The 81,718-nt window shown below is 72.3% G+C and carries 74 protein-coding genes (1 of these 74 running past the window's edge); 40 read left to right on the forward strand and 34 right to left on the reverse strand.

The window, feature by feature from the left end:
- Positions 1-3,370, forward strand: the 3' portion of a protein-coding gene (locus tag ABD330_RS12355) for a LamG domain-containing protein (protein WP_344464006.1). 1,154 nt of this gene lie to the left of the window's left edge; the window shows 3,370 of its 4,524 coding nt (coding positions 1,155-4,524); its start codon lies beyond the left edge, outside the window; the stop codon is at positions 3,368-3,370.
- On the forward strand, positions 3,360-3,692 hold the full coding sequence (locus ABD330_RS12360; protein ID WP_344464008.1) for a hypothetical protein: 333 nt from the start codon (positions 3,360-3,362) through the stop codon (positions 3,690-3,692). The genes ABD330_RS12355 and ABD330_RS12360 overlap by 11 nt, the downstream gene beginning before the upstream one ends.
- 104 nt (positions 3,693-3,796) lie before the next feature.
- Here the strand turns inward: ABD330_RS12360 and ABD330_RS12365 are convergent, their stop codons facing one another.
- The 3 genes from ABD330_RS12365 to ABD330_RS12375 form a co-directional block, all read right to left on the reverse strand.
- Positions 3,797-3,955, reverse strand: coding sequence for a hypothetical protein (locus ABD330_RS12365; RefSeq protein ID WP_344464010.1), 159 nt, complete (start codon positions 3,953-3,955; stop codon positions 3,797-3,799).
- Positions 3,956-4,061: 106 nt separating this feature from the next.
- Positions 4,062-4,709 (reverse strand): MBL fold metallo-hydrolase, encoded by a 648-nt coding sequence (locus ABD330_RS12370; RefSeq protein ID WP_344464012.1) that lies wholly within the window; start codon positions 4,707-4,709, stop codon positions 4,062-4,064.
- 54 nt (positions 4,710-4,763) lie between these two features.
- Positions 4,764-5,528: a maleylpyruvate isomerase family mycothiol-dependent enzyme gene (locus ABD330_RS12375; RefSeq protein ID WP_344464014.1), complete on the reverse strand. Its 765-nt coding sequence runs from the start codon at positions 5,526-5,528 to the stop codon at positions 4,764-4,766.
- A 316-nt stretch (positions 5,529-5,844) separates the two neighbouring features.
- On the opposite strand from ABD330_RS12375, the gene uvrA reads away from it, so the two are divergent.
- Together uvrA and ABD330_RS12385 are read left to right on the forward strand one after the other, a co-directional pair.
- Entirely contained in the window at positions 5,845-8,775 is a 2,931-nt protein-coding gene (uvrA, locus tag ABD330_RS12380) for an excinuclease ABC subunit UvrA (protein ID WP_344464015.1), read from the forward strand.
- A 161-nt stretch (positions 8,776-8,936) separates the two neighbouring features.
- Entirely contained in the window at positions 8,937-9,380 is a 444-nt protein-coding gene (locus ABD330_RS12385; RefSeq protein WP_344464017.1) for a Rieske (2Fe-2S) protein, read from the forward strand.
- Positions 9,381-9,476: 96 nt separating this feature from the next.
- Here ABD330_RS12385 and ABD330_RS12390 read toward each other — a convergent pair whose 3' ends face one another.
- Positions 9,477-9,980, reverse strand: a complete 504-nt coding sequence (locus ABD330_RS12390) for an RICIN domain-containing protein (RefSeq protein WP_344464019.1) — start codon at positions 9,978-9,980, stop codon at positions 9,477-9,479.
- Between the two features lie 228 nt (positions 9,981-10,208).
- On the opposite strand from ABD330_RS12390, the gene uvrC reads away from it, so the two are divergent.
- The 9 genes from uvrC (at position 10,209) to ABD330_RS12435 (ending at position 19,787) form a co-directional block, all read left to right on the forward strand.
- A complete protein-coding gene (gene uvrC, locus ABD330_RS12395) occupies positions 10,209-12,287 on the forward strand; it encodes an excinuclease ABC subunit UvrC (RefSeq protein ID WP_344464021.1) in 2,079 nt (692 codons plus the stop codon).
- 124 nt (positions 12,288-12,411) lie between these two features.
- The gene (rapZ, locus tag ABD330_RS12400) at positions 12,412-13,317 is read left to right on the forward strand and encodes an RNase adapter RapZ (RefSeq protein ID WP_425555516.1); all 906 of its coding nucleotides are present in this window, start codon (positions 12,412-12,414) and stop codon (positions 13,315-13,317) included.
- Positions 13,318-13,444: 127 nt separating this feature from the next.
- On the forward strand, positions 13,445-14,530 hold the full coding sequence (locus ABD330_RS12405; RefSeq protein WP_425555517.1) for a gluconeogenesis factor YvcK family protein: 1,086 nt from the start codon (positions 13,445-13,447) through the stop codon (positions 14,528-14,530).
- Positions 14,521-15,501 carry a DNA-binding protein WhiA gene (whiA, locus tag ABD330_RS12410; RefSeq protein ID WP_280719707.1) on the forward strand — a complete coding sequence of 327 codons (981 nt, stop codon included), beginning with the start codon at positions 14,521-14,523 and terminating at the stop codon, positions 15,499-15,501. Before ABD330_RS12405 ends, whiA begins: the two co-directional genes overlap by 10 nt.
- 222 nt (positions 15,502-15,723) lie before the next feature.
- The gene (gene gap, locus ABD330_RS12415) at positions 15,724-16,728 is read left to right on the forward strand and encodes a type I glyceraldehyde-3-phosphate dehydrogenase (RefSeq protein WP_344464029.1); all 1,005 of its coding nucleotides are present in this window, start codon (positions 15,724-15,726) and stop codon (positions 16,726-16,728) included.
- A 147-nt stretch (positions 16,729-16,875) separates the two neighbouring features.
- Positions 16,876-18,081, forward strand: coding sequence for a phosphoglycerate kinase (locus ABD330_RS12420; RefSeq protein ID WP_344464031.1), 1,206 nt, complete (start codon positions 16,876-16,878; stop codon positions 18,079-18,081).
- A gap of 2 nt (positions 18,082-18,083) precedes the next feature.
- Positions 18,084-18,869: a triose-phosphate isomerase gene (gene tpiA, locus ABD330_RS12425; RefSeq protein ID WP_344464033.1), complete on the forward strand. Its 786-nt coding sequence runs from the start codon at positions 18,084-18,086 to the stop codon at positions 18,867-18,869.
- A gap of 90 nt (positions 18,870-18,959) precedes the next feature.
- Positions 18,960-19,196, forward strand: coding sequence for a preprotein translocase subunit SecG (gene secG / locus ABD330_RS12430; protein ID WP_344464159.1), 237 nt, complete (start codon positions 18,960-18,962; stop codon positions 19,194-19,196).
- A 255-nt stretch (positions 19,197-19,451) separates the two neighbouring features.
- The gene (locus ABD330_RS12435) at positions 19,452-19,787 is read left to right on the forward strand and encodes an RNA polymerase-binding protein RbpA (RefSeq protein ID WP_344464035.1); all 336 of its coding nucleotides are present in this window, start codon (positions 19,452-19,454) and stop codon (positions 19,785-19,787) included.
- A gap of 23 nt (positions 19,788-19,810) precedes the next feature.
- Here the strand turns inward: ABD330_RS12435 and ABD330_RS12440 are convergent, their stop codons facing one another.
- From ABD330_RS12440 to tkt, 6 genes are all read right to left on the reverse strand, one after another.
- A complete protein-coding gene (locus ABD330_RS12440; protein WP_344464037.1) occupies positions 19,811-21,802 on the reverse strand; it encodes an NB-ARC domain-containing protein in 1,992 nt (663 codons plus the stop codon).
- Positions 21,803-21,864: 62 nt separating this feature from the next.
- On the reverse strand, positions 21,865-22,653 hold the full coding sequence (gene pgl / locus ABD330_RS12445; protein ID WP_344464039.1) for a 6-phosphogluconolactonase: 789 nt from the start codon (positions 22,651-22,653) through the stop codon (positions 21,865-21,867).
- On the reverse strand, positions 22,650-23,834 hold the full coding sequence (opcA, locus tag ABD330_RS12450) for a glucose-6-phosphate dehydrogenase assembly protein OpcA (protein WP_344464041.1): 1,185 nt from the start codon (positions 23,832-23,834) through the stop codon (positions 22,650-22,652). The genes pgl and opcA overlap by 4 nt, the downstream gene beginning before the upstream one ends.
- Positions 23,831-25,396, reverse strand: coding sequence for a glucose-6-phosphate dehydrogenase (gene zwf, locus ABD330_RS12455; RefSeq protein WP_344464043.1), 1,566 nt, complete (start codon positions 25,394-25,396; stop codon positions 23,831-23,833). Before zwf ends, opcA begins: the two co-directional genes overlap by 4 nt.
- A gap of 43 nt (positions 25,397-25,439) precedes the next feature.
- Positions 25,440-26,558, reverse strand: a complete 1,119-nt coding sequence (gene tal / locus ABD330_RS12460; protein ID WP_344464045.1) for a transaldolase — start codon at positions 26,556-26,558, stop codon at positions 25,440-25,442.
- A 100-nt stretch (positions 26,559-26,658) separates the two neighbouring features.
- Positions 26,659-28,758, reverse strand: a complete 2,100-nt coding sequence (gene tkt / locus ABD330_RS12465; protein ID WP_344464047.1) for a transketolase — start codon at positions 28,756-28,758, stop codon at positions 26,659-26,661.
- Positions 28,759-29,200: 442 nt separating this feature from the next.
- Here tkt and ABD330_RS12470 point away from each other — a divergent pair, with 442 nt between their 5' ends.
- On the forward strand, positions 29,201-30,142 hold the full coding sequence (locus ABD330_RS12470) for a heme o synthase (protein ID WP_344464049.1): 942 nt from the start codon (positions 29,201-29,203) through the stop codon (positions 30,140-30,142).
- Positions 30,143-30,200: 58 nt separating this feature from the next.
- On the opposite strand, the gene ABD330_RS12475 is transcribed toward ABD330_RS12470, so the two are convergent.
- Positions 30,201-30,842, reverse strand: a complete 642-nt coding sequence (locus ABD330_RS12475) for a DUF2461 domain-containing protein (protein ID WP_344464051.1) — start codon at positions 30,840-30,842, stop codon at positions 30,201-30,203.
- A 227-nt stretch (positions 30,843-31,069) separates the two neighbouring features.
- Here ABD330_RS12475 and ABD330_RS12480 point away from each other — a divergent pair, with 227 nt between their 5' ends.
- Positions 31,070-31,399 (forward strand): hypothetical protein, encoded by a 330-nt coding sequence (locus ABD330_RS12480; RefSeq protein ID WP_344464053.1) that lies wholly within the window; start codon positions 31,070-31,072, stop codon positions 31,397-31,399.
- 63 nt (positions 31,400-31,462) lie between these two features.
- Here ABD330_RS12480 and ABD330_RS12485 read toward each other — a convergent pair whose 3' ends face one another.
- Entirely contained in the window at positions 31,463-32,428 is a 966-nt protein-coding gene (locus ABD330_RS12485) for a COX15/CtaA family protein (protein WP_344464055.1), read from the reverse strand.
- 379 nt (positions 32,429-32,807) lie between these two features.
- Here ABD330_RS12485 and ABD330_RS12490 point away from each other — a divergent pair, with 379 nt between their 5' ends.
- Positions 32,808-33,380, forward strand: coding sequence for an LAETG motif-containing sortase-dependent surface protein (locus ABD330_RS12490; protein ID WP_344464057.1), 573 nt, complete (start codon positions 32,808-32,810; stop codon positions 33,378-33,380).
- Between the two features lie 125 nt (positions 33,381-33,505).
- Here ABD330_RS12490 and ABD330_RS12495 read toward each other — a convergent pair whose 3' ends face one another.
- Positions 33,506-34,273, reverse strand: coding sequence for an ABC transporter permease (locus tag ABD330_RS12495; protein WP_344464059.1), 768 nt, complete (start codon positions 34,271-34,273; stop codon positions 33,506-33,508).
- Complete coding sequence (locus tag ABD330_RS12500; RefSeq protein WP_344464061.1) at positions 34,270-35,196, reverse strand: ABC transporter ATP-binding protein; 927 nt, start codon at positions 35,194-35,196, stop codon at positions 34,270-34,272. The genes ABD330_RS12495 and ABD330_RS12500 overlap by 4 nt, the downstream gene beginning before the upstream one ends.
- 290 nt (positions 35,197-35,486) lie before the next feature.
- Between ABD330_RS12500 and ABD330_RS12505 the strand changes: the two genes are divergently transcribed.
- From ABD330_RS12505 to ABD330_RS12540, 8 genes are read left to right on the forward strand one after another with little or no spacing between them, the layout of a single operon-like run.
- Positions 35,487-36,350 (forward strand): helix-turn-helix transcriptional regulator, encoded by an 864-nt coding sequence (locus ABD330_RS12505; protein ID WP_344464161.1) that lies wholly within the window; start codon positions 35,487-35,489, stop codon positions 36,348-36,350.
- Positions 36,347-37,762: a Fe-S cluster assembly protein SufB gene (gene sufB / locus ABD330_RS12510; RefSeq protein WP_344464063.1), complete on the forward strand. Its 1,416-nt coding sequence runs from the start codon at positions 36,347-36,349 to the stop codon at positions 37,760-37,762. Before ABD330_RS12505 ends, sufB begins: the two co-directional genes overlap by 4 nt.
- A 55-nt stretch (positions 37,763-37,817) precedes the next feature.
- Positions 37,818-39,053: a Fe-S cluster assembly protein SufD gene (sufD, locus tag ABD330_RS12515; RefSeq protein ID WP_344464065.1), complete on the forward strand. Its 1,236-nt coding sequence runs from the start codon at positions 37,818-37,820 to the stop codon at positions 39,051-39,053.
- A complete protein-coding gene (locus ABD330_RS12520; RefSeq protein ID WP_344464067.1) occupies positions 39,050-39,367 on the forward strand; it encodes a bifunctional 3-phenylpropionate/cinnamic acid dioxygenase ferredoxin subunit in 318 nt (105 codons plus the stop codon). Before sufD ends, ABD330_RS12520 begins: the two co-directional genes overlap by 4 nt.
- Before the next feature lie 2 nt (positions 39,368-39,369).
- On the forward strand, positions 39,370-40,134 hold the full coding sequence (gene sufC, locus ABD330_RS12525) for a Fe-S cluster assembly ATPase SufC (protein ID WP_344464069.1): 765 nt from the start codon (positions 39,370-39,372) through the stop codon (positions 40,132-40,134).
- Positions 40,135-40,163: 29 nt separating this feature from the next.
- Positions 40,164-41,417 (forward strand): cysteine desulfurase, encoded by a 1,254-nt coding sequence (locus ABD330_RS12530; RefSeq protein ID WP_344464163.1) that lies wholly within the window; start codon positions 40,164-40,166, stop codon positions 41,415-41,417.
- A 14-nt stretch (positions 41,418-41,431) separates the two neighbouring features.
- Positions 41,432-41,884, forward strand: a complete 453-nt coding sequence (gene sufU / locus ABD330_RS12535; RefSeq protein ID WP_344464071.1) for a Fe-S cluster assembly sulfur transfer protein SufU — start codon at positions 41,432-41,434, stop codon at positions 41,882-41,884.
- A 22-nt stretch (positions 41,885-41,906) separates the two neighbouring features.
- Positions 41,907-42,305 carry a metal-sulfur cluster assembly factor gene (locus ABD330_RS12540; protein WP_344464073.1) on the forward strand — a complete coding sequence of 133 codons (399 nt, stop codon included), beginning with the start codon at positions 41,907-41,909 and terminating at the stop codon, positions 42,303-42,305.
- A gap of 207 nt (positions 42,306-42,512) precedes the next feature.
- Here ABD330_RS12540 and ABD330_RS12545 read toward each other — a convergent pair whose 3' ends face one another.
- Positions 42,513-43,835: an MFS transporter gene (locus ABD330_RS12545; RefSeq protein ID WP_344464075.1), complete on the reverse strand. Its 1,323-nt coding sequence runs from the start codon at positions 43,833-43,835 to the stop codon at positions 42,513-42,515.
- Positions 43,836-44,088: 253 nt separating this feature from the next.
- Here ABD330_RS12545 and ABD330_RS12550 point away from each other — a divergent pair, with 253 nt between their 5' ends.
- Positions 44,089-45,777: a hypothetical protein gene (locus ABD330_RS12550; RefSeq protein ID WP_344464077.1), complete on the forward strand. Its 1,689-nt coding sequence runs from the start codon at positions 44,089-44,091 to the stop codon at positions 45,775-45,777.
- A 29-nt stretch (positions 45,778-45,806) separates the two neighbouring features.
- Here the strand turns inward: ABD330_RS12550 and ABD330_RS12555 are convergent, their stop codons facing one another.
- The gene (locus ABD330_RS12555; protein WP_344464079.1) at positions 45,807-46,250 is read right to left on the reverse strand and encodes a VOC family protein; all 444 of its coding nucleotides are present in this window, start codon (positions 46,248-46,250) and stop codon (positions 45,807-45,809) included.
- Positions 46,251-46,452: 202 nt separating this feature from the next.
- Between ABD330_RS12555 and ABD330_RS12560 the strand changes: the two genes are divergently transcribed.
- Positions 46,453-47,691, forward strand: a complete 1,239-nt coding sequence (locus ABD330_RS12560) for a hypothetical protein (RefSeq protein WP_344464081.1) — start codon at positions 46,453-46,455, stop codon at positions 47,689-47,691.
- A gap of 152 nt (positions 47,692-47,843) precedes the next feature.
- Here ABD330_RS12560 and ABD330_RS12565 read toward each other — a convergent pair whose 3' ends face one another.
- Positions 47,844-49,466, reverse strand: a complete 1,623-nt coding sequence (locus tag ABD330_RS12565; RefSeq protein ID WP_344464083.1) for a PucR family transcriptional regulator — start codon at positions 49,464-49,466, stop codon at positions 47,844-47,846.
- Positions 49,467-49,631: 165 nt separating this feature from the next.
- On the opposite strand from ABD330_RS12565, the gene pruA reads away from it, so the two are divergent.
- Both pruA and ABD330_RS12575 read left to right on the forward strand, forming a co-directional pair.
- Positions 49,632-51,260, forward strand: a complete 1,629-nt coding sequence (gene pruA, locus ABD330_RS12570) for an L-glutamate gamma-semialdehyde dehydrogenase (RefSeq protein WP_344464085.1) — start codon at positions 49,632-49,634, stop codon at positions 51,258-51,260.
- A gap of 92 nt (positions 51,261-51,352) precedes the next feature.
- On the forward strand, positions 51,353-52,282 hold the full coding sequence (locus tag ABD330_RS12575; RefSeq protein ID WP_344464087.1) for a proline dehydrogenase family protein: 930 nt from the start codon (positions 51,353-51,355) through the stop codon (positions 52,280-52,282).
- Positions 52,283-52,424: 142 nt separating this feature from the next.
- On the opposite strand, the gene ABD330_RS12580 is transcribed toward ABD330_RS12575, so the two are convergent.
- Positions 52,425-53,594, reverse strand: a complete 1,170-nt coding sequence (locus ABD330_RS12580) for a TerD family protein (RefSeq protein WP_344464165.1) — start codon at positions 53,592-53,594, stop codon at positions 52,425-52,427.
- Positions 53,595-53,752: 158 nt separating this feature from the next.
- Here ABD330_RS12580 and pepN point away from each other — a divergent pair, with 158 nt between their 5' ends.
- Complete coding sequence (gene pepN / locus ABD330_RS12585; protein WP_344464089.1) at positions 53,753-56,290, forward strand: aminopeptidase N; 2,538 nt, start codon at positions 53,753-53,755, stop codon at positions 56,288-56,290.
- Between the two features lie 4 nt (positions 56,291-56,294).
- Here pepN and ABD330_RS12590 read toward each other — a convergent pair whose 3' ends face one another.
- Positions 56,295-57,308 (reverse strand): hypothetical protein, encoded by a 1,014-nt coding sequence (locus ABD330_RS12590; RefSeq protein ID WP_344464091.1) that lies wholly within the window; start codon positions 57,306-57,308, stop codon positions 56,295-56,297.
- Between the two features lie 392 nt (positions 57,309-57,700).
- On the opposite strand from ABD330_RS12590, the gene ABD330_RS12595 reads away from it, so the two are divergent.
- A complete protein-coding gene (locus ABD330_RS12595; RefSeq protein WP_344464093.1) occupies positions 57,701-58,198 on the forward strand; it encodes an SsgA family sporulation/cell division regulator in 498 nt (165 codons plus the stop codon).
- On the opposite strand, the gene ABD330_RS12600 is transcribed toward ABD330_RS12595, so the two are convergent.
- The 4 genes from ABD330_RS12600 to ABD330_RS12615 form a co-directional block, all read right to left on the reverse strand.
- On the reverse strand, positions 58,120-59,637 hold the full coding sequence (locus ABD330_RS12600; protein ID WP_344464095.1) for a helix-turn-helix domain-containing protein: 1,518 nt from the start codon (positions 59,635-59,637) through the stop codon (positions 58,120-58,122). The two genes, ABD330_RS12595 and ABD330_RS12600, sit on opposite strands and share 79 nt — an antisense overlap.
- Positions 59,638-59,789: 152 nt before the next feature.
- Entirely contained in the window at positions 59,790-60,764 is a 975-nt protein-coding gene (locus tag ABD330_RS12605; RefSeq protein WP_344464097.1) for a carbohydrate kinase family protein, read from the reverse strand.
- 193 nt (positions 60,765-60,957) lie between these two features.
- Positions 60,958-61,899 (reverse strand): M56 family metallopeptidase, encoded by a 942-nt coding sequence (locus ABD330_RS12610; RefSeq protein ID WP_344464099.1) that lies wholly within the window; start codon positions 61,897-61,899, stop codon positions 60,958-60,960.
- Entirely contained in the window at positions 61,896-62,267 is a 372-nt protein-coding gene (locus ABD330_RS12615) for a BlaI/MecI/CopY family transcriptional regulator (RefSeq protein WP_344464101.1), read from the reverse strand. The genes ABD330_RS12610 and ABD330_RS12615 overlap by 4 nt, the downstream gene beginning before the upstream one ends.
- A 112-nt stretch (positions 62,268-62,379) precedes the next feature.
- Between ABD330_RS12615 and ABD330_RS12620 the strand changes: the two genes are divergently transcribed.
- From ABD330_RS12620 to ABD330_RS12640, 5 genes are all read left to right on the forward strand, one after another.
- Entirely contained in the window at positions 62,380-63,030 is a 651-nt protein-coding gene (locus tag ABD330_RS12620) for a DedA family protein (protein ID WP_344464103.1), read from the forward strand.
- A complete protein-coding gene (locus ABD330_RS12625; protein ID WP_344464105.1) occupies positions 63,027-63,671 on the forward strand; it encodes a phosphatase PAP2 family protein in 645 nt (214 codons plus the stop codon). Before ABD330_RS12620 ends, ABD330_RS12625 begins: the two co-directional genes overlap by 4 nt.
- Positions 63,672-63,792: 121 nt before the next feature.
- Entirely contained in the window at positions 63,793-64,305 is a 513-nt protein-coding gene (locus ABD330_RS12630) for a pyridoxamine 5'-phosphate oxidase family protein (protein ID WP_344464107.1), read from the forward strand.
- 117 nt (positions 64,306-64,422) lie between these two features.
- Positions 64,423-65,544: a TIGR03364 family FAD-dependent oxidoreductase gene (locus tag ABD330_RS12635; protein ID WP_344464109.1), complete on the forward strand. Its 1,122-nt coding sequence runs from the start codon at positions 64,423-64,425 to the stop codon at positions 65,542-65,544.
- Positions 65,545-65,555: 11 nt separating this feature from the next.
- Complete coding sequence (locus ABD330_RS12640; RefSeq protein ID WP_344464111.1) at positions 65,556-66,233, forward strand: phosphonatase-like hydrolase; 678 nt, start codon at positions 65,556-65,558, stop codon at positions 66,231-66,233.
- Between the two features lie 438 nt (positions 66,234-66,671).
- On the opposite strand, the gene ABD330_RS12645 is transcribed toward ABD330_RS12640, so the two are convergent.
- From ABD330_RS12645 to ABD330_RS12655, 3 genes are all read right to left on the reverse strand, one after another.
- Complete coding sequence (locus ABD330_RS12645; RefSeq protein ID WP_344464113.1) at positions 66,672-67,220, reverse strand: glycine-rich domain-containing protein; 549 nt, start codon at positions 67,218-67,220, stop codon at positions 66,672-66,674.
- 169 nt (positions 67,221-67,389) lie between these two features.
- Entirely contained in the window at positions 67,390-67,656 is a 267-nt protein-coding gene (locus tag ABD330_RS12650) for a DUF7848 domain-containing protein (RefSeq protein ID WP_344464115.1), read from the reverse strand.
- A gap of 140 nt (positions 67,657-67,796) precedes the next feature.
- Positions 67,797-67,955: a hypothetical protein gene (locus ABD330_RS12655; protein WP_344464117.1), complete on the reverse strand. Its 159-nt coding sequence runs from the start codon at positions 67,953-67,955 to the stop codon at positions 67,797-67,799.
- 164 nt (positions 67,956-68,119) lie between these two features.
- On the opposite strand from ABD330_RS12655, the gene ABD330_RS12660 reads away from it, so the two are divergent.
- On the forward strand, positions 68,120-68,875 hold the full coding sequence (locus tag ABD330_RS12660; protein ID WP_344464119.1) for a helix-turn-helix domain-containing protein: 756 nt from the start codon (positions 68,120-68,122) through the stop codon (positions 68,873-68,875).
- Positions 68,876-69,294: 419 nt separating this feature from the next.
- Here the strand turns inward: ABD330_RS12660 and ABD330_RS12665 are convergent, their stop codons facing one another.
- From ABD330_RS12665 to ABD330_RS12690, 6 genes are read right to left on the reverse strand one after another with little or no spacing between them, the layout of a single operon-like run.
- Positions 69,295-69,615, reverse strand: coding sequence for a DMT family transporter (locus ABD330_RS12665; protein WP_344464121.1), 321 nt, complete (start codon positions 69,613-69,615; stop codon positions 69,295-69,297).
- Positions 69,615-70,283: an HAD family hydrolase gene (locus ABD330_RS12670; protein WP_344464123.1), complete on the reverse strand. Its 669-nt coding sequence runs from the start codon at positions 70,281-70,283 to the stop codon at positions 69,615-69,617. The genes ABD330_RS12665 and ABD330_RS12670 overlap by 1 nt, the downstream gene beginning before the upstream one ends.
- A gap of 22 nt (positions 70,284-70,305) precedes the next feature.
- Entirely contained in the window at positions 70,306-71,391 is a 1,086-nt protein-coding gene (locus tag ABD330_RS12675) for an ABC transporter ATP-binding protein (RefSeq protein ID WP_344464125.1), read from the reverse strand.
- 36 nt (positions 71,392-71,427) lie between these two features.
- Entirely contained in the window at positions 71,428-72,255 is an 828-nt protein-coding gene (locus tag ABD330_RS12680; protein ID WP_344464127.1) for an ABC transporter permease, read from the reverse strand.
- Entirely contained in the window at positions 72,243-73,226 is a 984-nt protein-coding gene (locus ABD330_RS12685) for an ABC transporter permease (protein WP_344464129.1), read from the reverse strand. The genes ABD330_RS12680 and ABD330_RS12685 overlap by 13 nt, the downstream gene beginning before the upstream one ends.
- 8 nt (positions 73,227-73,234) lie before the next feature.
- Positions 73,235-74,401, reverse strand: a complete 1,167-nt coding sequence (locus tag ABD330_RS12690) for an ABC transporter substrate-binding protein (protein WP_344464131.1) — start codon at positions 74,399-74,401, stop codon at positions 73,235-73,237.
- Positions 74,402-74,734: 333 nt separating this feature from the next.
- Between ABD330_RS12690 and ABD330_RS12695 the strand changes: the two genes are divergently transcribed.
- Complete coding sequence (locus ABD330_RS12695) at positions 74,735-75,502, forward strand: GntR family transcriptional regulator (RefSeq protein WP_344464167.1); 768 nt, start codon at positions 74,735-74,737, stop codon at positions 75,500-75,502.
- A gap of 198 nt (positions 75,503-75,700) precedes the next feature.
- Here ABD330_RS12695 and tmpA read toward each other — a convergent pair whose 3' ends face one another.
- Positions 75,701-77,275 (reverse strand): 2-trimethylaminoethylphosphonate dioxygenase, encoded by a 1,575-nt coding sequence (tmpA, locus tag ABD330_RS12700; RefSeq protein ID WP_344464133.1) that lies wholly within the window; start codon positions 77,273-77,275, stop codon positions 75,701-75,703.
- A 333-nt stretch (positions 77,276-77,608) separates the two neighbouring features.
- Here tmpA and ABD330_RS12705 point away from each other — a divergent pair, with 333 nt between their 5' ends.
- The gene (locus ABD330_RS12705) at positions 77,609-78,496 is read left to right on the forward strand and encodes a DMT family transporter (protein WP_344464135.1); all 888 of its coding nucleotides are present in this window, start codon (positions 77,609-77,611) and stop codon (positions 78,494-78,496) included.
- Between the two features lie 31 nt (positions 78,497-78,527).
- On the opposite strand, the gene ABD330_RS12710 is transcribed toward ABD330_RS12705, so the two are convergent.
- Positions 78,528-79,607 carry a pyridoxal-phosphate-dependent aminotransferase family protein gene (locus ABD330_RS12710; RefSeq protein WP_344464137.1) on the reverse strand — a complete coding sequence of 360 codons (1,080 nt, stop codon included), beginning with the start codon at positions 79,605-79,607 and terminating at the stop codon, positions 78,528-78,530.
- An 84-nt stretch (positions 79,608-79,691) separates the two neighbouring features.
- On the opposite strand from ABD330_RS12710, the gene ABD330_RS12715 reads away from it, so the two are divergent.
- Both ABD330_RS12715 and ABD330_RS12720 read left to right on the forward strand, forming a co-directional pair.
- The gene (locus ABD330_RS12715) at positions 79,692-80,783 is read left to right on the forward strand and encodes an amidohydrolase family protein (RefSeq protein ID WP_344464139.1); all 1,092 of its coding nucleotides are present in this window, start codon (positions 79,692-79,694) and stop codon (positions 80,781-80,783) included.
- A 24-nt stretch (positions 80,784-80,807) separates the two neighbouring features.
- Positions 80,808-81,485 carry a uracil-DNA glycosylase gene (locus ABD330_RS12720; RefSeq protein WP_344464141.1) on the forward strand — a complete coding sequence of 226 codons (678 nt, stop codon included), beginning with the start codon at positions 80,808-80,810 and terminating at the stop codon, positions 81,483-81,485.
- Positions 81,486-81,718: the final 233 nt, after the last annotated feature.

The raw sequence follows: 81,718 nt of genomic DNA on the forward strand, positions 1-81,718 counted from the left end.
GGGATCCGCAACCCTCCAGAGCGCGCCCGACCTCGCGGGCCCGGTGCAGAAGTTCCTGCTGGAGGACGTCAAGCCGGACTGGAACGGCCCGTCGGTGCCGAAGCCGGGCAAGGCCGCACTCGACACGGCCAAGGCGCTCTTCGACAAGCTCGCCGACAACCCGTACCACATGTTGGGGGTCGGCAACGGGAAGGTCTGGACCCGCGACGCCCTGGACTCGCTCTCCTCCTACCAGATCGCCCGGTTCATCAAGTTCGGCGGATTCCCGACCACCGCTCCGGCCAAGGACTCGGTCGAGTTCCGCACCGAGGTCGAGGACCTCAAGGTGCAGTGGGCCGCCTGCGACGGCAGCAACCCGCCGGACCCGAACGGCGTGTTCGGTGACGTGACGGCCACCGCTGACACCGAGTGGCAGGCGGAGCTGGCGGCCCAGGCCAAGCAGCGCGCGGACATTGCCGCTGCGGACATCCAGGCGTACCAGGATGTCCGTACCGCCTCGAACGCGATGATCGATGCCCAGGGCCAGGCATACGTCATCAGCCAGCTGCTGGCCTTCCAGAAATACTGGGCCGGCCAGCCGAAGAGCGGCATGTTCTACCCGAAGCCGGAGAAGTTCACCCAGGCCACCGCCGCGATGGCGACCGCCAAGAAGGCGATCACCGGTCAGCTGGCGGTCGCCCAGAAGGCCGCGGCCTCGGCCAAGGCGCAGGCGGACAAGGCGACCGCCGCCGAGGCGGACGCGGGCAAGATCGCGCTCGCCAACGGCACGCCGTACGGCCGTGGGCTGGCCTACGCACTGCAGTCGGCGCAGGTCACCAAGGCTTCGGCTGCCGCCGCGCAGTCCGCCGCCAAGGCGATCGAGACCACGCAGAACACCGCCTCGGCGACCCAGGCCGACTCCAAGGCCCTGTACGCCCTCGGCGACGCCCAGACCCACGCCGCCCAGGCCGAGTTCCAGCGCGCGGCCGCGCAGGAGGCGGCCGACCAGGCGCACAACGCCGCCGTCGCAGCCGCCAACCAGGCGGACCAGGCCAAGCAGGCCGCCGCCCGCGCCAAGGCCGACCGCGAGCAGGCCCAGCAGGCCGAGGCCACCGCCAAGGCGGCTGCGGCCGATGCCCACCAGCAGCGGCAGATCGCCGACCAGGAGCAGGCCAACGCCGCTGCGGCGCGGGCGAAGGCGGACGCCGAGCGGGCCAAGGCCGCCGACGCGGAGGCGCAGGCCAAGCAGCAGCAGGCGGCGGCCGACGCCGCGTTGGGCGCGGCCCAGACAGCCGGCGCCACTGCGACGGCGAAGGAGGCCGCAGCCGAGGAGGCGGAGAGCAACGCCGCCATCGCGCGCGATGCGGCCGTCACGGCGGAGCAGAACCGGGATGCCGCGACCTCACGGCAGAAGGCGCTGGAGGCCGCTGCGGCAGCGGCCCAGGGCACCGCCGACGCGCAGGAGACCCGCCAGGCGGCGAACGACGCGAAAACGGCCGCCGACCAGGCCGGTACCGCCGCTGCGGGTGCCCGGAGCTCGGCCGACCAGGCGGGTCAGGACGCAATAGCCGCGCGTTCCGCCGCCACCGAGGCCGCAGGCGCAGCCGCCCGGGCGCAAGCCGCTGCCGACAAGGCCGGCTCCGACGCGGCCACCACCAGCGCAGCTGCGGCGACCGCTCACTCAGCCGCTGCCGATGCCATCGCTGCATCCGGCCAGGCAGCCCAGAACGCTGCGAACGCCAACCAGCAGGCGCACGTCGCGGCCGCCGCGACCGTGAAGGCGCGTCAGGCCGCCCAGGCCACCCGCATCGCGGCGGACAGCACCACCGCCGACAGTGCCCGGGCCGCCGGCCAGGCGTACGCGTCCGCGCTGTTCGCCTCCGCCGCCCGCGATGCGGCGGGCGCAGCGATCGCTGCGGGCAACACCGCGATCGCGCTCGGCACGCCGTTCCGGCAGACCGACAGCGCGGCGGGTCTCGCGGTGCTGATCGGCCAGGCCGGCAAGTCGCTGGCCCAGCAGCAGGCGGACGCCGCCAAGGCCCGCTCGGACGAGGCGGCCAAGGCCGCCAAGGACGCCGCCGCGCTCGCCGCGAAGGCGAACGCGGACGCCAAGGCCGCCGCCCAGTTCGCGGCCCAGGCGGCGGCGGACACCGTCAACGCCTTCACCTCCGTCCAGCAGGCCCGGGACTACGCCGCCCAGGCCGCCACCGAGGCCGCCGGCGCCAAGACGGCCGAGGCCGACACCGCCGAGTACGACCGTCAGGCCAACCTCGACGCCCTGGCCGCCACCGGTTCCTCAGCCCAGGCCCAGACCGACGCCACCGCCGCCAACTCGGCAGCCACTGCCGCCGAACAGAACGCGGCCGCCGCCCGCCAGGCGGCCACCGCCGCCGAGAACGCCGCGGGCACCGCCCGTGGCATCGCCACCCAGTCCGACCTGGACGCCACCGCCGCCGAGAAGGCCGCCGCCAACGCGCAGACCAGCGCCCAGCAGGCCAACCAGGCGGCGACCGACGCGGAGGCACAGGAGCGCGCCGACCTCGAAGCGGCCATGGAGGCCCAGCGGACTGCCCAGGCCGCCGACCCGGCCACCAGCGCCGGAACCGATCTCTCCGGCGATGACGAGAAGCTCCTGCTGGCCCAGTGCGGCCAGTCCTGCGTGGACGACTTCCGCAACGCTCGGGCCACCGCCGGGCAGGACATCCTCGACTGGGTGAAGCAGAACGGCGGGCAGATCCTGCTCGACGTACTCGGCGTCACGGATGCCAAGAAGTGCTTCACCTCGGGTGACGTCGAGAGCTGCCTGTGGACAGCGCTCAACGTCGCCAGCCTGGTCGCCGTGGTCGGCAAGGCTCCCGCCGTCAGCAAGGCCGTCATCCGGATCAGCGAGGGCATCGGCAAGTTCTTCGAGGAGGCCGAGGCCGCCAAGCGCACGCTCGACCGGCTGCGCAAGCTCGTCGAGGAGGCCAAGGAAGGCAAGACCGCAGTGTCTTGCCTGGTCAGCGCCGCAGGTCTGGCCGTCCCTGCTGCTCAGCTCACTGTCCGTCATGCTGCGGCTGCACACGTGGCTCCCCGGGCCGGCAAGCCGCTGTGCATGACGTCGGTGATCGGTGAGGACTCCCTCCTGAAGAAGGCGGCGGAGGAAGCCGGCAACAACCAGCAGGCCCAGCGTGACATCGACAACATGTTCGCCCAGCTGATGGAGGGCAACATGAACCCGGGCATGGAGAACAAGGCGCTCAAGGGCACCGACATCTCCTACGCGCGGGCGAGGAACGGCGGCCGGCTCTTCTTCCGCAACGTCAACGGTACGATCCAGATCGTCGGCAAGGCCGACAAGGGGAACGAACCGAAGGTCATAGCTAGGTTGCTGAAGCTCTATGGAAAGTAGTCCTTTCAAGATCATCAAGACGCCGCGCTTCCGCGTCCAGTTCATCCTGGGGGCCGACGACGATCCACTCACCGTGGAGAACATCGATGCGGTGGTGACCGCCCCGGACAAGACCCGGTGGAGCGTCACTTTCCTGACGCTGGGCGAGATCTCCCGGATCATGGACCGCTGGGTCGGCACGGGGGAGGCTCTCGGGGGTCACTTCTTCCAGTGCCCGGACCTCGTGATCGTGCGCGAGGGCGGCCTGGACGCCATGGTGAAGGCCCTTGAGGGCATCTTCGACGAAGGCGGCCCCGAAGGGGTACTCCCCAGGCTCAACTGATCGCCCGGCAGCAGGCCACCACCTGCTGCCGGGGACGGGCACCCGAAAAACACCGGAGGGCCTGGGCAGGCACAGCAGTGCCTGCCCAGGCCCTCTTGCGGTCCTCAGCTCGCCGCGAAGGCGGACCGTACCGCCTCCAGGGCGTCCTCCGGCGTCGGGGCGATCTCGTCGTGGCCGGTGTAGCCGTCGTCCTCGCCGGGGTCGACCGTCCAGCCGTAGCCGCTGACGGGGAGGAGCCGCCGCCGAAGGCATAGCCGCGCCACGGCGTGGTCGGCGCCTCCACGGTGCCGACCACGATGCGGTGACGCCTGTCAGGTGCGGTTCTTCGGCGGCCAGGTGACCTCATGCGCAGGCGGCCCAGCTGGATGGTCACCAGCCCCGAGCCCACCACTCCGGGAGGTGCGGACGCTCCGCCCCGAGAGTGCTGTCGTTCCCGTGGCCCGGGTAGATCCAGGTCTCGTCCGGCAGGGTGAAGACCTTGGCTTCCAGCCCGTCCATCAGAGACTTGAAGTCGTCCGGTTGTGTTGTCCTTCCGGGACCGCCCGGGAAGAGGCAGTCGCCGGTGAAGAGGTGCGGGTGGCCCTGCGGGTCGTCGTAGGTCAGCACGATCGCGCCGGGGGTGTGGCCCACCAGGTGGCGGACCGTCAGCTCGACGTGGCCGACCCGGAGGGTGTCGCCGTCGTCCAGCGGGAGGCCGGTCGGGACGTCGATGCCCTCGGCGTCGATCCGGCCGGCCGCCGTCCGGGCGCCGGTGGCGGCCACCACCTCCGCCAGCGCACCCCAGTGGTCGTGGTGCCGGTGCGTGGTGACCACCGTGGCCAGCCGGTCGCCGACGGTCTCCAGCAGGACGGGGGCGTCGGCGGCCGCGTCGATCAGCAGCTGCTCGTCGGTGGCGCGGCAGCGCAGCAGGTAGGCGTTGTTGTCGTACGGGCCCAGCGCGACCTTGGTGATGATCAGGTGGGCGAGCTCGCGTACGTCCGGCGGACCGCCGACCTTGACCGCTCCGTGGTACGTCATCGGGCCGTTGCTCCTCGGTAGTCGTGAACATCCGTCAGGTGCATCATCGCGTGCTCAGCCCATCGCGGGAAGCTTCGGCAGGGCGGACCGGACGTCCGTCAGCTGCTCACCGCCCCGGTGGACCCGGAGCCCGTCGCCTTCGGAGCGCCCGGAGAGCCAGGCGGTCAGCGCCCGGACCGGGCCCTCGACCGTCAGCTCGGGCTCCGCGTCCGCCGGCCCGAGCGGGAGCCGGGGGCCGAGGTCGGTGGTGACCAGCAGGGTCGGCGGCAGGCCGTCGAGGGCCCTGAAGTGCTCGGCGAGGCGGAGGAACTCGGCGGCGGCGAAGTCGTGCGGCCAGTCGGCCGGGGTGTAGCCGAGGGCGAGGTCGACGTGGTGGTACTCGACCTCCATCACCCGCTTCCACGGGATCTCGTGGGCGGGGAAGAGATAGCCGGTGCGGTGCCGGACCTGGGCGCTCCAGGCCCGGTCCGGCAGCTTGGCGGCGGCTTCGGCGAGGCGGGCGGCGCTGGCCCGGAGGTCCTCGAACTGTTCGCCGATCGGGCGGTCGGCGCCGTCCTCGATGTCCTGGTCGCGGGCCTCCAGGCTGCGGTACTGCGGGATCTCCCGGCCGGTCCGGGCGCCGTCCAGCAGGTTGACCAGCGAGTCGGCGTTCCGGGCGAGGTGGGTCAGCACGTGGCCGCGGCTCCAGCCGGGCAGTGCGGAGGGTTCCATGACGGCCGACTGGTGCAGCGCGTCGGCGGTGCCGAGCAGGCGCTCGGTGGATTCGGCCAGATCGCGGAGCGTGCGGGCGGCGGTCTCGGCGTCGGACGGTTCGGACATCGGGTCTGGCCTCCGAATGGCGTGGAGTGGGCGTTTCCGGTAAGGGTCCGTGCTCGTTGAAGAACGGGCACTCGTCAGTGACGCTACCGCTGGACGAGGCGCTGAGCAGGGGTTTTCCGAGCGGCCGTGAGAGCCGATACCGCCGCCGTTCGCTCGTTCGGGTGAACCCGGCCGGACAGGCTCGATATTCGAACGCATGAGCTAGTAGGCTGGCGGGCGCACACTGGAAGAATTCACCCGACTGTGCTCGTTGGTCCCTGCAGAGGGAGCATGGAGCCTCTCTCAGCCACCTCCCCGGAGAAAGGCGCCAGAAGCAGTGGCAGACCGCCTCATCGTCCGCGGTGCTCGCGAGCACAACCTGAAGAACGTCTCGCTCGACCTGCCGCGGGATTCCCTGATCGTCTTCACGGGCCTCTCCGGGTCCGGCAAGTCCTCGCTGGCCTTCGACACCATCTTCGCCGAGGGCCAACGGCGGTACGTCGAGTCGCTGTCCTCGTACGCCCGGCAGTTCCTGGGCCAGATGGACAAGCCCGACGTCGACTTCATCGAGGGTCTCTCGCCCGCCGTCTCGATCGACCAGAAGTCCACCAACCGGAACCCGCGTTCGACGGTCGGCACCATCACCGAGGTGTACGACTACCTCCGCCTGCTGTTCGCCCGGATCGGCAAGCCGCACTGCCCGCACTGCTCCCGGCCGATCGCCAAGCAGTCCCCGCAGGCCATCGTCGACCGGGTCCTGAAGCTGGACGAGGGCACCCGCTTCCAGGTGCTCAGCCCGGTGGTGCGCGAGCGCAAGGGCGAGTTCGTCGACCTGTTCGCCGACCTCCAGTCCAAGGGGTACGCCCGGGCCCGGGTGGACGGGCAGACCGTCCAGCTCGCCGAGCCGCCCGCGCTGAAGAAGCAGGAGAAGCACACCATCGAGGTGGTCATCGACCGCCTCACGGTGAAGAGCAGCGCCAAGCGCCGCCTGACCGACTCGGTGGAGACGGCCCTCAAGCTGGCCGGCGGCATGGTGGTGCTCGACTTCGTCGACCTCCCCGAGGACGACCCCGAGCGCGAGCGGATGTACTCCGAGCACCTGTACTGCCCGTACGACGACGTGTCCTTCGAGGAGCTGGAGCCGCGCTCGTTCTCCTTCAACTCGCCGTTCGGCGCCTGCCCGGAGTGCTCGGGCCTCGGCAACCGGATGGAGGTCGACGCCGAGCTGGTGATCCCGGACGAGGAGAAGTCGCTCGACGAGGGCGCCATCCACCCGTGGTCGCAGGGCCACACCAAGGAGTACTTCCAGCGCCTGGTCGACGCGCTCGCTGGCGAGCTGGGCTTCCGTACCGACATCCCCTGGGCCGGCCTGCCCGCGCGTGCCCGCAAGGCACTGCTGTACGGGCACAAGACCCAGGTCGAGGTGCGGTACAACAACCGCTTCGGGCGCGAGCGCTCGTACAGCATGGCCTTCGAGGGCGCGATCCCGTTCGTCACCCGCCGCCACTCCGAGGCGGAGAGCGACAGCAGCCGGGAGCGCTTCGAGGGCTACATGCGCGAGGTCCCGTGCCCGAGCTGCCAGGGCACCCGGCTCAAGCCGGTGATCCTCGCGGTGACGGTCCAGGACAAGTCGATCGCCGATGTCGCGGCGATGTCGATCAGCGACTGCTCCGAGTTCCTGGGGGCGATGAAGCTGACGGCCCGGGACAAGCAGATCGCCGAGCGGGTGCTCAAGGAGGTCAACGAGCGGCTGCGCTTCCTGGTCGACGTGGGCCTCGACTACCTCTCGCTGAACCGCGCCGCGGGCACCCTCTCCGGCGGCGAGGCCCAGCGCATCCGGCTGGCCACCCAGATCGGCTCCGGCCTGGTCGGTGTGCTGTACGTGCTGGACGAGCCGTCGATCGGCCTGCACCAGCGCGACAACCACCGCCTGATCGAGACGCTGGTCCGGCTGCGGGACATCGGCAACACCCTGATCGTCGTCGAGCACGACGAGGACACCATCAAGATGGCCGACTGGGTGGTCGACATCGGTCCCGGCGCCGGCGAGCACGGCGGCAGGGTGGTGCACTCCGGTTCGCTCAAGGAGCTGCTGGCCAACGAGGAGTCGCTGACCGGGCAGTACCTGTCCGGCAAGCGTTCGATCCCGACACCGGCCGTCCGCCGCCCGCGTGACAAGAAGCGGCAGATCACGGTGCACGGCGCCCGCGAGCACAACCTCCAGGACGTCACGGTCGGCTTCCCGCTCGGGACGTTCACCGCGATCACCGGGGTCTCCGGCTCGGGCAAGTCGACCCTGGTCAACGACATCCTCTACACCCACCTCGCCCGGGAGCTGAACGGCGCGCGCAGCGTCCCCGGGCGGCACACCCGGATCACCGGCACCGACCTGGTCGACAAGGTGGTGCACGTCGACCAGTCGCCGATCGGCCGCACCCCGCGCTCCAACCCGGCCACCTACACCGGTGTGTTCGACCATGTCCGGCGGCTCTTCGCGGAGACCCAGGAGGCGAAGGTCCGGGGCTACCTGCCCGGCCGCTTCTCCTTCAACGTCAAGGGCGGCCGCTGCGAGAACTGCTCCGGTGACGGCACCATCAAGATCGAGATGAACTTCCTGCCGGACGTCTACGTCCCGTGCGAGGTCTGCCACGGCGCCCGCTACAACCGGGAGACGCTGGAGGTCCACTACAAGGGCAAGTCCATCGCCGACGTGCTGGACATGCCGATCGAGGAGGGCCTGCACTTCTTCGAGGCCGTCCCGCCGATCGCCCGCCACCTGCGCACGCTCAACGACGTCGGCCTCGGCTACGTCCGGCTCGGCCAGTCCGCGCCGACGCTCTCCGGCGGCGAGGCGCAGCGCGTCAAGCTCGCCTCCGAGCTGCAGAAGCGCTCCACCGGGCGGACGGTCTACGTGCTCGACGAGCCCACCACGGGCCTGCACTTCGAGGACATCAGCAAGCTGATCAAGGTGCTCGACGGGCTGGTCGAGAAGGGCAACACGGTCATCGTCATCGAGCACAACCTCGACGTCATCAAGACCGCCGACTGGATCGTCGACATGGGCCCCGAGGGCGGCAGCGGCGGCGGCCTGGTGGTCGCCGAGGGCACGCCCGAGGAGATCGCGGCCGTCTCCACCAGCCACACCGGCAAGTTCCTCCGCGACATCCTGGCCGGCCGTGACCTGGACGGCCTGGACGGCGCGGACGGCGCCGCGGCACCGGTCAAGGTCGTGGCCCCCCGCAAGCGGGCTGCCGCCAGGAAGAAGTAGCAGGGGTCACCCCACAGGGGCGTGCGGGTCGTCTCCCGGCCGAAAAGGCCGGGAGACGACCCGCACGCCCCTGTGCGTGATCGGCCGTCCGCAGCGGACGCCTCATGGTCCGGGCATAGACTTCCGCCGATCCTGACCGCGTCCCCAGGGAGTCGACACCGATGTCCGAGGCCACCGAGAGCCCCGTCACCACCCGCCGCACGCTGCTCTGCGGCGCCGCCGCCGTGCTCGCCGCCGCCGGCGGCACCGTCGCGGTGACCGGCTGCTCCTCCTCCGCGTCCTCCTCCTCAGGCCCGGCCCAGTCGGCGGGCCCGGTCGACGTCGGCCCGGCCACCGCGGTGCCGGTCGGCGGCGGCAAGGTGTTCCGCGACCAGAAGATCGTGGTGACGCAGCCGACGGCCGGTCAGTACAAGGCGTTCAGCGCCCGCTGCACCCACGCGGGCTGCATCGTGGACCAGGTCCAGAACGCGCAGATCCAGTGCCCCTGCCACGGCAGCCGGTTCGCCATCGCGGACGGCTCCGTCCAGGACGGTCCGGCCCCCAGCCCGCTCCCCGAGTACAAGGTCGCCGTCCAGAACGGGAACCTCCAGGTCACCACGGCCTGACCCGCCGCTCCCCGCAGCCGTCCGGCCGGACGGCCGGGGCCGGGGCCGAGGGGGCCGGGACGCGAGGCGTCACCCCCTTCGGCCCCGCTCAAGGTCTCAGTACCACCGCTGGTAGGACTGGTAGTTGCAGGGGAACGAGCGCAGCCCGTAGGCGCCGCTGTCGTCGATGCACCGCCCGGTGTTCTGGTTCTGCAGCACCTGGGACCCGTCGCCGTACTGGGCGATGATCTGCCAGTTCTGGTACGACTGGAGGTTGCAGTCGAACGAGCGCAGCCCGTAGGCGAGGCTGTCGTCGATGCACCGCCCGGTGTTCCCGTTCGTCAGGCTGAACCAGCTGCCGAAGTACGTGGCGTACCACGTCTGGTAGTTGAGGCCGTTACAGCTGAAGGCGCGCAGCCCGTAGGCGCCGCTGTCGTCGATGCACCGGCCGGTGTTCTGGTCCTGCAGACTCCCGCCGTAGTAGTTCACGGCCGACGGCCGCACCGTGACGTGGGACTGGCTCGGGGCTGCGGCCTGGGCCGGCCCGGTCAGGCCCATCCCCAGGGCGAGGGCGAGCGGGGCCACCAGGCCCAGGATGCGCGAGGTACGTCGTCCGAGCATGCTGTTCCGTCCTCCGAGGTCGACCGGCGCGCACGAGGGGTGCACGTCGGGAGCGGGGGTGGAGGGCGGCTTCCGCGCTCCACCGACAGGAGTCTGTGCGGGCCCGGGGCCGGACGGCTATGCCGCAGACCCGTCCTGGACGGATCCGGACACGCCCGGACACCCGTGACGGTGACCGCCGTACGGGACGGCTCACGAGGTGTCCGACCGAATCGGTACGGTAGAGCCATGGCCGACCCCTCCACGTACCGCCCGGCACCCGGGGCCATCCCGACCTCGCCCGGTGTCTACAAGTTCCGCGACGCCCACGGGCGGGTCATCTACGTCGGCAAGGCGAAGAGCCTGCGGCCGCGGCTGTCCTCCTACTTCCAGGACATCGCGGGTCTGCACTCCCGGACGGCGACGATGGTCACCACCGCCGCTTCGGTGGAGTGGACGGTGGTGGGCACCGAGGTCGAGGCGCTCCAGCTGGAGTACTCCTGGATCAAGGAGTTCGACCCGCGCTTCAACGTCAAGTACCGCGACGACAAGAGCTACCCGGAGCTCGCCGTCACCCTGAACGAGGAGTTCCCGCGGGTCCAGGTGATGCGCGGCGCGCACAAGAAGGGCGTGCGCTACTTCGGGCCGTACGGGCACGCCTGGGCGATCCGCGAGACGGTCGACCTGATGCTGCGGGTCTTCCCCGTCCGGACGTGCTCCAACGGCGTGTTCAAGCGGGCGAAGCAGGTCGGCCGGCCGTGCCTGCTCGGGTACATCGGCAAGTGCGCCGCGCCCTGCGTCGGCAAGATCTCGCAGGCCGAACACGCCGAGCTGGCGGAGGAGTTCTGCGACTTCATGGCCGGCCGCACCGGCGGCTACCTGCGCCGGCTGGAGCAGCAGATGAAGGAGGCCGCCGCCGCCATGGAGTACGAGCGGGCGGCCCGGCTGCGCGACGACATGGCGGCACTGACCCGCGCGATGGAGAAGAACGCGGTGGTGCTCGGCGACGGCACCGACGCCGACCTCCTCGCCGTCGCCGAGGACGAGCTCGAAGCCGCCGTGCAGATCTTCCACGTGCGCGGCGGCCGGGTCCGCGGCCAGCGCGGCTGGGTCACCGACAAGGTCGAGGACATCGACACCCCGGCGCTGGTCGAGCACGCGCTCCAGCAGCTCTACGGCGGCGGCACCGAGTCCGTCCCGCGCGAGGTGCTCGTCCCCGCGCTGCCGGAGCCGGCCGGCCCCGTCCAGGAGTGGCTGACGGGCCTGCGGGGCTCGCAGGTCGACCTGCGGGTGCCGCAGCGCGGCGACAAGAAGGACCTGATGATCACCGTCCAGCGCAACGCCCAGCAGGGCCTGGCGCTGCACAAGACCAAGCGTGCCTCCGACCTGACGACCCGCAGCCGGGCCCTCCAGGAGATCGCCGAAGCGCTGGAGCTGGACAGCGTCCCGCTGCGGATCGAGTGCTTCGACATCTCGCACCTGCAGGGCGAGGACGTGGTCGCCTCGATGGTGGTCTTCGAGGACGGCCTGGCCCGCAAGAGCGAGTACCGCCGCTTCCAGATCAAGGGCTTCGAGGGGCAGGACGACGTCCGCTCGATGCACGAGGTGGTCGGCCGCCGCTTCCGCCGCTACCTCCGCGAGCGCGAGCAGACCGGCGAGTGGGCCGTCCCCGAGGAGGAGGACGGCCCGCAGGAGACGACCGCGAACGGCCCGGTGGACCCGGAGACGGGCCGCCCGCGCCGCTTCGCCTACCCGCCGCAGCTGCTGGTGGTCGACGGCGGGCAGCCGCAGGTCGCCGCCGCGAAGCGCGCCCTGGACGAGCTGGGCATCGACGACATCGCGCTCTGCGGCCTGGCCAAGCGGTTGGAGGAGGTCTGGCTGCCCGGCCAGGACGACCCGGTGGTGCTGCCCCGCTCCAGTGAGGGCCTCTACCTGCTCCAGCGCGTCCGGGACGAGGCGCACCGCTTCGCCATCACCTACCAGCGTGCCAAGCGCGGCAAGCGCTTCACGGCGGGGGAGCTGGACTCCGTCCCCGGCCTCGGCGAGACTCGCCGGCAGGCGCTGCTCAAGCACTTCGGCTCGCTGAAGAAGCTCCGGGCCGCCACGGTGGACCAGCTCTGCGAGGTCCCGGGGATCGGCCGCCGGACGGCGGAGACTGTTGCGGCAGCGTTGGCCTCCCGTCCACCGGCCGCACCTGCGGTGAACACCGCGACCGGCGAGATCATTGACGACAGCGCCGACACGGGCACTGCCGGGCCGGTGACCAGCCGGCCGCCGGACCGCGAGGCACCGACCGACCACACGACGCACCTTACGGAGACGCCATGACGGTCGACGCCGCCCGTCGGCCCCCGCGCCCCGTCCCCACCCTCGCGGGTGGCCCGGGGACGCGGGGCGCCACCATGCGCGTTCTCCCCAGCAGAACCACGGAGAGCGGGGAACCGAAGTGACAGTGTCCGACGATGGGGTCAGCTCCAGGCCGGAGGCCGGGGGAGAGACCGCCCCCGAGCTGGTGATCATCTCCGGCATGTCCGGAGCAGGCCGCAGCACCGCGGCGAAGTGCCTGGAGGACCTGGGCTGGTTCGTGGTGGACAACCTGCCGCCCGCCCTGATCCCCACCATGGTCGACCTCGGCGCCCGCTCGCAGGGCGCGGTGCCCAGGATCGGCGTGGTGGTGGACGTCCGGGGGCGCAAGTTCTTCGACGACCTGCTGACCTCGCTGGAGGAGTTGGAGAAGCGCGGCATCCGGCTCCGGGTGGTCTTCCTGGAGTCCTCGGACGACGCCCTGGTCCGCCGTTTCGAGAGCGTCCGCCGCCCGCACCCGCTGCAGGCCGACGGCCGGATCGTGGACGGCATCGAGCGCGAGCGGGACCTGCTGCGCGAGCTGCGCGGCGAGGCCGACCTGGTGATCGACACCTCCGACCTCAACGTGCACCAGCTGCGCGCCAAGCTGGACGCCCAGTTCGCCGACCACGACGAGCCCGAGCTGCGGGCCACCGTGATGTCCTTCGGCTTCAAGTACGGCCTGCCGGTCGACGCCGACCTGGTGGTGGACTGCCGCTTCCTGCCCAACCCGCACTGGGTCCCCGAGCTGCGCGCCCGCACCGGCACCGACAGCGACGTCGCGGACTACGTCTTCCAGCAGCCCGGTGCCAATGAGTTCCTGGACGGTTACGCCGAGTTGCTCAAGATCGTCGCGGAGGGCTACCGGCGGGAGGGCAAGCGTTACATGACACTTGCCGTAGGCTGCACCGGTGGCAAGCACCGCAGCGTCGCCATGTCGGAGCGGCTGACGAAGCGTCTGGTCGCGGACGGCGTCGAGACGGTGCTGGTCCACCGCGACATGGGCCGGGAATGACCGGCCCCGGGCCGGCCGGCGGCCGGCCCGGACCGACCGGTCCGATCGGCCGGCGGTGACCGGCCGGGAGTGACACAAGCGCCCCGCCCGGCGCTCACAGGGTATGAAACAGGAACGTGGGGTCGGTGTGACGGGATACTCGGCGGCGCGGCAGTTCCAGCACAAGACTGCCGAGGTCGGTCCGAGGGCCGCCGCCGCACCGAGACCACGACCCGGCGCGCCCAGGCCCCACCGGGTACGGGTGGCCGCGCTGGGAGGCGGACAGGGGCTGTCCGCCTCGCTCTCCGCGCTGCGCCGGCTCACCACGGAGATCACCGCCGTGGTCACCGTCGCCGACGACGGCGGCTCCAGCGGACGCCTGCGCACCGAGCTCGGCGTGCTGCCGCCGGGCGACCTGCGCAAGGCGCTGGCCGCGCTCTGCGGCGACGACGACTGGGGCCGTACCTGGTCCGAGGTGATCCAGCAGCGCTTCAGCGGCAACGGCGAGCTGCACGGCCACGCCGTCGGCAACCTGCTGATCGTCGCCCTCTGGGAGAAGCTCGGCGACCCGGTGGCCGCCCTGGACTGGGTCGCCCGCCTGCTCAACGTGCAGGGCCGGGTGCTGCCGATGTCGGCCGTGCCGCTGGACATCGAGGCCGAGGTGCGCGGGCACGACCCGGCCCACCCGTGCGAGCTCTCCGCCGTCCGGGGCCAGGCGAGCGTCGCCGTGACCCCCGGGACGGTCCAGTCGATCCGGCTGCTCCCCGAGCAGCCGCCCGCCGTCCCGGAGGCCGTCGCGGCCGTCCTGGAGGCCGACTGGGTGGTGCTGGGGCCCGGTTCCTGGTTCACCAGCGTGGTCCCGCACCTGCTGGTACCCGACCTGGCCAAGGCGCTCTCCGCGACCCGGGCCCGTCGGCTGCTCACCCTCAATCTGGCCCCGCAGCCCGGTGAGACCGAGGGCTTCACCCCTCAGCGCCACCTGGACGTGATCGCCGACCACGCCCCCGACCTGGCCGTTGATGCGATCCTGGTGGACGAGCGGGCGGTCACCGGCGGTGCCTTCGGGGTGGCGGACCTCGCCGGGCTGGAGAAGGCGGCGGCCCGGATGGGAGCCGAACTCGTGCTCGACCGGGTGGCGGCGGCCGACGGGACGCCGCGACACGACCCGGAGCTCTTGGCGGCTGCGTACGACCGGATTTTCCGGACACATGGAAGGATCGGCCCATGGCGATGACGGCAGCGGTGAAGGACGAAATCAGCCGGCTCCCCGTCACCCGGGCCTGCTGCCGCAAGGCGGAGGTTTCGGCGATCCTGCGATTCGCGGGCGGGCTGCACATTGTGAGCGGCCGCATCGTGATCGAGGCGGAGCTGGACACCGGCATTGCGGCGCGGCGGCTGCGCAAGGACCTGCTGGAGATCTTCGGGCACTCCTCGGATCTGGTGGTGATGGCCCCCGGCGGCCTGCGACGCGGCAGCCGGTACGTGGTGCGGGTGGTGAAGGACGGCGAATTGCTGGCCCGGCAGACCGGGCTGGTCGACGGCAGGGGACGGCCGATCCGGGGCCTGCCCCCGGCGGTGGTCTCGGGCGCGACCTGCGACGCGGAGGCGGCCTGGCGCGGCGCCTTCCTGGCGCACGGCTCGCTCACCGAGCCCGGCAGGTCCTCCTCCCTGGAGATCACCTGCCCCGGCTCCGAGGCGGCGCTGGCCCTGGTGGGCGCGGCGCGGCGGCTCGGTATCCCGGCCAAGGCGCGCGAGGTGCGCGGAGTGGACCGGGTGGTGATCCGGGACGGTGACGCGATCGGCGCACTGCTGACCCGGCTCGGCGCGCACGAGTCGGTGCTCGCCTGGGAGGAGCGCCGGATGCGGCGCGAGGTCCGGGCCACCGCCAACCGGCTGGCCAACTTCGACGACGCGAACCTGCGCCGCTCGGCCCGCGCGGCGGTCGCGGCCGGCGCCCGGGTGCAGCGGGCGCTGGAGATCCTCGGCGAGGAGGTGCCCGAGCACCTGGCGGCAGCGGGCCAGCTCCGGATGCAGCACAAGCAGGCCTCGCTGGAGGAGCTGGGCGCGCTCGCCGACCCGCCGCTGACCAAGGACGCGGTGGCCGGGCGGATCCGCCGGCTGCTGGCGATGGCGGACAAGCGGGCGAGCGAGCTGGGCCTGCCGAGCACCGAGGCCAACCTGACCGACGAGATGGCGCTCAGCTGACGCCGGATCACTTTTCGAGCGGCCGGTGTCCCGTTCCGGGGCACCGGCCGCCGCGTATCCAAACCTCCACGTGTCCGAAGTCACCCGCTGGGCTCTGGACATCCGCGCCGGAGAGGCGGTGTGCCCCGCCGACCCGCAGGAGGGTAGGGTCATGGGTGGTCGGGGACATCCCATTTCCACCCCGTCGGCATAGTTCCGGCGTACCTAAAGGAGATCGGTTTCGTGACGATCCGGGTAGGCATCAACGGATTCGGCCGCATTGGCCGCAACTTCTTCCGCGCGGTTCGGGCCCAGGGCGCGGACATCGAGATCGTCGGTGTCAACGACCTGACCGACACCAAGACCCTGGCGCACCTGCTCAAGTACGACTCGATCCTGGGCACCCTGCAGGCCGAGGTCAGCCACACCGCCGACAGCATCACCGTCGACGGCAGGACCTTCAAGGTCATCGCCGAGCGCGACCCGGCCAACCTCCCCTGGGGCGAGCTCGGTGTCGACATCGTGATCGAGTCCACCGGCATCTTCACCAAGGCCGACGCTGCAAAGAAGCACGTCACCGCTGGTGCCAAGAAGGTCATCATCTCCGCCCCGGCCACCGACGAAGACGTCACCATCGTCATGGGTGTCAACGACGACAAGTACGACGCGGCCAAGCACACCGTCATCTCCAACGCCTCCTGCACCACGAACTGCGTGGCGCCGATGGCCAAGGTCCTGCTGGAGAACTTCGGCATCGTCAAGGGTCTGATGACCACGGTGCACGCGTTCACCAACGACCAGGTCACCCTGGACTTCCCGCACAAGGACCTGCGCCGTGCGCGCGCCGCGTCGCTGAACATCATCCCGACCTCGACCGGTGCCGCCAAGGCCACCGCCCTGGTCATCCCGGAGCTCAAGGGCAAGCTGGACGGCACCTCGCTGCGCGTCCCGGTCCCGACCGGCTCCATCACCGACCTGGTCGTCACCCTTGAGCGTGACGTCACGGTCGAGGAGGTCAACGCGGCCTTCCAGAAGGCCTCCGAGAGCTCCCTCAAGGGCATCCTGCAGTACACCGAGGACCCGATCGTCTCCTCCGACATCGTGAACTCGCCGTTCTCCACGATCTTCGACTCCCTGATGACCATGGTCCAGGGCAACCAGGTCAAGATCTTCGGCTGGTACGACAACGAGTGGGGTTACTCCAACCGCCTCGTCAACCTGACCTCCCTCGTCGGCGGCCAGCTCTGACGCAGCGAGAGCTGACGTGATGTAAGAGGCGGGGCCCGAAGGCGTAGTCCAGCCTCCGGGCCCTTCCTCTGCGGTTCCCCCTGCTCCTCCCGGCGACCCATCGCCGTGTTGCCACCTCGCGACCTTCTCCCAGGAGACCCGAAGACCGTGAAGACCATCGAAGACCTCGACGTAGCCGGCAAGCGCGTGTTCGTCCGCGCCGACCTCAACGTGCCGCTGTCGGACGGCAGGATCACCGACGACGGCCGGATCCGCGCCGTCGCCCCGACCATCGCCAAGCTGCTGCAGGCCGGCGCCAAGGTGATCGTCGCCTCGCACCTGGGCCGTCCCAAGGGCGAGCCCGACCCGCAGTTCTCGCTCGCCCCCGTCGCCGTCCGCCTCGGCGAGGTGCTCGGCACGTCCGTCGCCTTCGCGGCCGACACCGTGGGCGACAGCGCGAAGGCCACCGTCGCCGCCCTGGCCGACGGCGAGGTCACGCTGCTGGAGAACCTGCGCTTCAACGCCGGCGAGACCGCGAAGGACGACGCCGAGCGCGGCGTCTTCGCCGACCGACTGGCCGAGCTGGCCGACCTCTACGTCGGCGACGGCTTCGGCGCCGTGCACCGTAAGCACGCCTCGGTGTTCGACCTGCCGGCCCGCCTGCCGCACGCCGTCGGCGACCTGATCGCCACCGAGGTGGCCGTGCTCAAGCGGCTCACCGAGGAGGTCGAGCGCCCGTACGTCGTCGTGCTCGGCGGCTCCAAGGTCTCCGACAAGGTCGGCGTGATCGACAACCTGCTGGGCAAGGCCGACCGCATCCTGATCGGCGGCGGCATGGCGTACACCTTCCTGCACGCGCTGGGCCACGAGGTCGGCATCTCGCTGCTGCAGAAGGACCAGGTGCCGGTCGTCCTGGAGTACCTGGAGCGGGCGAAGGCGGGCGGCGTCGAGTTCGTGCTGCCGGTGGACATCGCGATCTCGGCGAGCTTCCCCGACACCAAGACGCACGCCCCGGTCGAGGACTTCGAGGTCGTCGACGCGGACTCGATCCCCGCCGACAAGGAGGGCCTGGACATCGGCCCGAAGACCCGCGAGCTGTTCGCCGCCAAGCTGGCCGACGCGCAGACGGTGTTCTGGAACGGCCCGGTCGGCGTCTTCGAGCACCCGGCCTTCGCCGAGGGCACCAAGGCCGTCGCGGCGGCGCTGCTGGCGAGCGACGCGTTCACCGTGGTCGGCGGCGGCGACTCCGCCGCGGCCGTGCGCATCCTGGGCTTCGACGAGACGAAGTTCGGGCACATCTCGACCGGCGGTGGCGCGAGCCTCGAATACCTGGAGGGCAAGACCCTCCCCGGTCTCGCCGCACTGGAAGGCTGAACATGAGTGACCGTACCCCGCTGATGGCGGGCAACTGGAAGATGAACCTCAACCACCTCGAGGCCATCGCCCACACCCAGAAGCTGGCCTTCGCGCTGGCCGACAAGGACTACGCGGCCGTCGAGGTCGCCGTCCTGCCGCCGTTCACGGACCTGCGCTCGGTGCAGACCCTGGTCGACGGCGACAAGCTGAAGATCAAGTACGGCGCCCAGGACATCTCGGCGCACGACTCCGGTGCCTACACCGGTGAGATCTCCGGCCCGATGCTCGCCAAGCTGAAGTGCACCTACGTGGCCATCGGCCACTCGGAGCGCCGCCAGTACCACGGCGAGAACGAGGAGATCGTCAACGCCAAGGTGAAGGCCGCCTACCGGAACGGCATCCTGCCGATCCTGTGCATCGGCGAGCCGCTGGAGATCCGCAAGGCCGGTACGCACGTCGAGTACACGCTGGCCCAGCTGGACGGCGCGCTCGACGGCGTGCCCGCCTCGGACGCCGAGCAGATCGTGGTCGCGTACGAACCGGTCTGGGCGATCGGCACCGGCGAGGTGGCGACCCCCGAGGACGCCCAGGAGGTCTGCGCCGCGATCCGGGTCCGGCTGGCGGAGCTGTACTCGGCCGAGCTGGCCGAGAAGGTCCGCGTCCTGTACGGCGGTTCGGTCAAGGCGGCCAGCGCGGCCGGCCTGATGGCCAAGCCCGACGTGGACGGCGCGCTGATCGGCGGAGCCGCTCTCGACGCCGACGAGTTCGTCAAGATCGTGCGCTACCGTGACCAGGCAGTAGGCTAACGCCGCCGCAGCAACGTAGGCTTTGGGGCCGGACCGCTTCGGGCGGCCCGGCCCCTTCGCCGAAGATACGAGAGAGTTGGTCCCGCCGTGATGGTTCTCGGGTTTTCGATTGCCCTGATCATCTTTAGTGTGTTGATGATCATCCTGGTGCTGCTGCACAAGGGGAAGGGCGGCGGCCTTTCCGACATGTTCGGCGGTGGCTCGATGTCCGCAGGAGGCGGCTCCGCCGTGGCCGAGCGCAACCTCGACCGCATCACCGTCATCGTCGCCCTGGGCTGGTTCGCCTGCATCGTCACCCTCGGCCTCGTCCTCAAGTACAAGGCCTGAGACCGGGGGCCGTTGATTCGCCGCTGATCTGACGGTGCGTCGCCCGTCTGCTTATCCTGGGTGGGGCGGAGTGTCGGAGGCGGTGGGGACAGATCCTTAACTGCTGCTTACACTAAGACAACTTCGCCACCGTCCGCAGGCCGCGGCCGGGCGGCAATGGATACCGGCCGCCGCCCCTGCCGCGCACGGATACGGGCAGCCCTCATCCGGGCACCGGCCGGGATCGCATCGCACCAGCACGCAGGGAGTCAGACCGTGGCAAGTGGCAACGCCATCCGTGGCAGCAGAGTCGGCGCCGGCCCGATGGGCGAGGCGGAGCGCGGCGAGTCCGCTCCCCGCAGCCGGATCTCCTTCTGGTGCGCCAACAAGCACGAGACGCGCCCCAGCTTCGCCGCCGAGGCCGTCATCCCGGAGACCTGGGACTGCCCGCGCTGCGGCTTCCCGGCCGGCCAGGACGAGGACAACCCCCCGGCCCCCTCGCGCAACGAGCCCTACAAGACCCACCTCGCCTACGTCCGGGAGCGCCGTACCGACGCCGACGGCGAGGCGATCCTCGCGGAGGCGCTGGCCAAGCTGCGCGGCGAGATCTGAGCGGACACGGCAAGGAGAGGGCGTCACCGGACTTCGGTGGCGCCCTTCGGCGTCAGCAGTGACCGGGCGTGGTCGGCCTCCTCGGTGGCGCCGGCCGCCTCGAACGCCGTGACCGCCTGCACCAGGCAGTCCTCGGACAGCTCGGGCCTGGCCTCGCCCAGGGAGAGCAGGGCCAGCCCTTCCTGGTACCCGTCGTCGATCTCCCGGGCGATCGCCCGGCAGTCCAGGTAGCACTCGGCCGCCTCGTCCATCCGTCCGAAGGCCGCGAAGGCCCGGCCGAGGCCGTGCAGGACGGTGGCCTCGCGCAGGTCCCGTCCGCCCCCGGCCATCCGGCGGGCCGCCGCCAGGTAGGCCATCGCCTGGTCGGGCGGGCTGCCGTAGTGGGGGTTCAAGGCCGGCCCGGACGTGTGGAGGACGGTCACCGCGAGGCTGACCAGGGCGGTGATCTGCTCGTCGCGGTCGCGCGCCCGGTCGAGAGCGGCCGTCGCGAAGGCCAGGGCGTCCTTGGCCTTCCCGGTGCCGACGCAGACCTGCGCCAGCCCCGTGAGGATGGCCACCGCGTAGGGCTCCCGCTCGTCCCCGATGTCCATCGCGAGCTGGAGGCAGGCGGCGGCGCCCTCGTGGTTGCCGATCTCGTTCTGGACGGCGGCCATGCCGCACAGCGCCTCGACCTCGGCCGCACGGTGGCCGAGTGCCTGGGCCGAGTCCGCCGAGATCCTGAAGGCGAGGGCCAGGTCCCCGAGCCTGCGACGGAGCTTCAGGTGCTCCGTCAGCAGGTGGGCGAGAGGGTGCGCGTAGTCCGGCAGGCCCTCCGCCAGGGCGAGGTCCGCGGCGGCGAGCAGGTTCGGGCACTCGGCGTCGAGCCAGCGGCGCCGGGCCTGGAGGCCGGGCGGTCCCGGCGGCGCCGATCCGGCGGCTCCGGTCCGGCCGGTGGCCGCGAGCGCACCGGTGACGTAGTGGTCGCACAGGCGCAGGAAGGCGTCGTCGCGATCCTCGGCCGGGCACTCCGCGGCGTACAGGCGCACCAGGTCGTGGAAGCGGTAGCGGCCGTCCACGTCCGCGAGCAGGTGCGCGCGGACCAGGGAACGCAGCAGGCGGTCGGTCGCGCGCTGGGGGAGGCCGGCCAGGGAGGCGGCGGCCGTGGCGTCGGTGTCGGGGCCCGGGTTGACGGCGAGCAGAGCGAACAGCCGGGCCTCCTCCGGTGGGAGCTGACGGTACGAGAGGTCGAAGGCGGCGCGGATGGCGAGGTCGGGACCGGCGTTGAGTTCGCTCAGACGCTCACGGGCGTCGGAGAGGTCGAGGACCAGTCTGGCGGGAGACCGTTCGGCCAGCAGTGCCGCGGCGATGCGCAGGGCGAGCGGGAGGTGGCCGCAGAGGCCGGCGATCTCGGCGGCGTGCGCCGTGTCGGTCCGGGCGAGTTCGGCGAGGAGGGCGACCGCGTCCGCCTCGGCGAGGACGTCCACCTCGATGTGAGGGAGGTTCAGCATCCGGTCGACGAGCCGGTGGCGGCTGGTCGCCAGGACGCGGTGCCGCGGGTCGCCCGGCAGCAGCGGGCCGAGCTGGTCGGTGCCGGAGACGTTGTCGGCGACCAGCAGCAACGGGCCGTCGAGTGCGGCGAGACGGGAGCGGTAGACGAGCTCCTTGGCGGCCGGCTCGGGCGGGACGTCCTCGCCCAGGGCGCGCAGCAGGGCGTCGAGTGCCTGGTGGGCGGAGAGGCGGCCGCTGTCGTAGCCCCGCAGGTCGAGGTAGAGGACACCGCCGGGGAACCGGTGCCGGGAGCGGTACGCGGCCTCCACGGCGAGCGCGCTCTTGCCGACGCCGCCCAGTCCGGTGAGAACGGTGACCGGCACGTCGGCCTCCTCCAACCGGGCGAGCACCTCCTCGCGGCCGACGAAGACGCCACGCGGCGGCAGCCCGGCCGGTACGGCCGGAGGCCGGACGAGATTGACGACGCCCGCCTGGATCACGGGCCCGGTGAAGCGGCCCTTCTTGATGACGTTCCAGATGTCCCCCACGGAAGAGTTGTAGCAAAGGGGCCCGGCTCCATGGGGCGGAACCGGGCCCCTCTGCCGCAGACTCAGGCCGAGGCGGGCGGGTACAGCCCGGCCGGGATCTTCGCCGCGGCCGCCCGGTCCAGCAGCCACAGGGTGCGGCTGCGGCCGTGCGCGCCGGAGGCGGGCGCCTGGATCTCGCCCGGGCCGGAGAGCGCCAGGGCGACCGCGTCGGCCTTGTCCTCGCCGGCGGCCAGCAGCCACACCTCGCGGGCCGCCCGGATGGCCGGGAGGGTCAGCGAGATGCGGGTGGGCGGCGGCTTGGGGGCTCCCCGGACGCCGACCACCGTGCGGTCCGCCTCACGGACGCCCGGGTGGCCCGGGAAGAGCGAGGCGACGTGGGTGTCCGGGCCGACGCCGAGCAGCAGCACGTCGAAGGTCGGCACCCCGGCCCGGTCGCCCGGCAGGGCGGCCTTCGCCAGCTCGTCCGCGTAGCGGGCGGCGGCCGCCTCCACGTCGGAGCCGTCCACGCCGTCCGAGGCCGGCATCGGGTGGACCCGCGCCGGGTCGAGCGGGACGGCGTCCAGCAGTTCGTCGCGGGCCTGGACGGCGTTGCGCTCCGGGTCCCCGGCGGGGACGAAGCGCTCGTCGCCCCACCAGAGGTCCAGGTGCGCCCAGTCCACCGCGTCGCGCGCCGGGGAGGCGGCGATCGCGGCGAGCAGGGCGTTGCCGTTGCGCCCGCCCGTGAGGACCACCGAGGCCGTCCCCCGGGCGGACTGGGCGTCCACGATGCGGGTGATGAGCCGGGCCGCCGCGGCCTGGGCCATCAGCTGCTTGTCGCGGTGCACGACGAGCTGCGGGACGCCGGCGGTCATGAGCCGCTCCGCTTGCGCGGGGCGGGCTTCTTGGCCGCCGCGGTCTTGCCCGTCGCCGTCTTGGCCGCCGCCTTCACCGCGGTGGTCTTGCGGACGGCCGCCTTCTTCGCGACGGGCTTCGTGACGGGCTTCGCGGCCGGCGCCGGGGCCGGAGCCTCGGCGGCGGGCACCTTCGCCGTCACCCGGACCGGGGCCGCCACCGCCGCCTCGACCACCGCGGGGGCGGCGGCCGGGACGGGCTCCGCCGTGCCGACCGGCTCGCGGAGCCGCTCGACCGGGGTGCGGACGGCCGCCGCGTAGATGTCGTCCGGGTCGAGGCGCCGCAGCTCCTCGGCGATCAGCTCGGACGTCTCCCGGCGCTTGAGGGCGACCTGGCGGTCCGGCGCGCCCGGCATCGAGAGGGTGCCCATCAGACCGTCGGGACGGTCCAGCGTGATGGCGCCGTCCTCGGTGCGGAGCGTGACGGAGGTGATGCCGGGGCCCCCGGTGACGACCCGTTCGACCGGGACGTGCAGCCGGGTGGTCAGCCACAGCCCGAGCAGCTCGACGCTCGGGTTGTAGGACTCGCCCTCCACCACGGCGGAGACGATCTTCGCCGGGTACTGGTCCAGCGCGGCGGCCAGCATCGAGCGCCAGCCGGTGATCCGGGTCCAGGCCAGGTCGGTGTCGCCGGGGGTGTAGCTGGCGGCCCGCTGGGCGAGCTGCCCGACCGGCGACTCCGCCGTGACGGCGTCGGTGATCCGGCGCTGGGCGATCGCGCCGAGCGGGTCCTGGGCCGGGTGCTGCGGGGAGTTCTCCGGCCACCAGACCACCACGGGGGCGTCCGGCAGCAGCAGCGGCAGGACCACCGACTGCGCGTGCGCGGCGAGTTCGCCGTGCATCCGCAGGATGACGGTCTCGCCGGAGCCCGCGTCGGTGCCGACCAGGATCTCGGCGTCGAGCCGGGTCTCGGCGCGGGCCCTGGGCGAGCGGCCCGCGCGCTTGATGACCGCGAGCGTGCGCGAGGGGTGCTCGCGCGAGGCGTCGTTGGCCGCCTTGAGGGCGTCGTAGGCGCTGCCCTCGTCGGTGACGATGACGAGGGTGAGCACCATGCCGGCGGCGGTCGCGCCGCTGGCCCGCCGCGCGTTCATCAACGCAGCGTTGATCTTGCTTGACGTGGTACTCGTCAGGTCGATCTTCATGGCCGCCGCCAGCTCCTGCCGTCTCGTGCGAGCATCTCGTCCGCCTCGGCAGGACCCCAGGTCCCCGAGGGGTACTGGGCGGGCTTGCCGTGGGTGTCCCAGTACTTCTCGATCGGGTCGAGGATCTCCCAGGAGAGTTCGACCTCCTGGTGACGCGGGAACAGGTTCGCGTCGCCGAGCAGCACGTCCAGGATGAGCCGCTCGTACGCCTCGGGGCTCGACTCGGTGAACGACTCGCCGTAGGCGAAGTCCATCGTGACGTCGCGCACCTCGAACGAGGTCCCCGGCACCTTGGAGCCGAACCGCACCGTCACGCCCTCGTCCGGCTGCACCCGGATGACCAGGGCGTTCTGCCCCAGCTCCTCGGTGGCGTAGGAGTCGAACGGCAGGTACGGCGCGCGCTGGAAGACCACCGCGATCTCGGTCACCCGGCGGCCCAGGCGCTTGCCCGTCCGCAGGTAGAACGGGACGCCCGCCCAGCGGCGGTTGTTGATCTCCAGCTTGATGGCCGCGAAGGTGTCGGTCGTGGACTCCGGATCGATACCGTCCTCCTCCAGGTAGCCGAGCACCTCCTCGCCGCCCTGCCAGCCGGCCGCGTACTGGCCGCGCACGGTGTGCTTGCCCAGGTCCTCGGGGAGCTTGACGGCGCTGAGCACCTTCAGCTTCTCGGCGACCAGGGCCTTCGGGTGGAAGGAGGCCGGCTCCTCGATGGCGGTGAGGGCCATCAGCTGGAGCAGGTGGTTCTGGATGACGTCCCGGGCCGAGCCGATGCCGTCGTAGTACCCGGCCCGGCCGCCGATGCCGATGTCCTCGGCCATGGTGATCTGCACGTGGTCGACGTACGACCGGTTCCAGATCGGCTCGAACATGGTGTTGGCGAAGCGGAGTGCCAGGATGTTCTGGACGGTCTCCTTGCCGAGGTAGTGGTCGATCCGGAAGACCTCGTCACGGGGGAAGACCTCGTGCACGACCTTGTTGAGCTCCTGGGCGCTCTCCAGGTTGTGGCCGAACGGCTTCTCGATCACGGCCCGGCGCCAGGAGCCGGGCGGCGGGTCGGCCAGCCCGTGCTTCTTGAGCTGCTGGACGACGTTCGGGAAGAACTTCGGCGGGACGGAGAGGTAGAAGGCGAAGTTGCCGCCCGTCCCCTGCGCCTCGTCGAGCTCGGCGATGGTCTTGCGGAGGGTCTCGAACGCCTCGTCGTCGTCGAAGGTGCCCTGGACGAAGCGCATGCCCTTCGCCAGCTGCTGCCAGACCTCCTCGCGGAAGGGGGTCCGGGCGTGCTCCTTGACGGCGTCGTGGACCTCCTTGGCGAAGTCCTCGTCCTCCCACTCACGGCGGGCGAAGCCGACGAGCGAGAAGCCCGGCGGCAGCAGACCGCGGTTCGCGAGGTCGTAGATGGCCGGCATCAGCTTCTTGCGCGACAGGTCGCCGGTGACACCGAAGATGACCAGGCCGGACGGCCCGGCGATGCGCGGCAGCCGGCGGTCGGCTGGGTCGCGCAGCGGATTCTCGGGCGCGAGCGGGGGATCGCCCTGCTCGACCTCGGGGTAGTCGTTGCTCACTGGAGGGGCACCGCTTTCCGTGGGACTGCTGTGAGCGGGGAGGTCACTTCTCGCCGTCGGCGAAGGAGGCCAGCGACGCGGTGACGGTGTCGAGCAGTTCCTTCCAGGACTGCTCGAACTTCTCGACGCCCTCGTCCTCCAGTACCTGGACGACGTCGTCGTAGTCCACGCCGACGGCGGCGAGGGCGTCCATCACGGCCTTCGCGTCGGCGTAGTTCGGGGTGATGGTGTCGCCGGTGACGACGCCGTGGTCGCCGGTGGCGTCCAGGGTGGCCTCGGGCATGGTGTTGACGGTGCCGGGGGCGACCAGTTCGGTCACGTACAGGGTGTCCGGCAGGGCCGGGTCCTTGACACCGGTCGAGGCCCAGAGCGGACGCTGCGCCTTGGCTCCGGCGGCCTCCAGCGCGTTCCAGCGGTCGGACGAGAAGACCTCCTCGTACGCCTGGTAGGCGAGGCGGGCGTTGGCCAGGGCGGCCTTCGACTTCAGCGCGGCGGCCTCGCCGCCGATCTTGGACAGCCGCTTGTCGATCTCGGTGTCCACGCGGGAGACGAAGAAGGAGGCGACGGACTCGATCTGGGAGAGGTCCAGGCCGGCCGCCTTGGCCTTCTCCAGGCCGGTCAGGAAGGCGTCCATGACCGCGCGGTAGCGCTCCAGCGAGAAGATCAGCGTGACGTTGACGCTGATGCCCCGGCCGAGCACCTCGGCGATGGCGGGCAGGCCGGCCTTGGTGGCGGGGATCTTGATGAACACGTTCGGGCGGTCGACCAGCCACCACAGCTGCTTGGCCTCGGCCACGGTCGGGCCGGTCTGGTGCGCCAGGCGCGGGTCGACCTCGATGGAGACCCGGCCGTCCCGGCCGTTGCTCGCGTCGTAGACGGGGCGCAGTACGTCGGCCGCGTCGCGCACGTCCGAGGTGGTGATCATGCGGACGGCCTCGTCCGTGGTGACCTTGCGGACGGCGAGGTCGCGCAGCTGGGCGTCGTACGAGGAGTGGCCGCCGCCGATGGCCTTCTGGAAGATGGTCGGGTTGGTCGTGACACCGACCACGTGCTTGGTCTGCACCAGCTCGGCGAGGTTGCCGGTGTTCAGACGCTCACGGCTGAGGTCGTCCAGCCAGATCGCCACGCCTTCGTCGCTGAGGCGCTTCAATGCGTCAGTCATGGTCCTTCATCCTCTTCTTCGTCTTTTTTCGTCTGTGCTGTGGGGTAGTCAGACGGGCCGCGCATCCGATGTGCGGTCGGATACGCGGCCCCAGGTGGTACTAGCGGGAGACGGCCTCGACCGTACGCAGCGAGGCGCGGGCGGCGTTCGCCACGGCCTCGGCGGTCAGGCCGAACTCCTGGAAGAGCACCTTGTAGTCGGCGGAGGCGCCGAAGTGCTCCAGGCTGATGATCCGGCCGGCGTCGCCGACCAGCTCGCGCCAGCCCTGGGCGATGCCCGCCTCGACCGAGACCCGGGCCCGGACGTTCGGCGGCAGCACGCTGTCGCGGTACGCCTGGTCCTGCTCGTTGAACCACTCGATCGAGGGCATCGACACCACGCGGGTGGGGATGCCGTCGGCCTCCAGCGCCTCGCGCGCCGCGACGGCGAGCTGGACCTCGGAGCCGGTGCCGATCAGGATCACCTTGGGCGCGCTGTCGGACGCCTCGGCCAGCACGTAGCCGCCCTTGGCCGTGAGGTCGGCGGAGCCGAACACCTCGCGGTCGTAGGTCGGCACGTTCTGCCGGGTGAGCGCCAGGCCGACCGGGCCGGGGTGGCTGGAGTGGCGCTCCATGATGGTGCGCCAGGCGACGGCCGTCTCGTTGGCGTCGGCCGGGCGGACCATGGCCAGCCCGGGGATGGCGCGCAGCGAGGCCAGGTGCTCGACCGGCTGGTGGGTCGGGCCGTCCTCGCCGAGGCCGATCGAGTCGTGCGTCCAGACGTACGTCACCGGCAGCTTCATGAGCGCGGCGAGCCGGACGGCCGGGCGCATGTAGTCGGCGAACACCAGGAAGGTGCCGCCGAACACGCGGGTGTTGCCGTGCAGCGCGATGCCGTTCATGGTCGAGCCCATGGCGTGCTCGCGGATGCCGAAGTGGATCGTCCGGCCGTACGGGCTGGCCGACTTCAGCGGGTTGCCCGCGGGGAGGAACGAGCTGCTCTCGTCGATCGTGGTCAGGTTGGACTCCGCGAGGTCGGCCGAGCCGCCCCACAGCTCCGGGACGACCGAGCCGATCGCCTTGAGGGTGTCGCCGGAGGCCTTGCGGGTCGCGACGTCCTTGCCGGCCGGGAAGACCGGGACGTGCTTCTCCCAGCCGTCGGGCAGCTCGCCCGCGGTGATCCGGTCGAACTCGGCCGAGCGCTCCGGGTCGGCCTCGCGCCAGGCGTGGAAGGAGGCCTCCCACTCGGTGCGGACGGCCTTGCCGCGCTGCACGACCTCGCGCGCGTGGTCGATGACGGCCTCGGTGACCTCGAAGGTCTTCTGCGGGTCGAAGCCCAGCACCTTCTTGGTCGCCGCGATCTCGGCGTCGCCGAGCGCGGAGCCGTGCGCCTTCGCGGTGTTCTGCGCGTCGGGGGCCGGCCAGGCGATGATCGTGCGCATCGCGATGATCGACGGGCGCGAGGTCTCGGCCTTGGCCGCGTCCAGCGCGACCGCGAGGGCGTGCACGTCGATGTCGCCGTCGGACTTCGGCGTCACCCGCTGCACGTGCCAGCCGTACGCCTCGTACCGTGCCAGCACGTCCTCGGAGAACGCGGTGGCGGTGTCGCCCTCGATCGAGATGTGGTTGTCGTCGTACAGCGCGACCAGGTTGCCGAGCGCCTGGTGCCCCGCCAGCGAGGACGCCTCGGCGGAGATGCCCTCCTCCAGGTCGCCGTCGGAGACGATCGCCCAGATGGTGTGGTCGAACGGGCTCTCGCCCGCCGGGGCCTCGGGGTCGAACAGGCCGCGCTCGTAGCGGGCGGCCATCGCCATGCCCACCGCGTTGGCCATGCCCTGGCCCAGCGGACCGGTGGTGGTCTCGACGCCGGCGGTGTGCCCGTGCTCCGGGTGGCCCGGGGTGCGGCTGCCCGCGACCCGGAAGGCCTTGAGGTCGTCCAGTGACAGACCGTAACCCGAGAGGTAGAGCTGGGTGTAGAGGGTCAGCGACGTGTGTCCCGGGGAGAGGACGAAGCGGTCGCGGCCCGCCCAGGCCGGGTCGGTGGGGTCGTGGCGCAGGAAACGCTGGAAGATCAGGTAGGCCGCGGGGGCCAGCGACATGGCCGTCCCGGGGTGTCCGTTCCCGACCTTCTGGACTGCGTCCATGGCCAGGACCCGGGCCGTGTCGACGGTCCGCTGATCCAGCTCGGTCCACTCGAATGCGTTCGTCGGCGTGGTGCTCACCCTGTCTCAGGGCTCCTTCCGTAATGAAGAGTGACCCCGTGAGGGACCGGGTCGGCCACGGCGCTGTGGACCTGACGCATGGATGGTGCCGGTCACGGAGGGTTGATCCCGCTTCTCTGTGCGAGCCTACCGCCCTAGTGGCCCCTGCCCCGCGTGCCGGGACGACCGGGAAACCCGTGCCCGAAAATCCCGCCGACTGTGCCAGGTTTCCTGTCCCACCCTGACCCGGATCGGTCGGGTCCGCCCGTTCGGTGAGCGGTACGGGCGACGGGCGATTTGGGAGGGTTCACCCGGCGGTGTGCGGTTCCGCCTCGCCGGGGGACCCCGGGGCCGGTCGGGAGATGGGGAGCGTCTAAGGTGGCGTGGTACGCGCAGCGCGAACGCATCGGCGCCCAACGGTCCCGGTGACGCCTGTGAAGATTCATCTTGAGTTGGGGTGTTCGTGACCGCCGTCGAATCCCGCCCTGCCGGGGTGGCCGGGACGACCCCTGCGCACCGGCCGTTCGGGGCCCGTGTCGGGGCATTCGTCGCACTGACCAAGCCTCGGATCATCGAGCTGCTGCTGATCACGACGGTGCCGGTGATGTTCCTGGCCCAGCGTGGGGTGCCCGACCTGCTGGGCGTCCTCTACGTCGTCGTCGGCGGCTACATGTCGGCCGGCGGTGCCAACGCGCTCAACATGTACATCGACCGGGACATCGACGCCATGATGACCCGGACCGAGCGCCGCCCGCTGGTCACCGGCATGGTGTCGCCGCGCGAGGCGCTGGTCTTCGGCATCGCGCTGGCCGTCGGCTCGACGCTCTGGCTCGGACTGCTGGTCAATTGGCTGTCCTCCGGGCTGGCGCTGGCCGCGCTCCTCTTCTACGTCTTCGTCTACACCCTCGGCCTCAAGCGCCGCACCGCGCAGAACATCGTCTGGGGCGGCATCGCCGGCTGCATGCCGGTCTTCGTCGGCTGGGCCGCCGTCACCGACTCGGTCTCCTGGTCCGCGCTGGTGCTCTTCCTGGTCATCTTCTTCTGGACGCCGCCGCACACCTGGGTGCTCTCGATGAAGGTCCGCGAGGACTACGCGAGGGCCAACGTGCCGATGCTCCCGGTCGTCAAGGGCAACCTGGTCGTGGCGCGCCAGATCATCGCGTACTCCTGGGTGATGGTCGCCGTCTCGCTGGCCCTGTGGCCGCTGGCCCACACCAGCTGGCTGTACCCCGTCTCGGCGGTGGTGCTCGGCGCGTTCTGGCTCAAGGAGGCGCACGCACTGCACGCCCGGGCCAAGGCCGGGGTGGTCGGAGCGAAGCTCAAGGAGATGCGGCTGTTCCACTGGTCCATCACCTACCTGACCCTGCTGTTCGTGGTCGTCGCGGTGGACCCGTTCCTCAGGTAGCCGCCGCCCCACAGTCGCAGCGAACGCCCCTGCCGGGTCAGCCGGCAGGGGCGTTCGGCTATCGCGGCGGCAGTTCGCTCGGCCCGACGTGGCCGTCCAGCCAGTCCTTCAGCGGCTGCGAGGCGCGCAGGAACGCCGTGATCCGGTCGGCGGCGGCCGGACTGCCCAGCCAGTCGGCCGGCTCCCACTCCTGCCAGGCGATCAGGCCCTTGTTCCGGAGCAGCTCGATCCTCGGGTGGTCCTTCGCGACACCGCGCGGAGCGGTCTTCAGCGGATCACGGCCGACCACGGTCGGACCGGCCTTGCGGACCCGGGCGATCACCCGCTCCAGCTCGGCGCCGGAGAGGTCCTCGGCGACGGCGGCCCGGTAACGGCTCAGCTGGTCCGCGGCGAGCTGGTACATCCCGTTGCCGCAGGCGAGGCCGTCGGCGGACAACTGGACGTAGCCGCCGGCCTCGAGGAACGCGCCGATGTGCGTCTTGTAGGGCGACTTGTCGGCACTGAACCGCACGTCCCGGTTCGGCCGGAAGATCTTCCCCGGCCCGAACTCGTCCTCCAGCCGGTCGAGCAGCTCCGCCATCGGGGCGTGCACGGCCTCCTCGTACAGCGCCTTGCGGGCGGCCCAGTACGACTTGGAGTTGTCGGCCTCCAGACCCTGGTAGAAGTCGAGAGCCTCGGGCTGCCATCCGTGGAAGGTCACGCTCCGAGTCTATGACGCGGGGCGGGGTGCCCCCAGGGGCGCGGGGAACTGCGCGAATCGGGAGTGACGGTGGTGCACGGTTGCGCGCGCAGTTCCCCGCGCCCCTGATGTGGTTGCCCTGAGCTGTTCGGTATCCGCCGCGAAGCGCGGACTCCTGACCCCAGGTGTGGCCGACCGCACGTGCCCTTGCCGTCGCCACCCCCGCTACCGCTCGGTAGCATGCGGGCATGAGCAGCGCAGAGACAGCCACCACCACCGCCCGTGCCGAGCGCCGCGCCAAGCGCATCGCCAAGCACATCGGCAGCTTCGCCAAGCAGCACGGCGGCAGCGCCGAGGGCGTCGTCGAGTACGTCGGCGGGGTCGCCACCCGGATCGTCATGGTCGGCGCGGACGGCGCCTGGGGCGACCAGGTCGCCCCGACGTACGCCGTCGGCCGGCGTGCGGCCGAGCTGGCGGGCCTGACGCTGCACGATTCCTTCGAGGGCGAGCTCGGGCTGAAGGTCAGGACCGGTTCGTACGAATGGAAGCGGATGGCCGGTATCCAGCTCGGCGGCTGACCGTACACACGTACGTACGCGAAAGGGGCCCCGACGAATGTCGGGGCCCCTTTCGCGTACGGGTCAGGCGTTCTGCAGGGCCTGGGCCGGGACGGCCGTGGCCGGTTCCTCGGGCCGCTCGCGCAGGGCGAGCGGGATCCGCAGGGCGGCGATCCAGACCAGGGTGGCGCCGAGCATGTGGATGCCGACCAGGATCTCCGGTACGTGCGTGAAGTACTGGACGAAGCCGAGCAGGCCCTGGGCGAGCAGGACGACGAACAGCTCGCGGGCGCGGGCCCGCGCGGCCGGCGGGGCCTTGACGGCCGCGAAGACGAAGATCACCGCGAGCACCACGCCGAAGGAGAGGAACGCCAGGTCGGCGTGGGCCTGGGCGAGCCGGTCGTAGTCCAGCGGGATGCGGGGGACGGGCTTGCCGTCCTTGCCGGGCGAGCCCGGGTGGTGGCCGGCGCCGGTGACCAGTGTCCCGACGGCCACCAGCAGGCCGATCACCGTCACCAGCAGGTAGGAGAGCTGGACGATCGGACGGCTCACGGCGGGCTGCGGCGCGCCGTCCCCCTCCTTCGCGCGCTCCCACAGCTGCAACGCGACCCAGACCAGCGCCATCGCGGCGATCAGGTGCAGTGCCACGGTGTACGGGTTGAGGCCGGTGAGCACGGTGATGCCGCCGAGCACGGCGTTGCTCATCACCAGCCAGAACTGCGCCCACCCCAGCTTGGTGAGGCTCCGTCTCCACGGCCGGGCGCAGCGCGCCGCCAGGGTGACCCAGCCGACCGCCGCGCACAGGACGTACGTCAGCATCCGGTTGGTGAACTCGATGACGCCGTGGATGCCCATCGCTGGCGTCGGCGTCAGGCTCTCGCCGGTGCAGCGGGGCCAGGTGGTGCAGCCGAGGCCGGAGGAGGTGAGCCGGACGGCGCCGCCGGTGACCACGATGACCACGCTCATCACCAGCGCGGCCATCGCGGCCCGCCGGACGGTCACGGCGGACGGGTGCCAGCGGTCGGCGAGGAGGGAGGAGGGGGTACGCACCCGCTCATCCTAGGTCGGCCGGTTGCCGATCTTGGGGCGGGGCCGCCCCGGTGCGCGTAGAACCACAAAACGGACGGTTCGCGGCAGAACGGTCTGATGATCGGCACGGATGTGCGCTCGTCGATCGGTCGTGTTCGGTACGGGTTCATTTTCCGTCATCGGACGTGGTCGATCATGTGACTGTGGTGGGCTGCTTCAAACGTGGATATCCAGCCATCCGGCGGGGATGGCAGGGCCTGCCCAGACCGGTAGAGTCCGGTTCTCAGGTATTGGGGAGGGCAATGCCCTTCCGTACCAAGGTTGTTCGGGAGGAAAAGTCGACATGGCAGTAAAGCGTCGGATATCTGGCGGCACACTCGCGGCGGCGGTTGCCCTTGGGGTGATCACGCCTTTGACGCTGGCGGGCGTCGCCTCGGCGCACACGCAGCAGATCACCTCGACCTGTGACTCGGTCACGGTCGACGTGACCCTGTACAACGCGGACGAGAAGTACAAGAACACCATCAGCGTCACGATCGACGGCAAGGCGGTCGTCACCGACCAGCGGTTCCCGGCCTCGTTCAACCAGACCTTCAAGGTCGACCCGAAGCACGCCGCGCCGATCGAGGCCGTGGTGACCGTGGCCACCTCGGAGAACCCGAAGAACCCGGACTGGAACAAGACGCTCACCGAGAAGATCCCGGTCTGCCCGGTGACCCCGCCGCCGAGCCACTCGGCCTCGCCGAGCCCGTCCCCGTCGGTGTCGGCCTCGCACTCGGCCACCCCGAGCCCCTCGGTGACGCCGTCGGCGAGCAAGCCGGCCACCCCGACGCCGACCCCCTCCGGGCCGGTGCTGGCCTCCACCGGTGGCGGCAGTGACGCCCCGATGATCGCGGGTATCGGTGCGGCGGTCGTCGCACTCGGCGGCGGGCTGCTCTTCGCCAACCGTCGCCGCGCGGCGCGCCGCCACTAAGACCGGTCCGTCCAAGGCTCCGCCCGGGGCCCGGCGGATGTGACAGGGGCGCGGGGACCGCACGACCACCGCACGACGTACGTGCACGGTCGGTCGCGCGGTCCCCGCGCCCCTTCGCGTCGCCGCTATTCCCAGCGGAAGAAACGCGCCGCCGCGGCGAGCCCCAGCACCGCCCAGACGGCCAGGATCCCGAGGTCGGACCAGGGCATCCCGGCGCCGTACTGGAGGACCGAGCGCAGGCCGTCGGACAGCGCGCTGATCGGCAGCAGGTCCAGGGCAGAGCGGACGCCCGAGGGGAACTTGGAGAGCGGGACGACCACCCCGCCGGCCAGCAGCAGCAGGATGAACACCAGGTTGGCCCCGGCCAGCGTGGCCTCCGCCTTGAGCGTCCCGGCCATCAGCAGGCCCAGGCCCGAGAACGCGGCCGTGCCCAGCACCAGCAGCGCCACCACCGCGAGCACGTTGCCCTGCGGCGACCAGCCCAGCGCCAGCGCGATCACCGAGAGCAGCGCGACCTGGAGCGCCTCGGTGACCAGCACGCATCCGGTCTTCGCGGTGAGCAGCGCCCAGCGCGGCAGCGGGCTCGCGCCGAGGCGCTTGAGCACGCCGTACCGGCGCTCGAAGCCGGTCGCGATCGCCTGGCCGGTGAAGGCCGTGGACATCACGGCGAGCGCCAGCAGTCCGGGCGCCAGGAAGTCGACCCGCTTGCCGGGCCCGGTCACCGAGACCACGTCCACGGCGCTGAACAGCACCAGCAGCACGGTCGGGATGACCACGGTGAGCAGCAGCTGCTCGCCGTTGCGCAGCAGCATCTTCGTCTCGAAGGCGGTCTGCGCGAGCAGCATCCGGCCGACGGGCGCGGCGCCGGGGGCGGGCGTGTAGGAGGTGGTCATGAGCGCAGGTCCCGTCCGGTCAGGTCGAGGAAGACGTCTTCGAGGCTGCGCCGTTGCACCGTCAGCCTGTCCGGCATGACGCCCGCCTGTGCGCACCAGCCGGTGACGGTGGCGAGCAGTTGGGGGTCGATCGGCGCCTCGACCCGGTACGAGCCGGGGGCGGGTTCGGCGACCGACGCACCGTCAGGGAGCACCTTGAGCAGGCCGCCGAGGTCGAGCCCGGGCGGGCCGTCGAAGCGCAGGCTGCTCTCCGCGCCGCTTCGGCAGAGCTCCTCGGGGCTGCCGGTGGCGATGACCCGGCCGCGGTCGACGACGGCGACCCGGTCGGCGAGCTGTTCGGCCTCGTCCATGTGATGGGTGGTCACCACCACGGTGACGCCGTCCCGGCGCAGGTCGCGGACCAGCTCCCAGGTGGCGCGGCGGGCCTGCGGGTCGAGGCCGGCCGTCGGCTCGTCCAGGAAGACCAGTTCGGGGCGGCCGACCACGGCCATCGCCAACGCGAGCCGCTGCTGCTGGCCGCCGGAGAGCCGGCGGTAGGTGGTGCGGCCGCAGGAGCCGAGGCCGAGCCGCTCGACCAGCTCCGGGACGTCCAGCGGGTTCGCGTGCAGCTTGGCGGTGTGCTGGAGCATTTCGACGGCGCGTGCGCCGGCGTACACGCCGCCGGACTGCAGCATGACGCCGACCCGGGGCTTCAGCTGCGCCGCGTCCGCCACCGGATCGAGGCCGAGGACGCGGACGGTGCCCGCGTCCGGGCGGCGGTAGCCCTCGCAGATCTCGATCGTGGTGGTCTTGCCGGCGCCGTTCGGGCCGAGCACGGCGGTGACCGCCCCGCCCGGGATCTCCAGGTCCAGACCGTCGACCGCGGTCTTGGCGCCGTACCGCTTCACTAGCCCGGCCACCGAGACCGCGGGTTGCTTCTGCATACGGCGAGTCTAAGGAGCCCAGCAGGACGGGCTCTCCCAGGGGCGCACGCAACTGGCCGGCCACGGACAGGGGCGCGTGGGGTACCTCCCGGCCGAAGGCCGGGGGAGAACTGCGCGGAGCGGGAGAGTGCGGCGCGGTGCCTTCCGACTCCGCGCAGTCACGCGCCCCTGGCTGCCACCGGTCGGCCGCCTAAGGTAAGGCTTGCCTGCGTGACTGATCCCACCAATGAGGCGTGGGTCACGGCTTGTCCTTCCGGAAGTAATTACGCAACACTGGTGTTGTGAAAACAATGCGCGAGCGCGACGAGCAGCCGGAGGCCGAGTCGGCCCCTGGCTGTGCCGTGCCCGCGACCGCGACCGAGGTGCTGCTGGACGGCCACCGGGCCACCCGGGACCGGGTCGCACGTTCGATCCTCGACCACGGGCCCTCCTCGGCCGCCGACCTGGCAGGGCGGCTCGGCCTCACCAGTGCGGCGGTCCGCCGCCACCTGGACGGGCTGCTGGCCTCCGGCCTGGTGGAGTCCCGCGAGCAGCGGGTCTACGGCAGCCGGGGCCGGGGGCGTCCGGCCAAGCTGTTCGCGCTGACCGAGTCCGGCCGGGACGCCTTCTACCAGGCGTACGACCAGCTCGCCGCCGACGCGCTGCGCTGGATCTCCGACGCGGCGGGCGGCGGCAAGGCGGGCGGGGAGGCGGTCGCCGCCTTCGCCCGGGCCCGGTTCGCCCGGCAGGGCCAGAAGTACCTGGGGTCGCTGGAGGAGGCCGGAGCGGGTGACCGCACCGAGGCGCTCGCCGAGGCCCTGAGCGCCGACGGGTACGCTGCCACTGTGCGGCGCGTCCCGTCCGCCGCCGGTGCGAAGGCTCCGGCCGGCGCTCAGCTCTGCCAGCACCACTGCCCGGTCGCGCACATCGCCGAGCAGTTCCCACAGCTCTGCGAGGCGGAGACCGAGGTCTTCTCCCAGCTCCTGGGCACCCATGTGCAAAGGCTGGCCACGATCGCCCATGGTGACGGGGTCTGCACCACTTATGTGCCGGCACCCGGTGCCGCATCGTCGCAGGGCGGGCCGCAAGGCCCTCGTCCGGCGCCCGATGCCGCGCCGACTGCCGGTACGTCAATCCCATCAGAACCTGCGTCCGCGCGGAGGAACCTCGCATGACTGACACCGTTTCGCACCCGGAGCTCGACGGCCTGGGCACCTACGAGTACGGCTGGTCCGACCCCGACGCCGCCGGTTCGGTGGCCAAGCGCGGCCTCAGCGAGGACGTCGTCCGCGACATCTCGTCGAAGAAGTCCGAGTCCGAGTGGATGCTGAACCTGCGGCTCAAGGGCCTCAAGCTGTTCGGCAAGAAGCCCATGCCGACCTGGGGCTCCGACCTCTCGGGCATCGACTTCGACAACATCAAGTACTTCGTGCGCTCGACCGAGAAGCAGGCCGAGTCCTGGGAGGACCTGCCCGCCGACATCAAGGCGACGTACGACCGCCTCGGCATCCCGGAGGCGGAGAAGCAGCGCCTGGTCGCCGGTGTCGCCGCGCAGTACGAGTCCGAGGTCGTCTACCACCAGATCCGTGAGGACCTGGAGGAGCAGGGCGTGATCTTCCTCGACACGGACACCGCGCTGAAGCAGCACCCGGAGATCTTCAAGGAGTACTTCGGCACCGTGATCCCGGCGGGCGACAACAAGTTCGCCGCGCTGAACACGGCCGTGTGGTCCGGCGGCTCGTTCATCTACGTCCCCCCGGGCGTCAAGGTGGACATCCCGCTGCAGGCCTACTTCCGGATCAACACCGAGAACATGGGCCAGTTCGAGCGGACGCTGATCATCGTCGACGAGGACGCCTACGTCCACTACGTCGAGGGCTGCACCGCGCCGATCTACTCCTCGGACTCGCTGCACAGCGCCGTGGTCGAGATCATCGTCAAGAAGGGCGGCCGCTGCCGCTACACGACGATCCAGAACTGGTCGAACAACGTCTACAACCTGGTCACCAAGCGCGCCGTGGCGTACGAGGGCGCGACCATGGAGTGGATCGACGGCAACATCGGTTCCAAGGTCACCATGAAGTACCCGGCCGTCTACCTGATGGGCGAGCACGCCAAGGGCGAGACGCTGTCGATCGCCTTCGCGGGCGAGGGCCAGCACCAGGACGCCGGCGCCAAGATGGTGCACATGGCTCCGAACACCTCCTCGAACATCGTCTCCAAGTCGGTGGCGCGCGGCGGTGGCCGGACGTCGTACCGCGGTCTGATCGAGATCGGCGAGGGCTCCAAGGGCGCCAAGTCGAACGTGATGTGCGACGCGCTGCTGGTCGACACCATCTCGCGCTCGGACACCTACCCGTACGTGGACGTCCGCGAGGACGACGTGTCGATGGCGCACGAGGCGACGGTCTCCAAGGTCAGCGCCGACCAGCTCTTCTACCTGATGAGCCGGGGCCTGACCGAGTTCGAGGCGATGGCGATGATCGTCCGTGGCTTCGTCGAGCCGATCGCCCGCGAGCTCCCGATGGAGTACGCGCTGGAGCTGAACCGGCTGATCGAGCTGCAGATGGAGGGCTCCGTCGGCTGACCCGCAGCCGCACGCAGTCCACCCACATCTTTAGGAAGAGAGCACTACGACAGCCATGGCTGACGTCAACACCCCCACCGGCTCCACCACCGCCGGGTCGATCGAGGTAGGCACCGCCGGAGCCGGCGCGCAGCTTGCCGGCCCCGGTACGGGCCGCGCCACCGTGCAGCAGCCGATCGACGCCCGCGTCGCGGTCAAGCCCTCGTACGACGTGAACGACTTCCCGGTGCCCACCGGCCGCGAGGAGGACTGGCGGTTCACCCCGCTGCACCGCCTGGCCGGTCTGCACGACGGGACCGCCGCCGAGGGCGCTGCGGGCGAGGACAAGGTCGAGACCGTCCTGCCCGCCGGCGTCACCGCCGAGACCGTCGGCCGGGACGACGTGCGGCTCGGCAAGGCCGGCAAGCCGGTCGACCGGGTCGCCGCGCAGGCGTTCAGCTCCTTCCAGGAGGCGCTGGTCGTCACCGTCCCCAAGGACGCGGTGCTGACCGAGCCGGTGAAGATCGACGTGCACGGCGAGGGCGGGGTCCGCTTCTCGCACGTGGTGATCGACGTCAAGCCGTTCGCCGAGGCCGTCGTGCTGCTGAACCACACCGGCACCGGCACCCGCGCCGCCAACGTCGAGCTGCTGGTCGGCGACGGCGCGAAGCTCACCTTCGTCTCCGTCCAGGACTGGGAGCGGGACGCGGTGCACGTCGCCCAGCAGACCGCCCTGGTCGGCCGGGACGCCTCGTTCAAGTCCGTCGTGGTCACCTTCGGCGGCGACGTCGTCCGGCTGCACCCGCGCGTCACCTACGCCGCCCCCGGCGGCGAGGCCGTGCTGTACGGCCTGTACTTCGCGGACGCCGGCCAGCACCAGGAGCACCGCCTCCAGATCGACCACGACACCCCGCACTGCCGCTCCAACGTGGTCTACAAGGGCGCGCTGCAGGGCAAGGACGCGCACGCGGTCTGGGTCGGCGACGTGCTGATCCGCGCCGCCGCCGAGGGCACCGACACCTACGAGCACAACCGCAACCTGGTGCTCACCGACGGCGCCCGGGTCGACTCGATCCCGAACCTGGAGATCGAGACCGGCGAGATCGTCGGCGCCGGCCACGCCTCGGCGACCGGCCGCTTCGACGACGAGCAGCTGTTCTACCTCCAGTCCCGCGGCATCCCGGCCGACGAGGCCCGCCGCCTGGTGGTGCGCGGCTTCTTCGCCGAGCTGGTGCAGCAGATCGGTGTCCCGGAGATCCAGGACCACCTGCTGGAGAAGATCGACGCCGAGCTGGAAGCGAACGTCGGATGAGTTACCTTCGCGCCTGCTCGGTCGCCGACTTGGCGGAGGACACCCCCAAGCGCGTCGAGCTCAACGGTGTGCCGGTCGCCCTCGTCCGCACCGAGGGGGAGGTGTTCGCGATCAACGACATCTGCTCGCACGCGAACGTCTCGCTCTCCGAGGGCGAGGTCGAGGACTGCATGATCGAGTGCTGGCTGCACGGCTCCAGCTTCGACCTGCGCTCCGGCAAGCCCTCCGGGCTGCCCGCCACCAAGCCGGTTCCCGTTTACCCCGTAAAGATCGAAGGGGACGATGTGCTCGTCTCCGTCAACCAGGAGTCCTGAGCATGGCAACCCTTGAAATCCGCGACCTGCACGTCTCCGTCGAGACCGAGGGCGGCGCCCGCGAGATCCTGCGCGGCGTCGACCTGACCGTGAAGCAGGGCGAGACCCACGCCATCATGGGCCCCAACGGCTCGGGCAAGTCGACCCTGGCCTACACGCTGGCCGGTCACCCGAAGTACACCGTCACCAGCGGTGAGGTGCTGCTCGACGGCGTCGACGTGCTCGCGATGACGGTCGACGAGCGCGCCCGGGCCGGCGTCTTCCTCGCCATGCAGTACCCGGTCGAGGTCCCCGGCGTCTCGGTCTCCAACTTCCTGCGCACCGCCGCCACCGCGATCCGCGGCGAGGCCCCGAAGCTCCGGCTCTGGGTCAAGGAGGTCAAGGAGGCGATGGCCGCCCTGCAGATGGACCCGGCCTTCGCCGAGCGCAACGTGAACGAGGGCTTCTCCGGCGGCGAGAAGAAGCGCCACGAGATCCTCCAGCTGGAGCTGCTCAAGCCGAAGATCGCCATCCTCGACGAGACCGACTCCGGTCTGGACGTCGACGCGCTGCGCCAGGTCTCCGAGGGCATCAACCGGGTCGCCTCCTCCGGCGAGGTCGGCACCCTGCTGGTCACGCACTACACCCGCATCCTGAAGTACATCAAGCCCGACCACGTGCACGTCTTCTCGGCCGGTCGCATCGTCGAGTCCGGCGGCGCCGAGCTCGCGGACAAGCTGGAGAACGAGGGCTACGCGGCTTACGTGAAGGGTGGCGCTTCCGAGTGACGACCATTCCCGGCCCGGCATTCACGGGCCTGCTGGCTCCGGCCCAGGAGTTCGGCGAGGCGATCCGCAAGGACTTCCCGATCCTGCAGCGCGTGCTGCACGACGACAAGCCCCTGGTCTACCTCGACAACGCGGCGACCTCGCAGAAGCCCCGGCAGGTGCTCGACGCGCTCAACGCGTACTACGAGCGCCACAACGCCAACGTGCACCGCGGCGTGCACGTGCTGGCCGAGGAGGCCACGGCGCTGTACGAGGGCGCCCGCGACAAGGTCGCGGCGTTCATCAACGCACCGAGCCGGGACGAGGTGATCTTCACCAAGAACGCCTCGGAGTCGCTCAACCTCGTCGCCAACATGCTCGGCTGGGCCGACGAGCCGTACCGCGTGGACGCGGACGCGGAGATCGTCATCACCGAGATGGAGCACCACTCCAACATCGTGCCGTGGCAGCTGCTCTCGCAGCGCACCGGCGCGAAGCTGAAGTGGTTCGGGCTCACCGACGAGGGCCGGCTCGACCTGTCCAACATCGACGAGCTGATCACCGAGAAGACGAAGATCGTCTCCTTCACGCTGGTCTCCAACCTGATGGGCACGGTCAACCCGGCCGAGGCGATCGTCCGCCGCGCCCAGGCCGTCGGCGCCCTGGTGCTGATCGACGCCTCGCAGGCGGCCCCGCACATGGTGCTGGACGTGCAGGCGCTGGAGGCCGACTTCGTCGCCTTCACCGGGCACAAGATGCTGGCCCCGACCGGCATCGGCGTGCTCTGGGGCCGCCAGGAGCTGCTGGAGGACCTCCCGCCGTTCCTCGGCGGCGGCGAGATGATCGAGACCGTCACGATGGGCTCGTCCACCTACGCCCCCGCGCCGCACAAGTTCGAGGCCGGCACCCCGCCGATCGCCCAGGCGGTCGGGCTGGGAGCCGCCATCGACTACCTGACCAACATCGGCATGGACAAGATCGCCGCTCACGAGCACACGCTCACCGAGTACGCGATGGCCCGCCTCCAGGAGGTCCCCGACCTGCGGATCATCGGCCCGCGCACGGCCGTGGACCGCGGCGCCGCGATCTCGTTCGTGCTCGGCGACATCCACCCGCACGACGTGGGCCAGGTGCTGGACGAGCAGGGCATCGCCGTCCGGGTCGGCCACCACTGCGCGCGGCCGGTCTGCCTGCGGTACGGGATTCCGGCGACCACCCGGGCGTCGTTCTACCTGTACTCCACGCCGTCCGACGTCGACGCGCTCATCGACGGCCTGCAGCACGTCCGCAACTTCTTCGGCTGACGGGGAGGGACACCATGAAGCTCGACTCGATGTACCAGGACATCATCCTGGACCACTACCGCAATCCCCACGGCAAGGGCCTGCGCGACGGCGACGTCGAGGTGCACCACGTCAACCCGACCTGCGGCGACGAGATCACCCTGCGGGTGCGGCTCGACGGCTCGGTGGTGGCGGACGTCTCGTACGACTCCCAGGGCTGCTCGATCAGCCAGGCCAGCGCCTCCGTCCTGAACGACCTGGTGGTCGGCAAGACGGTCGGCGACGCGCAGGTCGTGCAGGAGGCCTTCCTGGCGCTGATGCAGAGCAAGGGCACCGCGGAGGGTGACGAGGAGGTGCTGGAGGACGCCATCGCGTTCGCCGGTGTCTCGAAGTTCCCGGCCCGGGTGAAGTGCGCACTGCTGAGCTGGATGGCCTGGAAGGACGCGACCGCGAAGGCGCTCGCCCAGCAGCCCGCCATCAACGACTGACAGCCCGAGGAGGGCTTTACCAATGAGCGACACCGAGACCACCCCGGAGGTGGTGGCCCCCGAGGCCGCCACCACCGAGGGACCGACGGTCATCGTCGGCACCACGGCGGGCACCGTCTCCGTCGAGGACCTGATCGAGGCCCTGATGGACGTCGTCGACCCCGAACTGGGCATCGACGTGGTCAACCTGGGCCTGATCTACGGCGTCCACATCGACGAGTCCGACGTGGCCACCATCGACATGACGCTCACCTCGGCGGCCTGCCCGCTGACCGACGTCATCGAGGACCAGGCGAAGACCGCCACCGACGGCCTCGTCCAGGACCTCCGGATCAACTGGGTCTGGATGCCGCCGTGGGGCCCGGACAAGATCACCGACGACGGCCGCGACCAGCTGCGGGCGCTCGGCTTCAACGTCTGAGCCTCGCTCCACGCGAACGCCACTGCCGTGGGCTCCCTTCATGGGGGACCACGGCAGTGGCGTTTTCATGTGCGCTTACGGCAACCGCGGCAGGACCGCCGGGTTCACGTACGTAACTGGGCAACCCATGGGGGCGCGGGGAACTGCGCGACCGAGGCACAACGAAGGTGCACGGTTGCGCGCGCAGTTCCCCGCGCCCCCTTGGGCTCACCGCTTGCGGATCACTGCTGCCGCGAGGCCGAGGCAGGCCACCGCCGCCAGCGCCGCGAACCCGCTGACGGCCGGCAGGAGGCCGTAGTGCTGGCTGATGGCGCCGACCGCGACGATGGGGAGGGAGCTGCCGAGGTAGACGATGACCCAGAGGGCGGACATCTCGCTGCCGCGCCGTTCCGGGTCCATCGCGGCGACCGCGGTGGTGAAGAGGGAGCGGAAGGCCACGCCCTGGCAGGAGCCGCCGAGCACGCTGCCGATGAAGAGCAGGGCCGGGGTGCCGGTGTACGCGGCGGCGACCACCATGGCCAGCCCGGCGGCCAGGCCGGCCATGCCGAGGGCGATCACCAGGCGGTCCGCCGTGGGCGGGACGAGCAGCTGGGCGGCGGCGGAGGAGCCGAGCAGCAGGGCCGCGACCACCGCGCCGGTCATGTGCGAGCCGCTGTGCAGCAGCTTCGCGGAGAAGGCGGGCGCCAGGCTCAGGTACACCCCGAAGACCGCGTACGAGACGAAGCCGGCCCCGGAGGCGAGCAGGAACTCGCGTCGGCCCCGGGCGGGCAGGGCCAGCCGGCGCGGGCGCAGGTGGGCCGGGGTGGTGATCCGCGGCGGGGCGGCCGGCGGACGCTGGCGGCCGGGCATCCGGGGGTGCACCAGGGCGAGCGGGACGCAGAGCGCGAGCAGGGCGACGGCGTGCACCAGGAAGGGCGTCAGCAGCGGGTTGGACCCGCCGGACAGCGAGGCGCCGACGATCGGGCCGAGCGCCACCCCGCCCGCCGAGCAGGCCAGCGTGAGCTTGGCGGCCAGCGTCGGGTGGTCGGGCAGCAGGTCGCCCAGCGCGGCTCCGGCGGCGCCGGTGGCGAGGGCGACGGCGACACCCTGGACGGCGCGTCCGGCGGCCAGCTGCCAGAAGCTGTGGGCGGTGGCGAAGAGCGCGTCCCCGCAGGCCGCGACCGCGACGGCGGGCAGGATCATCGCCCGGCGCCCCAGGTGGTCCGACCAGTGTCCGACGGCGGCGAGCACCGGGACGAGGGCGAAGACGTACACCGTGAAGAGGATCGTGGTGTCCAGGGCGGTGAGCCCGAGACGCTGCTGGAGCACGGGGTAGATCGGGGTGGCCAGGTTGGCGCCGATCAGCAGGAAGAGCAGCGCGGCGGCGACCAGGCCGACGCGGATGCCGCGCACGGCGTTCCAACGGCTGATCGCGGCGAGCTGGAGCTGCGTACGTGGTGCGAGCTCCAGGGGGAGCAGGGCCTCCGAGAGCCGGCGTCCGTCGAACTGTGCTGTGGACAGTCCGGGGCCGGCAGGGGAGAGGTCCGCCATGGCAGGGGTCTCCTGTGGCTGGGCACCACCGTGGGCCGGACCGGCCCGGGGTGGTGGCCTGGCAGCGGAGTCCCGGTGGCACAGATGTACGTGGGAAGGAGTGGGCTTCGTTGCCCGGGGCCGCTGCGGGGTGGGCAGTGGGCCATCCGAAGGATACGTGGTCGCACGGACCGGGCGGCGCGCAGACCGGCACGGGGGGCGCCGGGCGGATACGCTGAGTTGATGGACCGGTACCCACCCGGTCCTCCTGGCAGTGACCATCGCCACAACGGGAGACCTCGCAACAATGGCCGGACGACGCCGCACCACCCCTGCTGACAACCCGTCGCCGACCGGGCCCGGTGAGTTGCCCGCCGAGAGCCTGCTGCCCGCCGACTACGAGCTGGCCGACCTCTACGGCGCGTTCGCCGCCCGTGCACAGGGTGACGAGGACCTGGACGACGCCGCCGTGCTCGTCCCCCCGATCGCGCTCCCCCCGGAGGCGGAGCTGACCGCCGCCGCGCTGGCGGTGCCGCTGATCGGCCACGCGCTCAAGCTGGCCCGCTGGACGGCCCCGCACCGCGCGGTGGACGAGCACGGCGACCTGACCGAGCCCGACCACGAGCCCGCCGCCCGGCTGCTCGGGCTGGCCCCCGCCGAGGGGGAGCCCGTCGAGCGCGAGGCGCTGGAGGAGGCCGTGGTCGAGGCGATGCGGGCCTGGTCGCTCGCCTGCGACCTCGACCTGGTCGAGATCGGGACCACCGCGAAGGGTGAGCACGTCGCGATCCCGGGCCCGGACTTGGAGGCCGCCGAGGAGGGCGACCCGGAGACCGTCCTCGAACTCTGGCTGACCGCCGCCGGTATCGTCCGGGAGCTCGCCGCCGAGGCGGACTCGCTCGACCTCGACGGCGACGAGGGCGCGGAGGAGCCCGGCGAGGAGGCCGACGAGGCCCGCCTCGCCGAGGTGGAGGAGTCCCGGCAGGAGGCCGCGGAGCTGCTCGACGAGGCGCTCCAGGTGCTCTACGAGACCACCGCCTTCGCCGACCCCGGGCAGGAGACCGTGCCGCTGGGCGTGCTCGCCGCGCTGCTGGTCGTCCCCGAGGGCGAGGAGCCGGACGAGGAGCTGCTCGGCGACATCACCGACCTGATGGTGATGCTCGACCCGATGCTGGGCGACCTCGCGGAGCTCGGCCTGCTGGAGCACCGCCCGATCGACCCGGAGCTGTTCGAGGAAGAGGAGGGGCCGGCGGAGGCCGCCGGGCCGTGGCCGGAGCCGGTGTCGGCCACCGAGGAGGACGCCGAGCGCTTCGGAATGGTCCGGCTCACCCCGCTCGGGCAGTACGCCGTCCGGCAGTGGCTGCTGGAGGACGGCTACGACGCGCCGCTGATCGGCGAGCTCGCCCAGGGTGACGCCGAGACGCTGCTGCGCGGCATCTCGGAGACCGCCAACGTGATGCCCGACCGTGAGCTGCTGGTCTGGCTGGACGGCCGCGAGCCGCTGGCCGCCGCGCGCGAGCTGCTGGCGGCCGCGCGGGGCACCGACACCTACAGCCCCGTCCGGCGGCTGCTCTGCATGCAGGCGCTGGACGAGCTGGGCGCGGCCGCCCGGCCCGCCGCCGACGAGGTGCTGGACGACGAGCAGCTCGGCGGCGCGGTGCGGGCGTGGCTGCGCTCGCAGGGGGTCGAGGTGGCGGCCCCCGAGCGCCCGATGGTGCTCTGGACGATGGTCGACACCTTCGCGGCCCAGCTGCTGACCAGCGAGGGGGCGGCCGAGGTGCTGCAGGAGCTGATCAAGGGGCTGCCGGTGACGGACAACCCGGCGAGCTTCTTCGGCGAGGTGTGGCGGGTGGACCACCCGTACACGGCCGAGGTGCTGGACGCCGTCGGCGAGCTGCACCTGGAGCGGAACGTCGCGAAGGAGGCCCGGAAGGCGGCCTTCAAGGCCCGCTCGCAGAAGAAGTAGCGGCGCGCGGTGGCACGCGGGACGGCCGGCTACGGGAGATCGAGCCGGCCGTCCTCGGTGAACGGGAAGAACGGGTTGTGGGCCAGCTCCCACAGGTGCCCGTCCGGATCCTCGAAGTAGCCCGAGTAGCCGCCCCACTCGGTGGCGGCCGGGGGCTTGACCACGGTGGCCCCGGCGGCGACCGCCGTCTCCAGCGCGGCGTCGACCAGCTCGCGGGACTCCAGGTTGACCGCGAGGGTGAAACCCCGGAAGGACGGCTCGCCGCCGGCCGGGACACCGGCGTCGGCGGCCAGCGCCTCCACCGGGAAGAGCCCGAGGGCCGAACCGGACGTCCGGAACCAGACGATCTCCTCCTGGGAGGCCGCCGAGCGCTGCCAGCCGAGCGCTTCGTAGAACTCGGTACTCCGCCCCAGGTCACCGACTCCGAGCGTGACGATGCTGAGCCGGGCGGGGAAGGCCTTGGAAGCTGTCATGCCGACCAGGGTAGGCAAGGCTACTGACAAATCGGCCCGGACGGGGCCGGGCGTGCCATCTGGCAACCGTACGGGGGAAGCTGATGGCCCAGCAGGTCCTTCCGACGTATCGTGGGGCCGCAACGGCGCAGGCGCGGGGCACGGCCCGGTGCGGTGGCCGAGGACCGACGGCGAGGCGAGCACGCGGGGGTGCGGCAAAAGGATGAAGAGGACGAGCGCGAGCAGGCCCCAGGAACCCGAGGACTTCTACGCCGATCACGAGCAGTACAGCCGGCAGGTGCTCGCGGACGCGGACTTCCCGGTCTACGCGGTGGACCGGGTCGGCCCGGACGGGGGCGCGCATCGCGCCGACCCGGCGCGCGAGACTGCGGACGCGCCCCCAAATGTGGCGGCCGGCACCGAGGTTGCGGTCGGTGGGGCGGGCGCGGCCGGTGCGGCCGGTGGGACGGGTCTGGCCGGTGGAGCCGACAGCGACGCGCTCGCCGAGTACGAGCTGCGCAACGGCAGGCTCGGCTGGGTCGAGGTCCGCTCCGGCGACTGGTCCTCGGCCCAGGGCCCGTACGTGACCGTCCGGACCTACCGTCCCGGGGCCGAGCGCGGGGAGCCGCTGCCCGACCTGGAGGACGTGGTCGAGGACGAGCGCGACCGGGTCTACGAGCAGTTGGACATCGACGAGGGCGACGGGCCTGGCAGCGTGCGGGCCCTGCGCGAGTGGATCACCGTCGAGGGCGAGCCCCGGGCCGTCCAGATCCACGAGGACTGCCGGTCGGGCGAGGGCGCGGACCGGGCCGAGCCGGTCTGGGCCGGGCGGCTGCGGGTGGACGGCATCACCGTCACCGTGACGGGCCGCGGGGTGCCGCCGGGCGGGATCGAGCTGAAGCGGATCCAGGACTTCGAGCGCTACGTCCTCGGCCGCACCGACCTGATGCGCAAGCTCGCCGTCCAGCAGGCCCGGCGGGCCGCCCTGGAGGAACGCGAACTCCCGCCCGTGGTCGGCCTGGAGGCCCACCGCGCGGTGGTCGAGCACGCCGTCCGGGAGGCCGTCGCGATCGAGGCGCAGGTCCGGGCCCGCCGGACGCCCCGGCTGCCGCGGCGCTCACGCGGGGCCGCGGGCGCGGTGCGCTGGGAGGCCGCCGTACGGCAGCAGATGCGGCTCGCCTCGGAGACCCGGGAGGAGGCCGGCGAGTCGGTGACCGCGATGGTCAACCACCTGACCCGGCTGGCCCAGAGCACCGAATGGGCCGCGGCGGCCCCGGAGGGGGCGGCCGCGGTGGAGGAGGTCATCCGCTACACCGCGTTCGCGAGCGAGGTGCCGAGTCTGCCCGCGCAGCGGGCCTGGGAGCGGTTCTGGGCGGGCGGTGCGGTGCGATCGGCCTCTGCGGCGGAGGAGGCGTGGCTGACCGCCTGGGAGCAGTGGCGGGTGGAGCGGACGGAGCACTGAGGGGGCGCGCGGCGCGGTGCTGCGCGAGCGTTCGCGTATCGGTCGGACGCCTACCGGGGTGCGGGGTGCTGTGCGGTCAGGGCTCTACGGGGGTGGGTGGTTTCTCGCGCAGTTCCTCGCGCCCCTGTTGTGGTTGCTCGTCGAGAGAGGGATCAGGTGTCCTCCGGGGGGAGGCGGAGTTGGAGCATGGCGAGGAGGCGTTGTTGGGGTTGGGCGAGGTCGATGCCGGTGAGTTGTTCGGCGCGGCGGACGCGGTAGCGCAGGGTGTTGGGGTGGATGTGGAGGGCGTCGGCCGCGACCCGGACCTCGCCGAGGGCGTCGAGCCAGGCGAGGACGGACTCGGCGAGGCGGGTGCCGTGGCGGCGGTCGTAGGCGGTCAGGGCGGTCAGCCGGGGGTCGCGTAGGCCGGAGCGGTCCTGGAGGAGGGCCAGTACCTCACTGACCAGGACTTCGGCCTGGACGTCGATCAGGGCCGCCACCTGGAGGGCGACGCCGCCGCGTCCCATCGCGTCGAGGATCCGGTCCGCCTGGGCCCGGGACTCGGGGACGGCCGCGAGCCCGTCCACCGTGCTGCCGATCGCCGCCCGCAGGGGCACGCCCAGGTGCTCCTGGGCGGCGGCCACCACCTCCTGGGCCCAGCTGCGGACCGTCGCCATCGGCAGGGCCGGCGGCAGTTCGGGCAGCAGGACGTAGACCCGGGAGTCGATCGGGGCGAGCAGGGCGCTGCGGTGCCGGGCGGCGGTGTGCACCGAGATCAGGCCGGTCACCTCGGCCCGGGTCAGCTCCAGGTCCGAGCCCTCGCCGGGTGCGCCGGCCGCGTACGCCAGCACCGTCGCCGGGCGGCGCAGGTCCAGCCCGAGGTGGGTGGCGAGCGACTGCGGGCCGGTCGAGCCCTCCAGCAGGCCGGTGAGCAGGGTCTGGGTCAGCCGGACGTCCGCCGACAGTTCGCGGCGCCGCCGCACCAGTTGGGCGGCCGCCACCCGGGCCGCGCCGATCAGGGCCTGCTCGGCCAGCGGGGCGAGCGGCCGGGAGCCCTCCTGGACCCAGATGGTGCCCAGCGGCTGGGCACCTGCCCGGATGCCGATGGCGATCCGGCGGCGGATGCCCAGCTCGGGGTGCGGCTCGATCTCGATCGCGCTGTCCAGGCTGCGCAGGTGCTGGAAGATGCCCCACTCGCGGAGTTTGGAGAGCAGCGGCTCCGGGCCCTGCCAGCCGAGGATGGAGAGCCGCCGCAGGTCGTCCACCTCGTCGGAGTCCGAGGAGCGCGAGTAGGCGAGCACCCGGCTGGAGGTGTCCTCGATGGAGACGATGCCGTTGGTCAGCACCGCGACGGTCTGGGCGAGGGAGAAGAGGTCACCGGCGTTGTGGTCGGCGGTCTCGGGCGCGTCCGGTCCGGCGATGATCGCGCGGGCGAGCGAGTCCAGGTGCTCCCAGCGGGTCTCCCGCCGGACCGAGAGCAGGGCCACCCCCGCCTCGGTGGCCGCTTCCCGCAGGGCGTCCGCCTGGCCGGGGGCTTCCAGCTTCACCGCGACGGCCGCCGCCCTGGCGCGCCCGGCCGCGCGCAGTGCGGGCAGCGCGGCCCGGCCGCGGGCCCCGATCGCCAGCACCAGTTCGCCGGGGGCGGCGGTGGCCGGGTCCTCCGGGTCGAGGATCGCGACGTCGCGCACCAGGACGTCCAGGCCGGCCGGCGCGGCCTGGAGTTCCACCAGCGGCTCGCCCAGCGACATCAGCAGCTGGCGCAGCGGGATGCCGCCCCCGCCGGCCGGTGTTGTCATGTCGCTCGCTCCCTGGCCCGTGTGTTCGTCGGCTCGGACAACTCCGTACGGATGACTTTAGCCGCCCGGCCAATCAAGTGGCCCGCTCTCCGGGGCTAGCGTTGCCCATGGCCGGCCTGTGACCCGCGTCGGCCCACGCCACCACCCGAAGGAGAGCGCGCCCTCATGGATGCTGTGACCCAGGTCCCCGCGCCGGTGAACGAGCCGGTCCACAGCTACGCCCCCGGGAGCCCCGAGCGGGCCCGCCTGGAGGCGAAGCTGAAGGAGCTGGGCGGCCAGGAGCCGATCCAGCTGACCATGACGATCAACGGCGAGAAGCGCCTCGGCGCCGGCGCCGAGATCCACGTCGTCCAGCCGCACAACCACGCGGCCCGGCTCGGCACGCTGCGCAACGCCACCCAGGACGACGCGCGCGACGCCATCGACACCGCCCTCGCCGCGGCCCCCGCCTGGCAGGCGCTCTCCTTCGACTCCCGCGCCGCGATCTTCCTCAAGGCCGCCGACCTGCTGGCCGGCCCCTGGCGCGAGACGCTGGCCGCCGCCACCATGCTCGGCCAGTCCAAGACGGCGCAGCAGGCCGAGATCGACTCCTCCTGCGAGCTGATCGACTTCCTGCGCTTCAACGTGCACTTCGCCCGGCAGATCATCGCCGAGCAGCCGATCTCCTCCGAGGGCGTCTGGAACCGCACGGACCACCGCGCGCTGGAGGGCTTCGTCTACGCGATCACGCCCTTCAACTTCACCGCCATCGCGGGCAACCTGCCCACCGCCCCGGCGCTGATGGGCAACGTGGTGCTGTGGAAGCCGTCCCCGACCCAGCAGTTCGCCGCGCACTTCCTGATGCAGATCCTGGAGGCGGCCGGCCTGCCCAAGGGCGTCATCAACATGGTGACCGGTGACGGCCTGGCCGTCTCCGAGGTCGCCCTCAAGCACCGCGACCTGGCGGGCATCCACTTCACCGGCTCGACCGCGACCTTCCAGCACCTGTGGCGCGAGGTCGGTGCCAACATCTCCGGCTACCGCACCTACCCGCGGATCGTCGGCGAGACCGGCGGCAAGGACTTCCTGGTCGCCCACCCGTCCGCCGACCCGGCCGTGCTGAAGACCGCGATGACCCGTGGCGCCTTCGAGTTCCAGGGCCAGAAGTGCTCGGCGCTCTCCCGCGCGTACGTCCCGGCCTCGATCTGGGCCGAGATCAAGGACGACTTCCGCGACGAGGTCCAGTGGCTCACCATGGGTGACGTCACCGACCTGTCGAACTTCATGAGCGCCGTCATCGACGACCGCTCGTTCGCCAAGAACAAGGCCGCGATCGACCGCGCCCAGGCCGACCCGAAGGTCGAGATCCTGGCCGGCGGCACCTACGACGACTCGGTCGGCTACTTCGTCCGCCCGACCGTGCTGGTCTGCGAGGACCCGGCGTCCGAGTACTTCCGGGACGAGTACTTCGGCCCGGTCCTCTCCGTGCACGTCTACCAGGACGAGGCGTACGAGGAGATGCTGACGCAGATGGAGTCGGTGGCCCCCTACGGCCTGACCGGCGCGATCATCGCGCAGGACCGCGAGGCGATCCAGCACGCGATGGAGAAGCTGCGCAACGCGGCCGGCAACTTCTACATCAACGACAAGCCGACCGGCGCCGTCGTCGGCCAGCAGCCCTTCGGCGGTGCCCGGGCCTCCGGCACCAACGACAAGGCCGGCGCCAAGCAGAACCTGACCCGCTGGACGTCGACCCGCTCCATCAAGGAGACCTTCGTCCCGCCGACGGACTACCGCTACCCGCACATGGGCTGACCAGCCCGTGCTGCGCAGGGGCGGCGGCCGTACCCCGGCCGCCGCCCCGACCCTTCTCCCACCCCACTGAAGATCCTGCTCCAGGAGTAACGATGCTCCGTTCCGCCCTCCTCGCCGCCAGCCGCTCCCCGCAGGCGCGCACCCTGGTCGAGAAGTTCCCGCCGACCCACGCGATAGTCGAGCGCTTCGTCGCCGGCGAGCGCCTCGACCAGGGCGTCGCCGCCACGGACGAGCTGGTCGGCACCGGCCGCAAGGTCACCCTCGACCACCTCGGCGAGGACACCAAGGACGCCGCCCAGGCCGCCGGCACCGCCGAGGCGTACGAGCACCTGCTCGCCGCGCTCAAGGAGACCGGCCTGGCCGCCGACGCCGAGGTCTCGGTCAAGCTCTCGGCGGTGGGCCAGTTCCTGCCCGTCGACGGCGAGAAGATCGCCCTGGAGAACGCCCGCCGGATCTGCGAGGCCGCGGCGGACGCGGGCACCACGGTGACCCTCGACATGGAGGACCACACCACCACCGACTCCACCCTCGCGATCGCCCGCGAGCTGCGCGCCGACTTCCCGTGGCTGGGCGTCGTGCTCCAGGCGTACCTGCGGCGCACCGAGGAGGACTGCCGCGAGTTCGCGGCGGCCGGGTCCCGGGTGCGGCTGTGCAAGGGCGCGTACAAGGAGCCCGAGTCGGTCGCCTTCCAGGGCAAGCGGGACGTCGACCTCGCGTACGTCCGCGCGCTGAAGGTGCTGATGGGCGGCGAGGGCTACCCGATGATCGCCTCGCACGACCCGAACATGATCAAGATCGCCGGCCAGCTGGCCGAGTGGAACGGGCGCGCCCGGGACAGCTTCGAGTACCAGATGCTGTACGGCATCCGCCCCGAGGAGCAGCTGCGGCTGGCCGAGGCGGGCAACACCATGCGGGTGTACCTGCCGTACGGGCAGGAGTGGTACGGCTACTTCATGCGGCGCCTGGCCGAGCGCCCGGCCAACCTGACGTTCTTCCTCCGCGCGATGGCCACCCGCGGCTGACGGCCGGTCACCCGGGTACCCACTCGGGCAGGGCCCACCAGGGGCGCGGGGAACCGTGCGGAATCGGGAGTGACGGTGCGATGCCTCCCGCTTCGCGCAGTTCCTCGCGCCCCTGGGTGTTGCACAGCTGCCCCAGGGGGCGTCAGAGCATCGCGGCGGCCGGTTTGACCATGCCTCGGGCGGTCTTGGAGTTGACGTACTCGCCGATGGCGGTCATGACCCACTCGCCGGAGTACTGGCGGACCAGTTTGCACATCACCACGCCGGTGTGCGGCTCGGACTGGGTGAGGTCGAAGCGGACCAGTTCCTGGCCGCTGGTGGCGTCGAGGAGACGGCAGTACGCGTTCTTGATGTCGGTGAACTTCTGGCCCGAGAAGGAGTTGACCACGAAGACCAGGCCGCAGACCTCGGCCGGGAGGCCTTCGAGGTGGACGGTGATCGCCTCGTCGTCGCCCGAGCCCTCGCCGGTCAGGTTGTCGCCGGAGTGGGCGATCGCGCCGTTGAAGATGTTGAGCTTCATGAACCAGGCGGTGTCGACCTTGTTGCGCTGAGCGTCGAAGGCGATGCAGGAGGCGTCCAGGTCGATGTTGCGGCCGTGTCCGGCGGGCTCCCAGCCGAGGCCCATCCGGATCGAGGAGAGGAAGGGTCTGCCGTTCTTCTCCAGTGAGACCGAGCCGCCCTTGACCAGGCTGACCCGGCCCTTGTCCAGGGTGACCTTGGTGGAGCCGGGGGAGGCGACGGCGGGTGGGGCGACCGGCCTCGGCGGCGGCTGGGCCGCGGGGGCGGACTGCGGGGCCGCCGGAGCAGCGGCCGGAGCCGGTGCCTCGACCGAGACGCCGAAGTCGGTCGCGATGCCGGCCAGCCCGTTCGCGTAGCCCTGGCCGACCGCGCGGATCTTCCAGCTGCCGCCGCGCTGGTAGATCTCGACCACCACGAGTGCCGTCTCGCGGCCCAGCCGGGGCGGGGTGAAGGTGGCGAGCACCTGGCCGGTCGCGGTGTCGCGGACGGTCGCGGTGGGTTCCGTCCCGGCGAAGGTCGCACCCGCCTCGTCCGGGCTGGCCGTCACCACGATCCGGGTGATGCCGGCCGGCAGTGCGGTGGTGTCCACCGTGATGGCGTCCGGGGTCGAGCCGGAGCCGGGGCGGTGGGTGACGCCGGGGCCGTTCGGGGCGTTGAAGAAGACGAAGTCGGCGTCCGACCTGACCTTGCCGGCCTCGGTCAGCAGCAGGCCGGAGACGTCCAGTGCCTTGGGCGCCGTCACCTCGACCGTCACCCGCGCGGCGGTGAGCGGCGCGTTGCCGCCCTGGGTCAGGACCGTGGACACAGTGCTCCTCCTGGGTGCGGGGACGGACTCCCGCGCCCACCCTAGCCAACGGGCGCCCGGCGGGCCCGATGTGACCTGCCGCGACGCGTCCGGCGGCCGCACCGAATTCCCTTGTCGGCGGCCCCGGGCTGGGGAAGCATGCAGGGATGCCAGCTCTCCAACGTTCCGAGGCACTCACACGTGCCCGACTGATCGACGTCCACGGCTACGACCTGGACCTGGACCTCACCCGGGGAGCGGAGGTGTTCGGCAGTACGTCCGTGATCCGGTTCGGCTGTGCCGAACCGGGCTCCGAGACCTTCCTCGACCTGCGGCCCGCCACCCTGCACCGCGCCGTGCTGAACGGCCGGCCGCTCGACCCGGCCGCCCTGGACGGCAACCGGCTCGCGCTGACCGGCTTGGCGGCCGAGAACGAGCTGCTGGTCGAGGCCGACATGCGCTACTCCCGCACCTGCGAGGGCATGCACCGCTTCACCGACCCGGCGGACGGCGCCGTCTACGTGTACGCCAGCTGCGGGCCGGACACCGCGCCGCTGGTCTTCGGCTGCTTCGACCAGCCGGACCTGAAGGCGCCCGTCACGGTCACCGCGACCGTGCCCGAGGAGTGGACGGCGATCGCCAACGCCGCCGGTGAGCGGGCGGCGGACGGCCGGTACGTCTTCCGGCCGACCCAGCCGATCAGCACCTACCTGTTCACGCTGGTCGCCGGGCCCCTGCACTCCGTCTACGCCGAGCACGACGGTATCCCGCTCGGCCTGCACGGCCGCCGTTCGCTGGCCGCCGACCTCGACCGGGAGGCCGCCGAGCTGTTCGAGGTCACCCGGGCCTGCTTCGACCGGCTGCACACCCTCTTCGACGAGCGCTACCCGTTCGGCAAGTACGACCAGGCGTTCGTACCGGAGTTCAACTGGGGCGCGATGGAGAACCCGGGCTGCGTGGTCTTCGCGGACCGGATGCTCTTCCACTCCGCCCCCACCGCGTCCGACCGCGAGCACCGGGCGATGGTCGTGGCGCACGAGATGGCGCACATGTGGTTCGGCGACCTGGTCACCATGCGCTGGTGGGACGACCTCTGGCTGAACGAGTCCTTCGCCGAGTACCTGGGCTACCGGATCGCCACCGAGAGCACCCGCTTCACCGGCGCCTGGACGACCTTCGGCGTCAAGCGCAAGGGCTGGGGCTACGACGCCGACCAGCGCTCCACCACCCACCCGATCGCGGGCACCGGGGTGGAGAGCATCGCCGAGGCGATGGTCAACTTCGACGGCATCGCGTACGCCAAGGGCGCCTCGGCACTGCGCCAGCTGGTCGCCTGGCTCGGCGACGAGGCGTTCTTCGCCGGGATCAACGAGCACTTCGCCCGGCACCGCTTCGGCAACGCCGACCTCGCCGACTTCCTGGACGCCCTCGCCGCCACCAGCGGGCGCGACGTGCGGGGCTGGGCCGACCGCTGGCTGCGCACCAGCGGGGTGGACACCCTGCGGATCGAGGCGGTCTACGAGGGGGACCGGATCGCCTCCGCCGAACTGGTGCCGACCGGGACCCGGCCGCACCGGGTCGGCATCGGGGTCTTCGACCTGCGGGACGGCGCGATCCGGCTCCGCGAGCACCTGGAGACCGACGTCGAGCCCGGCCGGCGGACGCCGCTGCCGCAGCTGGCCGGGGCGCCCCGGGCGGTGCTGCTGCCCAACCACGGTGACCTGACCTGGGCGAAGATCCGGCTGGACCGGTACTCCTGGCAGGCCGTCACCGAATCGCTCGGCTCCGTCGAGGACCCCTTGGCGCGGGCCGTGCTCTGGGAGAACGCCCGCGACCTGGTGCTGGACGCCGAACTCGCGCCCACCGCCTACCTGGAGCTGGTCGCCGCCCACCTGCCCGCCGAGACCGAGGACACCATCGTCAGCGCGGTGCTGGCCTTCGCCCGCGCGAGCGTCGTCCGCTGCTTCCTGGCCCCGGCCGACCGCCCGGCGGCGGACCTCCTGCTCGGCCGGGTCTGCCGTGAGCTGCTGGCCCGCCCGGACGCGGGGGAGAGCATCCGGCTGGTGGCGCTGCGCGGCGCGATCGACAGTGCGGACCTCGACACCGACCTCGACCGGCTGCACTCCTACCTCGCGGACGGCGGCCCCGACGGCAAGCTCGGCACCGAGACGCGGTGGGCCGTGCTGGCGCGGCTCGCGGCGGCGGGGGTGGTCGACGAGGAGCGGATCGCCGCCGAGTTCGCCGCCGACCCGAGCAACAGCGCGGAGGAGGGCGCCGTCCGGGCCCGCGCCGCGCTGCCCACGCCGGAGGTGAAGGAGCGGGTCTGGAAGCAGCTGTTCAGCGACGGCGAGCTCTCCAACTCGCTGCTGCGGGCGGCCGCGGAGGGGTTCTGGGAGTCCGGTGCCCCGCAGCTCCAGGAGGAGTACGCGCGGCGGTACTTCGCCGAGATCCCGGGCACCGGGTGGCGGGGCGACATCGTCGCCAGAGTGCTCGGCAGCCGGCTCTTCCCGGGCGGACAGGTCGGGGCGGGGACGGTCCGCGCGGCCGAGGAGTGCCTGAGCCGGGACGAGCTGACGCCCGCGCTGCGCCGGGGGCTGGCCGACCAGCTGGACGACCTGCGGCGGGCCGTCCGGGTCCGGGCCCGCGACCGGGCGCCGCACGGCAGTGACCGGGCCGGGGACGGCCGGGACCGGGCCAGCGCCTGACGGGTCAGCCGAAGATGCCCCGGATCGCCAGCGCACGCGGGTGGACCAGGGCGAACGCCGAGGCGGTCCAGCTCTCCTGGGGCTGGGCCGCCTTCCCGGCCGGTGCGCCGGTGCCGGTGCCGGTCCGCCGGACGCCGCGGACGCCGAAGCTGTACTCGCCGGGCTCGATGTCCTGCCCGGCGGGCACGGTGAAGCGGTAGACCAGGGTGCCGCGCTCCTGGAGGACGGTCACCACCGTGCCGGGGAGGCTGCTCCACGGCGTGGTGCCCGGCAGGGCCTCGGGCCGCTCAAGGCGCAGCTCCACCTGGAGGGCGGTGAGCGGCTCGCCGACCCGCAGGGTCACGGTGTGCCGGGTGCCGGAGGGGCCGAGCAGATCGCGGACGGCCTTGCCGGCCAGCCCCTCCTGCGGGGGGTTGACCGGGGGCTTCACCGGGGGAGCGGTCGGCTGCGTGGGTGTGGGCGTGGGCGTCGGTGCGACCGGCACCCGCGGGGGGCCGGAGGGCGGCGACGTGACGGGTGCCGCGGGCGTGGCCGGGGCGGACGGCGGGGCGGCCGCCATGACCGGCGGCGCCGGGAAGGCCGGCGACGGGGACGACACCGGGACCGACGGGCGCGCGGTCGGAGCGTGGCCGGCCTGGGCCTGGGCCGTGCGGGTGGGGGCGGCCGGGGAGGGCGAGGCCGCCGGTGTGCCGGGCCTGCCGGTGCCCTGGGGGTCGCCGGTCGCGGCGGTCGGGCCCATGGTCGGACGCGGCGTCAGCTGCGCCGCGGCCTCCGGGGTCGGCAGCGGCGGCAGGCTGCTGTCCGGGGTGATGACACCGGGGTGACGCCCGATCTGCTGCTGCGCGGTGACCAGCCAGGTGGTGGCGGCGCTGATGCCGACGACGGTGGACATCGCCATGGCCGCCCCGGAGAACCGGAGGCTGGGCAGCGCGAACCGCCCGCCGAGCGGCCTCGGCCGGCCGTGCCGCGCGGGCCGGGCATCCGCCCGTGCCCTGTCGGTGTCCTCCCGGATCGCCATCCCGACCCCCTCCCGGTCTCCCGCGCTCGGTCTCCTGCGCCCTGCCGGTCCGCTGCGCTCTGCTGGTCCGCCCTCCGCGCCGTCCGGGCGGCCCGCACCGCCCGGCGGTCCGCGGGGGAGGCCGGGTGAGCGTGCGGGCGTGCGGGCGGTGGCGGTACTTGGACAGTCGCATGAGATTACCAGCGCCGGGCCGGGCCGCTGCCAGTCAGGTGCGCGCCGATCGATGGAAGGACTCCCGTAGCGTGCCCGACAATTGACGATCTATCTGATCGGGTGCCGATCCGCTCCGGTCCGGCCGGGGTGGCCGGGGTTGCAACCTCCTGCAACCTTTGCCGACGGCCACGGAGTGCAGCACGCTGGCCCCCAACCCCAGCCGCCTCGGAGAGACCGTCATGCCGCGCGAACCGCTGTCAGCTGCCTCGCCCTCGCCGTTCGCCGCCACCCCCACGGGCGGCGAGGCGGGTCTCTCCGCTGCCGTACCGGCTCTGGTGGAGGAGGTTCTGACGCTGCGGATCGCGCTGGACCAGGATCTGGTCGGAGAGGTGCGTACCCGTTTCCGGTACGATCCCGAGCGCCCGTACGAGGTGCTGCTCACCTTTCACGTAGGGCGGTCGGACGAGGCGGACTGGGTGTTCTCCCGCGAGCTGCTCCGGGACGGGCTGCGCGGCCTGAGCGGGCAGGGTGACGTCAAGCTGTGGCCCGCGTACTGTCCCTGTCATGGCTCGACCCTGCACATGGCGCTCGAATCCCCTTACGGGAGCGCGCTGTTGGAGGTTTCCAAGCCGAGCGTGCAGGACTGGCTGGCGCGTACCTACAGCTGCGTCTCGGAGGCCACCGAGGCCTCGGCGGGCCCGACCGACGCCCAGCTGGCCGCACTGCTGACGGGCTGACCGCCCGGCGCCTGACTCCCCGGCGCCTGACCCCCTGGCGCCTGCCCGCCCGTCGTCCGCCCGCCCGCCGTCCGGGCACCCGGTATCCGGTCGCTCCCGCCCGCCCCGCCCGGTAGCAGGCGGGTGCCGGCCAGCAGCCCGGCGCGCAGCTCCCGCACTCCTGGCCCGGAGGAGCCCGGCAGCAGGTCGTACGGGTCGGCGGGGCCCGTCACCGAGACCTCGGCGGAGTGGGCGAGCCGGTACGGGCGGTGGTCGAGCAGCCCGCCGAGGTAGCGCCGCAGCCGGGAGATCTCGGCGCGGACGGTCACGGTGCGGGCGGGATCGCCGAACAGGGCGTCGGCGAGCTGGGCGGCACTGCGGCCCTCACGGTGCACCGCGAGCAGCAGCAGGAGTTCGGCGTGGCGCGGGCTGAGGATGTGCGACCAGCTGCCGGCCGCCCCGGAGACCTGGAGCTCCGGACGGTCCGGGGCCCGCAGGTCGAGCCGGATCCGGGCACCGCCGGCCTGCTCGCTGACGGCCTCCGCCGAGGTGCTCAGCGGCCGGATCAGCCAGCCGTCGGCCAGCGGTTCGACCGCGCACTCGCCGAGCGAGGGCAGCCAGTGCACCGAGGAGGAGCCCCAGCCCCGGGCCGGCAGCCGCAGCCGGGGCACGGCCGGCAGGCCCATGGTGGCGGCGGTCCAGCCGGCGCTGTCCACCACGATGGCGGGTTCGCCGATCCGGGCCAGCAGCGGCGCCGCGACGGTGCGCAGCTGGTGCAGATCCTCCAGCCGGCGGGCCCGCAACTCGGCCTCGGCCAACCGCGCTGCGGTGATGGCGAGTTGGAACAGGTACGGCGCCATCGAGCGGGCCGGCCCGCTGAGGTTGACCACGCCCGCGAGCCGCCCGGTGTGCGGCTCGTGGACGGGCGCCGCCACACAGGTCCAGCCCCGGTGGCTGCGCAGGTAGTGCTCGGCGGAGTGCACCCGCATCGGGCGGCCGGTGCGCAGGGCGGTGCCGATGCCGTTGGTGCCGACCTCGTCCTCGGCCCAGCGCGCGCCGCTGTTGAAGCCGATGTCGTCGGCCGTCCGGCGCAGCCGCCGTTCGCCCTCGTGCCAGAGCACGTGACCGTCGGCGTCGGCCACCGCGAGGATCAGCGGGGTGGCGTTCTCGGCGGGTAGCAGGGTGGAGCGGAGCACCGGCAGGATCTCGGTGAGCCGGGTCGCCTGCCGCCGGTGTTCGAGTTCGGCGGTGCTCAGCCGGGGCACGTCGCGGCCGCGCTCGGGGTCGAGGCCGAGCCGGCGCAGCCGCTCCCAGGAGTCGCCGATCTCGGGCCGGGGCCCGTCCGCCGTGCCGTCGGCCGCCGCCGGGTCGGCCGGGGCCGCGCCGTCCGTGGCGTCGCCGTCGGCACTGCCGCCGCCCGTGGCCGGTGCGCGGCGTGCCGTCCAAGGGCTGTTCAGCACTCCGTCTCCCCGTCGAGTCGTATCGAACGATCCGCAGATGTCGGACACAGGGTACGGCCGCATGGCTGGAAGATGACGGAGTTGCCGAAGTCTTGGCAAGCGCCGGGCCCGGCCGGGGACGCTGATCGGTTCGGCAGCCGCCGGATACTCCGTCAGTTCGCCGTTCCGGCGGGGGCCGTCCGCGTCGGCGGCAGCTCGCCCGCCCGGGGCGGATCGGCGCCGGGGACGGCGCAGGTGAGCGCGGCTACCCGGGCGGCGTACCCGCAGGCGGCCTCCACCGCCGCCGTGGTGAGTGAGTCGAGCCGCCCGCCGAGCAGACCGGCGGCGCCGAGGTGGTGCAGCAGCCCGGCGGTGAACGCGTCCCCCGCGCCGACGGTGTCGGCGACCTCGACCCGCAGCGCGGGGACGGTGATCCGTACGCCGTCGAGCGAGGCGAGCGCGCCGTCCGCGCCGAGGGTGACCACCACCAGCCGGACGCCGGCCCGGTGCCACTGGTCGCAGGCCTGCTCCGGGGAAGTGCCGGGGAGCAGCACGGCGAGGTCGTCGGCGGACAGCCGGAGCACGTCCGCGAGTGCGCACCAGCGGGCGAGCCGGTCGCGGTAGCGGGCGGGGGCGACCAGCAGCGGGCGGACGTTCGGGTCGATCGAGACGGTGGCCCGGTCGACGGCCCGCGCCAGGAACTCCTCGACGGCCGCCGCGCCCGGCTCGCGGACGAGGGCGAGCGAGCCGGTGTGCACGCAGTCGGTGTCCGTCAGCGGTACGCCGGCCAGCTCGGCCGGGTCCCACTGCCAGTCGGCGGCGGCCTCGGCGTGGAAGGAGTAGGCCGCCTCGCCGTGCGGCGAGAGCTCGGCGACGGCGAGGGTGCTGGGCTCGGCGGCGCGGACGCTGTGGGTGAGGTCCACCCCGGCGGAGGCCAGCCGCTCGCGGAACAGCCGCCCGAACACGTCGTCGGAGAACCGGCCCAGGAAGCGCGTCGGCGTCCCCAGTCGGGCCAGCGCGACGGCGGTGTTGGCCGGACCGCCGCCGGCCTGCACCCGCAGTGTCAGCCCGTCGGCGGCGGCGTGCGGGGGTTCGACGAACGCGTCGGCGACGGACTCGCCGAGGACGGTGATCCGGTGGGCGGTCACGGTGGGGTCTCCCCGGTCGGTGGGTCGTCGGCTGTCCCGACACAGGGTACGGCTCGGGCGGCCTGCGGCCCGCCCGAGCCCCTGGGTGGGCCCTACTTGAACGGGTGCATGGGTGCGGCGCCGTCACTCCCGGTTTCGCGCAGTTCCCCGCGCCCCTGGGTGGGCCCCGGACTGTGGGCCCTGACTGTCGGGTTCAGCGGTGGGCTTCGCCCTGGGCGGCTTCGACGGTGCGGTGGAGTTCGGTGGTGGCGTGCAGGGCGGTCGAGCCGGCCAGGGCGAGGCACGCGGCCAGGGCCAGGGCGGCGGCCGTGCGGGCCGGGGCGGCGCGGCGCGGTGAGGGGGGCGGGGCGAGCAGGGCCGCGACTCGGCGGGGGACGGGGCCGGTGTGGGCGGCGGGGGCGAGCCCGGGGCGGTGCGGCCGGGGAGCCCGCGCAGCGGCCAACGCGGCGCGCCCGACCGCGCGGGCGGTGAGGGCGCGGTCGCCGGTGGCGCGGGCGGCGTTCTCGTCGGCCCAGCGTTCGAGGTGGTAGCCGAGGGGGGTGCGCAGTCCGCGCAGGGCGGGGTGCAGGACGGCGGTGTACTCGGCGAGGGCGAGGAAGACGTGGTGCCGGGCGGTCAGGTGGGCCCGTTCGTGGGCGAGCAGCGCCGCGCGCTCCGGGCCGTCGAGGGCCCGCAGCATCCCGGTGGTGACCACGATCCGTCCGGGCTGCCAGGGCAGGCCCGGCAGGGCGAAGGCCTCGGCCCGCTCGTCCTCCAGGACGGTGAGCTGTCCGGCCGCCGCCGCGCGGGCGGCCGTGGCCCGCGCGCGGCGCAGGTCGGCGTACTGCCGGTGGGCGGCGCGCAGGGCCAGCCCGGTGACGGCGAGCAGGCCGAGGGCGGCGGCGCCCGCGGTCCAGGGGGAGCCGTCGGGCAGCCAGTGCGGCGAGAGGTGGCCGAGGGCGGCCACCGGCGGGAGCCGGAGCAGCCCGGCCAGGGTGAGCAGGGCGAGCGAGACGGCGGTGGCACCGCCGAGGGCCGCGGCGGTGCCGGCCAGTACCCAGGAGGCGGTGCGCGGGGCGAGCGCCTCGGCGAGGCGGCGGGCCAGCGGGGCGGCGAGGAAGGGGAGGAGCAGTGGTGCCCAGACGGTGAAGGTCACGAGGCTTCCCCCAGGAGTTCGCGGAGCAGCCGCTCGTCGTCGTCGGAGAGGTCGGAGACGAAGCGGGCGAGCACCGTCGAGCGGTCCTCCCCGCTCTCCAGTTCGCTGCGCATCCGGCGGGCGGCCAGCCCGGCCTGGTCCTCGACGGTCGGGGTGTAGGCGAAGCCCCGGCCGGCCTTGGTGCGTCCGACCGTCCCCTTGTCGTGCAGCCGGGCCAGGATGGTGGCGATGGTGGTCCGCGCGAGGCCGTCGCCGAGTGCGGTCTGCACGTCCTGCGGGGTCAGCGGTGTGCGGGCGGCCCAGAGCGCGGCCAGCACCTGGGCTTCGAGTTCCCCCGCGTGGCGGCGGGCCTGCGGCAGTTCCGGCATGTCGACGCACCCTCCCTCTATCGTCTACAGTCCCGTAGACCGTCTACATCACTGTAGACGGTCGAGGCGGGCCCGGTGGGGCCGCCTCCAAAGTACGGGAGGTCCGCCAACCTTGCTCCAGTCATCCACCCTGCTCTCGGTGAACGTGCTCGACGCCTCGTCCCTGCTCGCCGCGTTCGGCGCGCTCGGGGTCGCCGTGATCATGTTCGCGGAGACCGGCCTGCTGGTCGGGTTCTTCCTGCCCGGCGACTCGCTGCTGTTCACCGCCGGCCTGCTCTGTGTCCCCGGCGCCACCTCAGGGCCGCAGCTCCAGCTGGCCCAGGTGATCCCCGCCGCCCTGGCGGGCGCGCTCATCGGCGCCCAGGTCGGCTACGTCATCGGCCGCCGCGGCGGCCGGGCGCTGCTCGCCCGGTCCGGCAACAAGAGCCTGCACAAGGGCGCCGAGCGGGCCGAGGAGCTGCTGGCGAAGTACGGCCACGGCAAGGCGATCGTGCTGGCCCGCTTCATCCCGGTGGTGCGTACGGTGCTCAACCCGCTGGCCGGCGTGCTGGACGTGCCGGTCCGGACGTTCACGCTCTGGCAGGTGGTCGGCGGCACGGTCTGGACGGTCGGCGTGGTGCTCGCCGGTTACGGCCTGGGCTCGTCGGTGCCCAATATCGACCATTACCTGCTACCTATCATCGGTCTGGTAGTAGTTGTCTCCGTGATCCCCATTGTTCTCGAACTGCTCAAGGCCCGCCGCAACGGTGGTGGCGCCCAGTGAGCCCGGTACTTCTCGCGTACGACGGCAGCGGAATCGACGGCGGCCTGTACACCCGGGTCATCGGCTGGGCCCACAGCGCCCCGGACTGGCTCGACCAGCTGATCAGGATCTGGTCGGACCTCGGCCTCGGCCTGTTCGCGGTCTTCATGCTGTACGCCTGGTGGCAGGCGCGCCGCGCCGACTCGGTGGTGCTGGCCCGGGTGCTGGCCGCGCCGGTGATCGTGGTCGCCGCCTACGCGGCCAACTCGGTGCTGAAGAGCCTGGTCACCGAGGTCCGGCCGTGCCAGCAGCTGCCCGGCAGCATCACCGTGGAGACCTGCCCGGCCGCCGGTGACTGGTCCTTCCCGAGCAACCACTCGGTGATCGCCTTCGCCGCCGCGACCGCGCTGCTGTTCGCGTACCGCAGGCTCGGCTGGGCCGCGATGGTCGCGGCCGCGCTGATGGCCGCCTCGCGGGTCTGGATCGGCGTGCACTACCCCCACGACGTGGTGGTCGGCGCGCTGGTCGGCGTCCTGGTGGCCGTCCCGCTCGCGCTGCTGGCGGGCAGGGCGGCGCCGCTGGTGGACCGGCTGCGCGGCGGTCCGCTGGCCGCGCTGCTGGGCGCGGGCCCGGCGTCCGTGCCGGAGCTGCGCGGCCGCTGATCCGGGCTGGGCCGGGACGGTCCCTTGTGCGGCCTGCCGCGCGGGGAGAGCATGTGAGCCGGACGAGGGAACTCCCCCGTCCGGCTCTGCCGTTGTCGCACCGCCTGCGGAGGGACGCCTCATGCCGTACCGCCTCGACATCACTCAGGGAGACTGGCCCGCCGAGGAGTTCGCGAAGGGGGTCGAGGGCATCCTGGCCGAGAGCATGGTGCTGACCCTCGCCACCGCCGGGCCCGAACTCGGCCCGCACGCCAACCTCGCGTTCTTCGCGTACGACGGCGATCTCGTCCTCTACTTCGTCAGCGAGCGCTCGACCCGGCACAGCCTGCACCTCGCCGAGGAGGCCCGGGCCGCCGCCACCGTCTTCCTGCCGCCGCCGGTCTTCGGCGAGCAGCTGCGCGGGGTGCAGCTGACCGGCAGCGCCGGTGTGGCCTGGGGCCGGCAGGCGGAGGCGGCGCTGGCCGCGTACCAGGGCCGGTACCCGGCCTTCGCCCGGGACCCGGAGGTCCGGGAGCAGTTCCTCACCGGCGGCGGGGCGGCGGCGCTGTACCGGTTCCAGGTCGAGGAGCTGACGGCCGTGGACGAACCGCACTTCGGCCGGCGCAACTACCTGCGGGCCCGGGTGGTCAGATAGCGGCCGGGCCGGCTGGACAACGGGGGTCAGGTTGTACATACAACTTTTGACAGGCGGTTAATCTCCAGGATGCCGCTCGGACGCCTTGCCGACACCTGGGCGTCCGAGCCTGTCCGCATGAGAGTCATCGTCGTAGGAGCAGGCGTGCTCGGCACCATGCACGCCTGGCAGGCCGTCGAACGCGGCCACGAGGTCGTCCACCTGGAGCGCGAGACCGAGGCGCGCGGCGCCTCGGTGCGCAACTTCGGCCTGGTCTGGGTCAGCGGCCGGGCCGGTGGCGAGGAACTCGCCACCGCGCAGCGGGCCCGCGAGCTGTGGGAGGGGATCGGCAGCCGCGTCCCCGGGCTGTACTTCCGGGCCAACGGCTCGCTCACCGTCGTCCGCACCGAGGCCGAACTCGCCGTCGCCGAGCAGGCGCTGACCCGGCCCGACGCCGCCGAGCGCGGCTACCGGCTGCTGGACGCCGCCGAGACCCGGGCCCTGAACCCCGCGCTGCGCGGCGACTTCCTCGGGGCGCTCGCCTGCTCCCGGGACGCCGCCGTCGAGCCCCGGCTCGCCCAGCCCGCGCTGCGCGCGGCGCTGGAGGCCTCCGGCCGCTACACCTTCGTCCCCGGGCGCGAGGTCCGCGAGGTGATCGGCGAGAACGCCGTCCGCGACGACCACGGCCAGCTGCACCAGGGCGACCTGGTGGTGCTCTGCACCGGCGCCTGGCTCGGCGGCCTGGTCCGCGAGCTGGCGCCCGAACTGCCGGTCCGCAAGGTCCGGTTGCAGATGATGCAGACCGACCCGCTGGGCGAGCCGCTCACCACCTCGGTCGCCGACGGCGACAGCTTCCGCTACTACCCCGCCTTCGCCGGGACGGCGCTGGACTCGCTCCGGGAGAACCAGCCGCAGCCGCCGGTCGCCGCCGAGCACAAGATGCAGCTGCTGATGGTCCAGCGCCAGGACGGCGGCCTGACCATCGGCGACACCCACGAGTACGAGCACCCGTTCGCCTTCGACGTGGACGAGGACCCGTACGAGCACCTGGCCGGCGTCGCCGAGGAGCTGCTCGGCCGCCCGCTGCCCCGGATCCGCCGCCGCTGGGCCGGCGTGTACGCCCAGACCGTCGACACCACCCGGGTCGTCCACCGCGAGCAGGTCCGGGACGGCGTCTGGCTGGTCACCGGGCCCGGCGGCCGCGGCATGACCTGCTCCCCGGCGATCGCCGAGACCACCGCCCGACTCCTGAACCTCTAGGGACACCCGCAATGACTACTGACATCCGCCTGGTCGTGCTGGACATGGCCGGTACCACCGTCGCCGACGACGGCCTGGTCGAGCGCGCCTTCCAGGCCGCCGCCGACGCGCTCGGCGTCGAGGCCGGCAGCGCCGAGCACCAGCGCATGCTGGAGCACGTCCGCCTCACCATGGGCGAGTCCAAGATCACCGTCTTCCGCCACCTGTTCGGCACCGAGGAGCGTGCCCAGCTCGCCAACGCCGCCTTCGAGGGCGCGTACCACGACCTGGTCGACGGCGGCCTCTGCGCCCCGCTGCCCGGCGCCGCCGAGGCCATCGAGGGGCTGCGCTCCTCGGGCCGCAAGGTCGTCCTCACCACCGGCTTCTCGCGGGCCACCCAGGACCGGATCCTGAACGCCCTCGGCTGGCAGGACATCGCCGACCTGACGCTCTGCCCGGCCGACGCCGGCCGCGGCCGCCCGTACCCGGACATGGTGCTCGCCGCGCTGCTGCGCACGCAGACCGACTCCGTCCGGCAGATCGCGGTGGCCGGTGACACCGGCTACGACATGCTCACCGGCACCCGGTCCGGCGCGAGCGTGGTCGCGGGCGTGCTCACCGGCGCCCACGCCGAGGAGCGCCTGCGGGCGGACGGCGCCACCCACGTCCTCGCCTCGATCGCCGACCTGCCGGGCGTGCTCGGGCTCTGACCCGGCCGCCCGCCCGGCCGGATGCACCGTGCCCCGGCCGGTCCGCAGCAGCGGACCGGCCGGGGCTCTTCCGTGCACCCGCCTCCGGGTCAGTGCACGGTGCCCGCATAGCGCTGGAGGAAGCGGGTGCCCGTGCTCGCCGTCACCGTGACGATCAAGGCGGGCGGTCAGGGGGCGCCGGGGAGGACAAAACCTCGGGTGGGACCGGTTCTGCCGGGAATACCGGTGGTGGCCGCCCGGACTTCGTCCGTGATGTCCAGCCGGGTGAGGGGATCGGTCCCGTCGTACACCCGCCATTCCCCCTCAGGGTGGTCCGGGTCCTGCGGGGCGGCAACCCCTCGCAGACCCCGGCGGCGAAGTGCGCTCGCCACCTGCTCGGCTTCGTCCTCGCCCATCCGTCCCGCCCTTTCGTGTTGGGTGAGGCTCAGGCTAGCGGGGTCACATGCCCCTGCTCGCACCATCGCCGCCACCGGCACCGCCGGAGCAGTGAGATGCGCACCCTCCCGGGTTGATCGGTCCGCACCCGCCGGGCACGGGTGTGTGGGAGCACTGCGCGGCCACCGTCACCAGGGCGCGGGTCGGGCCGGTCCACAACTCGTGGTCGGGCCTGTACCCGGCCTCCTCGATCAAGGCAACGGTCCGGGTGAGGGCCGCCTCGTCGTGGCGCTCCGGGTCGGGACGCTCCGGGTAGTGGTGGACGAAACCGCCCAGCCGGCTGAACAGTTCGGCGTACGTGCGGGTGTGCAGGATGAGCGCGTGCCAACCCTCGTCCACGACGTTGGACGGGGTGATCCGCACCTGGGGGAACGTGCGGGCGGTGACGACGAACTTGAGCGCTTCGGTCACGATGCGCTCAGCCATGTCTGCCGCCATGCCGGGGTTGTTGTCCAGGACGGTGAAGACCACGCCGTCGAACTGGGCAGGGTTGAGCAGGCCGTGGGCGTCGGGACAGGTGTCGCCCTGCGGGTGTTCGGTCGGTGTGCTCATACTGGTGACTCCTCACATCGTGGCGGACCGGACCACCCATCGGTGTCCGGGCTCTCGGTGCTGCGGAGCCCGCTCCGGCCGGCTGCCTGCCAGGGATGACGGCCGGAGCGGGAGTCATGGGGAAGTGCGGTTGACCTGTGTCAGAGCGAGCAGCCATGGCCGGCGCTGATCACGACGGCTCCTTCTCGGGGATCATCAGCCACGGCACCTCGGCGACGTGCGCGAAGCTGCGGTGGTCCTGGTGCTCCCGGAGGTGTTCGAACGGCCAGCGCTGCGCTTCCTGGAAGTCCGCGGCCACGGGCCCTTCCGCGCCGCACGATCTGCCGTCTTCCTCCTCCCCGAGGCAGCGGAACATGTGCCGGGTCGGCGGCGCGTCAGGCGCGTTGTCGTGACGGATGGTCCAGTTCAGAAACCGGTACCGCTTGCGAATGGCCAAAGGTGCGCCTTTCCTCGTTCGCTGGAGCCCCACGGGCCGTCCCTGTGCCCACCACGGGACCGGCGGGGCAGCCCAGTCCGAGCCCGTCGAACGCCTCCGCGAATCCCCCGGGCCGAACGCCAGGGCTGCATGCGGGTCCATCAGTCTTCCTGCCGGGCGCAGTTGGCGCAGGTGCAGGGCGGCCAGCCGACTGGCAGGCGTGCACTCACGCGGTGGCTCAGCTCGGAGTCGTACTCTTCCTGCGGGTTACTCCCCGCAAGCTGCCTGCGCTGCTCGGCCTTCCAGTCGTCGTACGTCATTGCCAAGGCCGTTCACCTCCGGTCACCGCATCGCTCGGATTGCCGACCCCCTGATGGTGTCCCGTCCAACCGAACCAGTGCGACGACGGGAAGGCGTCTTTCGGGTGTCCTGGCAAGGTGTCATTTAGGTGTCGTTGGAAGACGTTTGGACATACCTTGGAGTCATGACGACGCCTAACGAGACGTTGCGGGCCGTACGGCTTGGCCTGCGTCTGAGTCAGGATGAGTTCGCGAAGCGCCTGCGCGCGGTGGGCACGGAGCAAGGGGAGCCCAACGAAGCGAGCAAGCGGCTTGTCCAGCGCTGGGAATCGGGGGAGGTGCGGGTCCCTCGGCCGGTGTACGTTCGTGCTCTTGAGGCGGCCACGAAGCTCCCTGTCGACCGCCTCGGGTTCGATTCAGCACAGCTACCGTCCGGGGTCACCCGCGACGGCACAGGAGGGTACGACATGGCCAGCAGTGAGCCGGGAGTCCCGGTGCAGGCGGCACCCGCGCCAGTGGGCGAGGACTACTCCGGGGTATGGCTGAGCCGGTACGAGTTCTACAGCAGCAGCCGGGACGGGACGTTCACGGGGCTGCACCACGTCATCCTGACGCAGCACGGGAATCGCATCACGGGTCAGTCTTTGCCCGGTGCTTCGTCCAACCCTGACTCCCCGCTCTCACTCGACCTGACGTCGGACCGCAACATCGTGACCGGGACTTGGGTCGAACAGACAGCACAGGACGGCTACTACCAGGGCGCCAGGTACCACGGGGCCATTCAGCTTCTGGTTGATCCCACTGGACGGCGGATGTCTGGGAAGTGGGTGGGCTTCGGCAAGGAATTCGACGTGAATACAGGCCCGTGGGAGCTTCGCCTGTTGGACAAGTCGACAGCCGTTGACGTCATCGCGAAGTACAGCACCGCTCCAGTGGAGTAGCCGGCGGCTCGTAAATGCAGAAGGGCCCCGTACCCACCCCGACAGGGGAAGGCATGGGGCCGTTGTGGTCGCGCCGAGTACTACAGCCGGCAAGGACGTCCAGCAGGTGCGGCACAGCCTTGCTGCCGAACAGAACGTCGCCGTCCGTGTCCTCCCCCCGAGGGCAAGCGGCCGGATGTGGTCCACGTCCAGCGCGGACGGCAGGACTCCAGCGCGCACCGTGTGCACATCGCCCACCCGGCCGGGCAGGTGCGCGGTGCAGGGGCCGCCGGTCGGTGCCGAGGTGTCCAGCGTCCTGTCCGCCGCACCTGCGCTGGTACGACTGAGTCGAGTTGGCTGTACAACTGACCCAATTCACGCTTGATGCGGCGGACTTCACATGAACGCGGGATGGCCTGCGGCCGGGGCCGGCGAGAACGTCAGTGACTCGTCCGCAGGTTGAGGACGACCACGCCGACGATCACCAGCGCGATGCCGATCCACTGGAGCCGGCCGAGCTGCTCGCCGAACGCCAGCACGCCGATCCCGGCGACGGCCGCCGTGCCCGCCCCCGACCAGACCGCGTACGCGATCGAGACCGGGATGTGCTTCAGCGCCCGGCCGAGCAGCAGGAAGGAGAGCGCGTAGCCCACCCCCACGCCGAGGCTCGGCCAGAGCCGGCTGAAGCCGTCGGTCAGCTTGAGGCAACTGGTCGCGCAGACCTCACTGGTGATGGCCAGGGCGAGCAGCAGGTACGGCATCAGGCCTGCTGCCGCGCGGCGGTGAGCCCGCTGAGGAAGGCCAGGTCGGCCTGGACCAGGCTCTCCAGCAGGGTGATCCGCTCGGCGGCGGCGATCGGCACGGTCGAGGGCACGGCCAGGACGGCGCAGCCCGCCGCGTGCGCGGAGGCGACGCCGGTCGGGGTGTCCTCGACGGCCACGCAGTCGGCCGGCGCGAACCCGAGGCGGGCGGCGGCGGCCAGGTAGGGGGCCGGGTCGGGCTTGGTGAGCTCGGTGTCCTCGGCGGCGAGCGTGGTGGCGAACCACTCGCGGCCCAGGGTGCCGAGCACCAGGTCGACCACCTGACGCGGCGAGGCCGACACCAGGGCGGCGGGCACCCCCGCGTCGCGCAGCTCGGCGAGCAGGGCGAGCGCACCGGGGCGCGGCACGACCTCGGCGGCCACCCGGCTGCTGAACGAGGCGTGCAGCACCCCGGCCAGCTCCGCCTCGGTCCGGGCCGTCCCGCTGACGCGGTGCAGGTGGGCGGCGGTGTGCTCGACGGCCCGGCCGAGGATCTCCGGCATGTCGGCGTCGGTGAGCGTCAGGTCCAGCTCGGCGGCGAGCTCGGCGGTGGCCTCCAGCCAGAGGTGTTCGGTGTCGACGAGGGTGCCGTCCATGTCGAACAGGACGGCCGAGGGGTAGGAAGGCATGGCGGTACCTTTGGTCATCGGGTCAGGCGGTGCGGCGGTCGACCAGCACCGGGCGGTCCGGCAGCGTGAGGTGGGCGGTGCCACCGACGGGCAGCGCGGCGGCGGCCTCGGTCGGCAGGTCGGCCTTGACCTCGGTGCCGTCGGACAGCCGTACGGTCAGCCGGGTGACGCTGCCCAGGAACGAGGCGCCGACGACCAGCGCCTCGCCGCGCTCGGCCGGCGTCAGGCCGACGTTCTCCGGCCGCACCAGAACGTGCAGTTCACCGTCGGCGGGGAGCACGCCGTCGACCGGGAACTGACGGCCGAGGACGGCGACGCCCTGGCCCGAGCGCTCGCACGGGATGCGGCTCATGGTGCCGACGAACTCCGCGACGAACGCGGTGGCCGGGCGGGCGTACAGCTCCTGCGGGGAGGCGCACTGCTCCAGGCGGCCCGCGCGCAGCACGGCGACCCGGTCGGCCATCGAGAGGGCCTCCTCCTGGTCGTGCGTGACGAACAGGGTGGTGATGCCGAGCTCCTGCTGCAGGCGGCGGATCTCGTCCCGGAGGTTGAGCCGGACCTTGGCGTCGAGCGCGGAGAGCGGCTCGTCCAGCAGCAGCACGCGCGGCTGCAGCGCCAGGGCGCGGGCCAGCGCGATGCGCTGCTGCTGGCCGCCGGACATCTGGTGCGGGTAGCGGTCGGCGTGCTGCGGCAGGCCGACCAGCTCCAGCAGCTCCAGCGCGCGCTTGCGGCGCTTGGACTTGTCGGTGCCGCGCATCTTCAGGCCGAAGGAGACGTTGTCGGCGGCGCTCAGGTGCGGGAAGAGGCTGTACGACTGGAACACCATGCCCGCGTCGCGCTTGTGTGCCGGGATCCTGGTGATGTCCTCGCCGTCGACCAGGACCTGGCCCGAGTCGTGCTTCTCGAAGCCGGCCAGGATGCGCAGCGCGGTCGTCTTGCCGCAGCCCGAGGGGCCGAGCAGCGCGAGCAGCTCGCCCGGGTGGACGGTCAGGTCGAGCCCGTCCAGCGCGGTGGTGGCGCCGAACTGGCGGCGCAGCGAACGGAATTCGACGGTCGCGCTGCCGGGGGCGAGGGCCACTCCGGATGCGGGGGCGGTAACCGTGGTCATGGGGGTTCTCCGTGAAGTGCTGAAGATCGCTGAAGATCAGGGACGGGCGGGCTTGCGACCGCGCCGTTCGCGGCCGACGGCCGACAGGGCGAGCAGCAGGACCCAGGCGATCACCAGGCTGAGCACCGAGACGGCGACCGACATCTGGCCGTCGTTCTTGCCCGCCTCGTAGATCCAGACCGAGAAGGGCTGGTAGCCGAGGATCGAGGAGGTGGTGAACTCGCCCAGCACCAGGGCCAGGGTGATGAAGGTGGCGTTCAGCAGCGCGCCGCGCAGGTTCGGCAGCACGACCGTGACGACCGCGCGCGGCCAGCTCGCCCCGCAGTTGCGGGCGGCCTCGACCAGCGTCCGGACGTCCACCCCGCGCAGCCCGGCGTCCAGCGCGCGGTAGGCCAGCGGCAGCGACATCAGCACGTACGCGAGGACCAGGACGACCGGGAAGCTCGGGTTCTGGATCGCGACGATGGTCTGGAAGAACGGGGTGTCGTGCAGGTAGTCCGGCCCCCAGCGCAGCACGCCGATGATGCCGGCGGTGAGCGCGACCACGGGGACGACCAGCGGCAGCGAGCAGACGATCTCGATCACCGTGCGCAGCCGCTGCGAGCCCAGCCGGACCGCGATCAGCGCGGGCACCAGCAGGAGCAGCATCACCACGACGGTGACGGCGGCGAGTTCCAGGGTGAAGGTGAGGCTGTCCAGGAAGCCCGGCGCGCCGAGCAGACCGGTGTACGCCTTGAGCGAGAAGCCGGTGTTGTCGTCGACGCTGAAGATGATCGAGCAGACCATCGGCACCAGGAAGTACGCGCCGGCGATGAGCAGGACGGCCCCCCGGCCCCAACGGATCTTGGACATCAGCTGAGCCATCGGGCACTCCGGCGCTGGAGGGGCAGGTAGACGGCCATCACGATGGCGGCCACCACGATCATGTCGAGACTGAGGGCGAGGGCCACGTTGCCCTGGCCGACCAGCACGTTGCCGGACAGCGCGTCGGCGATGTGCAGGGGGATCAGCGGGATGGAGGCGCCGACCATCGCGGCGGCGGTCGCGTACGCGGCGAAGGCGCTGCCGAAGAGCATCACGTACCCGCCGAGCAGCGAGGGCAGCAGGATCGGCAGTGCGACGTGCCGCCAGTACTGCCAGTTGGTGGCGCCGTTGTTGCTCGCCGCCTCGCGCCACTGCACCCGCAGGCCCTCCAGGGCCGGGGTGATGGTGAGGATCATCAGCGGGATCAGGAAGTACAGGTAGACGATCGTCAGACCGTTGAAGGTGTACAGGCTCCAGCCGTGGCTGGTGAGCTTGAACTGCTTGGTGAGCTCACCGGCGTTGCCGAGGGTGGCGACGAAGGCGAAGGCCAGCGGCACGCCGCCGAAGTTCGCCAGCACGCCGGAGGCGGAGAGCACGGCCTCGCGCATCATCCGGAACCGGGAGGTCACCACGGCCTGGGCGAGCGGCAGTCCGACCAGGACGCCGATCAGCGCGGTGAGCGCCGACAGCTTGATCGAGCCGAGCAGGGCCGTCGAGTAGGCGCCCTGGACCGAGGCGGTCATGTTCGAGGTGGTGAAGGAGCCCGCGCCGGAGGGGGCGTCGGGCGAGAGCGTGAACGCGCCGATGGCGATCGCGATGGCCGGGAGGCCGAAGGCGATCGCGAAGAAGACCAGGAGGGGGAGGGTGGCGAGCCAGGGCCCGCCGGCGGGCCGCAGCCGGCGGCGGGGGGCCGTCCGGTCTGCGAGGGGGTTCTTGGGAGCGGTGCGGGAGCCCCCCGCACCGCCGCCGACGCGAGTGGAATCGCGGTCGGCGGCGGCGGAGGACGGCACCGGGGTGGGAGCCGTGGTCATGATCTCGTTCAGCCCGCGATCGCCGCGGCCCAGCCCTGGGTCACGGCCTTCTTGGCCGCGTCCGTCTGCGCCTGGGTCGGGAAGGTGGTGAACGGCTTGTCGATCGTCGGCAGCTTGGCGACGGAGGCCGCGTCCAGCGTGCCGGCGGTCTTCATGCTGTCGAACAGGGCCGGGGTGGCGTAGCCGGCGAGGAAGCCGTTCTGACCCTCGGCGCTGTAGAGGTACTCCTCCCACAGGCGGGCAGCGGCCGGGTGCGGCGCCCACTTGTTGATGGCCTGGTTGTAGTACTGGGCGTAGCTGCCGTCGGCCGGGATCGTGACCTGCCAGTCGATGCCCTTGGGCTTGAACAGGTCGGTGTAGCCGGCGTTCAGGTAGGACCAGTCGACCGAGATCGGGGTCTCGCCCTTCTCGATGGTCGCCTTGGTGGTCTCGACCGGGTTGAAGTTGCCGGCCTTCTTCAGCTTGCCGAAGAAGTCGATGCCCGGCTGGATGTTGTCCAGCGAGCCACCGTTGGCGAGCGCGGCCGCGTACACGGCGCCGAAGGCGGCACCGGCCTTGGTCGGGTTGCCGTTCAGGCCGACCATGCCCTTGTAGTCGGGCTTCAGCAGGTCCGCGAAGGTCTTCGGGCAGACCGCGACCTTCTTGGCGTCGCAGCCGATCGACATGTAGCCGCCGTAGTCGTTGTACGCGGCGCCGTTCGCGTCCTTCATGGTGGCGGGGATCTTGTCGAACCCGGCGACCTTGTAGGGGGCCAGCAGGCCCTGCGAGGTGGCGCTCAGCGCGAAGGCGGAGCCCAGGTCCACGACGTCGGGCGCGCGGTCCTGGTCCTTGCGGGACGTGATCGCGTTGATCTCGTCCTGGCTGGAGCCGTCCGGGTTCTCGTTCTCGATCTGGATGCCGTACTTGGCGGTGAAGCCGTCCATGATCTTGCCGTAGTTGGCCCAGTCGCGGGGGAGGGTGATGGTGTGCAGCTTCCCCTCCTTCTTCGCGGCGGCGACCAGGGCGTCCATGCCCCCGAAGTCGGCGACCGAGGTGGCGACCTTGGGGTCCTTGGCGCCACCGGCGGCACCGGAGGTCGTCGCGGTCGAGCCGGCGGAGCCGCAGGCGGTGAGGGAGAGCGCGGCGGCGGTCAGCACGGCCGCGAAGGCGGCGGCACGGGCGCGGGGCACGGTCACTGGTCTGTCTCCTGAGTGAGGGGGCGGAGCTGTGGAAGGGCCGAGCGGTGGAAGGTCGAGCTGGTCGAGCTGGTGGAGCTCAGGGCGGAGCGATTTCGAGATGAGGGGGCGTCAGCGGGTTTCCGGCCAAGTTGGCTGTGCAACTTCCCTGACGGGGGTAAGTACGCCGGAGTCCGGTGACGGGAAGGTGAACGGACGCCCCAGACCAGGGGTCGGCTGCGGGAACGGTCGAGGCCGGGCCCGCCCGGGGTGATCTCCAGCGGTTAGAGTCGGCAGTGTCCGCACCGACGCCTGTCGGCACAGGACCCCGGCCCAGGAGGGACTTTGACTGACGTGGCACTGGACCCGGACCGGTCCGTCGGCACGCTCTACCGCAAGGTGGCGGCGGACCTGCGCGAGGCGATCACCTCGGGCTCGTACGGCGAGGCCGGCCGGCTGCCGGCCGAGGGCGCGCTCGCCGAGCGGTACGGGGTCTCCCGGGGCACCGTCCGGCAGGCACTCGCGGTGCTCCGCGCCGACGGCCTGGTCACCTCACGGCGCGGCACCCGACGGGTGGTGCTCGGGAACGCCCGGGTGCAGAGCTTCTCCGAACTGCTCAGCTTCACCCACTGGGCCCGCTCGATGGGCGAGGAGCCCGGCGGCCGCCTGGAGTCCCTCCTCCGGCGCCCCGCCGACGCGGCCGAGCGCGAGCAGCTCCGGCTGGAGCCCGGCGCCGAGGTGTACGTGACGCTGCGCCTGCGCACCCTCTCCGGCACGCCGGTGATGGTCGAGCGCACCGTGTACCCCTCCTGGGTCGGCGAGCTGGTGGCCCAGCTGCCGGCCGACGTGGTCTCGCACACCGAGCCGCTGCGCGAACACGGCATCCTGTTCACCGACGCCGACCACACCATCGACGTGGTCGCCGCCAACGCGGACGACGCCCGCCTCCTCGGCTGCCGCCGGGGCAGCCCGCTGCTCCGCGAGCGCCGCCGCACCACCGACCCCACCGGCATCCCGGTCGAGTGGTCCCAGGACCGCTACCTCCCGGGCACGGTGGCCTTCAGCATCCACAACTCCCTCGCCTCCTCGGCCCTCTCCCGCCACGCCCGGGAAGGCGACTGACCGAGGACCCCGCCCCGCGGTGGTTGCCCGTTCAGGACGGGGTTCCTCCGGGGGCGCGTGGGGGTACCCCCGGCCGAAGGCTGGGGGAGAACTGCGCGACCAGGGCTCTACGAAGGTGCACGGTTGCGCGCGCAGTTCCCCGCGCCCCTGTTGTGGTTGCCCTGAGCTGCACAGTCCCGCGCCCCGCTCGGGTTGCTGTCAGGCGAACACGCGCCAGAGCAACGGCCGGAAGTGCGCGAACGGCGGTGTAGCCGCACCCGCGTCCTTGGCCTGCTCGTCCCAGCGGCGCAGCGCGACCGCGTCGGCCGCGCCGGGCAGTGCCGCGAACGCCGCCGCCTGCTCGGCGTCCATCGGGCCGCCCTGCACCTGGAGGGTGTACTCGGAGGCGGCGGAGAGCCGCTCGCGGTAGCCGGGCTCGGCCGTGCACAGGTAGCGCTTCGCGGCCACGTGCAGCCGGACGGGCTCGGTGACCCCGGGGCCGAACCAGCGGGCCAGCCAGTCGGCGCCGGTGTGGCTGTGCCGGTTGTCCCGGCCCTGCATCAACTCCGTCCCGGTGCCGTCGAAGTGGCCGATGTCGTGCAGCAGGGCCGCCGCGACCAGGTGGTCGGGCGCGCCGGCCGCCTCGGCGAGTGCCCCGGCCTGGAGCATGTGCTGGGCCATCGTGACGGCCTCGCCGAGGTACTCGCCGGCCCCCTCGCCCTCGAAGAGCCCCTCGATCTCGTCGAGGGCGGCCGCCCGCCGGTCGAGCACGGCGAGCGTGCCGGCCAGTGAGTCCAGGTCCGCGTAGCAGCCCTGGAGGTGGCGGCTGCCCTGCTGCTCGAAGGCGGTCCGGGCGTGCAGCAGCCGGACGTTGTCGAAGATCAGGCAGTCGCCGGGGCCGAGGCGGAAGTCCAGCTGGAGCTCCGGCCGCAGCGTGATCGCGGCGAACCGCCGGTACGCGGCGTAGAAGGCGTCCAGCTCGGCGGTGGTGAGGCCCCGGAGCGTACCGATCGAGCGGTTGTTGAACCGGATCTCGCGGATCCGCCCGAGCGCGTCCACGCCGATCAGCGGCTGCTCGGCGCTGAGCTCGGTCGACCGGTCGCGGAAGACGAACGGCACGGGGGTGCGGGTCAGCACCGCGAAGTCGCCGGGCGACTCGGCGCGCAGCAGGGCCGCGGCCCGGAAGCCGTCGACCAGGCCCGAGTCGCCGCCGTCCGACTCGTTGCGCAGGCAGTGCAGCAGCTGGAGGGTGGGTACCGGGTCGCGGTAGGGGTTGTCGGTGTGCGGCGCGATGGCGGCGCTGGTGAACGCCAGGTTGTTCGGGTCGGCCTCGACCCGGACGTCGAACAGCTTGCCGTAGTTGGTCTCCCGGACGTACCCGAAGGTCTCGGCGACCTTCAGCACCTGGCCCTCGGCCTCGGGCACCCCGCGCAGCAGCGCGAACCCGGAGCGCCGCACGGCGCTCAGCACCGCCGCCTGCTCGGCCGGATCCGCCAGGTACGCCGACCACTGCGCCTCGGGGAGGCCGTGCGCGAAGTCCGCGGCCTGCCAGAGCCGCTTGCCCTGTTCGGTCCGGCCGTCGCCCGCGCCGGCCCGGTCGAGCCACTCCAGCGGGTAGCGCGAGCGGTGGCCGTCCGACCAGAGCACCGCCAGCTGCCCGTCGGCCTCGGTGGTCTCGACGGCGGCGAGGTTCTCGGGGAGGTCGGTGATCTGGAACAGCTTCTGCCCGTTGCGCGGGTCGCGGCACCCGTCGCACGGGCAGTTGTCACGCAACCAGTACGGGGAAAGGGACATCGGAGATCCTTCACAGCGCGCGTCTCTTCGCAAAGTTGTACAGACAACTTTGCCTTGGGTACGACTCTGCCGAAGCCCGGCGGGGGCCGGGTGTCGGGCAGGTGAAGCGCAGCCCAACACTTCTCGCGGCGGACCGGGCGGACCGGGCAGACCGGACGAACCAGGCGGACGGGACGCACCGGACGCACCGGACGGACCGGGCCGTCGGCGCTGCCGGGTGGGCGGCGGGCGGCGGGCAGGCCGCCACGGCTCCGCCTGCGGCTCACCGTGCCAGGCGTAGGCTTGACCGGGGTAGCCGGTGTGCGGCCGGGCCCGGGATGTCGGTGATCCTCTGTGACGGTTTTTCTGCTGTCCATCGCCTCGGCGTGCTGCCTCGGGCTGGGGTTCGTGCTCCAGCAGCAGGCGGCGCAGCGGGCGCCGAAGTCCGACATCCTGCACTGGCGGCTGCTGCTCGACCTGGTCCGGATGCCCGAGTGGCTGCTCGGTACCGCGTTCACCACCAGCGGCCTGATCCTCAGCGCCTTCGCCCTGAACAGCGGTGACGTCTCGCTGGTGGAGCCGCTGCTCGCCACCAACCTGCTGTTCGCGATGGCCCTGTCGCGGGTGATCAGCAAGCAGTCCCTGGGCCGGTCGGGCTGGGGCGGGGTGGTGCTGCTGGGGCTCGGTGTGACGGCGTTCATCGTGGCGGGCCGCCCACACGGCGGCGGGCCGGAGGCGGGGCCGCTCCGGTACTGGCTGGTGTTCGGCATCGTGACGGGCCTGGCGCTGCTGATGGTCTCGGCGGCCAAGCGGCTGCCGCTGTTCGAGGAGGCGACCCTGCTCGCGCTCGCGGCCGGTCTGCTCTACGGCCTCCAGGACGCGCTGACCCGGGTCACCACCCAGCGCGTCGACAAGGGCGGGATCGGCCTGGCGCTGGTCAGTTGGCAGCTGTACGTGGTGGTGGCGATCGGGGTGGTGGGCCTGCTGCTGGTGCAGAGCGCCTTCGAGGCGGCGCCGCTCAGGATGTCGCTGCCCGGTCTGACCGCCGCCCAGCCGCTGGCCGGGATCGTCTGCGCGGTCGGCTTCCTGGGGGACCGGTTGCAGGTGACGCCGGGCGCGTTGGCCTGGGAGGCGGCGGGGCTGCTGGCCATCGTGGCGGGTGTGCTGGTGATCGGCCGCCACCCGACCATGCCGGGCGGTACCGGAACCGGCACCGCTCCGGCCGGGCGGCGGGCGGGGTGACCAGCGGTGCCACCCCGGCCGGGCGGCGGGTTCAGCCCGCGAGCGCGTCCGCCCAGGCCAGTTCGGCGGCTTCGGGGCGGTGGTCGGCCCCGGTGGCGTCGGCCAGCGCCGCCAGGACGGCGAGGACGGTCTCCAGCGAGGCGGCCCGGCCGTAGTGGTTGACCCGCAGCATCTCGGCGGCCAGCGCGCCGCCGCCCGCCTGGACGGGGAGCGCCGGGTCGAGCCGGGCGGCCAGTTCGGCGGCGTTCGTGCCCGGCGCGGTACGCAGGGTGGTCGCCACGGGTGCGGCGTCCCGGTCGCGCGGGACGAACGGTGTCAGGGTGCCGAGGTTGCGGACGCCCGCGCGGGTCGCGGCGGCTGCCGCGCGGTGGCGGGCGATGGTGGCCGGGAGGCCGTCCGCCGCGATCCGGTCCAGGCAGGCGCCGAGCGCGAGCATCTCCAACTGCGCGGGGGCGTGCGGCAGCACGGTGCGTCCGGCGTCCGTCCAGCGCTCCTTCCAGTCCAGCAGCGAGAGGTAGGACCGGCGCGGCGCGGCCGGGTTGGCGGCGATCCGGGCCCAGGCGCGTTCGGAGACCGAGACGGCGGAGACCCCGGCCGGCCCGCCCATCGCCTTCTGCCCGCCGATCACGCACAGGTCCACGCCCCACTCGTCGGTGAGCAGCGGTTCGGCGGCCACCGAGGCGACCGCGTCCAGCATCAGCAGCGCGCCGTGCTCCCGCACCACCGCGCCGATCTCGGCGACGGGATTGGTGTTGCCGGTGGCGGCCTCGGCGTGCACCAGCGAGACGAAGTCGATCCCGGGGTGTTCGAGCAGCGCCCGGGCGACCTGCTCCGCCGAGACGGCGCGGTCGAACGGGACGGCCAGGTCGACCACCTCGGCGCCGCAGTCCCGCAGCCAGTTGCCGAAGGTCTGCCCGTACGGCCCGGTGACGATGTTGAGCGCCGTGGAGCCGGGGTGCGCGGCGCCGCGGACGGCGGCCTCCAGCGGCAGCAGCGCCTCGCCCTGCTGGACGATCACGTCGGCGGTGGTGTGCAGCAGGGCCGCCACCTGGTCCTCGATCGCGGCGAACTGCGCTGCGCCGAGCGGCGGGAGGTCGAGGAAGGGGCTCACGGGGGGCTGCCTTTCGGTACGTACGGACACCGTCGCCCAGTCTGCCCCACCCGCCCTGCCGACCGCCCTCGGTAGAGTGCGGGCATGAGCGATGCCGGGGTGCTGCACATCAAGGGGCGGGTGCTGGTCGGGCCCGAGGACGTCCGGGACGAACTGTGGGTGGTCGACGGGCGGGTGACGTTCACCCGGCCCGCCGACGCCGGGGAGGTGCACACCGTCCGGGGGTGGGTGCTGCCCGGCCTGGTGGACGCGCACTGCCACGTCGGCCTGGACGCGCACGGCGCGGTGGACGCCGCGACCAGCGAGAAGCAGGCCGTCACCGACCGTGACGCGGGCACCCTGCTGATCCGCGACGCGGGCTCCGCCGCCGACACCCGCTGGGTGGACGACCGCGAGGACCTGCCCCGGATCATCCGGGCCGGCCGCCACATCGCCCGCACCCGCCGCTACATCCGCGGCTACGCCCACGAGATCGAGCCCGGCGACCTGGCCGCGTACGTCGTCCAGGAGGCCCGGCGCGGCGACGGCTGGGTCAAGCTGGTCGGTGACTGGATCGACCGCGAGCGCGGCGACCTCGCCGCCTGCTGGCCGGGCGACGCGCTGCGTGAGGCGATCGCCGCCGCGCACGCCGAGGGCGCGCGGGTCACGGCGCACTGCTTCGCCGCCGAGTCGCTGCCCGACCTGCTCGCCGCCGGGATCGACTGCGTGGAGCACGCGACCGGGCTGACCGAGGAGCTGATCCCGCAGTTCGCCGAGCGCGGGGTGGCGATCGTGCCGACCCTGGTCAACATCGCGACCTTCCCCGGGCTGGCCGACGGCGGCCAGGACAAGTTCCCGGCCTGGTCGGCGCACATGCGCCGGCTGCACGAGCGCCGCTACGACACCGTGGGCGCGGCGTACGACGCGGGCATCCCGGTGTTCGTCGGCACGGACGCGGGCGGCTCGCTCGCGCACGGGCTGGTCGCCGACGAGGTCGCCGAACTGGTGAAGGCCGGGCTGCCGGCCGCCGCCGCGCTCTCGGCGGCGAGCTGGGGAGCCCGCGAGTGGCTCGGCCGCGAGGGCCTCACCGAGGGAGCCCCCGCCGACCTGGTGGTGTACGCCGAGGACCCGCGCGCCGACGTCCGGGTGCTGGCCGACCCGCAGTTGGTGGTGCTGCGAGGGCGGATCGTGGCCTGAGGCTGGGCCGATAGGGTGGTGCACATGGCACCGCGACCACTGAACGAGATCGTCGAACCCGGCTGGGCGAAGGCCCTGGAGCCCGTCACCGGACAGGTGGCCGCGATGGGCGACTTCCTGCGCGGCGAGCTGGCCGCAGGACGTACCTACCTGCCCGCCGGGCCCGACGTCCTGCGCGCCTTCCAGCAGCCCTTCGAGTCGGTACGGGTACTGATCATGGGTCAGGACCCGTACCCGACCCCCGGCCACGCCGTCGGGCTGAGCTTCTCGGTGGCGCCGCAGGTGCGGCCGATCCCGGGCAGCCTGATCAACATCTACCGGGAGTACGGGCAGGACCTCGGCTTCCCGCCACCCGCCAACGGCGACCTCACGCCGTGGACGCAGCAGGGGGTGCTGCTGCTCAACCGGGCCCTGACCACCGCGCCCGGCAAGCCGGCGGCGCACCGCGGCAAGGGCTGGGAGGAGGTCACCGAGCAGGCGATCAAGGCGCTGGTCGCCCGCGGCGGCCCGCTGGTGGCGATCCTCTGGGGCCGCGACGCCCGCAACCTGCGCCCGCTGCTCGGCCAGGTACCGGCGATCGAGTCGGCACACCCGAGCCCGATGTCGGCGGACCGCGGCTTCTTCGGCTCCCGGCCCTTCAGCCGCGCGAACGAGCTGCTGGCCGGGCAGGGCGCGCAGCCGGTGGACTGGCGGCTGTCCTGACGACACGCTCGCCCTGATCCGGAGCCGGCAGCCGGGGCATTCCGGCTGTCTCCGGGGCCTCCTGATTCGGCACGCCGAAAAGCGGCGGGGACTGGAAACGGGGCATCAGCCACTGCGCCAGTCCCCGACCCTGCTCAGCTTGTTGTTTAACCTCGCAGGTCACTCGACCTGCTGATCTGCGGTTCTTCCGGGGACAGCACAGGCGGCCGTTCTCCACGCTTCGAGATGTCGAG

The organism is Kitasatospora kazusensis, from assembly GCF_039529945.1.
Taxonomy (GTDB): Bacteria; Actinomycetota; Actinomycetes; order Streptomycetales; family Streptomycetaceae; genus Kitasatospora; species Kitasatospora kazusensis.

Coding starts and splice junctions, on each gene's coding strand:
- ABD330_RS12360 (WP_344464008.1), top strand. CDS start 3,360: ATGGAAAGTAGTCCTTTCAAGATCATCAAGACGCCGCGCTTCCGCGTC.
- ABD330_RS12370 (WP_344464012.1), bottom strand. CDS start 4,709: ATGACGTACCACGGAGCGGTCAAGGTCGGCGGTCCGCCGGACGTACGC.
- ABD330_RS12375 (WP_344464014.1), bottom strand. CDS start 5,528: ATGTCCGAACCGTCCGACGCCGAGACCGCCGCCCGCACGCTCCGCGAT.
- ABD330_RS12385 (WP_344464017.1), top strand. CDS start 8,937: ATGTCCGAGGCCACCGAGAGCCCCGTCACCACCCGCCGCACGCTGCTC.
- ABD330_RS12390 (WP_344464019.1), bottom strand. CDS start 9,980: ATGCTCGGACGACGTACCTCGCGCATCCTGGGCCTGGTGGCCCCGCTC.
- uvrC (WP_344464021.1), top strand. CDS start 10,209: ATGGCCGACCCCTCCACGTACCGCCCGGCACCCGGGGCCATCCCGACC.
- whiA (WP_280719707.1), top strand. CDS start 14,521: ATGGCGATGACGGCAGCGGTGAAGGACGAAATCAGCCGGCTCCCCGTC.
- tpiA (WP_344464033.1), top strand. CDS start 18,084: ATGAGTGACCGTACCCCGCTGATGGCGGGCAACTGGAAGATGAACCTC.
- secG (WP_344464159.1), top strand. CDS start 18,960: ATGGTTCTCGGGTTTTCGATTGCCCTGATCATCTTTAGTGTGTTGATG.
- pgl (WP_344464039.1), bottom strand. CDS start 22,653: ATGACCGCCGGCGTCCCGCAGCTCGTCGTGCACCGCGACAAGCAGCTG.
- opcA (WP_344464041.1), bottom strand. CDS start 23,834: ATGAAGATCGACCTGACGAGTACCACGTCAAGCAAGATCAACGCTGCG.
- tal (WP_344464045.1), bottom strand. CDS start 26,558: ATGACTGACGCATTGAAGCGCCTCAGCGACGAAGGCGTGGCGATCTGG.
- ABD330_RS12480 (WP_344464053.1), top strand. CDS start 31,070: ATGAGCAGCGCAGAGACAGCCACCACCACCGCCCGTGCCGAGCGCCGC.
- ABD330_RS12495 (WP_344464059.1), bottom strand. CDS start 34,273: ATGACCACCTCCTACACGCCCGCCCCCGGCGCCGCGCCCGTCGGCCGG.
- ABD330_RS12500 (WP_344464061.1), bottom strand. CDS start 35,196: ATGCAGAAGCAACCCGCGGTCTCGGTGGCCGGGCTAGTGAAGCGGTAC.
- ABD330_RS12505 (WP_344464161.1), top strand. CDS start 35,487: ATGCGCGAGCGCGACGAGCAGCCGGAGGCCGAGTCGGCCCCTGGCTGT.
- sufB (WP_344464063.1), top strand. CDS start 36,347: ATGACTGACACCGTTTCGCACCCGGAGCTCGACGGCCTGGGCACCTAC.
- sufD (WP_344464065.1), top strand. CDS start 37,818: ATGGCTGACGTCAACACCCCCACCGGCTCCACCACCGCCGGGTCGATC.
- ABD330_RS12520 (WP_344464067.1), top strand. CDS start 39,050: ATGAGTTACCTTCGCGCCTGCTCGGTCGCCGACTTGGCGGAGGACACC.
- sufC (WP_344464069.1), top strand. CDS start 39,370: ATGGCAACCCTTGAAATCCGCGACCTGCACGTCTCCGTCGAGACCGAG.
- sufU (WP_344464071.1), top strand. CDS start 41,432: ATGAAGCTCGACTCGATGTACCAGGACATCATCCTGGACCACTACCGC.
- ABD330_RS12540 (WP_344464073.1), top strand. CDS start 41,907: ATGAGCGACACCGAGACCACCCCGGAGGTGGTGGCCCCCGAGGCCGCC.
- ABD330_RS12545 (WP_344464075.1), bottom strand. CDS start 43,835: ATGGCGGACCTCTCCCCTGCCGGCCCCGGACTGTCCACAGCACAGTTC.
- ABD330_RS12555 (WP_344464079.1), bottom strand. CDS start 46,250: ATGACAGCTTCCAAGGCCTTCCCCGCCCGGCTCAGCATCGTCACGCTC.
- ABD330_RS12560 (WP_344464081.1), top strand. CDS start 46,453: ATGAAGAGGACGAGCGCGAGCAGGCCCCAGGAACCCGAGGACTTCTAC.
- ABD330_RS12565 (WP_344464083.1), bottom strand. CDS start 49,466: ATGACAACACCGGCCGGCGGGGGCGGCATCCCGCTGCGCCAGCTGCTG.
- pruA (WP_344464085.1), top strand. CDS start 49,632: ATGGATGCTGTGACCCAGGTCCCCGCGCCGGTGAACGAGCCGGTCCAC.
- ABD330_RS12575 (WP_344464087.1), top strand. CDS start 51,353: ATGCTCCGTTCCGCCCTCCTCGCCGCCAGCCGCTCCCCGCAGGCGCGC.
- pepN (WP_344464089.1), top strand. CDS start 53,753: ATGCCAGCTCTCCAACGTTCCGAGGCACTCACACGTGCCCGACTGATC.
- ABD330_RS12590 (WP_344464091.1), bottom strand. CDS start 57,308: ATGGCGATCCGGGAGGACACCGACAGGGCACGGGCGGATGCCCGGCCC.
- ABD330_RS12595 (WP_344464093.1), top strand. CDS start 57,701: ATGCCGCGCGAACCGCTGTCAGCTGCCTCGCCCTCGCCGTTCGCCGCC.
- ABD330_RS12615 (WP_344464101.1), bottom strand. CDS start 62,267: ATGCCGGAACTGCCGCAGGCCCGCCGCCACGCGGGGGAACTCGAAGCC.
- ABD330_RS12630 (WP_344464107.1), top strand. CDS start 63,793: ATGCCGTACCGCCTCGACATCACTCAGGGAGACTGGCCCGCCGAGGAG.
- ABD330_RS12635 (WP_344464109.1), top strand. CDS start 64,423: ATGAGAGTCATCGTCGTAGGAGCAGGCGTGCTCGGCACCATGCACGCC.
- ABD330_RS12640 (WP_344464111.1), top strand. CDS start 65,556: ATGACTACTGACATCCGCCTGGTCGTGCTGGACATGGCCGGTACCACC.
- ABD330_RS12645 (WP_344464113.1), bottom strand. CDS start 67,220: ATGAGCACACCGACCGAACACCCGCAGGGCGACACCTGTCCCGACGCC.
- ABD330_RS12655 (WP_344464117.1), bottom strand. CDS start 67,955: ATGACGTACGACGACTGGAAGGCCGAGCAGCGCAGGCAGCTTGCGGGG.
- ABD330_RS12660 (WP_344464119.1), top strand. CDS start 68,120: ATGACGACGCCTAACGAGACGTTGCGGGCCGTACGGCTTGGCCTGCGT.
- ABD330_RS12665 (WP_344464121.1), bottom strand. CDS start 69,615: ATGCCGTACCTGCTGCTCGCCCTGGCCATCACCAGTGAGGTCTGCGCG.
- ABD330_RS12670 (WP_344464123.1), bottom strand. CDS start 70,283: ATGCCTTCCTACCCCTCGGCCGTCCTGTTCGACATGGACGGCACCCTC.
- ABD330_RS12675 (WP_344464125.1), bottom strand. CDS start 71,391: ATGACCACGGTTACCGCCCCCGCATCCGGAGTGGCCCTCGCCCCCGGC.
- ABD330_RS12680 (WP_344464127.1), bottom strand. CDS start 72,255: ATGGCTCAGCTGATGTCCAAGATCCGTTGGGGCCGGGGGGCCGTCCTG.
- ABD330_RS12685 (WP_344464129.1), bottom strand. CDS start 73,226: ATGACCACGGCTCCCACCCCGGTGCCGTCCTCCGCCGCCGCCGACCGC.
- tmpA (WP_344464133.1), bottom strand. CDS start 77,275: ATGTCCCTTTCCCCGTACTGGTTGCGTGACAACTGCCCGTGCGACGGG.
- ABD330_RS12715 (WP_344464139.1), top strand. CDS start 79,692: ATGAGCGATGCCGGGGTGCTGCACATCAAGGGGCGGGTGCTGGTCGGG.
- ABD330_RS12720 (WP_344464141.1), top strand. CDS start 80,808: ATGGCACCGCGACCACTGAACGAGATCGTCGAACCCGGCTGGGCGAAG.